Genomic DNA, 114235 nt, shown 5'->3' with positions numbered 1-114235 from the left:
CTCCTTGGCTCCGGTCTTGTAGACGGAGTGCTGGTCGCAGGTGGTGAGCGCCTCGTCGTAGCGGAAGGCGATCTCGTGCTGGCCGAGGTTGCACTCCCCCTTGGCCGACTCGACGATCAGGCCCGCGGTCTGCATCTCGTTGCGGATCCGGCGCAGCAGGGGTTCGATGCGGCCGGTCCCGAGGACGGAGTAGTCGATGTTGTACTGGTTGGCCGGGGTCAGGTCGCGGTAGCCCGAGTTCCAGGCCTGCTCGTAGGTGTCCTGGAAGACCATGAACTCCAGCTCGGTGCCGACCATCGCGGTGTAGCCGGCCTCGGCGAGGCGCTCCAGCTGGCGGCGCAGGATCTGCCGGGGCGCGGCGACGACGGGCGAGCCGTCGTTCCAGGCGAGGTCGGCGAGGAGGAAGGCGCTGCCGGGGTTCCAGGGGATGCGGCGCAGGGTGGCGAGGTCGGGGTGCATGGCGAAGTCGCCGTAGCCCCGGTCCCAGGAGGACATCTCGTAACCGTCGACGGTGTTCATGTCGGTATCGACGGCGAGGAGGTAGTTGCAGCCCTCGGTACCGTGCTCGAGGACCTCGTCGAGGAAGAACTGTGCGGCGAACCGCTTGCCCTGGAGCCGCCCCTGCATGTCGGGGAAGGCCAGGACCACTGTGTCGATCTCACCACTGGCGACGAGGGAGCGGAGCTCCTCGGGCGCGAGCGGCGGCTTGCGGTCTACCACTGGAATCTCTCCTTCGGTGAGCCGAGGAGGCCTAAGGTATTGAATAGAACCATTGCTTGGGAAGGGGAGGAGCCGAGATGACCGATACGACGAGCGAAGGCGACGCCGTCGCGCGACTGAATCCCGTGCTGCGACAGGTGCGGGCGGGCAACGGTTTCGAGGAGGCGCTGCAGCAGATCCTCCAGGTGGTCCGGCTGGGTCTGGTGCCGGGCGGCGAACGGCTGCCGCCCGAGCGCGAGCTGGCCGAGCGCATGGGAATCAGCCGGGTGACCCTGCGCGAGGTGCTGAAGGTGCTCCAGGACCAGGGGCTCGTGGAGGCCCGGCGCGGGCGGTACGGCGGAACGTTCGTGCTGTCCCGGCCCGACACCCCGGCCAGCGGCGCCGAGGAGGAGCTGCGCCGGCGCGTCGCGGGGGTGGACATCGAGGACGTCCTGCGGTTCCGCGAGGTCCTGGAGGTGGGGGCGGCCGGACTGTGCGCCTCCCAGGGCCTGACCGAGGAGGGCACCGAACGGTTGCTCGGCGCCCTGGCCGCCACCCACGACGCTCCGCTCGCCGACTACCGCCGCCAGGACACGCTCTTCCACCTCACCCTGTGCGAACTGGCCGGGTCGGCCACCCTGACGGCCCAGTACGCCGCCGTCCGGGCCACCGTCAACGACCTGCTGGACTGCATCCCGCTGCTCGTACGGAACCTGGAGCACTCGCAGCAGCAGCACAGCACGCTGGTGGAGGCGGTGCTGGAGGGCGACGCGGCCGGGGCCCGGGAGACCATGCGCGAGCACTGCTGCGGCACCGCGGCGCTCCTGCGGGGCTTCCTGACCTGAGCGACGCCGGGGGCGCCCGAGAGGGTTTCGTAACTTCTGTTTAACGCAGAGGTCTTGCGCACTCCACTCCTCTAAGGCAAAGGTACGCCCCACAACCATTGCCCTGAGGCAGGAGCGCACGATGGCCGACGACATCGAGGCACGGCTCGCCGCCGTACCCGCACCCACCACGTCCCCCGATGGCGGGGACGGCCCCGACGAATACCTCGCGCGCCGGACGCTGCGCCGCGGCAGCGCCGGCTGGCTGCTCCTCACCGGTCTCGGCGTCGCCTACGTCGTCTCCGGGGACTTCTCCGGCTGGAACGTCGGCCTCGACAAGGGCGGCTTCGGCGGCCTCGCCATCGCCACCGTCCTGATGGGCGCGATGTACGCCTGTCTGGTCTTCTCGCTGGCCGAGCTGTCCACCATCCTGCCGACCGCGGGCGGCGGCTACGGCTTCGCCCGCCGCGCACTCGGTCCGTGGGGCGGTTTCCTCACCGGCACGGCCATCCTCATCGAGTACATCCTGGCCCCGGCCGCGATCGTCATCTTCATCGGCGACTACGTCGAATCCCTCGGCCTCTTCGGACTCACTTCGAGCTGGCCCGTCTACCTCGGCTGCTTCGTCATCTTCATCGGCGTCCACCTGTGGGGCGTGGGCGAGGCACTGCGCTTCAGTCTCGTCGTGACCGCGATCGCCGTCGCCGCGCTGCTGATCTTCGCCGTGGGGGCCTTCACCGAGTTCGACGCCTCCGGCCTGAACAACATCCCCGTCGACGCGGACGCCTTCGGCTCGAACTCCTGGCTGCCGCTGGGCGTACTGGGCATCTGGGCCGCGTTCCCCTTCGGCATGTGGTTCTTCCTCGGCGTGGAAGGCGTACCGCTGGCGGCCGAGGAGGCCAAGGACCCGGTCCGCTCGATGCCGAAGGCCCTGTCCATCTCCATGGGCATCCTCGCCCTGCTCGCCCTGATCACCTTCTTCGCCGCGACCGGCGCCCAGGGTGCCGACGCCGTCAAGGCCGCCGGAAACCCGCTGGTCGTGGCCCTGGAAGGGGACGGCGGCCCGACCGCGCTCAGCCGCTTCGTGAACTACGCGGGCCTGGCCGGCCTGGTGGCCTCCTTCTTCTCCCTCATCTACGCGGGCTCGCGCCAGCTCTTCGCCCTCTCCCGGGCCGGCTACCTGCCCCGCTTCCTCTCGCTCACCTCGAAGCGCAAGGCCCCGTACCTGGGTCTGATCATCCCCGGCGCGATCGGCTTCGCCCTCGCCGCGGCCACCGGCGACGGAGCCCGCATGCTCAACATCGCGGTGTTCGGCGCCACCATCTCCTACGCCCTGATGGCGCTCTCGCACATCGTGCTGCGCCGCCGGGAGCCGGACCTGGAGCGCCCGTACCGCACCCCGGGCGGGATCCTGACCTCCTCGGTGGCCTTCGCGCTCGCCCTGTCGGCCCTGGTCGCGACCTTCCTGGTAGACAAGGACGCCGCGTTCATCGCCCTGGCCGTGTACGCCGTCGCCCTCGCCTACTTCGCGTTCTACAGCCGGCACCACCTGGTGGCCTCCGCCCCGGAGGAGGAGTTCGCGGCTCTCGCGGAAGCCGAGGCGGAACTGACCCGCGACTGAAACCCTGTTCCTGCCCTGCTCCGCCCCCGTTGGAGGTAACGAACGTGCCCAGGCCGCTCATCGGCATCACCACCTACGTCGAGGATTCCACCCGCTACGGGGTGTGGGACCTCCCGACATCGCTCGTACCGACCGGGTACTACGAGCTCGTCCAGGCGGCGGGCGGCGCGGCCGTGCTGCTCCCGCCGGACGAACCCGGTTCGGCGGCGGAGGTGCTGAGCCGGGTGGACGGCCTGGTCGTCGCGGGCGGTCCGGACCTGGACCCCGTGCACTACGGAGCTGCGCGCGACTCCCGTACGGGCGCCCCCGCCACGGTCCGCGACCACTGGGAACTGGCGCTGATCGCCGCCGCACTGGATGCGGACCTGCCCCTGCTCGGCATCTGCCGGGGCATGCAGGCCCTCAACGTGGCCCTGGGCGGCACGCTGATCCAGCACGTCGACGGCCACTTCGAAACTCCGGGCGCCATGTCCTCGCACCCGGTCCGCCCGGTCCCGGGCACCCGGTACGCGGAGCTGGTCCCGGAGGAGGCGCAGGTCCCGACCTACCACCACCAGGCCGTCGACCGGCTGGGCCACGGCCTGGTCGTCTCGGCCCACGCGGTCGACGGCACGGTGGAGGCGATCGAAGTGCCCGACCCGGAGCGCTGGGTGCTGGGCGTGCAGTGGCACCCGGAGCGGGACGAGGACACGCGGGTGATGTCCGCCCTGGTCCAGGCGGCCTCCGTCCGCACCGCGGTACCGGTGGGCTGACGCCCGCGCCCCTCCCCCTCCCTCTCCCTCCCTCTCCCCTTCCCCTTCCCGCTTCCCCCTCCGCCCGTCCCCCGCGCGCCCGACGGTGCGCGGGGGACGGGCGGCGTGCGTGACCGCCCGGCCCGATTGGCCGGTCCCCCGCCCGGCGGGCAGGCTGGAAGGATGCGGACCGAAGCGGAGGGCACGGCATCCGGCCCGGTCTCCAGGCTCCTGGAGAACCCGGTCATCGGAATGGCCCCGTGGATCGTCTTCTCCCTACTGGTCGGCCCCGGGCGGTTCGAGCTCGCGGTCGGACTGGCGCTGGCCACGGCCGTCGCGCTCATCACGACCAGCCACCTGGTCAACCGCGGCAGCAGTTGGAAGATCCTGGAACTCGCCGACGTGGTGTTCTTCGCCTCGATGGCCGTCGTCGGAGCCCTGGCGAGCGACGGGACCCTGCGCTGGCTGGAGACGTACGCGGGCGAGGTCGCGAACATCACCCTCGCCCTGATCGCCTTCGGCTCGATGGCCGCGAGGATGCCCTTCACCCTCCAGTACGCCCGCGAACAGGTCGATCCGTCGCACTGGCACGCGCCCGGCTTCATCCGCGCCAACTACGTGATCACCGGCGTGTGGGGTTCGGCCTTCGTGGTGGCGGCCCTCGCGGGCGCCTACGGGGACCTCGTCCTGCACAACCCGAACAACATCTGGACCGGCTGGATCATCCAGATCCTGGCCATCGTCGCCGCGCTGAAGTTCACCGCCTGGTACCCGGACGTCGTCCGCGCCCGGGCGGTCCGCGAGGCCACCGGCGAGGGCCCCGAACCGCCCGGCCCGGCCGGCCTGTTGCTGCCGCTTGCGGGCCTGCTGGTGCCGATCGGGATCGCCGTCCTCATCTTCGACACCATGTGGTGGCTGGGCGTCGCGCTGATCGTCGTGGGATCGCTCCTGACGAAGCGGCTCAGCTCGCAGAGCTGAGCCTCCCCGCGCGGCTCCGGGACCGGCCGCCGCCCCTCACTCGGGGCGGACGAAGACCACCGACCGCAGCTCCAGCCGCTCCGTGCCAAAGCCCGTGCGGGGCCGCAGCCTGAACTCCCTGCCCGTGCAGTCCGGCTCGGTGAACACGATCGCCACCTCGTCGGTCCGGTTGCGCGGCGAGTGCGCCGGGGAACTGGCCGAGGGGTCGGCCACCTCGGGCAGCGTGATGCACTCCCCGCTCGGCGGGTTCTCCAGTACGACCCTCAGCGGGCTGCCGTCGAGGCCGGAGACCGTGTACTGGAACTGTCCCTCCGCGGCCGCGGCCGACGTCGGGATCGTGAGCAGCAGGGTGACGGCGCCGAAGGCGGCGACGGCGGCATGGCGAAGACGCATCTGGGTCCTCCTCGGGAGAGCGACAAACGTGCACGAGCCACCTTTCCGGTGTCGCGCACCCCGGTCACCGTCCACACCGCGCCGAATCGATCCCTCCTCCCCCGATCGGACCAGGGGCGCCGCGCCCCACCCCCAAGACGGCCTAGATCCGCCGGTGCGTCAAGGACAGGAGGTCCCGGGCCGGGCCCGCCGGGCGGGAACCGGTCGGCCAGACCGCCCGCAGGGCCCGGTCGAGCGGCGCGCCCGACACCGGGACCTCGACCAGGCGCCGCGCGCCCAGTTCGTCGCCGACCGCCAGCTCCGACAGGACGCACGGCCCCGCACCGCTCAGCGCCGCCGCCTTCACGGCCGTGGTCGACGCCAGTTCCAGCAGCGGCGCGGCCAGCCCGCCGGCCGGGGCCAGCGCGGCGTCCAGGACCTGTCGCGTGCCCGAACCCCGCTCGCGCAGGATCAGCGGGGTCGAGGCCAGCTCGGCCGCCGCCACCCCCTTGGCGCGGCGGGCCCACGGGTGCCCCGGGGCCACGGCCACCACCAGGCGGTCCTGCGCGATCACCGCCGAATCCAGTCCTTCGGGCACGGTCAGGCCCTCGACGAAGCCGAGGTCGGCCTCGTGGGCGAGGACCCGTTCGGCGACCACCGCCGAGTTCCCCGCGTGCAGGGACACCGCCGTGTCCGGGCGCTGCCCGCGCAGGGCGATCAGCCAGCCCGGCAGCAGGTACTCCGCGATGGTCATGCTGGCGGCCACCCGCAGCCGCGAGTCCCGGCGCCCGCGCAGCGCCTGCGCACCCGCGTCGAAGGCCTCCGCCGCCTCCACCACCCGCCGGGCCCAGTCCGTGACGAGCGCGCCCTCGGCCGTCAGCGTCGACCCCCGCGGCGAGCGGTCCACCAGGGCCACGCCGAGCCGGGTCTCCATCGCCCGGATCCGGCTGCTCGCCGCGGGCTGGGTGATGCCGAGGCGCCGGGCCGCGCCGCTCAGGCTGCCGACCCGCGCGACCGCGAGCAGCAGTTCCATCGCGCCCAGGTCCGGTACCCGGTGTGCCAGCGGAACCCACTCCTCATTACCCATAACATCAGTTTATGGCCTCATAGGGAGATGACCTCTGCCGCCCCGTCCGCCCCGGCACGAGGCTGGATCCATGGCCACCACCCTCGTGCGACCCCGCACCCACACCCTTCCCGCGGTCCGGGCCCACAAGGCCCCCGCACTGCGGCACCTCGGCCCCAACTGGTACGCCTGCGTCATGGGCACGGCGATCCTCGCCAACGCCGGCGCGACCCTCCCGTACCAGCTCCCCGGCCAGCGCGTGGCCTGCCAGCTGCTCTGGGCGCTGTCCGCCGTCCTCCTCGCCGTCCTGCTCACGGCCCGCGCCGGGCACTGGCTCCACCACCGCGACCAGGCCCGCGCCCACCTCCTGGACCCGGCCGTCGCCCCGTTCTACGGATGCCTCGCGATGGCGCTGCTGGCCGTCGGCGGCGGCACCCTCATCGTCGGCAAGGACCTCATCGGCACCGGCGCCGCCGTCGCCGTGGACGCCGTGCTCTTCACCGCCGGTACCGCAATCGGCCTGGTCATGGCCGTGGCCGTGCCCTACCTGATGGTCGTACGGCACAAGGTCGAGCCCGGGCAGGCCACTCCCGTCTGGCTGCTCCCCCTCGTCGCCCCGATGGTCTCCGCCGCCCTGGGCCCGCTGCTGATACCCCACCTGCCCGCCGGCCAGCCCCGCGAGACCCTGCTGCTCGCCTGCTACGCCATGTTCGGCATCAGCCTGCTGGCCACCCTGCTGATGCTCCCCCTGATCTTCGGCCGGCTGATCGTCGGCGGCCCCCTCCCGCTGGCCCTGACCCCGACCCTGTTCCTGGTCCTGGGCCCCCTCGGCCAGTCCACCACGGCCGTGAACCAGCTCGCCGACGTCGCCCCCCAGTCGATCGACGGCACCTACGCCGGCGCGCTGGGCGCCTTCGCCGTCGTCTACGGGGTCCCCGTGATGGGCTTCGCCCTGCTGTGGCTGGCCCTGGCCGCGGCCATGCTGGTGCGGGCGGCCCGCGGCGGCATGGGCTTCGCGATGACCTGGTGGGCCCTGACCTTCCCCGTCGGCACCTGCGTCACCGGCGCCACCGGCCTCGCGCACCACACCGGCCTGACCGCCTTCGCCTGGCTCGCCACCGCCCTCTTCCTCGGCCTGCTGACCGCCTGGCTCCTGGCCGCCGCCCACACCCTCCGCGGCCTGCTCTCCGGCCGCCTGCTGACCGGCTGACCATTCCCTCGGCGGGGCGGGCAGGTACGGGCCTCGCGGCGCGGGCCGGGTGCGCAGGGCCGGGCAGGGGTGTCTCCTCGGCTCGGCGCGCGCGAGCCATCTCGGCGTACCTGGCAACGCGCTCGTCCTGCGGACCGGAACCCGGGCCCGGTGCGGGCCGGTCCGCGGGGCCTCTCCTCGGCGGGGCAGGCGGGTATCCGGGCGCGGTGCGGGCCGGTCCGCGGGGCCGGACAGGGGTGTCTCCTCGGCTCGGCGCGTGCGGGCATGTCTCGGCAGTACCCGGCGGTCGCGCGCTCGTCCTGCGGGGACACTCCTCCACACCCCCGCTCCCCACGCGTCGGGGCGGCTTCGGGGCACTGTCGGAGCCTTGCCGTGGGGTGGGGACACGGTGGAGTGTCCCCGCAGGACGAGCGCGCACCACCGAGCACGACCGCGACATGCCGCACCGCGCGAGCCGAGGAGACATTCCGGCGGGGCACCGCCCCACACCACCCAGCCCCGCCGGCGCTTGAGGCGCGGGGTCCGGGGCAGAGCCCCGGCACCACCGACCGGCCCGAGCCCAGGGGCCAAGGGGCCGACGGGCTACAGCGCCGCGCGCAGGACCGTCGCCAGCACCTCCGGCGCCCCGGCCAGCGAGGGCCCGTACCAGGTCAGGTGCCGGCCGTCGACGAGGGCGGCCGGCAGCCCCGGGAAGGCCTCCGGGCCGTCCTCGGCGGTGAAGCGGTACGGCTCGTCCGGGAGCACCACCAGGTCGCATCCGGCCGCGGCGAGTTCCTCCACCGGCACCCGAGGATACCGCTCGGGGTGTCCGGCGTAGACGTTGCGGACCCCGAGCCGCGCCAGCAGGTCCCCGGCGAAGGTGTCCCGGCCCAGCACCATCCACGGCCGCCGCCAGATCGGCACGAAGGCGGTGCGCTCCGCGAACGGCTCCACCCGGGCCCACGCCCGCTCCGCATCCGCCAGCCACCCCGGCCTCGCCAGCCCCAGCGCCCCCACCAACACCCGGTCCAGCTCGCGCAGCGCCTGCGGCAGCGTCCGGACCTCGGTGACCAGCACCTCCACCCCGGCCGCGCGCAGCGCCGCCAGGTCGGGGGCCCGGTTCTCCTCCTCGTTGGCGATCACCAGGTCCGGCCGGAGCTCCGCGATCCGCCGCACGTCGGGGTTCTTCGTCCCCCCGATCCGCACCGCGTCGCCGAGGTCCCCGGGGTGCGTGCACCAGTCGGTGACCCCGACCAACAGCCCCGGCGCGCTCACGGCCACCGCCTCGGTCAGCGAGGGCACCAGCGAGACGACCCGCCGCACGCCGCTCAGTGTCCCGGAGACGGGGGCTCGGAGGTCGCGTGGATGTGCTCGCCCACCGCGACGACCAGGATCCGGGTCTCCTCGGTGACCGCCCGCCAGCGGTGGCGCACGCCGCCGGACAGGAACAGCGCGTCCCCGCTCTCCAGCCGGTACGCCCGCCCCTCCGCTTCGACCTGGCAGGCGCCCTCGACCACGTACATCAGTTCGTCGTTGCGGTGCTGGTACTCGCCTCCGGCGTCCTGGTCGCCGGTGAACTCCATCGCGTGCAGCTGGTGGTGGCCGCGCACCAGGGGCCGTACGCCCGGGACGGGGGTGAGCCCGGGGGCGTCACCGGCCCGTACGAGGTCCACCGTGCGTGCGGTGTCGGAGGCGGCCAGCAGCTCGACGGCCGTGGTCTCCAGCGCGTCCGCGACCCGCTCCAGGGAGCGCATGCTGGGCCGGGCCCGCTCGTTCTCTATCTGACTCAGGAAGGGCACCGACAGGCCGCTGCGCGCCGAGACCGCGGCCAGCGTGAGGTGGAGCGCGCGGCGCCGCTTGCGCACGGCCACGCCCACTCGGAGCGGCTCCTTGCCGTCCTTGTCCTTGCTCTTGTCGTCCCGCTCGCTCAGCTTGCCGTCCATGCCATCAATGCCGTCGGTGCCGTCCCTGTCGTTCATGTCGGGGCTGCCCTCCCCATGTCTGTCGCACATCGGTGTGCTGTAAGCACCTTACGCAGCAACCGCCTCCGGTTTCGCGTGCACGGCTCTTCCCGTACACATGCGCTCACTGTCCGTCGCGGCGCGGGGCGCCCCGACGGCCGGGACGTCCGCCGGGGGACGTTGCGGCATCATCGACTCCGTGACGACACGACGCCTGATGCTCCTGGACACCGCCTCCCTCTACTACCGCGCCTACTTCGGTGTGCCGGACTCGGTGAAGGCCCCCGACGGCACCCCGGTCAACGCCGTGCGCGGGCTGCTCGACTTCATCGGCCGGCTCGTGCAGGACCACCGGCCGGACGATCTGGTGGCGTGCATGGACGCCGACTGGCGGCCGCACTGGCGGGTGGAGCTGATCCCCTCCTACAAGGCGCACCGGGTGGCCGAGGAGACCGAGACCGGCCCCGACGTGGAGGAGACCCCGGACACGCTCGCCCCGCAGGTGCCGATCATCGAGGCGGCGCTGGACGCCTTCGGCATCGCCCGGGTCGGGGTCGCCGGGTACGAGGCGGACGACGTGATCGGCACGCTCACGGCCCGCGCGAGCGGCCCGGTGGACATCGTCACCGGCGACCGGGACCTCTACCAGCTGGTGGACGACGCCCGGCAGCGACGGGTGCTGTACCCGCTCAAGGGCGTGGGCACCCTGCAAGTGACCGACGAGGCGTGGCTCCGCGAGAAGTACGGGGTGGACGGCCCCGGTTACGCGGACCTGGCGCTGCTGCGCGGTGACCCGAGCGACGGCCTGCCGGGCGTCCCCGGCATCGGCGAGAAGACGGCCACCAAACTCCTGGACGCCTACGGCACCCTGGCCGGGATCATCGCGGCGGTCGACGACCCGAAGTCGAAGCTGACCCCGACCCAGCGCAAGCGGCTGGACGAGTCCCGGCCCTATCTGGCAGTGGCCCCGAAGGTGGTCCAGGTGGCCTCGGACGTGCCGCTCCCGGCGTTCGACCCGGCCCTTCCGACGGCCCCGGCGCAGCCCGAACTGCTGGATGCGCTAGCCCATCGGTGGGGTCTGGGGGGTGCAGTCGCTCGCCTGAACAGTGTGCTGCGCCCATGAGGTGATAACTTAGGTAAGGCTAAGTTTCATGGAGTCAGGGGAGTCACCGTGGCAGAAGGACGCGCCCGCACCGTCGGCACCGCCGTCGTCGTACGCACCGAGCGGCTGTCGCCGCACATGGTGCGCCTCGTGCTGGGCGGTGAGGGCCTCCGGGAGTTCGGCGCGGGCGAGTACACCGACCATTACGTCAAGCTGCTGTTCGCCCCGGTGGGCGTCAGCTACCCCGCGCCGTGGGACCTGGACCGGATCCGCGCCGACTTCCCGCGCGCGCAGTGGCCGCGCCAGCGCGCGTACACGGTACGGAGCTGGGACCCCGCACACCTGGAGCTGACCCTCGACTTCGTGGTCCACGGCGACGAGGGCCTGGCCGGCCCTTGGGCGGCGCGGGTACAGCCGGGCGAGGTCGTGCGCTTCCTCGGTCCTGGCGGCGCCTACGCCCCGGACCCGGTGGCCGGCTGGCACCTCCTGGTGGGCGACGAGAGCGCCCTGCCGGCGATCGCCGCCGCGATGGAGCGGATGCCGGCGGGCGCGCAGGTCCACGCCGTCATCGAGATCGACGGCCCGGCCGACGAGCTGAAGATCGCCACCCCGGACGGCATCGTCCCGATCTGGCTGCACCGCGGCGACCGCCCGGTGGGCGAGGCCCTGGTGGAGGCCGTCATGGCCATGGAGTTCCCGAGCACCGACGTCCACGCCTTCGTCCACGGCGAGGCCGGCTTCGTCAAGGACCTGCGCCGCCACCTGCGCATGGAGCGCGGCGTCCCGCGCGAGCGCCTGTCGATCTCGGGCTACTGGCGCCTGGGCGAGACGGACGAAGGCTGGCGCGCGATCAAGCGGGACTGGAACGCCTCGGTCGAGGCCGAACAGGAACACCGCGCCGCTGCCTAAAGGTTTCCCCCACGCCGCCGTCTCCTCCAAGCCCCACCGACGTCTCCTCCAAGCCCCGCCGGCGTTTGAGGCGCGGGGGTCCGGGGCGGAGGCCCGTCCTCCACAGCCCCGCCGGCGTTTGAGGCGCGGGGCTGGGGGCAGAGCCCCGGTCTTTCAGCCCCGCCGGCGTTTGAGGCGCGGGGCTGGGGGCGGCGCCCCCGGCAGCGGCGCCGCGCGCTCCGCGCTCCCCGGCAGGACAATGACCCCATGCGCACGCTCCCGACGCTCGGGGCAGCAGGGGCCGCGGCCCTCATGACCGCGGCGGCGGCCCTGCCGGCAACGGCCGCACCCACCCCGCCCCCCGCCCCGACGCCCCAGATCACGGACGCCGCCGTCGACAAGGCCGTCGCCCGCCTGGACCGTACCGTCGAGGACATGATGCGCCGCACCGGCGTCCCCGGCGTGTCCGTGGCCGTGGTCCACGACGACGAGGTCGTCCACATCAAGGGCTACGGGCTGCGCAGGACCGGCGAGGGCGCGAAGGTCGGCCCCGACACCGTCTTCCAGATCGCCTCGCTGTCCAAGCCCGTCTCCTCCACGGTCGTGGCCGGCACCCTCACCGACCCCCAGGAGTGGGACGACCGCACCGTCCTGCCCGGGTTCTCCCTGAAGGACCCCTGGGTCACCGACCACGTCACCACCGCCGACCTGTTCTCCCACCGCAGCGGCCTCCCCGACCACGCCGGCGACCTCCTCGAAGACCTCGGCTACGACCAGGCGTACATCCTGGGCCACCTGCGCCTGGAGCCCCTCGGCCCGTTCCGGGCGAGCTACGCGTACACCAACTTCGGGTTCACCGCGGCCGCCGAGGCCGTCGCCCGCGCCAAGGGCACCAGTTGGCAGAAGCTCAGCGCCGACACCCTCTTCAAGCCCGCCGGCATGACCCGTACGAGCACCGAGTTCTCCGCCTTCATCAACGCCCCCGACCACGCCGCCACCCACGTCAAGAACGCTGACGGCACCTGGAGCCCGCGCTTCGTCCGCGACCCGGACGCCCAGGCCCCTGCCGGCGGCGTCAGCTCCACCGCCACCGACATGGCCCGCTGGCTGCGGTTGCAGCTGGCCGGCGGCACCCTCGACGGGAAGCGGATCGTCCCCGCCGACACCCTCGCACGGACCCACGTCCCCGAGATCGTGTCGCAGCCGACCAACGCCGTCGGCACCACCAGCTTCTACGGCCTCGGCTGGAACGTCAGCTACGACAGCGCCGGCCGCACGCGCCTGAGCCACTCCGGCGCCTTCGAACTCGGCGCCAACACCAACGTCACCATGCTCCCCCTGGAGCGGCTCGGCATCGTCGTCCTGACCAACGGCGCCCCGGTCGGCCTGCCCGACGCCGTGGCCCTGGACTTCTTCGACTTCGCCGAGCACGGCAAGGTCTCCACCGACTGGCTCGCCCTCGCCGCCTCCGCCTACGCGACGGCTCTCGAACCCCCGAACGGATCGAAGACCGACTACGCCCACCCGCCCTCCGGAGCGCAGCCGGCCCGGGACAGCGCCGCGTACACCGGAACCTACGACAACCCCTACTACGGCAGGGCCACCGTGACCGCCGACGACAACGGCGCGCTCACCCTCGCCCTCGGCCCCGAACCCCTGCGCTTCCCGCTGACCCACTACGACGGGGACACGTTCAGCTTCATGACCGCGGGCGAGAACGCGGTCGGCCGTACCGGGGTGGTCTTCACCGACGGCACCCTACGGGTGGAATACCTCGACGCCGACCACCTGGGCACTTTCACCCAGCGGTAGCCGCATAGCCTGTTCCCCGATGAGACGCAGAGCCCAGCCACCCCCCTCGCCCCTCCCCCAGCGTGCCGGCATCGATCCGGTCCGGCTGCGGCTCCCGCCCGATCCGGACGGGACGTGGCCGGATCTCGGCGACTACCTCGCGGCACGCTACGCCGGCACCCGCGGCGCCGACTCGGTCGCCCGCCTGTTGGCCGCGGGCCGGGTGCTGGGCGCCGGCGGGCGGGTCCTGCGCGCGGAGGACCCGTACGAGCCGGGCGCCTACCTGTGGTTCCACCGGGACATGGAGCCGGAGCCGCGGGTGCCCTTCCCGATCTCCGTCGTCCACCGGGACGCGCACCTGCTGGTCGTGGACAAGCCGCACTTCCTGGCCACCACCCCGCGCGGCTCCCACATCACCGAGACCGCCCTGGCCCGGCTCCGCGAGGAGCTGGACCTGCCCGGCCTCAGCCCCGCGCACCGGCTGGACCGGCTGACGGCGGGATTGGTGATGTTCAGCGTCCGGCCCGAGGACCGCGGCGCCTACCAGCTCCTCTTCCAGCGGCGCGAGGTGCACAAGGAGTACGAGGCCCTCGCACCGCACGACCCGGACCTCGCCGGCACCCTCCCGCGCACGGTCCGCAGCCGGATCGAGAAGGCCCGCGGGGTCATCGCGGCGGTCGAGGTGCCCGGCGGCGAGCCCAATGCCGAAAGCCTCGTCGAATGCGTCGGGGCCCGCGACGGGCTGGCCCGCTACCGGCTGACCCCCCGCACCGGCCGCACCCACCAGCTGCGGGTCCACATGAACAGCCTGGGCGTGCCCATCCTCGGCGACCCCGTGTACCCACAGGTCACCGATCCGGCCCCGGACGACTACCGCAGGCCGCTGCAACTCCTGGCCCGGGTCCTGGCGTTCACCGACCCGGTGACCGCACGCGCGCACCGCTTCGAGAGCGGCCGCACCCTCCAGGCCTGGGACGACCGCGCGGGCTGGGAAGCCGGAGCCGGTCGCTAGTCCCCCTCGCCGGCAGGGCCGACGCCCGCGATCCGCAGCGCCGCGTCCGCGGTGGCCTCCGCGAAGGCCGTCACCGGTCGCTGCGGATCCGTGCGGTGGATCAGCATGACGCCCTCGATGAGCCCGAAGACCAGGTCGCCCCGGAGCCTCAGCCCCGCCTCGTCCCCGGCCAGTTCGGTGCCGATGCGGGTCCCGGCGAGCAACAGCCGGTAGGCGTACTTGAGTTCTCCGCGCATCCGACGGAACCGTGCGAAGCGCGAACCGCGCAGCTCGGGCAGCAGATAGAGCGCCCCCAGGTCGTACGGCCCGCCGCACAACAGCAGCACGTCGGAGCGGCACAGCTCCCACAACCTCCGTGCGGCGCACCGCCCGTCGTCCGCGAGCAGCTGCCGGGCCAGCACCAGCGAGGGTGCCACCGTGGACTCCAGCAGTTCGGCGAGGAGCTCCTCCTTGCCGCCGAAGTAGTGGTACATCGTGGCCTGGCGCATCCCGGCCCGTTCGGCGACGGCCCGGGTGGTGGTCGCCGCGTATCCCTGCGCGGTGAACAACTCGGCCGCCGCGCAGAGGAGTTCCTCGCGCGGCGGCCGGCCGCTCTCCGGTCTCAGCCGGTCGGCACGTGGCCGACCGACCCGTCTCGGACCATCGTCCGCTCCCCCGCTCATGGAATCGATCGTCGCACAGAGCACGCCGATTCGATCATGGCAAGAGATCAGATCGGGCCGTCCCCGCTCTCGGAGGAAGCCCCAAAACCGCCTAGCCGACCGAGCTGTAGGCCACTACACCCCGAAGCAAGGCGTCGACGGCCTTGCGGGCATTTCGCGCCACCGTGCTCCCGCTGTCGCCGGAGGCCGCCGGAGCCGCCGCAGCGACCTGCCCGAGCACGTCGATGACCTGCTTGCACCAGCGCACGAAGTCACCGGCCGGCATCTCCGCCTCGCGCAACACCTCGTCCAGACTCTTGTCGGAGGCCCACTGGTACGCCGCCCACGCGAAACCGAGGTCCGGCTCGCGCTGGCCCACGCCCTCCGCCTGGTTGATGCGGTGCTCCTCCTCCAGAGCGTCGAGGCGGCCCCAGATCCGGACCATCTCGCCGAGCGCCACCTTCGCCGCGCCACCGGGCACCTTCGGCGCGACCGCGTCGTCGGACTGCCGCGCCTCGAAGACCAACGCCGAGACGCAGGCGGCCAGTTCAGCGGGGCTCAAGCCCTCCCACACCCTGGCGCGCAGGCATTCGGAGGCCAGCAGGTCCAGCTCCCCGTACAGCCGGGCGAGCCGCTTGCCGTGCACGGTGACCTCGTCCTCGCGCAGGTAGTCCAGCTCGGTCAGCAGCGCGTGGATCCGGTCGAAGGTGCGGGCGATGGTGTTCGTCCGCCCCTCGATCCGCCGCTCCAGCTGCTGGGTGTCCCGCTTGAGCCGGTGGTAGCGCTCCGCCCAGCGGGCGTGGTCCTCGCGCTCGTCGCAGCCGTGGCAGGGGTGCGCCCGCAGCTCGCTGCGCAGCCGGGCGATCTCACGGTCGTCGGCGGCCGCGGCCCGGCCGCGGGAGCGCCGTTCCGGCGTGATGTGCCCGGCCTTGGTCCGCAGTTGGGACGCCAGGTCCCGACGGGACTGCGGCGAGCGCGCGTTGAAGGTCTTGGGGATCCGCATCCGGTCGAGCGCCTCGACCGGGACCGGGAAGTCGATCGCGGCGAGCCGCTTGACCTGCCGCTCGGCGGTGAGCACCAGCGGACGCGGGCCCTCGGCGTACTCGTGCCCGCGGTGCCCGTTGACCCGCCCGGCCGGCACGCCCGGGTCCAGGACCAGCGCGAGCCCGGCGAACTTGCCCGTCGGCACGTGGATGATGTCGCCCGGCTTGAGCTTCTCCAGCGAACTGGCCGCCTGCACCCGGCGCTGCGCCGCGCCCTGCTTGGCCAGGTCCGTCTCGCGGTCCTTGAGGTCACGGCGCAGCTGCGCGTACTCCTCGAAGTTCCCCAGGTGGCAGGTCATGCCCTCCTGGTAGCCCTCCAGGCCCTCCTCGTTGCGCTGGACCTGCCGGGAGATCCCGACGACCGAGCGGTCGGCCTGGAACTGCGCGAAGGAGGTCTCCAGGAGCTCGCGCGAGCGGTGCCGCCCGAACTGGCTGACCAGGTTCACGGCCATGTTGTAGGACGGCTTGAAGCTGGAACGCAGCGGATACGTACGGGTACCCGCGAGCCCGGCGAGCCCCGCCGGGTCCATGCCCCGCTGCCAGAGCACGACCGCGTGGCCCTCGATGTCGATGCCGCGCCGCCCGGCCCGGCCGGTCAGCTGCGTGTACTCGCCGGGGGTGATGTCGGCGTGCTGCTCGCCGTTCCACTTGACCAGCTTCTCCAAGATCACCGTGCGCGCGGGCATGTTGATGCCGAGCGCCAGGGTCTCCGTGGCGAAGACGGCCTTCACCAGGCCGCGGACGAAGAGCTCCTCCACGACCTCCTTGAAGGTGGGCAGCATGCCCGCGTGGTGCGCGGCGATGCCCCGCTCCAGCCCTTCGAGCCACTCGTAGTACCCCAGGACGTGCAGGTCCTCGGTGGGGATGGAGGCGGTCCGCGCCTCGACGAGCTCGCGGACCTTGAGCCGCGCGGGCTCGTCGTTCAGCCGCAGGCCCGCGTACAGGCACTGCTGGACGGCGGCCTCGCAGCCGGCCCGGCTGAAGATGAAGTTGATGGCGGGCAGCAGCCCGTCGTTGTCGAGGCGGGCGATGACCTCGGGGCGGGACGGGGTCCAGATCCGGCCGCGGGAGCGTCGTTCGCGCTCGCGGTCGGCCTCGCGGACCATCTTGCCGCGCCGCCGGTCCTTCGGACTGTAGGTGCGGCTGTTCTCCTCGCGGGCCATGCGCAGCAGGTCGGGATTGACCTCCCGGCGCGCGGAGCCGCGGCCGCCGTGGTCGGACTCCTCCTCGAAGAGGTCGTAGATCCGACGGCCGGCCATGACGTGCTGCCACAGCGGTACGGGCCGCTCCTCGGAGACGATCACCTCGGTGTCCCCGCGCACGGTGTCCAGCCAGTCGCCGAACTCCTCGGCGTTGGACACGGTGGCCGACAGGGAGACCAGGGTGACCGACTCGGGGAGGTGGATGATCACTTCCTCCCAGACGGCCCCGCGGAACCGGTCGGAGAGGTAGTGGACCTCGTCCATCACGACGTAGCCGAGGCCGAGCAGCGACTGCGAGCCCGCGTACAGCATGTTGCGGAGCACCTCGGTGGTCATCACGACCACCGGCGCCTCGGAGTTGACGCTGTTGTCACCCGTCAGCAGGCCCACCTTGTCGGCGCCGTAGCGCTTGACGAGGTCGGCGTACTTCTGGTTCGACAGCGCCTTGATCGGCGTCGTGTAGAAGCACTTGCGGCCCTGCTGGAGGGCCAGGTGCACGGCGAACTCGCCGACGATGGTCTTGCCCGAGCCGGTCGGGGCGGCGACGAGGACGCCTTTGCCGGCCTCGAGCGCCTTGCAGGCCTCGACCTGATACGGGTCCAGGTCGAAGTCGTACATCTCGCGGAAGGGGGCCAGGGCAGAGGCCTCTTCGGCGGCGCGGATCCGGGCAGCGGCGTACCGCTCGGCGGGTGAGAGTTCTTCGGTCATCTTGCTGTCGAGCCTACCCGCCACCTCTGACAACAGTCGCGATCATTTAAGTGAGCAGCCGGACGGCCCGGGGAACGCATTCCGCGGTCACCGGCAGCGCCCCCAGCGGCTCGCCGTCGGCGTACGCGCCGAGGCCCGCCGCCTCCAGGCTGATCTTCCTGGCCCGGTGGACGGTCACCTTCGGATGGCCGAGGTGGCGGCCCTTGTAGACCTGCGGGAACACCTTGAGCAGGGTGGCCCGGCTACAGTCGCCGACCACCGTGACGTCGAAGAGCCCGTCGTCGGGGACGGCGTCCGCGCAGATGCGCATGCCCCCGCCGTAGGAGGATCCGTTGCCGACGGCCACCAGCGTGGCCTCGGTCTCGATCACCGGCCCGTCGTCCAGGGTGATCCGGTACGGGAACGGCCGGAAGGCGGCCAGCTCCGCGATCATCGCCAGGTCGTACTTGAACCGCCCGACCGGCAGCCGCATCCGGTTGCCCCGGTCGTTGACCCGCGAGTCGAAGCCGGAGCACAGCACGGTCCCGAACCACTTCTCGTAGTCGGCGCCGCCCACCCGGCCCAGGTCGATCTCCCGGATCCGGCTCTCCTTGACGGCTTCGGCGGCGATCCGCCCGGCCCGCGCCGGCTCCCGTACGGGCAGCCCCATCGCCCGCGCGAAGTCGTTACCGGTGCCCACCGCGACCACCCCGAGCGGCACCGGCGTCCCCGCCAGGGCCTGGAGCGCGAGGGAGACCATCCCGTCGCCGCCCACCGCGATCACCGCACCGGTGCCCTCACGGACGGCGGCCGTCAGTCGGGCCAGCGCGTCGGGCGCGTCGGCGCCCACGACGGTCCGGACGGAGAATCCGGCCTCCCGGACGGCCGAAGCGGCCGGCTGCGCGGCGTGCGCGCCCCGGCCGCGTCCGGCTGTGGGATTGACGAAGAGGGTGACCTCGTGGCTCATCCACGGGAATGTACCGGAGCCCTTTCTCGGGCTCCGGTCGCCCCCGGGGGCACCTCCCGGCGGTGGCCGGGGGCGCACCCGTCAGGTGGCGTCGTCGTATCCGTTGATCCGCTGGCGTCCGCCGTCGGCCTGCTCGGGCAGCGCCGCGGGGGCCGGGACGGATTCCAGCTCGCCGATCGGCGACGGCGTGAGGTCCAGCTGGGAGGCCTCGTCGTCGCTCAGTTCCGCGTCGGGGTCGTTGCGCCTGCGCCTGCGGTCGTTGAGGAGACAGATGCCGAGGGCGGCGAAGTAGAGGGCCACGATGGGCACGGCCAGCGCGAGCATCGTCGGCGGGTCACCGGTGGGCGTCGCGAAGGCGGCGAAGATCGTGATGCCGAGGACCATGCCCCGCCACCAGCCCGCCAGCCGCTTTCCGGTGAGCACACCGGTGAAGTTCAGCAGGATCAGCAGCAGCGGTAGCTCGAAGGCCAGGCCGAACACGATCACCATGCGGGTGACCAGGTCGAGGTAGTCGTCGACCGGCAGCAGGTTGCGCGCGTGGTCGGGGGTGAACTCGAGCATGATCGTCGCGGTCTGCGGGAGGATCTTGTACGCGATCACCGCGCCGGTCAGGAAGAGGGGCGCGCCGACCGCCACGAAGCTCCGCGCGTACTTCTTCTCGTGGCTGTGCAGTCCGGGCGCGGCGAACGCCCACAGCTGGTACAGCCACACCGGGGCGGACAGCACCACACCGGCCATCAGCGCGACCTTCAGGGCGATCGAGAACGCCGAGATCAGGCCGTTCACGGTCATGTCGGCGCAGGGGCGGCCGTTGCGCTGGGTCACCACACCGTCCGTACAGCCGACGGAGTCCAGCATCGGCTTCAACAGGAAGTTGATGATCTCCCGGTAGAAGAACGCGGCGATGATCGTGATCACCACGATCGCCAGGACCGACTTCAGCAGGCGGTTACGAAGCTCACGCAGGTGCTCGACGAGAGGCATGCGCCCTTCGGCGTCCTTCGCCTGCCGTTCCTTCTTCTCCTGCTTGCGGGCAGAGTTGAGCAACCCACGTCCCTTGTCTCGTTGCAGATGACTGGCGTGTACGGCGGGTGTCAGCCCTGGGCGGTGCGGTTCGGCTCGCTGACCGGACGCGAGCTGCTGACGTCACCCGGAGCGGCCTGGATGGTACGCGGGGCGACGGGCTGCTGCGCGGACTGGTCCGCGGGCGCGGCGGCGGCGACGTCGTCACCCTCGCCGTCCTTCTTCATGGCCTTGGCCTCGCTCTTGAGGATGCGGGCCGACTTGCCGAGGGAGCGGGCCATGTCAGGGAGCTTCTTGGCGCCGAACAGCAGGATGATGAGTCCGACAATGACGAGGATTTCCCAACCCCTGAAGTTGCCCATAGGTATCTTCCTTCTTCTCCGAGGTTCACAGCACGCCGGACGGGCGCCTAGGACTTGCTCTACCGAGGATCGTAACCCCCGGGGGTTAACGCCCGGCAATCCCCGGGGGTCCCCGCGGTTGTACCTGGGCAGGTACACCATGCCCCGTTACAACGCGTTCGTCCCCCTGTCAGGGACGTACGTCGTGTCCCGCCCGGGCCAGGTCGACGGCCGCCCGCTCGAGGTCCGCCGAGGCCTCGGTGACCCGGCGGCTGGCCTGCGCCACCTGGGAGGCCAGTCTGCGCACCTCCACGTACACCCGCACCGCGAGCACGGCGAGCACGGCCACTCCGAGGAAGCCCAGGACAATTGCGAACATCGGCCACAGCATGGGGCGAGCCTAGGCCACCCGCCCGGTCAGACGCTGCGCAGGGTGCTCACGCCACCACCGGTGAGCAGTTCCACGATCCGCTCGCCGGCGGGTTTGCGTACGGCGGCACCGCATTCGGGACAGGTGAAGGAATAGAAGGTGGTCCGCCTGCTCCCGCCGATGGCCAGCCGCAGGGCGCCCGCGTCCAGCTCGAAGCGGGCCCGGCAGTCGGGACAAGAAGCCTTGAAGGCGACGGGCCCGGACGTTGGCGACATCGAGCGCGTTCCCCTCAGACCTGTTCCCCGTACCCCGCCAGGGCCTCCCGGGCGGCGCTGCGCGCGCTGTCCGCCAGCTCGGCCGGAGCGACGATCCGGCCCTCGCGGCCCAGCCGCAGCGCCAGCCGGCGCAACGAGGCCGGGTCCGGGCTGCGCAGGGTGATCCGCAGACCGCCCCCGGTCAGCTCCTCCGCGCTGTCGTGCGGGTAGTACTCGGCGACCCAGCGCCCGCCCGGCCCCACCTCGACCACGACCTCCGGGTCCTCGGCCGCCGGCTGGACCAGGCCCTCGGACAGGTCGCGCGGCTCGATGGCGGGCGGCTCGGCCCGCTCGTCCAGCAGCCGGATCTCCGCGACCCGGTCGAGGCGGAAGGTGCGCCGGGCCTCCGAGAGGTGACACCAGCCCTCCATGTACGTGTGGCCCACCGCGAAGAGCCGGATCGGGTCGACCGTGCGCTCGGTGAGCTCGTCCCGCGCGGGCGAGTAGTAGCGCAGCCACAGCCGCCGGCGCTCCGCGATGGCCCGGTCGACGTCCGCGAAGACCCCGCCCTCGGACTCGAAGGTCACCGACAGCCGGGAGCTGGCCCCGGCCACCTCGCCCGCGGCCGCCTCCAGCTTGGCCGTGGCCCGCAGCAGGGCGTTCCGGTCGCTCTCGCGCAGCCCCGGCAAGGTGGCCACCGCGCGCGCGGCCACCAGCAGCGCGGTCGCCTCGTCGGCGGCCAGCCGCAGCGGCTCGGCGGTGGACTCCCCCGAGGCGTCGGGGTTGCGCCACCAGATGCGCTCCCCGTCGGTGTCGATGTCGAGCAGGTCCCCGCCCCGGAAGCTCGTCCCGCACATGGGCAGCACGTCGAGGTCCGAGATCAGCTCGTCCTCCGTGATCCCGAAGGCGCGCGCGACGTCCGCGACGTGCGCGCCGGGGCGCTCGCGCAGATAGGTCACCAGGGACAGCATCCGGCGGGTCTGGTCGATGGCGTTGGCAGCCATGCTGGTACGTCTCCCCCTCAGGGCACGTCTTGGATGTCGCTCTTGTGGAACGCTGCGGCCGCGGATCGGCCGCCGGGCCCGCGGGCCCCGGGATCGGGCCCGCTCAGGCCCCGGCCACGGCCCGCAGCCGGTCCACCACGTCCGCCCGCAGGTCGGGCGGACCGACCACGACGACGTCGGGCCCGAACTCCACGAGCCAGGCGTCCAGCCCGTGCCCGTACGGGATCTCCAGCTCGTCCCAGCCGTCCCCGCCCTCGCGGACCGCGGTGGCCTTGGCCCGCAGCGGGTAGCCCGCCCCGGCCCGCAGCCGGATCAGCGCGCTGCGGTCCGCGCTCTCCCCGGCCCAGCTCGCCACGGTCTCCCGCACGGTCACCACGTCCGGCACGTCGGCGGTGTACTTCGCGGCCCGGGAGCGGACCTTGCCGGTGATCCGGGAGAGCCGGAACACCCGCTCCGCCCCGCGGTCGCGGTCGTAACCGGCCAGGTACCAGTGGCCGCGCCAGCACTCCAGCGCCCAGGGCTCCACCTGCCGGGCCTCGGGCCGGGCGGCGGTGGACTTGCGGTAGTCGAAGACCACCGGCCGGCGGTCCCGGCAGGCCAGCATCAGCGGCTCGAAGGCCGCCTCGTGGACCGGGATGCGCGGCTCGATCGCACTGTGCTGCCCCTCGTACGGGTCCTCCGCCTCGGGCATCCCGCCCGCGCGCAGCTTCTGCAGGGCCCCGCTGGCGGCCCCCGCCAACCGCGCCTGCTGCCAGACCTTGGCCGCCAGCCCAAGGGCCGCGGCCTCCTCGGCGTCCAGCGAGACGGGAGGCAACCGGTTGCTGTCCCGGCGGGCCAGGTAACCGGTCTCGCCGTCCAGGTTCTCCACCGTCTCGATGACGAGGCCGAGTTCGCGCAGGTCGTCCTTGTCCCGCTCGAACATGCGGTTGAACGACTCGTCGTTGCCGGCTTCCATGTAGGCCTCGATGGAACCGCGCAACTCCCGCTTGCTGAGCGGCCGGCGGGTCCCCAGCAGACACAGCGCCAGATTCATCAGCCGCTCGGCCTTGGCAATCGCCATCGACGCCCTTCCGCCCTTCTCCGCCTGCACATCCGTCGGACCGTCACACGGGCCACGCCCGGTTGCGGACGGACCCGTTGACCGTTGACCGTACCGCCCCGGCGCGCCCGGGCAAAAGCGAGGGGCCCCCGCCGGACGGCGGGGGCCCCTGCACCGATCGCGGATGACCGGATCAGCCGACCTTGACCAGGTCGCAGACGAAGATCAGCGTCTCGCCCGGGGCGATCGCACCGCCCGCGCCACGGTCGCCGTACGCGAGGTGCGCCGGGATCGTCAGCTTGCGGCGGCCACCGACCTTCATGCCCTGGACGCCCTGGTCCCAGCCTGCGATGACCTGACCGATGCCGAGCTGGAACTGCAGCGCGGAACCGCGGTTCCAGGAGGCGTCGAACTCCTCACCGGTGGAGAAGGCCACACCCACGTAGTGGACGGAGACCCGGTCGCCCTTCTTGGCCTCGGCGCCGTCGCCCACCCAGATGTCGTCGATCACGAGGTCCTTGGGGGCCTCGCCCTCGGGGAAGTCGATCTCGGGCTTCTGGAGGTCACTCACGGAACTTCTCCTCATACGTACGAAACGGTCAACCGGAACAGTCTTACATCACCGCGAGGATGTCGAGGCTGAAGACCAGCGTCGACTTCGCCGGGATGGTGCCCTGCTCCTTGTCCCCGAAGGCCTGGTCCGGCGGGATGACCAGCAGGATGCGGCTGCCGGCCTTCTTGCCGACGATGCCGTCCTTCAGACCCTTGACCGAAAGCTCACCCAGCGGCCAGGTGATCGCCTGGCCACTGGTGTAGGTGCTCTCGAAGGACTTGTCGTCCTTCCACGTCTTGCCGTTGAACCTGACCACGACGCTGTCGGTGTCCTTCACGACCGCGCCGTCACCCTCCAGGACGTAGTCCGAGACCAGCTTGGTGGGCTCGGCGGTGTCCTTCGGGACGGTCACCGAAACTTCCTTGCCGTCCGTGTTCGTGCCGACCTTGGGCAGGTCCTTGTTGTCCTGGGCGACCTCCTTGCCCGTGGCCGAGGCCGGGACGGACGTGCCCTTGACGATGTCCACGACGAAGACCAGCGTGGCGTTCGGCTTGATCTTCGGGGGCGAGCCCTGGGCCCCGTAACCGAGCTCCGGCGGGATCACCAGCTCGACGCGGCTGCCGACCTTCTGGCCCTCCAGGCCCTGGTCCCAGCCCTTGATGACCGCGCCGGCGCCGATCGTCACGTCGAAGGGCGCGGGCCGCCCGAAGCTCTTGTCGAACGACTCGTTGCCGTCCCACACCTGGCCGAGGTAGTGGACCTGCGCGATGTCGTCCTTCTTGAGCACCGGCCCGGCGCCCTCGCTGATGGTCACCACCTTGAGCTCCTTGGGCGGCGCGCCCTTCCCCTTCGACAGGGTGGGCGTCTCCCCGAAGGCGGCACCCTTGGTGATCGCGGGAGCCCCGTTCTTCATCTGGGCGGAGTCGGAGCCGCTGTCGTCGCCACACGCTGCGGTCGTCAGCAGCAGCAGGGGTACGACAAGCAGGCCGGCAAGTCGGCGCACGTGTTCCTCAGATCTCAGACGGCAAAGCGGTCGCTCGCCACTCTAAGCCGTGCACAGGGCCCCGTACGAGAGACGTACGGGGCCCTGGCGAGGAGTGCGATGTCACACTGCGGTTACTCTGCGGGTCCTACATGCCCGCGATCAGCTTCTCCACCCGGTCGTCCACCGACCGGAACGGGTCCTTGCACAGCACCGTCCGCTGCGCCTGGTCATTGAGCTTCAGGTGCACCCAGTCGACCGTGAAGTCCCGCCGCTGCTCCTGCGCCCGCCGGATGAAGTCCCCGCGCAGCCGCGCCCGCGTCGTCTGCGGGGGCACCGACTTGCCCTCGAAGATCTTCAGGTCGTTGCAGATCCGCGCCGCCTGCCCCTTGCGCTCCAGCAGGTAGTACAGCCCGCGCCGACGGTGGATGTCGTGGTACGCGAGGTCTATCTGGGCCACCCGCGGATTCGACATGGTCATGTTGTGCTTGGCCCGGTACCGCTCGATCAGCTGGTACTTCATGACCCAGTCGATCTCGGTCCCGATCCGATCCAGGTCCTCCGCGTCGATCGCGTCGAGCGTGCGGCCCCACAGCTCCAGCACCTGGTCCACCACGCCGGTACGGATCCCCCGGCGCTCGGCGAAGTCCACCGCCTTGTCGTAGTACTCCCGCTGGATCTCCAGCGCCGAAGCCTCCCGGCCGCTCGCGAGGCGCACCTTGCGCTGACCCGTGATGTCGTGGCTGACCTCACGGATCGCCCGGATCGGGTTCTCCAGGGTCAGGTCCCGCATCACCGTGCCCGCCTCGATCATGCGCAGCACCAGGTCGGTGGCCCCGACCTTGAGCAGCATGGTCGTTTCGGACATGTTCGAGTCACCCACGATCACGTGCAGCCTGCGGTAGCGCTCGGCATCCGCGTGCGGCTCGTCCCGGGTGTTGATGATCGGCCGCGAGCGGGTCGTCGCGGAGCTGACGCCCTCCCAGATGTGCTCGGCCCGCTGACTCACGCAGTAGACCGCACCCCGCGGCGTCTGCAGCACCTTGCCGGCGCCACAGATCAGCTGGCGCGTGACGAGGAACGGAATGAGAATGTCCGCCAGGCGGGAGAATTCCCCGTGCCGGGCCACCAGGTAGTTCTCGTGGCAGCCGTACGAGTTGCCCGCCGAGTCGGTGTTGTTCTTGAAGAGATAGACGTCGCCCGCGATTCCTTCCTCGTGCAGGCGTCGTTCGGCGTCGACGAGCAGACCTTCGAGAATGCGCTCGCCTGCTTTGTCGTGAGTGACCAGCTCGGTCACGTTGTCGCATTCGGGAGTTGCATATTCCGGATGCGAACCCACGTCGAGGTACAGGCGGGCGCCGTTCCGCAGGAAGACATTGCTGCTGCGGCCCCATGACACAACACGGCGGAAGAGGTAGCGCGCCACTTCGTCAGGAGACAGTCGGCGCTGTCCCCTGAACGTGCACGTGACGCCGTACTCGTTCTCCAGCCCGAAAATGCGGCGGTCCATGACTGAACATTACGCCTTCTGCCCTCTTCTGAAACCGGGTTCGGGAGCGCCATTTCGATCAGCTCCCGCCAGCGGGCCGATCGGCGCCCCGATCACGGCCCGATCGGCCCAGCCGGCGCACCCACCGATCAGGACGCCGACGACACCTCCGACGGCACGTCAGGAGCCACCTCCGACGCACCGTCGGACGAACCCGCCACCGCGCGACTGCGCCCACCAGTTGCCAGCACCCGCTGAGTGACCATCAGGACCAACAGCGCCGAACCGCCGGCCACGCTCGCCACACCGAAGCCCGACGCGGTACCGCCCAGCTCCACCGCCGGCCCCGCCGCCGCCGTACCGATCGCCGCACCCACCCCGAAGAACGTCACCAACCACGAGAACGCCTCCGTCACCGTGCCCGCCGGAGCGTGCCGGTCCACCACGATGAACGCACACGCCAGCGCGGGCGCCAGGAACACGCCCGACAGCGCCGACAACCCCGTCATCGCCACCGCACCCGGAACCAACATCAGCGGCAGGTAGCAAACCGCCAGCAGAGCCACCAACAGCCGCAGCCGCCGCTCGGGCGCACCGGCCCACTGCCGCGCACCGTAGAACACCCCACCGATCAGCGCACCCAGCCCCAGCGCCGCCATCAGCCAGCCGTACACCGCCTGACCGCCGTGATCGTCCGCGTACGCCACACCCGCCACCGTGATCGAACCCAGCGCCATGCCCACGAAGAAGAACGCACCCAGCAGCGCCAACAGCCCCCGCGAACGCAGCGCCCCCAGCCAATGCGCCTCCCGCGGCTCCGAACGCCACGTCCGCGACGGCTCGCTGACCACCACCGACAGCGCACCCAGCACACCGATCGCGTTCAGCGCCAGCAGCGCCCCCGCCGGCGACCACATCGCCACGAACAGCGTCACCAGCAACGGACCCACGGTGAACATGACCTCCTGGGCCACCGCGTCCATCGCGTACGCCGCGTGCACCTTCTCCTCGCGGCCGCCCAGCACCCCCGGCCACAGCGCCCGCAGCCCGCCCTCCAGCGGCGGCGTGAACAGCCCCGCGACCACCACCGCGGCGTACGCCGCCACCGCGGACCCCGTACCCGCGAACGCCAGCCACACCATGCCCAGCGCGGAGACCAGGGCCGCCGGAAGCTGCACCCGCGGCTGCCCGAACAGGTCCACGGCCCGCCCCAGCAGCGGCTGACCCACCGCGTTCGCCAACCCGTACGCGGCCGCCAGCGCCCCCGCCAGGCTGTAGCTGCCGCCCTCGGCACGCGTGAACAGCACGATCGCGATCGGCCCCGTGGCATTGGGCAGCCGGCCCACGAGCGTGCCCACCAGCAGCCTCGCGGCGTGCCTGGTCCTCAGCAGCTCCGCGTATCCCGCGGCCATCTCCGCCCCACCTTCTGCCCGGATCCAGCCGGGAGCCATCCAAGTAATACGTATAACGTGACGGCTCATACGTACCATGGCCGCAGTCCGCCGGTCCACCCCGCGGACCCCACCACACCCCCCGACCTCGCACTTCAGGAGCCCCCTGTGACGAGACCCACCAGCCGCGACGTGGCCACCGCCGCCGGGGTCTCCCAGGCCACCGTCTCCCTCGTCCTCGGCGACAAATGGCCCGGCCGCGTCTCCGAACGCACCGCCACCCACGTCCGCGAAACCGCCACCCGCCTCGGCTACCGCCCCAACCTCGCCGCCCGCAACCTCCGCCTCGGCACCACCCGCACCGCCCTCCTCGTCGTCCCCGCCCTCACCAACGAATTCTTCGCCCGCGTCTACACCGGAGCCGCCCGCGTCGCCGCCGCACACGGCTTCGGCGTCGTCCTCTACCCCTCCCCCGACGGCACCGGCCCCGCCCGCGACCCCTTCGCCTCCGCCCGCGCCGCCCTCGACGGAGTCATCGCCTCCTCCATGGCCGCCCACACCCTCGACGCCATCGGCGGCAACACCCTCCCCCTCGTCATGCTCGACAGCGACCCCGCCGCCGACACCGCCGCCGCCCACGTCAACCTCGCCATGGCCGACGGCATGCGCCAGATCACCGAACACCTCCTGGCCCTCGGCCACCGCCGCTTCCTCCACCTCGCCTCCGCCGTCGACTCCTGGACCTTCGACACCCGCGCCGAAGCCCTCACCGCCCTCCTGGGCCCCGACGCCGAGCTGCGCACCGTACGGGCCCCCCTCACCGTCGACGCCGCCCGTACGGCCATGGAGACCGCCCTGGCCACCCCCCAGGACCGCCCCACCGCCATCGTCTGCGACGACGACATCCTCGCCGCCGGCGCCTGCAAGGCCGCCCGCCGCCTCGGCCTGCGCATCCCCGAAGACCTCTCCGTCACCGGCTTCGACGACCTCGCCCTCGCCACCGCCGTCGAACCCGAACTCACCACCGTCCACCTCCCCGCCGAACGCGTCGGCGAACAAGGCATGACCGCCCTCCTCGCCGTCCTGGAAGGCACCGCCTGGACCGCCCCCGACATCCCCGTCCGACTCGTCGTCCGCGACTCCACGGGCCCCGCCCCGACGCCGTAGCCGACCGGACACGACGAAGCCCCGGCCCGCCGAGAACGGCGAACCGGGGCCCCTCACACACTGCGCCTACTCACACACTGCGCCTACTCGGCGTCGTCCTCCGGCGCCTCGTCGTTCGACACGGCATCGGCCTGCACCGCCGCCGTCACGTCCGCCTCCAGCAACCGCGACAGCTGCCGGCCCCGGATCCGCTTGAACTTGCGCTGCTGCGACCGCGTCCGGTCCAGCACCGCGACCTCCAGCCGCTCCGCCGGAATCGTCTTGTCCGCGCCGTTCGCCTGGCTGGACAGCGCCTGCACCGCCAACTTCAACGCCTCGGACAGGGTCATCCCGTCCTGGTGACGCTGGTCCAGGAAGGTGCTGATCTGCTCGGCATTGCCACCGACCGCGACCGAACCGTGCTCGTCCACGATCGAACCGTCGTGCGGCAGCCGGTAGATCTGGTCGCCCGCGGCGGTCGCACCGACCTCCGCGACCACCAGCTCCACCTCGTACGGCTTCTCACCGGCCGAGGAAAAGATGGTGCCGAGCGTCTGCGCGTAGACGTTCGCCAGCCCACGGGCCGTCACGTCGTCACGGTCGTAGGTGTACCCGCGCAGATCCGCGTACCGCACACCACCGATCCGCAGGTTCTCGTACTCGTTGTACTTGCCGGCGGCCGCGAAGCCGATCCGGTCGTAGATCTCGCTGAACTTGTGCAGCGCACGGGACGGGTTCTCGCCGACGAACACGATGCCGTCGGCGTACTGCAGCACGACCAGGCTGCGACCGCGGGCGATGCCCTTGCGGGCGTATTCCGCCCGGTCGGCCATGGCCTGCTGGGGTGACACATAGAACGGAGTCGACACCGGCTGTCCGTCCCTTTCTTCTGGGCTCCTACGGGGCGACGGATGGTCAGAGCAGAGCGGCGCGCGGGCCGTCGGGCTGCTCCAGCCGACGGTTGGTGACCGTACGGGCGAGCTCCTGAGACTCGTCGTCGGTCAGCCTGCGGAACCCCTCGTCCGTGATCACGGTGACGATCGGGTAGATGTGGCGGTACAGGTCCGGCCCACCGGTCGCCGAGTCGTCGTCGGCGGCGTCGTACAGCGCCTGGACGACCAGGGTGGTGGCCTGCTCCTCCGTCAGATCGGGGCGGAAGAGCTTCTTCATGGAGCCCCGGGCGAAGATCGAACCGGAACCGGTGGCGGCGTAACCGTGCTCCTCGGAGCGGCCGCCGGTCACGTCGTAGGAGAAGATCCGGCCCTTCTCCTTGGCCTCGTCGTACCCCGCGAACAGCGGCACGACGGCCAGGCCCTGCATGGCCATCCCCAGATTGCTCCGGATCATGGTGGAGAGCCGGTTCGCCTTGCCCTCCAGGGAGAGGGTCGTCCCCTCCACCTTCTCGAAGTGCTCCAGCTCCAGCTGGAACAGCTTGACCATCTCCACGGCCAGGCCGGCCGTACCGGCGATGCCGACGGCGGAGTACTCGTCGGCGGGGAACACCTTCTCGATGTCCCGCTGCGCGATCATGTTCCCCATGGTCGCCCGCCGGTCACCGGCGAGGACCACCCCACCGGGGAAGGTGGCGGCGACGATGGTCGTCCCGTGCGGCGCCTCGATCACGCCTTCCGGCAGCTTGCGGTTGCCGGGCAGCATCTCGGGCGAGTGCGCGCCCAGGAAGTCCATGAAGGACGACGACCCCGGCGTCAGGAAGGCTGCCGGTAGACGCCCTGTGCTACGAGTGTTGGGTTCCACAGGTTTCCTTCCACGTAAGCGGCTGCACGCCTCATGACGTCCGGCCGATCCTTGAACTGCCCCAGGGCTGCGTTACAGCTGAAGCACAGTACGCCTCGGACCTTACCCGTCTGATGATCGTGATCAACGTGCTCGGCCGGAGCCTTTTGGCAGATCACGCAGACACCGCCTTGAGCACCGATCATTTCGTCCCTATCGGCCTCGCTCATGCCGTACGAGCGCTTGAGATGGCCTGCACGGGCTTCGACCGCTCGACACGCCTTGCAGCGCGTCGACAACCCGTCCGAAGCCGTCTTGTTTCGGTCCCATTCCGCGTGGGGCTTGATCTCCCCGCAACGGCGGCAGTATTTGTGCCCGTCAGGGGCTTCGACACGGGGACGCACATTCTTCCCCTTGGCTATCTGGCGCTGCTGGTGGTACTCGGCTGCGCACGGCCTGCAGTAGCACTGCAGGCCGTCACGCATGGCCTTGTTCGAGGCGAAAGCCTCAAACGGCTTGAGTAAGCCACATCGCGGACACTGCTTCTCCGCCCCCGACACTCACCCTCCCCGGCGAGCCATTCACCTTCGATTCGAAGGCGAAATCACTCGCCACCCTTCTGAACGAAGGAGCGTACGAAATCCTCGGCGTTCTCCTCGAGCACATCATCGATTTCATCGAGTACGGAGTCGACGTCGTCGGAGAGCTTCTCCTGGCGCTCCTTGAGGTCGGTCGATTCTTCGACCGCTGCCTCCTCGACCTCCTCGGTCGAGCGCGTCGCCTTCTGCTGTCCGCCGCCGGTGTCCTTGGTCGCCATGTCTACCTCACCCCGCTCGGTTCGCACGCTCATGTCGAGAGACCCCGGGATTCGGGATCTCTCAAGATCAGACCCTACGTCGGACCCTATAGGGAGGGTCCGACATTCGTCCCCGCACTTGTTCAAAAGCTCGCAGCACAACGTCCGGTTCTCTTCATGATTCCCAGACCGGAGGCCTTTCAGGCCCCCCGGGCACCGCTCACTGCCCCGAAAGCACCCGCACCAGGTCCTCCGCCGTGCGGCAGCGGTCCAGAAGTTCCTTGACGTGGTTGCGCGTCCCCCGCAGGGGTTCCAGCGTCGGGACCCGCTGGAGCGAGTCCCGGCCGGGGAGGTCGAAGATCACCGAGTCCCAGGACGCCGCGGCCACGTCGTCCGCGTACTGCTCCAGGCAGCGGCCGCGGAAGTACGCCCGGGTGTCCTCCGGAGGCTTGCTCTGCGCCCGCTCCACCGCCGGCTCTTCCACCAGGCGCTTCATCTTGCCGCGGGCCACCAGGCGGTTGTAGAGGCCCTTCTCGGGCCGCACGTCCGAGTACTGGAGGTCCACCAGGTGCAGCCGCGCCGCGTCCCACTCCAGCCCGTCCCGGCGCCGGTAGCCCTCCAGGATCTCCCGCTTGGCGATCCAGTCCAGCTCCCCGGACAGGCTCATCGGGTCGCTCTCCAGCCGGCCCAGCACGTCCTCCCAGCGGCCCAGCACGTCCTTGGTCTGCTCGTCCGCGTCCGACCCGAAACGTTCGTCCACGTACTTCCGTGCCAGCTCGAAGTACTCCATCTGGAGTTGCACCGCGGTCAGTGTCCGGCCGCTGCGCAGCGTGATCAGGTGCTGGAGGTCGGGGTCGTGGGAGACCTGGTGCAGGGTGCGCACGGGCTGGTCGACGGCCAGGTCGACGTTGATGAACCCGTCCTCGATCATGGACAGGACGAGTGCGGTCGTGCCGAGTTTGAGGTAGGTGGAGATCTCGGAGAGGTTGGCGTCTCCGATGATCACGTGGAGCCGGCGGTACTTCTCGGCGTCCGAGTGGGGTTCGTCGCGGGTGTTGATGATGGGGCGCTTGAGGGTGGTCTCCAGGCCGACCTCGACTTCGAAGTAGTCGGCGCGCTGGCTGATCTGGAAGCCGTGTTCGCGGCCGTCCTGGCCGATGCCCACGCGTCCCGCGCCGGTCACGACCTGTCGCGAGACGAAGAAGGGGGTCAGGTGGCGCACGATCTCCGAGAAGGGGGTTTCCCGCTTCATCAGGTAGTTCTCGTGCGTGCCGTAGGAGGCGCCCTTGTTGTCGGTGTTGTTCTTGTAGAGGTGGATCGGTTGGGCGCCGGGGAGCTGGGCGGCGCGGACGGCCGCTTCGGCCATGATCCGCTCGCCGGCCTTGTCCCAGAGGACGGCGTCGAGCGGGTTGGTGATCTCGGGCGAGCTGTATTCGGGGTGTGCGTGGTCGACGTAGAGCCGTGCGCCGTTCGTGAGGATGACGTTGGCGAGGCCGATGTCCTCGTCGGTGAGCTGGCTGTTGTCGGCGGCCTCGCGGGCGAGGTCGAAGCCGCGGGCGTCCCGCAGCGGATTCTCCTCCTCGAAGTCCCAGCGGGCGCGTCGCGCCCGGTGCATCGCCGCCGCGTAGGCGTTGACGATCTGGGACGAGGTGAGCATGGCATTGGCGTTCGGGTGCCCCGGGACGGAGATCCCGTACTCCGTCTCGATCCCCATTACTCGCCGTACGGTCATGCGGCCCTCCTTGCCCGGCGGCGCTCCCCTTTCGGGAGCGGCGCTCAAGTACCGCTGGTGCTCCGGTGCGTGTGCCTGTGCGGTGCCCGTCCCCGCACTGCGCGTCCGGCGGTACGGAAGAGCCTAGAACCACTGCGCGCTCGTGGGGAGATCATTTCCGTCATTGGATCCGCCTCGTCACCGGCTGAAAAGAGGCCGGTAAAGGGGTGGGGTAAAGCAGTCGGCTGCGGATGCCCGGGGAGGGCATCCGCAGCCGCCCCGCTTCGTCAGAGGTACTGACCGGTGTTTGCCACCGTGTCGATGGAGCGTCCGGTGTCCGCGCCTTGCTTTCCGGTGACGAGGGTGCGGATGAATACGATCCGCTCGCCCTTCTTTCCGGAGATGCGGGCCCAGTCGTCCGGGTTGGTGGTGTTGGGCAGGTCCTCGTTCTCCTTGAACTCGTCCACGCAGGCCTGGAGCAGGTGGGAGACCCGCAGGCCCTTCTGGTTGTGTTCGAGGAAGGCCTTGATCGCCATTTTCTTGGCCCGGTCGACGATGTTCTGGATCATCGCGCCGGAGTTGAAGTCCTTGAAGTAGAGGACTTCCTTGTCGCCGTTGGCGTACGTGACCTCGAGGAAGCGGTTCTCCTCGGTTTCGGCGTACATCTGCTCGACGACGGTCTGGATCATGCTGTGGACGGTTCCGGCCGTGGAGCCCTGGTGTTCGGACAGGTCGTCCGTGTGCAGGGGCAGCGAGGCCTTGAGGTACTTCGCGAAGATGTCCTTCGCGGCTTCGGCGTCCGGACGCTCGATCTTGATCTTCACGTCGAGGCGGCCGGGGCGCAGGATGGCCGGGTCGATCATGTCCTCGCGGTTGGAGGCGCCGATGACGATGACGTTCTCCAGGCCCTCCACGCCGTCGATCTCGGCGAGGAGCTGCGGGACGATGGTGTTCTCGACGTCGGAGCTGACACCGGATCCGCGGGTGCGGAAGAGGGATTCCATCTCGTCGAAGAAGACGATGACGGGGGTGCCCTCGCTGGCCTTCTCGCGGGCCCGCTGGAAGACCAGGCGGATGTGCCGCTCGGTCTCGCCGACGTACTTGTTGAGGAGCTCGGGGCCCTTGATGTTCAGGAAGTACGACTTCCCCTGGGCCTGTCCGGTCACCTCGGCGACCTTCTTGGCAAGGGAGTTGGCGACGGCCTTGGCGATGAGCGTCTTGCCGCAGCCGGGCGGGCCGTAGAGCAGGATGCCCTTCGGGGGCCGCAGTTCGTGTTCCTTGAAGAGGTCGGGGTAGAGGTACGGGAGCTCGACCGCGTCGCGGATCAGCTCGATCTGGTCGCCCAGGCCGCCGATCTTGTCGTAGTCGATGTCCGGGACCTCTTCGAGGACCAGGTCTTCGACCTCGCTCTTGGGGACGACCTCGTAGACGTAGCCGGAGCGGGGTTCGAGCAGGAGGGCGTCGCCGGGGCGGATGGTGATGTCCAGGAGCGGCTCGGCGAGCCTCACCACCCTTTCCTCGTCGGTGTGCCCGACGACCAGGGCGCGCTCGCCGTCCTCGAGGATCTCCTTGAGGGTGACGATGTCCCCGGCCCGCTCGAATTCCATGGCCTCGACCACGTTGAGGGCCTCGTTGAGCATGACCTCTTGGCCGCGCCGGAGGTCTTCCGGGTCGACGCTGGGGCTGACGTTCACGCGGAGCTTTCGGCCTCCGGTGAAGATGTCGACGGTGCCGTCCTCGTTCGCTTGCAGGAAGACACCGAAACCGGCCGGCGGCTGTGCGAGCCGGTCGACTTCTTCCTTGAGGGCCACGATCTGGTCCCGGGCCTCACGGAGGGTATTCGCGAGTCGTTCGTTCTGTGCGGATACGCCGGCCAGATTTGTCTGGAGCTCGACGATCCGCTCTTCGAGAATCCTCGTGTGTCGCGGAGAGTCGGCGAGCTTTCGTCGCAGGACGGCGATTTCCTGCTCGAGATAGGCAACCTGGCCGGCGGGGTCCTCGGACCCTCGCGCGGGCCGGATGCCGCGGTTGATGTCGTCGTCGTGGGCTGCCACGGTCCTCACCTCCTCCAAGGGGAGCTGGACGCTTCCTGACCCTACCTGGGCTGGTGGTGATTGAAACCCCTAGATCACAAAGACGGTAGAGGTGTGTCCGATCTTCACCCTTGCGTACTCCCTCACGCCAAGGAAATACCCACCCATCAAACTCGGGAAGCAGCCGGTTGTAAGGTCGAACTGTTCAACACCCGCCAGGGCTCGCGCGACTTGCTGCGGGTCGTGACCGGGATGGATCACTCAGCGCAGGGAACGGCAGGAGATATGACCGTGCAGCAGGAGGCTCCGACGGGCGGCGGCGGCGAGGCCGGCGAGCCGCTCGAGGTCTGGATCGATCAGGACCTGTGCACCGGGGACGGCATCTGCGTGCAGTACGCGCCTGAGGTGTTCGAGCTGGACATCGATGGTCTGGCGTACGTGAAGAGCCCGGAGGACGAGCTGCTGCAGGACGCGGGGGCGACCACTCCGGTTCCGCTGACGCTGCTCCAGGACGTGGTCGACTCGGCGAAGGAATGTCCGGGTGACTGCATTCACGTAAGGCGCGTTTCGGACAGGGTGGAAGTCTTCGGCCCCGACGCGGAGTGACGCTTCAAACACTCCTGGCGGCCGAGTCCGTCAGCTCCTGGCGGAATTTTCCGTCGTGCCAGCGCCACTTGGCGAGCTGTTTCGTGTCGGGGCTGTAGCGGGGTACGTCGGGTGAGGAGTAGCCGACGAGGGTTGCCGTGACGAGGCCGTCGCGCACGGTGAGCTCGGTGGCGGTCTGTCGTTTCGCGGTGTCGAGCAGGGTGGCGACGACGCGGGGGCGGGTGCCTTGGGCCGGGTCCTGGGTGAGTACGTAGATCGCGTGGGGCGGGGTGCCGGAGCCGGCTTCGCAGCGGACGGCGGCCACGGTCTCGGGGCGGCGGTCTCCGTCGAGGTCGCCCTGGGCGCTGGTGGTGACGGTCTGCGGGGCGCCCTTGCAGTCGAGGGGGTAGGTGACCCCTGCCGGGTCGGGTGCGGTGGCCTGCGGGCCGTTCGCGGGCGGTTCTGCGGCGGTCGTGGTGGTGTCGGTGGCCGGGGTGCCGGTGGCGGGCTGTACGAGTCCTGCGGCGGCTATGACGGCTGCCATGGCGGTGGCCGTGGCGAGCCAGTGGACGGGCCTGGTGCGGCTGTGCTCCAGGGTGTGCGGGAGCGGGGCCGTCTCGGCGTGGCTGTGCGTCACGCGGGGTGTCTCCTGTGCGAAGGGTGACGAGGAGCCAGCATCGTGCCACACCTCACAGGGTGGTGGAACGGCTGGGTCCGGGGCTGGTGCACGGGACAACGAAAAGGCGCTGTGGTGCAGTTCCCGGGTGGGTCGGGGGAACTGTGCCACAGCGCCTTTGTGTTGGGTCTGCGCCGGTCTGCGGGGCCGTTATGCGGAGCGGTCGCTGCCGGGGCCGTCGTAGTCCTCGCCGTAGGCGCCCTTGGCGGGGCGGCGGCGGCGCATGGGGGGCTCGACGCCGTCCGCGAGGCGGCGGGCGGTGACGAGGAAGCCGGTGTGGCCGATCATCCGGTGGTCGGGGCGGACGGCGAGGCCTTCCACGTGCCAGTTGCGGATCATCGATTCCCAGGGCTGCGGTTCGGCGAAGCAGCCGATCTCGCGGATGGACTCGACGGTCTTGGACAGCTGGGTGGTGGTGGCCACGTAGCAGCAGAGGATGCCGCCGGGGACCAGGGCCTTGGAGACCGCTTCGAGGCATTCCCAGGGGGCGAGCATGTCGAGGATGACGCGGTCGACGTCCGTGTCGGACAGGTTGTCCTGGAGGTCGCCGACGGTCAGCTGCCACGCGGGGTGGGGTCCGCCGAAGTAGCGTTCGACGTTGGCGGTGGCGATCTCGGCGAAGTCCGCGCGGCGCTCGTAGCTGTGGAGCATGCCCTGGTCGCCGATGGCGCGCAGCAGGAAGCTGCTCAGGGAGCCGGAGCCCACTCCCGCTTCCACGACGCGTGCGCCGGGGAAGATGTCGGCGAAGGCCAGGATCTGGCCCGCGTCCTTGGGGTAGACCACGGCGGCGCCGCGGGGCATGGACAGGACATAGTCGGGGAGCAGGGGGCGCAGCGCGAGGTATGCGACGTTGCCCGTGGTGCGGACAACGCTGCCTTCGGGAGCACCGATCAGCTCGTCGTGCGGGAAGGAACCCTTGTGGGTGTGGAAATTCTTCCCGGCTTCGAGCGTGAACGTGTAGTGGCGGCCCTTGGGGTCGGTGAGCTGTACCTGGTCCCCGACCTCGAAGGGCCCGCGTCGGCGGGCGGCACCGGTCGGTTCGGACATGTGACCAGTGTATTGGCTTCAGGACTGGGGCCGTGCCATGGCCTTCACGAAGGCCTTTTCGACGTCGAGGGTGGACAGGACGCCGTAGATGGTGCCGCCGGCTTCGAGGACGAGGTATTCGGTGGCGGGGGTGGCGCGGAGGTGGTCGAGGAGTTCTTCGCCGGTGAGGTCCGCTGAAACCTTCATGCCGTCGGTGAGGTCCTGGGCGAGGGTGCTGACGGCGACCCAGGGGCGGCGGTGTTCGGGGACGGAGGCGATGGCGGTTTCGCGGACGATGGCGGTGGGGTCGCCTTGTCCGTCGACGACGACGAGGGCGCGGGCGCCGGCTTCGTTGGCGCGGCGGAGGGCTTCGGAGAGGGGGGTGGCGTTCTCGACGGGGATGGCGCGTCGGGTGAGGGTGCGGGCGCGGAGTTCGGGGAGGTGTTCGCGCAGGCGGGCCATGCGCAGGCTGTTGCCGGCGCCGGTCCAGATGATGCCGGCGAGGATGGCGGCGAGCAGGGCGTCCATGACGGTGTTCATGCCGCCGATTTCCTCGGTGCGGTTGCCGAGGACTCCGGTGTGGGTGAGGAGGGGGAGGCCGAGGAGGACGGCGAGGGCGAGGCCGCGGCCGACCCAGGCGGCGGCGACGGTGCCGGCCATGGGTTTGCCGGTGATGCCCCAGATGACGGCGCGGAGCATGCGGCCGCCGTCGAGGGGGAGGCCGGGGAGCAGGTTGAAGGCGGCGACCAGCAGGTTGGAGATCATCAGGCCGGCGAGGAGGACGCCGGGGACGGTGGCCGGGTCGACGGCTTTCATGCCGAGGTAGAAGGCTCCGGTGAGGAGGAGGGAGAGCAGGGGGCCGACGAAGGCGAGGACGAATTCGCGGCCGGGCGTCTCGGATTCCTTTTCGATCTCGGAGACTCCGCCGAAGAACTGGAGCTGGATGCGGCGCACGGGGAGTTTGAAGCGCAGGGCTGCGACGGTGTGCGCGAGTTCGTGGACCAGGACGGAGGCGTAGAAGGCGACGGCGAAGAAGAGGGAGACGAGGTAGCGGACGGGTCCGAGGTCGGGCAGGACGCGGTCGAGCTGGTCGCCGAAGACCCAGGTGATGAGGGCGGCGACGAGGAACCAGCTGGGCGAGACGTAGACGGGTACGCCGAAGGGGCGGCCCATGAGGAGTCCGCCGCCCGGTCCGGAGCGGCTACCAGCGCGCTCGCCGGTTTCGTCGGTGTCTGCCACGGTTGTCCTTCGTTCGGTGCTGGTGTTTCCAGTGTGTTCTGTTCTGTGTTCTGTTCGCGTACGGGTGGTGCGGTAGCGGGTTGTGATGCTCCGATCATGCAGTGCGAGGGGGGTCGTCGTCGATGGTATGCGCGTCCTGTCGGTGGTGGGTCGTAGGGTTTTGTGCATGACGACGAGCCCTGGTGCTGTGCCTGGCGCAGCCGATGCCGATGCGCGGAGCGCTGTGGCGCCTTCTTCGCTCTCCCCTTCGCGGGCGAGCGATTTCATGCAGTGCCCGTTGCTGTACCGGTTCCGGGTGATCGACAGGCTGCCGGAGAAGCCCAGTGCCGCTGCTACCCGCGGGACGCTGGTGCATGCGGTGCTGGAGCGGCTCTTCGATCATCCGGCGCAGGAGCGGACGGCGCCGCGGGCGAAGGCGTTGGTTCCGGGGCAGTGGGACCGGTTGTTGGAGTCGAAGCCGGAGCTGACGGAGCTGTTTCCGGAGGGTGACGAGGGGGCGGGGCTGGCGCGGTGGCTGACGGAGGCCGAGGCGCTGGTGGAGCGGTGGTTCACGTTGGAGGACCCGACGCGGCTGGAGCCGGTGGAGCGGGAGTTCTTCGTGGAGACGGAGCTGGAGTCGGGGCTGCGTCTGCGGGGGATCATCGACCGGGTGGACGTGGCGCCGACGGGTGAGGTGCGGATCGTCGACTACAAGACGGGGAAGGCGCCGAGGCCGGAGTACGCCGAGGGTGCGCTGTTCCAGATGAAGTTCTACGCGCTGGTGGTGTGGCGGCTGAAGCAGGTGGTGCCGCGGCGGCTGCAGCTGGTGTATCTGGGGAGTGGGGACGTGCTGACGTACGACCCGGTGGTTGCTGATTTGGAGCGGGTGGAGCGCAAGCTGCTGGCGTTGTGGGAGGCGATCCGGGAGGCGACGGAGTCGGGTGAGTGGCGGCCGCGGCCGACGAAGCTGTGTGGCTGGTGTGATCATCGGGCGGTGTGTCCGGAGTTCGGGGGGACTCCCCCGCCCTATCCTCTGACGATCTCCCCCGGCTACCGCCGGGATGTGCCCCCGGCGCGGTCGGAGGCGGACCTCCCGGCGGAGTCCTGATCTTGGTGTCAGGGCAGAATGGACGGGCCCGCCGTAGCCGTCCGACGAATACGAGGTAGACCCCGTGGCGATCCGCGTCCTTCTGGTCGACGACCAGCCGCTGCTGCGCACCGGCTTCCGGATGATCCTGGAGGCGGAGGAGGACCTGGCGGTGGTCGGTGAGGCCGGGGACGGTCTGCAGGCGCTGGACCAGGTGCGGGCGCTGCAGCCCGATGTGGTGCTGATGGACATCCGGATGCCGCGGATGGACGGGGTGGAGGCGACCCGGCAGATCACGGGTCCGGAGCGCGACGGGCCGGCGAAGGTGTTGGTGCTGACCACGTTCGACCTGGACGAGTACGTGGTGGAGGCGCTGCGGGCGGGGGCGAGCGGGTTCCTGCTGAAGGATGCGCCGGCGAACGAGCTGGTGCAGGCGATCCGGGTGGTCGCGGCGGGTGAGGCGATGCTCGCGCCGAGTATCACGCGGCGGCTGCTGGACAAGTACGCGGGGCATCTTCCGTCGGGTGAGGCGAGCCTTCCGAACACGTTGGGGACGCTGACCGAGCGTGAGGTCGAGGTGTTGAAGTTGGTGTCCCGGGGGCTGTCGAACGCGGAGATCGCGGCGGATCTGTTCGTGAGCGAGACGACGGTCAAGACGCATGTGGGGCACGTGCTGACGAAGCTGGGGCTGCGGGACCGGGTCCAGGCGGCGGTGTACGCGTACGAGAGCGGTCTGGTGCGCCCCGGGGCCCAGTAGGTCCGGCCGGGCGCGGACGAACGCGGAGGGGGCCGTACGTGCGTGCACGTACGGCCCCCTGTGCGTGGCCGGGCCCGCTCTGGGCGGGCCCGGCTCCGGTGGCGTCAGCCCTTGCTGATCTCCCAGAAGCGGAAGACGGTCGAGGCGTCGAGGGACCACTGCAGGCCGCTCACGTTCTGGCGGGTGACGGCGTACTGCTTGCCCTGCCAGAGCGGGATGAGCGGGAGCTCTTCGGCGACGATGTCCTGGAGGCGGTTGTAGTCGGTGTTGGCCGCCGTGCGGTCGGACTTCGCGGAGGTCGACGGGATGATCGTCCCGGTGATCTCCTTGTTGTCGTAGTTGTTGTTCAGCACGTTGTCCGGGCCGAAGAACGGCTGCGTGAAGTTGTCGGCGTCCGGGTAGTCGGGCACCCAGCCCTTCACGTACACGCCGTACTTGCCGGCCTGGATGTCCTTCTCGTACTGCTCGAACTCGACGGACTTGACGTCGGCGTCGAAGAGGCCGCTGTCGTTGAGCTGCTTGGCGATGACCTCGAACTGCTGGTCCGTGGAGGGGCCGTAGCGGGACGGGGTGGAGTACAGGGTCAGCTTGACCTTGCCGTTGATGTTGGCGGCCTTGAGGACGGCCTTGGCCTTGTCGATCTGCGGGGTGCCGCCGTAGCGGTCGAAGAACGGGGTCGTGTGGCCGGCGATGCCGGTGGGCACGATGGAGTAGAGCGCGGTGGCGGTGCCCGCGTACACGTCCCGGACGAGCGCTTCGCGGTCGATGAGGTAGGCGATGGCCTTGCGCACGGGGAGCTTGCCGACGACGGGGTCGTTGACGTTGAACACCATGTGCTCGACCTCGGCGCCGGTGCCCTGGACGACGTCGACCTTGTTGTCGCCGGTCTTGCTGGAGGCGAGGGCGGCGATGTCCTTGGCGGCGAGGCCGCGGAAGGCGAAGTCGACGTCGCCGCTCTCCAGGACGGTCTTGAGGCCGGCCTGGTCGCCGTTGAAGAACTTCAGCGTGACACCGGTGTTCTTGGCCTTGGCCTTGCCGCTGTAGGACTCGTTGACGGAGAAGGTGGCGCTCTTCTCGCCGAACGAGTCGAGCTTGTAGACGCCGGAGCCGACGGCCTTGTTGTCGCCGCGCAGCTTGTCGGCCGGGTATTCGGCGTGGTCGACGATGGAGCCGGCGCCCGACGCGATCTTGCTGGGGAAGGTGGCGTCGGAGTTCTTGAGCTTGAAGATGACGGTCTTGTCGTCGGGGGCTTCGATGCTCGCGATCGAGGCGAGCATCACGGCCGGGCCGTTGGCGTCGTTGATCTTCAGGGTGCGCTCGAAGGAAAACTTGACGTCCTTCGAGGTGAGGCTGTGGCCGTTGCTGAACTTCAGGCCGTCCCGCAGGGTGCACTTGTAGAGCTTGCTGTCACCGCCCTCGAAGCCGCAGGCCTGGGCGGCGTCGGGCTCGGGGGTGGTGCCGCCCTTGGGGAAGCTCAGCAGCGACTGGAAGACGTTGTTGAACAGCAGCCAGGAGCCCGGGTCGTAGCCCGATGCCGGGTCGACGGACTTCACCTTGTCGGATATGCCCATGACCACGCCCTTGCCGCTGCCGGCATTGGAGCCATCGGTCGAACCGCAACCGCTGAGCAGCGCGGCGGCGGTGGCTGCGCCGAGCGGGGCCGCCAGCCACTGGTTACGTCGATTCACGCGAACGTCCTTCACAGTCGAACTGTTTCGTTGTTCCGGCCCGCGACACCCGCTGCCGGTCTTTGCCTTGCTCAGCCGCTTACGCCACGGCCGAGCTCCCACAACTGGAGGTCGGAGATGGCGTTGACCGACCACTCCACTCCGGTGATCCCGTCGCGTGCGGCGACGTACTGCTTGCCCTGCCACAGGGGCAGGACGGGCACGTCCTCGGCGACGATGTCCTGCATCTCCGTGATCGCGGGGACGGCGACCGTGCGGTCGACCGCCCGCCGGGATTCGGGGATGAGCCTGCTGCGCACCGCGCTGTTGGCGTACGGCGTGCCCAAGAAGTTGTCCTGCTCCAGGAACGGGGCGAGGAAGTTGTCTGCGTCCGGGTAGTCGGGGAACCAGCCGAGCCCGTAGGCGGCGTGGTCGCCCTTCTTCTGGGCGGGGCGGAAGTCCGTCCACTCGCTGCCCTGGACGGTGATGTCGAACAGGCCGGTGGAGTTGAGCTGGGCCTTGAGGGCCTCGAACTCGGCGGCCGTGCCGTCGCCGTAGTGGTCGCTGGTGTAGTGCAGGGTCAGCTTGACCGGGGTCTTGATCCCGGCCTCCTTCAGCAGGGCGGCGGCCTTGGGCGTGTTGGCCTCGCCGTACTTGTTGTAGAAGGAGTTGACGTGGCCCGTCACGGTGGTGGGGACCAGCGAGTAGAGCGGCTGGGCGGACTTGCCGTAGACCTTGGAGATGAGCTGGCCGCGGTCGACGGCGGCGGCGAGCGCCTGGCGCACGGCCTTGTCCTTGACGACCGGTGCCTCGGTGTTGAAGCCGAGGTAGCGGATCTCCAGGCCGGGCATCGGGACCAGCTTGACGCCCTTGGGCGGCTGGGCGCTGAACTCGGTGATCTGGGCGGGCGACAGGGTGCGGGAGACCATGTGGATCTTCCCGTCGGTGAGTGCCTTGCCCATGGTCGGGGAGTCGGTGAAGGTGCGCAGTTCGACCTTGTCGTTCTGCAGCTTGAGGTCGCCCTTGTAGTGCGGGTTCTTGGTGAAGACGGCGCGGACCAGCAGGTTGCCCTTGACCTCGGCCTTCATCGTGTACGGGCCGGAGCCGTCCACGGCGAAGCCCTCGCGGAGCTTCTTGGCGTCGTAGTTCTTTTCGCTGACGATGCCGGCGGCGGGGGTGGAGAGCTTGAACGGGAAGGTCGCGTCGGGGGTCTTCAGGTGGAAGACGACGGTGTCGGTGCCCTTGACCTCGACGTTGTCGAGGGTGGAGAGCAGCGAGGAGGGGCCGTTCTCGTCCTTGATGGCGCGGACGCGGTCGATGGAGAACTTGACGTCCTTGGCGGTGAGGGGCTCACCGTCGGCGAACTTCAGATCGGGGCGCAGGGTGCAGCGGTAGCTCTCGTTGCCGGCGTCGGTGAAGCGGCAGGCGGAGGCCGCTTCGGGGACGGGCTGGCCGCCGCCGCGCGGCGTGTGCATCAGCGTCTGGACGGTCTGGCGCAGGACGTTCCAGGTGCTGGCGTCGTAGGCGTAGGCCGGGTCGAAGGGGGCGGGAGCGAAGTCTGCGGCCTCGAACCGATCGGTGGTTCCGACGACGATCGCTCCGGATCCTGCTCCTCCGCCGCTCGCGCTGCCGCAGGCGGCCAGCGCGGGGGTGAGCAGTCCGGCCGCGGCCGTCAGCACCATGGTCTTGCGGTTCATGCTGGAAGTACTCCCTGTAACCGGCACTTGTTCAAAGCGGCGTAGAGGGCACTTCGCGGCGGTCGCCCGTTCGGGGCGGAACGATCGGGCCGGTGTAGTGACGATCGGTCCATGCGGTCCCGGCACAGGGGTGTGTGTCGGGGCCGGATGAGGTGCGGCGTAGTGCCCGCATCGACAGTAGTGGTCCGGGACTGGATGGCTGGAACTGGCGGAACTTGGGGCGTAATCGCACCGTGATCGGAGCGAACTGCCTGTTGGCAGGCAGGCTGCGCAGATTCGGTCAGGGCCTGATCAATGTGGACACATTGGAAGCCGGGGAGGCCCCGGGACGGACCCGCCGAGGGTGCGCAGGGTGACCAAGGTCACTCTGCGCAACAGCCCCGGAGGGGATGGAATTTCAGCCTCCGGGGCCTACTGCGGAAGATCCTTCCGCCAGGACGCGGTCGGGCAGCGTTCCGTTCGGCACGGAGCGTGCTCGGGGGGCTCCAGTGCGTGGCAATGCATACCGATGTAGGCCAGTGCATGCCGATGTGTCCGCTTGGGTGGTGCGCGCCCGACGGGAGGGCGCGGTCGTCACTCTCAGTTAAACGGGGCGATGAGCGAGCGCAGGAACGCCAGGTCCACGTCCTCCAGCGAGCGGACGACCGTACGCCCGGGGGCGGGTTCGATCACGCCGACCGAGGGGATGGCCACGACCCGGCAGCCGGCGGCCTCGGCTGCCGCCACGCCGGTGCGGGTGTCCTCGATGACCGCGCACCGCGAGGGGTGCGCGCCCAGCGAGCGTGCGGCGAACAGGTACGGGTCGGGGTGCGGCTTGGTACGGGCCACCTCGTCGCCGGCGACCGTCATCGTGAAGCGGTCGCGGCCGAGGGTGAGCAGGACCTGGTCGATGACCCGGCGGTGGGAGGCGGAGACGAGGGCGGTGGGCACGTTGTGCCGGGCGAGCTCGGACAGCAGCCGCTCGGCTCCGGGCATCAGCGGCACCCGGTCGGCGATGCGGGCCTCGAAGCGCTCGTTGAGCAGGACGCTCAGCTCGGCGAGGCCGATGGCGGCGCCGGTCGACTCGATCAGGAAGGTCGCGCTGCGGCTCATGGGGCCGCCGACGACCACGTCGCGCCAGGATTCGTCGAGGCGGTGGCCGAGCTCCTGGAAGATCTCGGCCTCGATCTCCCACCAGAAGCCCTCGGTGTCGACGAGGGTGCCGTCCATGTCGAGCAGCACCGCCTGCAGGGCAGAACCGTCGGCCGTACGGGCGACGGGGGCGGGAACGGTGCTCGTCATGCGCATGCCTCTCAGAAGGGACGAGAAGGCCGGTCACCTCTTCCGCGGGGCATACGACCCCGGGGAACAGGCGACCGGCCTGTATGGGACCGACAAGTGTACGTCGGTGGCGCTCAGCGTGCGTTGAAATACTTCGCTTCGGGGTGGTGAATCACGATCGCGTCGGTGGACTGCTCCGGGTGGAGCTGGAACTCCTCCGACAGGTGGACGCCGATCCGCTCCGGCTCCAGGAGGTCGGCGATCTTCGCGCGGTCCTCCAGGTCGGGGCAGGCGCCGTAGCCGAGCGAGAAGCGGGCACCGCGGTACTTGAGGTCGAACATGTCCTCGACCTTCGCCGGGTCCTCGCCGCCGAATCCGAGCTCGGCGCGGACGCGTGCGTGCCAGTACTCGGCCATGGCTTCGGCGAGCTGGACCGAGAGGCCGTGCAGCTCCAGGTACTCGCGGTAGGAGTCCGACTCGAACAGCTTGGCGGTGGCCTCGCCGATCTTCGAGCCGACGGTGACCACCTGCAGGCCGACCACGTCGGTCTCGCCGGACTCCTCGGGACGGAAGAAGTCCGCGAGGCACAGGCGCCGGCCGCGGCGCTGGCGCGGGAAGGTGAAGCGGGTCCGCTCGTTGCCCTCCTCGTCCAGGATGATCAGGTCGTCGCCCTTGGAGACGCAGGGGAAGTACCCGTAGACGACCGCGGCTTCGAGCAGGTTCTCGGTGTGCAGCTTGTCCAGGAGGCCGCGCAGGCGCGGACGGCCCTCGCTCTCGACGAGCTCCTCGTACGTGGCCCCGCCCGCGCGGGCCTGCTTGAGGCCCCACTGGCCCTTGAAGAGGGCGCCCTCGTCGAGCCAGGAGGCGTAGTCCTTGAGCGGGATGCCCTTGACCACGCGGGTGCCCCAGAACGGCGGGGTGGGGATCGGGTTGTCGACCGAGACGTCGGAGCGGCCGCCGGGCTCCTCGGCCTCCTCGACCTGGAGCACTGGCGTGTCGCGCTTGGCCACGCGGCGCTGCTTGAGCTCGGGCAGGGTCGCGCCGGGGACGCCGCGCTTGACGGCGATGAGGGCGTCCATGAGGCGCAGGCCCTCGAAGGCGTCGCGGGCGTAGCGGACCTCGCCCTCGTAGATCTCGTGGAGGTCCTGCTCGACGTAGGCGCGGGTGAGGGCGGCGCCGCCGAGGATCACCGGGTAGTCGGCGGCCAGCTTGCGCTGGTTCAGCTCCTCCAGGTTCTCCTTCATGATCACGGTCGACTTCACGAGCAGGCCGGACATGCCGATGACGTCGGCCTTGTGTTCCTGTGCGGCTTCGAGGATCGCGGAGACGGGCTGCTTGATGCCGATGTTGACGACGTTGTAGCCGTTGTTGGTGAGGATGATGTCGACGAGGTTCTTGCCGATGTCGTGGACGTCTCCGCGGACGGTGGCGAGCACGATCGTGCCCTTGCCCTCGTCGTCGGTCTTCTCCATGTGCGGTTCGAGGTAGGCGACGGCCGTCTTCATGACCTCGGCGGACTGGAGGACGAAGGGGAGCTGCATCTGGCCCGAGCCGAAGAGCTCGCCGACGACCTTCATGCCCTCCAGGAGGGTGTCGTTGACGATGTCGAGGGCGGGGCGGGTCGCCAGGGCCTCGTCGAGGTCGGCCTCCAGGCCGTTCTTCTCGCCGTCGATGATGCGGCGCTGCAGTCGCTCGTCCAGCGGCAGGGCGAGGAGTTCCTCGGCGCGGCCGGCCTTGAGCGACTTGGTGTTGACGCCCTCGAAGAGGGCCATCAGCTTCTGCAGCGGGTCGTAGTCGCCCTCGCGCCGGTCGTAGATCAGGTCGAGGGCGGTGGTGACCTGCTCCTCGTCGAAGCGGGCGATCGGCAGGATCTTGGAGGCGTGCACGATGGCGGAGTCGAGTCCGGCCTTGACGCACTCGTCGAGGAAGACCGAGTTCAGCAGGACGCGGGCGGCCGGGTTGAGGCCGAAGGAGATGTTGGACAGGCCGAGGGTGGTCTGGACGTCCGGGTGGAGCCGCTTGAGCTCGCGGATCGCCTCGATCGTGGCGATGCCGTCCTTACGGGACTCCTCCTGGCCGGTGCAGATCGTGAAGGTCAGGGTGTCGATGAGGATGTCCGACTCGCGGATCCCCCAGTTGCCCGTGAGGTCGTCGATGAGCCGTTCGGCAATGGCGACCTTGTGCGGGACGGTGCGGGCCTGGCCCTCCTCGTCGATGGTGAGCGCGATGAGCGCGGCACCGTGCTCCTGGGCCAGTCGGGTGACCTTGGCGAAGCGGGACTCGGGGCCGTCGCCGTCCTCGTAGTTCACGGAGTTGATGACCGCGCGGCCGCCGAGCTTCTCCAGGCCCGCCCGGATGACGGGGACCTCGGTGGAGTCCAGGACGATGGGCAGGGTGGAGGCGGTGGCGAAGCGGCCGGCGAGCTCCTCCATGTCGGCGACGCCGTCGCGGCCCACGTAGTCCACGCAGAGGTCGAGCATGTGCGCGCCCTCGCGGATCTGGTCGCGCGCCATCTCCACGCAGTCGTCCCAGCGGGCCTCCAGCATGGCCTCGCGGAACTTCTTGGAGCCGTTGGCGTTGGTGCGCTCGCCGATCGCCATGTACGAGGTGTCCTGGCGGAAGGGCACGGTCTGGTAGAGCGAGGCGGCGCCGGGCTCGGGCTGGGGGGTGCGCTCGGTGACGGCCGTGCCGCGGACCCGCTCGACGACCTGGCGCAGGTGCTCGGGGGTCGTGCCGCAGCAGCCGCCGACCAGGGAGAGCCCGTACTCGCGGACGAAGGTCTCCTGGGCGTCGGCCAGCTCGGGGGCGGTCAGCGGGTAGTGCGCGCCCTCCTTGGTCAGGACGGGCAGGCCGGCGTTGGGCATGCAGGAGAGCGGGATGCGGGCGTTGCGCGCGAGGTAGCGCAGGTGCTCGCTCATCTCGGCGGGGCCGGTGGCGCAGTTCAGGCCGATCATGTCGATGCCCAGCGGCTCCAGGGCGGTCAGGGCCGCGCCGATCTCCGAGCCGAGGAGCATGGTGCCGGTGGTCTCGACGGTGACGGAGCAGATCAGCGGGACGGTGACGCCGAGGGCTTCCATGGCCCGGCGGGCGCCGATGATCGAGGACTTCGTCTGCAGGAGGTCCTGGGTGGTCTCGACGAGCAGCGCGTCGGCGCCGCCGGAGAGCAGGCCCTCGGCGTTGATCTGGTAGGCGTCGCGGATCTGGCCGTAGGTGATGTGGCCGAGCGTGGGGAGCTTGGTGCCGGGGCCCATGGAGCCGAGGACCCAGCGCTGCTGACCGGTGGAGGCGGTGTACTCGTCGGCGACCTCGCGGGCGATGCGCGCGCCGGCCTCCGACAGCTCGAAATTGCGTTCGGCGATGTCGTACTCGGCGAGCGCCGCGTAGTTCGTGCCGAAGGTGTTGGTCTCGACGCAGTCCACGCCCACCGAGAAGTACGCCTCATGGACGGAGCGCACGATGTCGGGGCGGGTGATGTTGAGGACCTCGTTGCAGCCTTCGAGCTGCTGGAAGTCCTCCATGGTGGGGTCCTGCGCTTGGAGCATCGTTCCCATGGCTCCGTCGGCGACGACCACGCGGGTCGCGAGTGCCTCCCGGAGGGCATCGGCCCGGGTCTGGGTGTCAGCGGGCAAGGTGGGCAACGAAGCCATGGTTGTGCTCCCTGGGATGCGACGGCTGTCGGCTTTGCACCCCCGCTGTGTCAAGGGTGCACGCGGCCAGGGTAACCGCGAGGCGGGCGCCCCGGTGTGGGTGTCCCACGTGGCGGACTGCATTCTGTGGCGGGGACTTTCCGGGGTGGTGTCCCCTCGACGGTACGGCGAACAGCTGTCCGACGGTGCGCAAGGTCGACATCGACCGATACTGTTCAGCATTGTCGAACCGCGTCAAGATGGTCAGTACTACCGAAGGTCTGCAGGAGGCTGCGCGATGGCACGGAACATCCAGTCGCTCGAACGAGCCGCTGCGATGCTGCGACTCCTGGCGGGCGGCGAGCGCCGGCTGGGACTCTCGGACGTGGCGTCCTCGCTGGGCCTGGCCAAGGGCACGGCCCACGGCATCCTGCGCACCCTGCAGGCCGAGGGCTTCGTGGAGCAGGACCCGGCCTCCGGCCGGTACCAGTTGGGCGCGGAGCTGCTGCGCCTGGGCAACAGCTACCTCGACGTGCACGAGCTGCGCGCCCGCGCGCTGGTGTGGACGGACGACCTGGCCCGGGCGAGCGGCGAGAGCGTGTACGTGGGCGTGCTGCACCAGAGCGGGGTGCTGATCATGCACCACGTGTTCCGACCCGACGACAGCCGTCAGGTGCTGGAGGTCGGGGCCATGCAGCCGCTGCACTCGACCGCGCTGGGCAAGGTGCTGTCGGCCTACGACCCCGTGGCGCACACCCAGGCGCACGAGGTCGAGCGCGAGGCCTTCACCCCCCGCACGGTCACGGACGGCACCGGCTTCGAGGAGATCCTGGGCCTGACCCGGGCGCGCGGCTGGGCCTCCGACGTCGAGGAGACCTGGGAGGGCATCGCCTCGGTGGCGGCGCCGATCCACGACCGGCGCCGGATGCCGGTCGGCGCGGTGGCGGTCGCGGGCGCCGTGGAACGGGTGTGCGGCGAGTCCGGGGAGCCCCGTGCGGCCCTCGTGGCGTCGGTGCGGGACTGTGCGCGTGCGGTTTCACGCGATCTCGGCGCGGGCCGGTTCTGAGCTTCCTTTAACAGGTCCTGGCCACACCCTGGCCTCTTTATGCCTGTTTTTCGCCACATCCTGGCCTTGAGATGGCTGGTTTTGGCTGATCGCACCTACGGGTAACGATCCGACACTTTGGCCTGGCCGACTCTTGACGCGTTCTTCACTTGGGCGGAAAACTGCCGTTCACCGGTCGGCATTGTCGAACACCTAACGGCAATACGCGTTAGGATGCGACAAGGCCACGGACCGGTGCAGCACTCACCGAGTGCGCGGAACCACCGGAGGGACCCGGTTTCCGCCCACCCCTGGACGTACGTAAGGAGTCGCGGGTGTCCAGCTCCGACATCTTCATCGGCGAGACCATCGGTACCGCCCTGCTCACACTGCTCGGCGGTGGCGTCTGCGCCGCAGTGACGCTCAAGAGCTCCAAGGCCCGCAACGCGGGCTGGCTCGCCATCACGTTCGGCTGGGGTTTCGCCGTACTGATCGCCGCCTACGTCTCCGCGCCGCTCTCCGGTGCGCACCTGAACCCGGCGGTCACCGTCGGTCTCGCCGTCAAGACCGGCGAGTGGGGCGACACCCCGGTCTACTTCGCCGGCCAGCTGCTGGGCGCAATGCTCGGCGCCGTGCTGATGTGGGTGACCTACTACGGGCAGTTCCGCGTCCACCTGGCCGACCCGGAGCACATCCGCGACGCCAAGCTCGGTCCCGAGGACCCGCACCCGCACGATGTGGCCGGTCCGGTGCTCGGCATCTTCTCCACGGGCCCCGAAATCCGTAACGTCGTGCAGAACCTGACGACCGAGATCATCGGTACCGCCGTCCTGGTCCTGGCAATCTTGACCCAGGGCCTCCAGGACGGTGGCAAGGGCCTCGGTGTCATCGGCGTCCTGATCACCTCGTTCGTGGTCGTCGGCATCGGTCTCTCGCTCGGTGGCCCGACCGGCTACGCCATCAACCCGGTGCGCGACCTCGGTCCGCGTATCGTGCACGCCCTGCTGCCGCTGCCCAACAAGGGCGGCTCCGACTGGGGTTACTCCTGGATCCCGGTGGTCGGCCCGCTCGTCGGTGCCGCGCTCGCCGGTGGTCTCTACAACATCGCGTTCGCCTGATCAGCAGTACCGGAAAGATCGTAAGATCCGCACCGCCCTCCTGATTCCGCCTACTCACCCGACCTGCCAGGAGCAGCCAACATGACCACCAGCACCGGCCCCTTCATCGCCGCGATCGACCAGGGCACCACCTCCTCCCGCTGCATCGTCTTCGACCGCGACGGCCGCATCGTCGCCGTCGACCAGAAGGAGCACGAGCAGATCTTCCCGAAGCCGGGCTGGGTCGAGCACGACGCCACCGAGATCTGGACCAACGTCCAGGAGGTCGTCGCCGGGGCCATCGCCAAGGCCGAGATCACCGCCGCGGACGTCAAGGCCGTCGGCATCACCAACCAGCGCGAGACCACCGTCCTGTGGGACCGCCACACCGGCGAGCCGGTCCACAACGCGCTGGTCTGGCAGGACACCCGCACCGACGCCCTGTGCAAGGAGCTCGGCCGCAACGTCGGCCAGGACCGCTTCCGCCGCGAGACCGGCCTGCCGCTGGCGAGCTACTTCGCCGGCCCGAAGGCCCGCTGGCTGCTGGACAACGTCGAGGGCCTGCGCGAGCGCGCCGCCGCCGGCGACATCCTCTTCGGCACCATGGACTCCTGGGTCATCTGGAACCTCACCGGTGGCGCCCAGGGCGGTGTGCACGTCACCGACGTCACCAACGCCTCGCGCACCATGCTGATGAACCTCCACACGCTGGAGTGGGACGACAGCATCGCGAAGTCCATGGAGGTGCCGCTCACCATCCTCCCCGAGATCAAGTCCTCCGCCGAGGTCTACGGCCACGTCAAGGACGGCGTCCTCGCCGGTGTTCCGGTCGCCTCGGCGCTCGGTGACCAGCAGGCCGCCCTCTTCGGCCAGACCTGTTTCGCCGAGGGCGAGGCCAAGTCCACGTACGGCACCGGAACGTTCATGCTGATGAACACCGGCGACAAGGTCATCAACTCCTACAGCGGCCTGCTGACCACGGTCGGCTACAAGATCGGCGACCAGAAGCCGGTCTACGCGCTGGAGGGCTCCATCGCCGTCACCGGCTCGCTCGTCCAGTGGATGCGCGACCAGATGGGCCTGATCAAGTCCGCGGCCGAGATCGAGACGCTGGCCTCCTCGGTCGAGGACAACGGCGGCGCCTACTTCGTGCCGGCCTTCTCCGGCCTCTTCGCCCCGTACTGGCGTTCCGACGCCCGCGGTGTGATCGCCGGCCTCACCCGGTACGTCACCAAGGCGCACATCGCCCGTGCCGTCCTGGAGGCCACCGCCTGGCAGACCCGCGAGATCACCGACGCCATGACCAAGGACTCGGGCGTCGAGCTCGCCGCCCTCAAGGTCGACGGCGGCATGACCTCCAACAACCTGCTGATGCAGACGCTCTCGGACTTCCTGGACGCCCCCGTGGTGCGCCCGATGGTCGCCGAGACCACCTGCCTCGGCGCCGCCTACGCCGCCGGCCTGGCCGTCGGCTTCTGGCCCGACACCGACGCCCTGCGCGCCAACTGGCGCCGCGCGGCGGAGTGGACCCCGCGGATGCCCGCCGAGCAGCGGGACCGCGAGTACAAGAGCTGGCTCAAGGCCGTGGAGCGTTCCATGGGCTGGGTCGACGACGAAGACGCCAGCTGACCGCACTCAGCTGAGTCAATCGACGAGGAGCTAAGAGAGATATGAGCAGCCTGCAGAGCGTTCCCGCACTGGGCACGCACCCGACCGCCGGTGCCAACGTCAGCCGCGCGCAGACCCGTGAGCAGCTGTCGAAGGCCACGTACGACCTGCTGGTCATCGGCGGTGGAATCCTGGGCACCTCCGTGGCGTGGCACGCCGCGCAGTCGGGCCTGCGGGTTGCCATGGTGGACGCCGGCGACTTCGCCGGCGCCACCTCCTCGGCCTCCTCCAAGCTCGTCCACGGCGGTCTGCGCTACCTGCAGACCGGCGCGGTCAAGCTGGTCGCGGAGAACCACCACGAGCGCCGGGTGCTGGCCAAGGACGTGGCCCCGCACCTGGTCAACCCGCTCACCTTCTACCTGCCGGTCTACAAGGGCGGTCCGGTGGGTGCGGCCAAGCTGGGCGCGGGCGTCTTCGCCTACTCCGCCCTCTCGGCCTTCGGTGACGGCATGGGCAAGGTCATATCCCCGGCCCGTGCCGTCGCCGACAACCCCGGTCTGAAGACGGACAACCTCAAGGCCGTGGCGGTCTACTACGACCACCAGATGAACGACTCCCGCGTCGCCGTCATGACGGTCCGCGCGGCCGTCGAGTCGGGCGCGGTCGTCCTCAACCACGCCGAGGTCACCGGACTGCGCAAGACGCGCGGCCGGGTCACCGGCGCCGAGCTCAAGGACCGTCTCGACGGCACCGAGTTCGGGGTCGACGCGCGCGTCGTGCTCAACGCCACCGGCCCGTGGGTGGACCACCTGCGGCGCATGGAAGACAAGCACTCCATGCCGTCGATCCGCCTCTCCAAGGGCGCGCACATCGTCATGAAGCGCAAGTCGCCGTGGAAGGCCGCCATGGCCACCCCGATCGACAAGTACCGCATCACCTTCGCCCTCCCGTGGGAGGACCAGCTGCTGCTCGGCACCACCGACGAGGTGTACGAGGGCGACCCGGCGGACGTGCGCGCCACCGAGTCCGACATCACGCAGATCCTGGACGAGGCGGCCTTCTCGGTGAAGGACGCGGACCTGGACCGCTCGCTGATGACGTACGCCTTCGCGGGCCTGCGGGTGCTGCCCGGCGGCCCCGGCGGCGTCGAGAAGGCCAAGCGCGAGACGGTCGTCTCCGAGGGCGCCGGCGGCATGCTGTCGGTGGCCGGCGGCAAGTGGACGACGTACCGCCACATCGGCCGTGTGGTCATGGACAAGCTGGCGAAGCTCCCGGGCAGCCCGCTGACCGAGGACATGGAGCCGGTGAAGTCGCTGGTGCGCCGGATCGCGCTGCCCGGTGTCGCCAACCCGAACGCGGTCGCGCACCGACTGCTGGTGGACCGGGAGCCGGGGACGCGGATGGACCCGCTGACGGCCCGCCACCTCGCTTCCCACTACGGCTCGCTGGCCTTCGACATCGCGCGCCTCGCGAACGAGGACCCGGCGCTGGCCGAGCGGATCCACCCGGACGGTCCGGAGATCTGGGCACAGGTCGCCTACGCCCGTGACAACGAGTGGGCCGAGACGGTCGACGACGTGCTGCGCCGCCGTACGACGGTGACGATCCGCGGCCTGGACGACGAGTCCGTCCGGGCCCGGGTCGAGGAGATGCTGGGCCGCAAGGCATAGCTCTTACGCAGGTGGGGAAGAGGGGCGGTTCCGAGGGGAACCGCCCCTCTGTCGTGGGCTGTGACCGGTGCCTCATCAAGGCTTAGGCTGACCCACGTACACAAGGGAACTTCGGAAGGAGACCTGGGTGATCGAGCTTGAGGGCGTGCCCGAGCTGATCGACCCGGTCATGGTGGCCGCGTTCGAGGGCTGGAACGACGCGGGTGACGCGGCCTCCGGTGCGGTCGCACACCTGGACCGGGAGTGGAAGGGCGAGGTCTTCGCGGCGCTCGACGCGGAGGACTACTACGACTTCCAGGTCAACCGGCCGACGGTGTGGCTGGACAACGGGGTACGGAAGATCACGTGGCCGACGACACGGCTGTCGGTGGTCCGGATCGGCGGGGCCAAGCCGCGGGACCTGGTGCTGGTCCGGGGCATCGAACCGTCCATGCGGTGGCGGTCGTTCTGCAACGAGATCCTCGGTTTCGCGCACGAGCTGGGCGTGGAGATGGTGGTCATCCTGGGCGCGCTGCTCGGGGACACGCCGCACACGCGGCCGGTGCCGGTGAGCGGGGTCACCTCGGACGCGGACCTGGCGCGGACGATGGACCTGGAGGAGACCAAGTACGAGGGCCCGACGGGCATCGTGGGCATCCTCCAGGAGGCCTGTACGCACGCCGGGGTGCCGGCGGTGTCGCTGTGGGCGGCCGTGCCGCACTACGTGTCGCAGCCGCCGAACCCGAAGGCGACGCTGGCCCTCCTGAACCGGCTGGAGGACCTGATCGACATCCGGATCCCGCTGGGCGAGCTGCCGGAGGACGCCCGGGCGTGGCAGTTGGGCGTGGACCAACTGGCCGCCGAGGACAGCGAGGTGGCGGAGTACGTCCAAACGCTGGAGGAGGCGCGGGACACGGCCGATCTGCCGGAGGCCTCGGGGGACGCGATCGCGCGGGAGTTCGAGCGGTACCTGCGGCGGCGGGATCCGGCGGGGAGTCCGGAGACGGCCACCGACACGGGTTCCTACTTCCGGGACCTGTCCGGCGGTTCCCGACCCCAGGCGAAGCCGAAGCCGGAGGGCACGGCGGAGCCGCAGGACGGGCAGGAGCAGACGGGCACCGGCGGGCCGGAAGGTCCCGCAGCTGCGGACGACAAGGCCGGGGACGAGCCGGACGACACGTCGAAGGGCAAGCCGGACGACACGTCACAAGGCACGTCGAACGGCACGTCGAACGGCACGTCGAACGGCACGTCGGACGGCGTCGGGGACACCCCCGAGGACTAGTCCCACCAGGCTGTCCGTGTGTCAGTACCCCCTGCTTGGATACGGGTTGCCGTTCCGAGAGAGGGAAGCATGACCCGTACCACCCCGCCCCGCCCGCTCGACGTGGCTTCGGTCTTCCCGGAGCTCGCTGGAACGTCCAGGACCGCCACCCGGCTGCACCCGCGGCCCGGTGCGCCCACCGTGCACGAGAGCTCGGTGGGCGGGCCGCTGCTGTGGCCGGCCGGCGAGTCCTGGGCGTCGTGTTCGCAGGAGCACGACGCCCCCTTCGAGCTGAACACGCCCGAGGAGGTCCGCACGCTCCGGCGGATCCTCGCCCGCGACGTCTGGACGGACGAGGACCACGCCGAGGTCTCGCGGATCCACGCCGGCCATGATCCGTCGCTACTGCCCGAGGGCCCGCACCCGCTGATACCGGTGGCGCAGCTGTACGCCCGGGACGTCCCCGGCCTGCCGTTCCCCGAGGGCACGGACCTGCTCCAGGTGCTGTGGTGCCCGTTCATCGACATCGAGGACCAGAGCGGCTCGGCGGCCGTCCAGCTGCGGTGGCGGCGGGCCGCCGACGTGGTGGAGGTCCTGGCGTCCCCGCCGGAGCCGGCGTACGTGGGCACGTCCGAGCTGGTGCCCCTCCCGTGCGTGCTCCGTCCGGAGCAGGTCCTCGAGTACCCGGCCGCGCACGATCTGGACCCCGAGCTGGCCGGGCGGATCCACCGCTGGGAGGAGGACGGGGCCACGGACTACCGGGGAGCCCTGTCCGTCGCACCCGGGTGGAAGGCCGGTGGCTGGGCCGCGCCCTTCACGTTCCGGGATTCCGGCGGCCCGGAGGAGCTGCGCTGCGCGCGGTGTTCGGCCGTCGGCGAACCGTTGCTCACCATCGGCTACGCCGAGTGGAACGCCGAAACCGTGAGCTGGCGGCCGGTCGAGGAGGCGCACGGCGCGTCCGCGACCCCCACGGCGGTCACCGTGGGCCGCGGCTACACCTTGCAGTTCTACGCGTGCCCCGCCGATCCCCGGCACCCGCCGGTCACCGTCATGCAGTGAGGCCGTGAAACGGCAGAACGCGCCCCCGGCACGGAGCCGGGGGCGCGCCTCTTCGGTTGCCTAGAGCGCGACGCCCAGCAGCGCGTCGACCGTGCGGGAGACCAGGCCCGGGGCGGACTCGTCGTCGCCGTCGGTGGCGTTCTGGAGCTCCACCCAGCGGTCCACGGCCGCCAGCGCCGCAGGGGCGTCCAGGTCGTTCGCCAGGGCCTCGCGGACCTCTTCGAGCACGGCGTCCGCCGGGATGCCGTCCGGCCGGGACACGGCCGCGCGCCAGCGCTCCAGCCGGGCCACGGCCTCGTCGAGGACGGCGTCCGTCCACTCCCAGTCGGCCCGGTAGTGGTGGGACAGCAGCGCGAGGCGGATGGCCGCCGGGTCCACCCCGGAGCGGCGCAGCGCCGACACGAAGACGAGGTTGCCCTTCGACTTCGACATCTTCTCGCCGTGCAGCGCCACCATGCCCGCGTGCACGTACGCCTTGGCCATCGGGAACTCGCCCGTCAGCGCCTGGGCGTGCGAAGCGCCCATCTCGTGGTGCGGGAAGGCCAGGTCGGAGCCGCCGCCCTGGATGTCGAAGCCCATGCCCAGGTGGTCGAGGGCGATCGCCACGCACTCGATGTGCCAGCCCGGCCGGCCGCGGCCCAGCGAGCCGCCGTCCCAGCTCGGCTCGCCCGGACGTGCGGCCATCCACAGCATCGGGTCCAGCGGGTTCTTCTTCCCGGGCCGGTCGGGGTCGCCGCCCCGCTCCGCCGAGAGCAGCCGCATCGCCTCGGCGTCGAGGTGGGAGACCCCGCCGAAGTGCGGGTCGGCCTCGACCGAGAAGTAGGTGTCGCCGTCGAGCTCGTACGCCGCGCCCGCGTCCCGCAGCCGCTCGACCAGCGGCACGATGCCGGGTATGGCCTCGACGGCTCCGATGTAGTGCTGCGGGGGCAACATCCGCAGGGCCGTCATGTCCTCGCGGAAGAGTGCGGTCTCGCGCTCCGCCAGCTCGGTCCAGTCCTGGTCGTCGCGCAGCGCCCGCTCCAGGAGCGGGTCGTCCACGTCCGTGACGTTCTGGACGTAGTGGACCTGCCGCTTGGTGTCGAGCCACACGCGTTGTACGAGGTCGAACGCGTTGTAGGTCGCCGCGTGACCGATGTGGGTCGCGTCGTACGGAGTGATGCCGCAGACGTAGATACGGGCGACGGGACCGGGGGCGAGGGTGATCGTCCCCTGGGTCGCGGTGTCGTGGATCTGGAGGTCGCGGCCCTTGCCAGGAAGGGCGGGGACCTCAGAAGCGGGCCAGGCATGCATGTCTCGAGCCTAACCGGACGGATGTTCCGGAAACGAACTGGACCTGCACTGTTGTCTTGATCGGCACTCTTGCGGTCTGGCTGATTTTGTGCGTCGACCGGTGGCTGATTCAGACCGGTGGCCAGGGGATCGACGGCCACTGCCCGGACGGCTGGGGATGGATACCGGTGCGCAGCAGGTGCTCCACCCGGTCCCGTACGGCGGCCAGCTCGACCGGCGTGATCAGTTCGGCCAGCCGGGTGGCGAGCGGGGCCCCGTCGGCCAGCGCGCCGGCCAGCGCGGCGAGCACCGCGCGGGCCTCGTCGGTCAGCGGCTCGCCCGCCCAGCCCCACAGGAGGGTGCGCAGCTTGTCCTCGGCGTGGAAGGTCACGCCGTGGTCGATGCCGTAGAGCCGTCCGTCGGGCGCGGGCAGCAGGTGGCCGCCCTTGCGGTCGCCGTTGTTGATCACTGCGTCGAGTACGGCGAGCCGGCGCAGCCGCTCGTCGTCGGCGTGCACGAGCAGCGCGGTGCGGCCTTCGCCGACCTCGGCGAGGGCGACGGCCTTCCAGCCCTCCCCCGCCTCCTCGCCGTCGACGAGTCCGAGGAGCGCGCCCAGCGGGGCGTCCTCGTCCGGCTGCTCGGCGTCGATCCACCGTTGGACCATGCCCTCGCCGTACGGTCCGTCGCGCAGCACGGTGGCGGGGACCAGGCCCCATCCGGTGGCCTCGGAGATCAGGTAGGCGGCGACCTCCCGGCGGGCGAGGTTCCCGTCGGGGAAGTCCCACAGCGGCCGCTCGCCCTTGACCGGCTTGTACACGCAGTCGGCGCTCACGCCCCCGTAGGTGACGCTGCACAGCAGGACGGCGTTGGACGCGTCGCGGATCCGGCCTATGACGGTGAGCTCGCCCTGGGCGAGCAGTTCCTCCATCTTCTCCCCCGTGTCGCTCACGCCTGGCGCCGGTAGCCGTTCTGGCGCGGGCACACGTGCCCCTCCGGGTCCAGCGGGAGGCTGCACAGCGGGCAGGGCGGGCGGCCGGCGTTGACGACGTCCAGGGCCCGCTTGGCGAAGGCCCGGGCCTGGGCTCCGGTGAGGCGGACCCGCAGCATCGGCGGGCCGTTCTCCTCGTCCTGGAGCAACCGCTCCTCGGCCTCGGCGAGGTCCTCGTCGGAGTCGGCGTCGAGTTCGACGAGCGCCTGGGCCTCGACGATCATGCGCTGTTCCTCGCCGTCCCAGGCCAGGGCCATGGTGCCGACGCGGAACTCCTCGTCGACCGGGACGTCCAGCGGCGCGGTGTCGGCGGCCTCGGTGGGAGCGACGGCCGGGACCGGAGCGTTGCCGCCGGTCCGCCGTACGACCTCGTCCAGCAGCTCGTCCATCCGCTCGGCCAGCGCTGCGACCTGGGTCTTCTCCAGGGAGACGCTGGTGACGCGGGGGCCTGAGGAGGCCTGCAGGAAGAACGTACGGCGTCCCGGCAGACCGACCGTGCCGGCCACGAAGCGGTCCGGGGGGTCGTAGAGGAACACCTGACGGGGCACGTCCAGTCTCCAAGTCTCGGCGGCAGGGGGCAGGTCTGCGCCCTTGTGTTGGCCCGTCCACCCTACTGCGCCGGGCGATCAAGCCGCGCCCGCGCCGCCTCCCACGACGGCGTTCCCCGCGTCTTCGGTGTCCTTGTCGGATGCGACGCTCTCCGGTGCTGCGGGGCGCCGGACGAGCGAGCCGAAGTCCCCGGTGTCACCGAGCCGGAACACGAAGGGCCGGGTGGCGGTGTACCGGACGGCCGTCACCGAGCAGGGGTCGACGTGGATGCGCTGGAAGAGGTCCAGGTGCATGCCCAGGGCGTCCGCGACAAGGGACTTGATGATGTCGCCGTGCGAGCACATCAGGAAGACGGCGTCGCTGCCGTGCTCCTGCTCGATCCGCGCGTCCCAGTCGCGTACGGCTTCCACGGCGCGCGCCTGCATGGCGCGCATGGACTCGCCGCCGGGGAAGGCGGCCGCCGACGGGTGCTGCTGGACGATCTTCATCAGCGGTTCGTCGGAGAGCTCGGACAGCTTGCGGCCCGACCAGTCGCCGTAGTGGCACTCGCCGATCCGCTCGTCGGTGTGCAGTTCCAGCTCCGGCCGGGCGGCCATCAGGGGGGCGAGGGTCTCCCGGCAGCGCTGTAGCGGGCTGGTGACGGCGGCGGCGAGCGGCACCCCCGCCAGTCGGCCGGGCAGGGCGGCGGCCTGCTCCGCGCCGCGCTCGTCGAGGGCCACTCCGGGGGTCCATCCGGCGAGCAGCCCAGCGGTGTTGGCGGTGGACCGCCCGTGTCGTACGAGGATCAGCGTGGCCATGGGGCCAGCGTATGCGCTGCCGCCGGTGTGCGGGCGGGCCGTGGGCAGGGAAGAATGCCCCGCGTGATTGTGGACTGCGCGATTTACCGGGACGGCCGCCGTACCGAGGGACCGGACGATTTCTCGGACGCCCTCGACGAGGCCCGGGCGACCGGTGACGCCTTCCTGTGGATCGGCATGCACGAGCCGACCGCGAAGGAATTCGACCACGTCAGCCAGGAGTTCGGCCTGCACCCGCTGGCGGTGGAGGACGCGCTGACCGCGCACCAGCGTCCGAAGCTGGAGGTGTACGACGATTCGCTGTTCGTCGTCCTCAAGCCGGTGCTGTACGACGAGGACGCGGACAGGGTGACCGCGGGCGAGCTGATGGTCTTCATAGGGGATTCGTTCGTCGTCACGGTCCGGCACGGCGAGGGGGCTCCGCTGGCCGCCGTGCGCCACCGGCTGGAGCAGGAGCCGGACGTGCTGCGGCACGGCCCGACGGCGGTGCTGTACGCGGTGTCCGACGCGGTGGTCGACCACTACATCGAGGTGGCGGCCGAGCTCCAGGCGGACCTGGAGGAGCTGGAGGCCGAGGTCTTCGCTCCGAACGCCTCGGACACCAAGAACACCGCCGCCCGGATCTACGGGTTCAAGCGGCAGGTGCTGGAGTTCCGGCGGGCGACGAGCCCGCTGCTCCAGCCGATGGACCGGCTGGCCTTCGGGGAGGTCCCCTTCGTCCACGAGCACGCGCAGCCGTTCTTCCGCGATGTCGCGGACCACCTCACCAAGGCGAACGAGTACATCGAGGGCCTGGACCGGCTGTTGTCGGACGCGCTCGCCGCGCACCTGGCGCAGATGGGCCTGCGGCAGAACGACGACATGCGCAAGATCTCGGCCTGGGCGGCGATGGCGGCCGTCCCCACGATGGTGGCGGGGATCTACGGGATGAACTTCGACCACATGCCGGAGCTCAGGCACGCCTGGGGCTATCCGGCGGTGCTGGTGGTCATGGCGGGCGCGTGCCTGGGCCTGCACCGGATGTTCAAGCGTCGGGGCTGGCTCTGAGCCCCCACTCGCGCGGGGCGTAGGCGAGCCCGCCCGCGGGGGTCGGTGCGCCGCCGAGGGCGTCCAGGCGCTCGGGCAGCCGCAGGTTCACCATCCGATGCCAGCCGCTGAACCGCTCGTAGGCGTACATCCCGCGGATGCCGGCGGCCAGGGCGGCCGCCTTCGGGGCGGGCCAGTGCAGCAGCCGTCCCATGTGGCTCATGACGGCGAGGCTCACGTCCCGGTAGACGGAGATCTCGGCGAGCGCGCTCTCGCGGAGCACCCGCTGGATGGTCCGGCCGTAGCCGGAGCGGGCCAGGCGCAGCAGTTCCTCGTGGCAGTAGGAGAGGTGGTTGTCCTCGTCGTGGCTGATCAGGTGGATCGCCTTGCCCACCTCGGGGTGGTCGCCGAAGTACTTGACCAGCATGTCCATCTGGTCGGCTGCACGCTGTTCGGTGACCCGGCTGTGCGCGAGGTAGACGACGATGTCCTCCTCGGTCAGCGCCACCTCGCGGCGCAGCTTCTCGTGCGCGAGGCCGATGCCGCGGCGCTCCAGCAGCATCGTGTAGTCGGTCTCGGGGGGTACCGGGACGGCGGGCAGGCCGCGCTTGCGGAGCAGGGCGTGGAAGATCCGGCCGTGCTTGTCCTCGTCGGCGCCGTGTCGGGTGATCTTGGGCGCGAGGTGGCGCATGCCGTCCGGCACCAGGGCCGCGATACGGGCGTTCTCCCAGCCGCCCTGGGTCTCCCCGCTGGCGGCGATGGAGCAGAACAGCTGGAAGGAGTCGTCGTTGTCGACGATCTCCTGGAACAGGCTGCGGGCAGAGAGCATGGAACGAGTCAAACGCCGGTGGGCGGGGCGGGCAACCGATGGGTCGCACTACTCGTCCGAATGAACGAAATCGGGGGGTGGGCCGCCGTGCGTAACCCGACGGGCGTCCCCGGCGTTGTTCGCTGTGTCGGCCGTGGCGGGGAAGACCCCCCGAGCCCCCACCACGGCCGCAGAAGCGTTCACCGGTGCCGTTCCCCGGTGCCGGCGTCGGTCCGCCGGCACCGGGATCTGCCGGTCAGGCGATCAGGCGAGACCCGCCAGCTCCATGGCCTCGGTGCCGGCGCGCAGGGCGGCGATCCGCTCGTCCAGGGTGAACCCGGCGGGGGCGAGCGTGAGGGTGGTGACCCCGGCCTCCGCGTAGGCCCGCATCCCGTCGGCGATCCGGGCGACCGGGCCGAGCAGGGTGGTCGAGTCGATCAGCGAGTGCGGGACGGCCTCGGCGGCGCCGTTCTTGTCGCCCGCCAGGTACTTGTCCTGGATCTCGGCGGCTTCCTTCTCGTAGCCCATGCGCTGGGCCAGCTGGTTGTAGAAGTTCTGCTTCCGGCTGCCCATGCCGCCCACGTACAGGGCGGTGTACGGACGGAACATGTCCGCGAGCGCGTTCACGTCCTCGCCGAGGGCCAGCGGCACGGTCGGGCAGACGTCGAAGCCCTCCATGGTCAGCCCGGCCTTTGCGCGGCCCGCCCGGATGTGGGTGAGGGCGGTGGCCTCCAGGTGCTCGGCGGCCGGGAAGATCAGCAGGGCGCCGTCGGCGATCTCGCCGGTCTGCTCCAGGTTCTTGGGGCCGATGGCGGCGATGTAGAGCGGGATGTGCTCGCGCTCGGGGTGCACGGTCAGCTTGAGCGGCTTGCCCGGGCCGTCCGGCAGCGGCAGGGTCCAGTGCTCGCCCTCGTAGGAGAGCCGCTCGCGGGTCATGGCCTTGCGGACGATCTCCACGTACTCGCGGGTGCGGGCCAGCGGCTTGTCGAACTTGACGCCGTACCAGCCCTCGGAGACCTGCGGGCCGGAGACGCCGAGGCCGAGCCGGAAGCGGCCCTTGGTCAGCGAGTCGAGGGTGGCCGCGGTCATGGCGGTCATGGCGGGCTGGCGGGCCGGGATCTGGAGGATCGCCGAACCCACGTCGATGCGCTCGGTCTGGGCGGCGACCCAGGCGAGCACGGTCGGGGCGTCGGAGCCGTAGGCCTCGGCGGCCCAGCAGACGTCGTAGCCCAGGCGGTCGGCCTCCTGGGCGACGGCGAGGTTGTCGGCGTCCATGCCCGCGCCCCAGTAACCAAGATTGATGCCGAGCCGCATGTATCGTCCCCTTACCGGTTTACCGATCAGTAACGTTGGTGTGCGGGGACTGTAGCGCGCCAAGGTCCTCCGCGTCAGCGCCCCAGTAGTCTCAGCGCTCATGGAGCAGAGGCATCTCGGCCGCACCGGACTGCGCGTCTCCCGGATCGGCCTCGGCACCCTCACCTGGGGCCGCGACACCGGTGAGGAAGCCGCCGCCGAGCAGGCGAAGACGTTCTGGGAGGCGGGCGGCACGCTCGTCGACACCGCCGACGCCTACGGCGGCGGCGAGGCGGAGTACCTCCTCGGGCGGCTGGTGGGCGGGCTCGTCCCGCGCCGGGACCTGGTGATCGCGACCAAGGCGGGCAGCGTGCCCGACCCCGACCGCAGGTTCGACGGCTCGCGCGGGCACCTGCTCGCGGCCCTGGACGCCTCGCTGGACCGGCTGGGCACCGACTACGTCGACCTGTGGCAGGTGCACGCCTTCGACCCGGCGACCCCGCTGGAGGAGACCCTGCAGGCGCTGGACCTGGCGGTGAGCAGCGGCCGGGCCCGGTACGCGGGGCTGGCGGGCTTCTGCGGCTGGCAGCTGGCGAAGGCGGCGACCTGGCAGCTCGCGGCCCCCGGGGTGCGCACCCGGATCGCCTCGACGCAGATGGAGTACTCCCTGCTCCAGCGGGGGGTGGAGCGCGAGGTGCTGCCGGCCGCGCAGGACCTCGGGATCGGTCTGCTGCCTTCCTCGCCGCTGGGCCGCGGGGTGCTGACGGGCAAGTACCGGGACGGCACCCCGGCGGACTCCCGGGGCGCCTCGGAGTCGCTGGCCGCCCTGGTGGACCCGTACCTCGACGAGGCGGCGGGGCGGATCGTGGACGCGGTGGTGACGGCGGCCCAGGGCCTGGCCGTGACCCCGCTCCAGGTGGCCCTGGCGTGGATCCGGGACCGGCCGGGGGTGGTGGCGCCGATCGTCGGCGCGCGGACGTCCGCGCAGCTCGGGGCGGCACTGTCGGTGGAGGCCCTTAGTCTTCCGGAGGAGATCTGCCGGGCGCTGGACGATGTTTCGGCTCCGGTGCACCGCTACCCCGATCAGGACTGGAGCACGCTGTGAGTACGGACCCTCAGGCCGACACCGCTGCCGCGGAGGACCCGGCCACCCCGGAGGCCGAGCCGTCCGCAGCCGCGGAAGGCTCCCCCGATCCCGGATCCGACGGAACGGGCGCGACCCCGGCCGCCGAGGCCTCGCCGGCCGACGCGGACCAGAACCGACCCGACGAGGCACGGGCCGCGGAGCCGGAGGGTGGGCCGGACGGGTCCGGGACCGCCGAACCGGCCGGGGCCGGTGACGGGGGTCCGGGGGCGGAGCCGCCGGTTTCGGGAAGGGGCGGGGCGGGGGAAAGCCCCGCAGGGCCCGGGGCCGGGGACGGCCCGGAGACCGGCCCCGAGGCAGCCGACGACGCGTCCGGGTCCGAGGCGGGGTCCGGGGCTGAAGCCGAGGCCGACGCGGACACCGGAGCCGACGACGCCGCCGGATCCGAGACCGGGGTCGAAGCGGACGCCGGGGCCGACGCCGGGGCCGATCCCGAGGGCACCGCCGAGCCGGACGCCGGGACCCAGGCGACGCCCGCGCTCTCCGAGGCGCAGGCCGAGCTCGCCGCCCAGAAGATCGAGCGGGAGCGGATCGCCCGGCGCAAGGCCGAGCGGGAGGCGCCCGTCGAGGCCGGGGCGAAGCTCAGCGGGAAGGCCGCCGACCTGCTGGCCGCCGTCCGGGCCGTGGAGAGCGGCGCGAAGCCCTCCGACGTGTACTTCGACGAGGCCCCGGCCGCGCCCCGCACGGCACCCGCCGCGCCCCCGCCGCCGCGCCCCGTCGCCCCCGCCGCGGTGGCCGCACCCGCGCCCTCCGCCGACACCGTCGAGGCCGTACGGGCCGTACTGGCCCGTGGTGGCGCCCCCGAGGCCCTGGCCGCCCCCGCCGCGGCGGCCCTGGGCGAGGACGCCGCAGGGCAGCTCACCGAGAACCCCTGGCGCCTGCTGTCGCTCCCCGCCGTACGTCCGGCCCAGGCCGACGGCTTCGCCCGGGCCCTGCTGGGCCCCGAAGCGGGTCCCGGGGACGAGCGCCGCACCACCGTCCTGGTGGGCTGGCTGCTGACCCAGGCCGGGTTGAAGGGGCACACCGCCCTGGAGGCCCCGGTGTTGGAGAAGGCCCTGGCCCAGTACGGCGTACCGGATCCGGCCGAGGCGCTGGAACGGGCCGTCGCCGAAGGCTCGGTACTGGTCTTCCACGAGCCCCTGGGGCCGCCGGTCGGCGGGGGCGCCGAAGACGCCGAGGACGCCGAGCAGCCCGTCAGGCTGCTCGTGGGCCTGGAAGGCGCCGCCATGGCCGAGGAGAGCCTGGCCGACGGCCTGGCCCGGCTGGCCGCCGGCACCTTCGACGCCCCCGGGGACTGGGAGCGGGCCGCAGGATCCGCGCCGAGCCCTTCCGCCGCCGAGCTGATCCGCGCGGTCGCGGGCCACGGCCTGGTCACCCACACCGGCGGCGAGGCCGCCCGCGCCGAACCGGTCGCCCTGGCCGCCGCGGCCCGGGAGTTGGGCCTGCGGGTCTGCGTGGCCGCACACGCCCCCGGTGGCGGCCCGGACCCGGTGACCGTGGCGGGGCTGCTGTCCGGCGCCGAGGGGCCCGGGCGGGACGCGGACGGGCAGTTCGCGCTGGACCTGCTGGTGGTGCTGGACGCGCCGCAGCTGGACGTGGAGACCGCGGCCGCACTGGTGGAGTCCGTCCCGGACGGGGCCCGGCTGGTGCTCTCCGGGGACCCCGGCGTGCTCGGGTCGGCCGGGGCCGGGCGGGTGTTCGCCGATGTGCTGGCGGCCCGTACCTGCCCGCAGTCGGTCTCCCGCACCCCCGACCCGGGCCCCCTCGGCGAGCTCGTCTCGGGGATCGGCATCGGGGAGCTCAACCAGGTGGACGCCCCCGGCAAGGAGGTCGTCATCGTCCCGGTGAAGGACGCCGGGGAAGCCGTGCACCGGGCCGTGCAGCTGGTGGCGGAATCGGTGCCGCGGGCCTTCGGGATCCCGGCGGACCAGGTGCAGGTGATCACCCCGGGCCACGGCGGCTCGGCGGGCACCCGGGCGCTGAACGCCGCCCTGAAGGAGCGCCTGAACCCCGGCCCGGGCCGCTTCGGCGGCTTCGACCCCGGTGACCGGGTCGTCCACGTGCCGTCCGCCGGGCGGGCCCTGGCGGCCCGGGTGGTGTCGGCCGACGCCGAGGGCCTGCACCTGGACCGGGCGGGCGCACGGGTCGTCGTACCGAAGGAGCTCGTCGAGTCCCAGGTGCGGCACGGCTGGGCGGTGACGGCCCACCAGGCCGTGGGCACGCGCTGGCCGGCGGTGGTCGTCGTACTGCCGGGTGACGCGGCGCAGGCGCTGTCGCGGGACTGGGTCTACACGGCGTTCGGGCGGGGCGAGCGGCACCTGTCCGTGGTGCACGGGGTCGACCAGGCGCTGCCGCACGCGGTGGCCGAGGTGCCGGCGAAGCCCCGTACGACGCGCCTGACGGGCCTGCTGACGGCCCTGGCGACGGCGGGCGCGCAGCAGCCGGAGTGAGAGCCGGCCGTGGCCCCCGCCCGGGAGGGCGGGGGCCACGGGGTCCGGCAGGCGGGGGCCGCGGGGGGCGGTGACCGGGCAGGGTCAGGCCGGGGTCAGCCCCGGCTCCGCGGCCTCGTCCTCGTCGAACTCGTCGGTCTCCTCGTCGAAGACGGAGCTGACGTCGAACCGGTGCAGCACCTCCTGCGGATCGATGTGCCCGAAGGGCGAGCCCAGCCACTCCCCCGGTTCCGCCACCTCCTCCGAGGCCGCGATCCACAGCGTGGAGTCGCCCTCCTCCAGCCCGAAGTCCTTGTAGCGGGAGGCGATCTCGTCGGGCTCGTACTCCCCGAAGAGGACGCCCAGCGCGTCGGCGCTCCCGCCGTCGCCCACGAAATCGGCGTCCCGGTCGTGCGCGGCGACCCGCTCGGCCTGGGCGATCAGCCGGGCCGGTTCGACGACGGCGTAGTCGCGGCGGATGAGCAGGCTGAAGGCGGCGGGCTCGGCGGGGCCGGTGTAGGGCACGCCGTCCTCGGGCGTGGGGATCTCGAAGGGGGTGACCTCGTCGTAGCGGTCGTAGAGGAGTTCGTCGTACACCTCGGCCGCGGCGGCGAGTTCGTTGAACGCGGCGTAGACGTCGGGGTCCTCGTCCCCGATCCTGCGCTCGACCGCGGCGAGGTGACGGTCGAGCGCGGCCTTGACCGCCTCGGCGGCGGCGCGTACCTCGGCAACAGTGGGAAGAGCGGCATCAGACATAGGGCAGACGCTATCCGTAGCAGGCCCCTGCCCGCACAATAGATGCGATGCCGGAATACGAATTTGTCGACGTGTACGTGCCCCGCGGTGTCCCTCGCAGCGAGGCGACCCGCCTGTTGACCGACCATGCCGAGTACGGGAACTGGGAACTCGACCGCCTGAGCCTGTACCGGGACGGCAGCCGCCGCGTGCGGCTGCGCCGCCGGATCATCCGTCAGGTCCGCGCGACCTGGTGACGCGGGCCCCGGGGGCGGGGCCCGCGCCGTGAACGTCCGTCAGGCGGCGTTGCGGGCCCGCCGGTAGAGCACGGTGCCGGCGAGCAGCAGCCCGCCCGCGAGCGGCAGCCCGGCGGTGAGGACGTCACCGGACCCGGTGGCGGCGAGACCGGGGTTGCTGCTCCCGGTTCCGGGCCCGGGGTGCGTGACGGGGGTACCGGTACCGGGGGTGCCGGGGTTACCGGGGTTCCCAGGGTTGCCCGGGTTGCCGGGGTTCCCAGGGTTACCGGGGTTGCCGGGGTTCCCAGGGTTGCCCGGGTTACCGGGGTTCCCAGGGTTGCCCGGGTTCCCAGGGTTGCCCGGGTTACCGGGGTTCCCAGGGTTTCCGGGGTTCCCAGGGTTGCCCGGGTTACCGGGGTTCCCGGGGTTGCCCGGGTTGCCCGGGTTCCCGGGGTTCCCGGGGTTCCCGGGGTTCCCGGGGTTCCCGGGGTTCCCGGGGTTCCCGGGGTTCCCGGGGTTACCGGGGTTCCCGGGGTTCCCGGGGTTACCGGGGTTCCCGGGGTTACCGGGGTTACCGGGGTTCCCGGGGTTCCCGGGGTTGCCCGGGTGGTCGTCGCACGGTTCGTCGTCGCCCGGGTGGTGCGGCTTCGGCGGCTTCGGCGGCTTCGGCTTGGTGTGGCCGGATCCGTTGGCGCAGTGGTTCCCGAAGGCCGGGTTGAGGGCCCCCACCACCGTGATCGTGTTCCCGCAGGCGTTCACCGGCGCGTCCACGGGCGCCTGTACGTTGTTCCCGGACAGCAGGCCCGGAGAGTTGGCGGCGTGCCCCGAGGCGCCGGAGTCCGCGTGTGCGTAGCCCCCGCCCATCGCGAGGACACCCCCCGCGGCCGCCATCGTGATCAGGGTCTTCCTGGTGACCTGTGCCGGTCGTCGCATCTGTACTCGTCCCCTGGTGTGTACGTTTCGGCCGTCGTCCGACGGCGCGGCCCACCTGGCTCCCCCGCCTGGTACGCCGGAAGTGAAGGAGATCCGGGCCGGAAAGCCCGGTGGCCCCGGAGCGCGGGATGCGCTCCGGGGCCGAAGACTTCAGACGCGTCAGGCGTTGACGCAGGTGTTGCCGAAGGCCGGGTTCAGCAGGCCGATGACGGAGATCGTGTTGCCGCAGACGTTCACGGGGATGTGAACGGGAACCTGCACCACGTTGCCGGACAGGACACCGGGCGAACCGATGGCCGCACCCTGCGCACCCGCATCGGCGTGGGCCAGACCCGCACCCGCGAGAACCAGGCCACCGGTGGCAGCCACTGCGGCGACAACCTTCTTGATCATTGTTCCTCCTAGTAGGCAATGCGGTCCCAGCCGCGGACCGCATCACCTGTAACGAGGAGGGATCACCGGGGCTACGAGCGTATGAGTGCATTCACTCTTCTCAGTGGAATGCGCACACCTTCTCGAATCTCAGGCGTTGTCGATGAACCGGTCGAGCACCCGCACACCGAACTTCAGTCCGTCGACCGGCACCCGCTCGTCCACGCCGTGGAACATCCCGGCGAAGTCCAGCTCCGGCGGCAGCTGCAGCGGCGCGAAGCCGAAGCAGCGGATGCCGAGGTCGTCGAAGGACTTGGCGTCCGTACCGCCCGAGAGCATGTACGGGACCGCGCGCGCGATCGGGTCCTCGGCCTTCAGGGCGCCCTGCATGGCGTCCACCAGCCTGCCGTCGAAGTCCGTCTCCAGCGCCTTGTCTCCGTGCACGTCCTCCCGCTTCACGCGCGGGCCGAGGATCCGGTCCAGGTCGGCGAAGAACTCGTCCTCGTAGCCCGGCAGGAAGCGGCCGTCGACGTGCGCCGTCGCCTGGCCGGGGATGACGTTGACCTTGTAGCCGGCACCGAGCATCGTCGGGGCGGCCGAGTTGCGCAGCGTCGCGCCGACCATCTTGGCGATGCCGCCGAGCTTGGCGAGCGTCGCGTCCATGTTGTCCGGGTCCAGGGGGGTCCCGAGCGCGTCCGAGAGCTCGTCCAGGAAGCTGCGCACCGTCTTGGTCACGCGGACCGGCCACTGGTGGCGGCCGAGTCGACCCACGGCCTCGCACAGCTCCGTGATGGCGTTGTCACTGTTGGTCATGGAGCCGTGGCCCGCGGTGCCCTCCACCGTGAGCCGCATCCAGTGCATGCCCTTCTGGGCGGTCTCCACGAGGTAGAGCCGGAGGTTCTCGTTGACCGTGAACGAGAAGCCGCCGACCTCGCCGATCGCCTCGGTGACCCCCTCGAACAGGCCCGGGTGCTTGTCGACGAGGTGCCGGGCCCCGTAGATGCCGCCCGCCTCCTCGTCGGCGAGGAAGGCCAGCACGATGTCCCGCGGGGGCTTGCGCCCGCTGCGCATCCGGTCGCGCACGACGGCCAGCGTCATCGCGTCCATGTCCTTCATGTCGACGGCGCCGCGGCCCCACAGGCAGCCGTCGGCGATCTCGCCCGCGAAGGGGTCGTACGTCCAGTCGGCGGCGTTGGCCGGAACCACGTCGGTGTGCCCGTGGATCAGCAGCGCGGGCCGCGAGGGGTCCTCCCCCTCGATCCGCGCCACGGTCGAGGCGCGCCCCTTGTGCGATTCGAAGATCTGCGGCTCCAGCCCGACCTCGGCGAGCTTCTCGGCGACCCATTCCGCCGCCTTGCGCTCCCCGGGGCCCGAGTGGTCCCCGTAGTTGCTGGTGTCGATCCGGATGAGGTCCCGGCAGAGGTCGACCACCTCGTCCTCGCCGGAGACGGTCCTGCCCGTGCTCGACTCGCTCACGCTGCTTCCTCCCACTGATCAGTACCGAACCCCCATCCTCCCGCTCCGGGCCGCTCTCCCCAAGGGCGATCCTCGGTCGCCGGGGGGTGTGATCGAGGACCCCGGAATGTTTGGTAATGTTTTCCACGTCGGAACGGCCCGCGAGGGACGCGAGACAGACACCTTGTCCGGGTGGCGGAATGGCAGACGCGCTAGCTTGAGGTGCTAGTGCCCTTTATCGGGCGTGGGGGTTCAAGTCCCCCCTCGGACACCATGGTCGAAAGACCTGGAAGAGCCGGTCAGAGCGATGTGAAGTCGCACTGACCGGCTTTTTCGTCGTCCCACGACGTGGGGCGCCCCGGTGGAGCCGGCGGTTCACGTGGTGCCGGTCACCGGGGGCGCCCCGGGTCAGCCCCGGCCGTCCTCCAGCCAGGGGCCGAGCTTCTCCGGATTGCGGACCGCCCAGATGCGGGTGACGCGATCGCCGCTGAGCTCGAACGCCGCCACGGTCACGGTGACCCCGGTGTGCCGGGCGACCAGGCCGGGCCGGCCGTTGACCGAGCGTTCCAGGAGCTCCAGTCCGGGAGCCCTGTCGGCGATCTGGATCAGGTACTCGGCGATGCGCGCGCTGCCCTCGATCGGACGCAGGGCGGCGCCGACGAGTCCGCCGCCGTCGGCGATCATCGCGGCGTCGGGTGCCAGCAGACCGACGAGGGCCTTGATGTCCCTGGCCTCCCACGCCTCCTTGAAGTTCCGCACCAGAGGGGCCTGTCCGGCCGTCGGGGCCGTCGGGACCTGCGCGGCGCTCACGCGTCGGCGGGCCGACGTCGCCAGCTGCCGGCAGGCCGCCGGCGTCCGGCCGACGATCGCGGCTATCTCGGCGAAGGGGTAGCGGAAGACGTCGTGGAGGACGAAGGCGACGCGTTCGGCCGGGGTCATCGACTCCAGTACGACGAGGAAGGCCATGTTGACCGACTCGTCCAGGGTGACCCGGTCCGCCGGATCGATCGGCCCGGCCCCGCCGCCCGCCGCCCCGCTGATCCACTCCGCACGGTCGGGCAGCGGCTCGGGGACCCATTCGCCGACGTAGCGCTCGCGCCGCGCCCGCGCCGAGCCGAGCAGGTCCAGGCAAATGCGGCCGGCGACCGTGGTCAGCCAGGCGCCGGGCGACTCGACGGCCTCCTGCTTCTGCTTCGGCATCGCGTACCAGCGCGCGTACGTCTCCTGGACGGCGTCCTCGGCCTCGGCCAGCGAACCGAGCAGCCGGTAGGCGAGGTTGGTGAGGTGCCCCCGCTCCCCGACGATCGCGTCGAGGGTCGGATCGGACCCGCCACCCCCGCGCGTGGACGACGTACTCGTGCTCACGACCGCTCCCCCCGGCCCGCCGCTCGGTGCCTCGCCTCACATTTCGCGGGCCCACGTCGTCGGACTACCGAGACCATATCGATCTACGCCGTGAGGCAGAAGAGAGGACCGCCACCATGGCCACTCTGACGACGGAGAAGCCGCGCACCTTCACTTTCCTCCAGGTCACCGTCGGCCTGCAGACCTTGGCCATCTTCTTCCAGGCGGCCACCGCCGGGGTGCTGCTGTCCTCGGCCCACGGCGAGCTGCTGCACGGCATCGGCGCGCGCGTGATGTACGGGGCGACGATGCTGTACGTGATCGCCGCGGTGCTGGCGTGGCGGCCGGGCGGCGGGTCGCCCCGGCCCGTCCTGTACTCGTCGGGCTTCCTCGTCCTCGCCTCGGTGCAGGTGGTCCTGGGCATCGCGCGGGTGCCGTCGGTCCATGTCCCCCTGGGTGTCCTGATGTTTGCCCTGAGCCTGCTGGCGCTGAGCCGCAGGCCGTCGGCCCGCCGGTCCTGATCGGTGCAACAGGGCAGGTCAGAGCGACGCAATACCGCCCTGACCTGCCCTTTTGCTATGTTGGGACCACATCGGAGGGGCAGACCGGCTGATGGAGGTCCCGTGACGTGGGCTGAGGGTGCCGGCCCTCGTCCGCTGTTCGGCCAGGACGCGGACGAGGTGGTCGCCGCCGCCCTGGCGGGTGATCCGTCCGATGTGGACCGGCTGGTGCGCGAGTACCGGCTGCTGCGGCAGGTCCTCGACGGGGCCCGGGCGGGGATCGCCCTGCTCGACACCGACCTGCGCTACCTGTACGTCAGCCCGCACATGGCCGTGATGAACGGCCTGCCCGCCGAGGCTCTGCTGGGGCGGACGCTGAACGAGGTCCTGCCGGACGTCGAGCGCCCCGACGAGGTGCTGCACGAGGTGCTGCGGGACGGGCGACCCCGGGAGCTCGTCCTGGAGGGCCGCACCCTCGCCGATTCCCCGTACGAGTCGCGGGTGTGGCGGGGGACCTACCACCGGCTGGAGGAGGACGGGCGGGTGCTGGGGCTGGCGGGGATCGGCCTGGAGGTCAGCGCCCCCAGGGAACGGCAGCGGGAGCTGTCGCGCACCAACCGGCGCCTGCTCATGCTGGACACCGCCGCGGTGCGGGTCGGCACCACCCTCGACGTGGACACCACCTGTCGTGAGCTGAGCGAGTTCCTGGTTCCCGGGCTGGCCGACGCCGCGAGCGTGGAGCTCATCCCGCGGGAGGGACCGGGCGGGGAGCTGCCCGCCGGCGGGGCCCTGCGGCTGCGGCGGGTCGCGGTGGCCTCGGTACGGGAACTTTCGGCGCGGGTGCGGGTGCTCGGTGCGGCCGGGGAGCACGTGGACTACCAGCCCGGCTCCGCGGTCAGGCAGTGCCTGGAGAGCGGTGAGCCCTGGCTGGGCAACTTCTCGTCCGACGAGGCCTTCAGCCGGGCGGCACCGAGCGCGGACCGGGTCGCCGCGTACCGGGAGGCGGGCATCCACTCGGGTGTCGTGGTCCCGCTGATCGCCCAGGACCGCCCGATCGGCACCCTCACGCTGGTGCGCGCCGGGGATTCGCCGGCCTTCGGGCTCGAGGACGTCGTCGTGGCTCGCACCCTGGCGGAGCGGGCGGCCGCCAGTCTCGCCAAGGCAGAGCGGTTCGCCCGGGAGCAGGGGATGGCCCTCGAACTGCAGCAGGCGCTGCTGTCCGAGCCCACCTTCCCGCACGACGACCTCGAAGTGGCCTCCCGCTACCTGCCCTCCGGCACGGGGGTCCTGGTGGGCGGGGACTGGTTCGACTGCCTGGCGCTGCCCGGCGGCCGGACCCTGCTGGTGATGGGCGACGTGATGGGACACGGGGTCGAGGCGGCGGTCGCCATGAGCCACTACCGTTCCCTCATCCGTGCGCTGGCCGCGTCCGGGAACGCGCCGGCGGACATCCTGCGCGAGGCGGACCAGGTCGTTTTCGCGGGCGGTCTGGACCGGGTCGCCACTTGCTTGCTCGTCCTGGTCGATCGGGCCGCCGGGGCGTGCGTCCACGCGAGCGCCGGGCACCTGCCCGCCATGGTCATCGGCCGCGGGCGGGGCCCGTTCCTGGCACCGGTCCCGGTGGGCCCGCCGCTGGGCACCGGCTACGGCCGGTACGAGGAGGCGTCCTTCGCGCTCAAGCCGGGTTGTGTCCTGATGCTCTTCACGGACGGCCTGGTCGAGCGCCGGGGCGAGGACATCGACGCCTCGCTGCAACGCCTCACCGGCATTCCGCTACCGGTGGACGGGGCCCTGAACGAGGTCATCGACACGGTGCTCGCGGCGCTGCGGGTCACCGACGCGGAGGACGACGTCACGGTCCTGGCCGCCCGCACCGCCGGACGGCGCGGGCACTAGGCCGTCCCTGGGGTCGATGTGGCGAAGCCCCCGCGCCGGACGGGTCCGGTGCGGGGGCTTCGACGGTCGCGGGATCAGCGGCGGGTGGTGGCGAGTTCGGCCACGCGGCCGCGGACCAGGTACCAGCCGCCGACCAGGGCGGCGCCGATGACCGGGACGAAGAGGACCGTGGTGCGGCCGACGCCGCCGTCGCACCACATCAGCACCAGCACGGCGAGCAGGAACACCAGGGTGACGATCTGGGTGTACGGGGCCCAGGGCAGGCGGTACGAGGGGCGCTCCACGAGGCCCTGCTGGGCGCGGCGCCAGAAGAACAGCGAGCAGATCATGACCATCGCCCAGGTGCCGAGGATGCCCAGCGAGGCGAAGTTCAGGACGAGCTCGAAGGCGTCCTTCGGCATGAAGGCGTTCAGCCCGACGCCCGCGAGGCCGAAGGCGGCGGTGAACAGCACGCCGCCGTAGGGGACCTTGCCCTTGTTCATGACGCCGGTGAACTTGGGGGCGGAGCCGGACAGGGACATCGAGCGCAGGATGCGGCCGGTGGAGTAGAGGCCGGAGTTCAGGCTGGAGAGGGCGGCCGTCAGGACGACGAGGTTCATGACGCCGGCGGCGCCGGGGACGCCGAGCTTGTCGAAGACGGTGACGAAGGGGCTCTGGTCGGAGCTGTACGCGGTGTAGGGCAGCAGGAGGGCGAGGAGGACGACCGAGCCGACGTAGAACAGGCCCACGCGCCACATGATCGAGTTGATCGCCTTCGGCATGATCTTCTCGGGGTTCTCGGTCTCGCCGGCGGCGACTCCGCAGAGCTCGACGGAGGCGTAGGCGAAGACGACGCCCTGGATCACCAGGAGCATCGGGAGGACGCCGGAGGGGAAGATGCCGCCGTTGTCCGTGATGTTGGCGAGGCCGGGGGTGGTGCCGCCGATGTCGTGGCTGGTGGCGACGAGCCAGATGCCGACGATCAGGAAGACGACGAGGGCGGCGACCTTGACGAGCGAGAACCAGAACTCCATCTCGCCGAAGTACTTCACCGAGATCAAGTTGGCGGTGAGCACGATGGCGAGGGCGATGAAGGCGAGGACCCACTGGGGGACGTCGGTGAACAGCGACCAGAAGTGGGCGTAGGTCGCGGCGGCCGTGATGTCGGCGACGGTGGTCGTGGACCAGTTCAGGAAGTACAGCCAGCCGGCCGTGTAGGCGCCCTTCTCCCCCATGAACTCACGGGCGTAGGAGACGAAGGCACCGGAGGAGGGCCGGTAGAGGACGAGCTCGCCGAGTGCCCGGACGACGAAGAAGGCGAAGACGCCGCACACCGCGTAGGCGATCGCGAGGGAGGGGCCGGCGCCGGCGAGGCGGCCGCCCGCGCCGAGGAAGAGGCCGGTGCCTATGGCCCCGCCGATCGCGATCATGTTGATGTGGCGGGACTTGAGGTCCTTGCTGTAGCCCTCGTCTCCGGCGTCGACATGGCGGGTCGGCGCCGGGGCGGGTGCCTCGGTCAAGGTGCGGTCACTCAGGTCACTCATGTGGGACTTCGCCTTCGTGGGTGGGACAAGGCAGGCCCGGGCCGCCGCGCAGGGGGCTGGGTGGTGTCCCCTGTGCTGCGATCCGGGTGGTTTGGTCGCAACAGGAGACCATGAGGCTCCTCTCCCCTCCAAAAGCACCCCCTGCACGCCGAAGCCCCCGACGACCATGGAAACGGTTGCCGGGGGCTTCGTAGGGGCTGGAAAGCGAGGTCAGTCGCCCGGGGTGCCCTCCGCCGCCTGGTCGAGGCGGAAGGCCTCGTTGCCCAGGCCGATGCGGGCGTGCACCTCGGGACGGCTGCGGCGCAGCAGGGCTCCGTAGGCCAGGCCGACCACGACGGCGGCGCCGATGATGCCGGGCAGCACCCAGCCGAGCGCGGAGCCCTTCTCGGCGCCGACCAGGACGCCGAAGTCCTTGACGGTGTAGACGGCGATGGCCAGCAGGGCGAGGCCGGCGGCGCCGGCCGCGACGAGGCGCCAGACCTGGGCGCCGGCGGTGCCGCGGCGGACGAAGAAGGCGATGACGGCGAAGGAGGCGGCGGCCATGAGAAGGGTCACGCCGAGGGCGCCGACGCTGCCCATCCAGGTGAACAGGTGCAGTACGGGGGTGGTGGGGTCGGGCGGCTGCACCGCGACGGCCGGGTCGGCGGGGGCCTTGTCCTCGGTGAGCGCGAAGGCGATCACGACGAGGGCGGCGATGCCGGTCTGGAGCAGGGAGCCGGTGGCGGGGGCGCCGGTGCCGGCGTTGGTGCGGCCGAAGGCGGCCGGGAGCAGGCCCTCGCGGCCCATGGCGAAGGCGTAGCGGGCGACCACGTTGTGGAAGCTGAGCATGGCGGCGAACATGCCGGTCACGAAGAGGACGTGCAGGACGTCGGTGAAGGTGGTGCCGAGGCGGCTCTCGGTGAGCTGGAAGAGCAGGGTGGGGCCGGCCTCGGCGGAGGTCTTGACGACCTCGGAGGGGCCGGTGGCGACGGTGAGGGCCCAGGCGCTGACGGCGAAGAAGAGGGCGACGAAGCCGACGGCGAGGAACATCACGCGCGAGACGACGATGTGCGGCTTGCTGGTCTCCTCGGCGTAGACCGGGGACTGCTCGAAGCCGACGAAGGCGGCGATGCAGAAGCACAGGGCGGTGCCGAAGCCGGCTCCGCCCAGGGTCTCGGGGTTGAAGGCGTGGAGCGAGAGGCCTTCGGCGGCCGGCTTGCCGAGGGCGGCGACGTCGAAGACGACGACCAGGACGCACTCGACGAGGAGGAGGACCCCGAGGACCTTCGCGTTGAGGTCGATCTTGAGCCAGCCGAGCGCGCCGGTGACGGCGACGGCGAGGAGCGCCGGTATCCACCAGGAGAGTTCGGTGTCCAGGTAGGTGGCGAAGAGGCCGGATATTTCGAAGCCGAGGATGCCGAAGACGCCGACCTGCATGGCGCTGTACGCGACGAGGGCGACGAGGGAGGCGCCCGCGCCGGCGGTGGGGCCGAGGCCGCGGGCGATGTACGCGTAGAAGGCGCCGGCGTTGTGGACGTGCCGGCTCATCTCGGCGTAGCCGACGCTGAAGAGGGCGAGGACGGCGCCGAGGATGACGAAGAGCAGGGGCTGGCCGACGACGCCCATGACGCCGAAGGTCGTGGGCATGACACCGGCGACGACCATCAGGGGCGCGCTGGCGGCGAGCACGGACAGGAGCAGCCCCGCGGTGCCGAGGCGGTCGGCGCGCAGGGCCCGGTCCTGGCCCTTGTACGTACGGATCTCGGCCGGGTCTTGGAGCGTGGAGGGTCTGCCCGTCGGCATGGCGGCGTCCTTTCGGGGGCGTGGTGCTCGGGGATGGGCGTCTTTCTTGGGGGGCGCTCGCAGGTGTCGTCCGGCCGGTGGCGTCCGGCGGGCGGCGCGGCGGTCAGGCCGTGCCGAGGGCGACGCCGCGGGCGGCGAGGAAGGCCTTGTGCGGGTCCCGGTCCGGATAGGACCAGGGGGCGCGGGTGGCATGGCTGCCGATGCGGTGGAAGAGGGCGGCGGCCTCGGCGGGGCGGCCCTCGCAGAGTTTGGCGTGGGCGAGGAAGTTGAGGTCGACGCGGTTGCGGGGGTGGTCCTCGCGTTCCCACTCCAGCCACCAGTCGAAGGCGGAGCGCAGGACCTGGCGGGCGCGACGGCCCGCCCAATGGGCCGCGGCCGACTCGGGCGAGTGGCCGTGCGTGGCGGCCAGCACGCGGTACCGCTCGGCGTGCGCGACGACCGGGAGCACGGCGAGCGGGGAGTCGGCCGGGGACTCCTCGGCGGCCCAGGACGCGAAGTCGTAGACCTCGTGGAGCGGGTCCCGGCCGGAGCCGAGGGCGCGTTCGGCCAGTCTGGCGACCATCAGGTGATGGGCGTGGTGGTGCTCGCGGTGACGGGCCCGGACCTGGTCGAAGTGGCGGCTGAACTCCTCCTCGCTGCCGAAGGCGCGGGAGAGGAGGAGCAGTCCGAGCCAGGGGGTCGGGTCCGCCGGGTGCAGGGCTGCGGCCCGGCGGCAGGCCTCCTCGGCCGCGGCCGGGGTGCCCTTCTGGCGCAGGGCGGTGAAGACGGCGGCGCAGGCGAGCAGGGTGGCGGCGTCGGCGCTCTCCGGTTCGGCGAGCAGCCACTCGCGGGCCCAGGCGGTGGCCGCCGGGGTCTGCGCGAGGACGATGACGCGGTGGCCGCGGCGGTCCCAGTCGTCGCCGGTGCCGACCAGGAGGGCGCGGGCCCGGGCCCACCGCCCCTGGGTGAACTGGGAGCGCACGTCCACGAGTTCGGCGTCGCACAGGGCCGGGTCGAAGAGCTGGGCGTCCCGCTTGCGGGCGCGGCCGAGGGGCGGCGGAGGCGGGGACATCCGCGGGTTTCCCTCCAGGACGCGGGTGGACGGGGGGTGTGGCGGCCGGATGCCCGCGCGAGGCGCACGCGAGGGGTTCGGCCGGGCGGGTCGGGGATCGCGACGGTGAGCGCGTCGGTGATCACGCACAGCAAAGCGGTACGCCCAGCTCCGCGTCAAGGTCCAGTCCACTGCGTGGCGGGTTTCAACTGCTCTGAGGGTGGTGCGAGTTGAGGAGGACTGGCCGGATCTGTGGGTGTCCGCGCCATCTCGTAGGGTGGCCGCATGACCACCCACGACGATCTTCCCCCGTATCTGCTGGGGTTCCCCGGTCCCCTGCGCGACCAGCTGGTCGCGGCCGTGCTGAGCGGGGCGAAGACCAGCACCACCGGCCTGCTCGCGGAGTACGAGGCCGAGGACGAGCCACTGCCGCGGCCCGGCGCCCGGTCCCTCCTGGTGGATTCCGCGGAGCGCGGGGTGGCGGTGGTGGAGGTGACCGCCGTGGAGGTGCTGCGGCTCGGGGACATCGGGCTCCAGCACGCGCTCGACGAGGGCGAGGGGTACGCGTCGGTGGCCGAATGGCGCACGGCTCACGAGGAGTTCTGGCACAGCGAGCCGGTGCGCGGAGCGATCGGCGATCCGGGCTTCACGGTCGACGACGACACCTTCGTCATCGCGGAGCGGTTCCGGGTCACCGAACGGCTGGTCTGACCGGTCTGACCGTCCTGACGGTCAGACGGGTCAGACGGGTCAGACGCCCGGACGGCGGCCGTCGCACCTCGCGGGCGGGCGGCGTCAGCCGACGGCCCGGGCCGCGGCGCGGCCCGCCGCCCGGCCCGAGAAGATGCACCCGCCGAGGAAGGTGCCCTCCAGGGCCCGGTACCCGTGCACCCCGCCACCGCCGAATCCGGCCGCCTCGCCCGCCGCGTAGACGCCCGGCAGCGGTTCGCCGGACGCGGTCAGGACGCGCGAGGAGAGGTCGGTCTCCAGGCCGCCCAGGGACTTGCGGGTCAGGATCGACAGCCGTACCGCGATCAGCGGCCCGGCCTTGGGGTCCAGGATCCGGTGCGGGGCGGCCGTGCGGATCAGCTTGTCGCCGAGGTACCTGCGGGCGCCGTGGATGGCGGTGACCTGGAGGTCCTTGGTGAAGGGGTTGGCGATCTCCCGGTCGCGGGCCACGATCTCGCCCCGGACGGTGGCCTCGTCGAGGAGGTCCTCCTTGGTGACCGCGTTCATCCCGCGGACCAGGGCGGACAGGTCCCGCTCGACGACGAAGTCGGCGCCGTTGTCCATGAAGGCCCGGACCGGGGCGGGTACGGCCTGGCGCGCGCGGGTGAAGACGTCGCGCACCGACTTGCCGGTCAGGTCCGGGTTCTGCTCGGAGCCGGAGAGGGCGAACTCCTTGCCGATGATGCGCTCGTTGAGCACGAACCAGGTGTGGTCGTGGCCGGTCTTCATGATGTGGTCGAGGGTGCCGAGGGTGTCGAAGCCGGGGAAGAGCGGTACGGGCAGCCGCTTGCCGGTCGCGTCCAGCCACAGCGGGGAGGGGCCGGGCAGGATGCGGATGCCGTGCCGGGCCCAGATCGGGTCCCAGTTCTGGATGCCCTCGGTGTAGTGCCACATCCGGTCCTTGTTGATGTGGCTGGCGCCGGCCCGCTCCGCGATGCCGAGCATCAGACCGTCGACGTGCGCCGGGACCCCGGAGAGCATCCGCTGCGGCGGGGTGCCGAGCCGAGCCGGCCACTGTGCGCGGACGAGGTCGTGGTTGCCGCCGATGCCGCCGCTGGTGACGATCACGGCCTGGGCCCGCAGGGTGAAGGTGCCGGTGGCCTCGCGGCTGCTGGCGGTGCCGCGCACGGCGTCGGAGGGTTCCAGGACCTCGCCCGTCACGGTGTCCACCGCGCCGGCCGTGGCGGAGAGCCCGGTGACCCGGTGGCGGAACGCGAACCGGACCAGGCCGCGGGCCACCCCCGCCCGCACCCGCCGCTCGAAGGGCTCCACCAGGCCGGGGCCGGTGCCCCAGGTGATGTGGAAGCGGGGTACGGAGTTCCCGTGGCCGTTCGCGTCGTAGCCGCCGCGCTCCGCCCAACCGACCACCGGGAAGAAGCGGACGCCCCGGGCGTGCAGCCAGGAGCGCTTCTCGCCGGCCGCGAAGTCGACGTAGGCCTCGGCCCAGCGGCGCGGCCAGGCGTCCTCCTCGCGGTCGAACCCGGCGGTGCCCAGCCAGTCCTGGAGGGCCAGCTCGTGACTGTCCTTGATCCGCATCCGGCGCTGTTCGGGCGAGTCCACGAAGAACAGCCCGCCGAAGGACCAGTGCGCCTGGCCGCCGATGGACCGCTCCGGCTCCTGGTCGAGCAGGATGACCTTGCGGCCCGCGTCGACGAGCTCGGCGGTGGCCACGAGCCCCGCGAGTCCGGCTCCGATCACGATCACGTCTGCGTCGTACGTCATGCGGTTACCCGTCCTCCGTCGGTGGTGGGGCAGATCCTTGGCTACGGAGCGGTAACCAGTCAACAGCGGTGATTGGATGACCCGTATGAGTGCCGCAGACGAAGTGCTGGACGTGGTGGACCGGGACGACCGGGTCGTCGGACAGGCCCCGCGGGGCGAGGTGTACGCCCGGGGGCTCCTCCACCGTTGTGTGTTCGTGCAGGCCAGGGATGCGCAGGGGCGGATCTTCGTACACCGGCGGACCGCCTCGAAACTGGTCTTCCCCGCGCACTACGACATGTTCGTGGGCGGGGTGCTGGGCGCCGGCGAGGGCTACGCGCAGGCCGCGCTGCGCGAGGCCGAGGAGGAGCTGGGGGTGCGGGGGCTGGCGCAGCCGACGCCGTTGTTCAAGTTCCTGTACGAGGGCCCGGGCGGGGCCTGGTGGTCGTACGTGCACGAGGTGCGGTGCGAGCTGCCCGTGGACCCGCAGGTCTCGGAGGTCGACTGGCACGCGTACCTCACCCAGGAGGAACTGGACCGGCGGGTGGACGGCGGGGAGTGGGCCTGGGTGCCGGACGGGCTGGAGGCGTACCGGCGGCTGCGCGCGCATCCGGAATCCCGCTTGTAGATTTATCGGGTGATCGACTTCGTCAAGGACGTGCGCCTCTGGTTCGCACCCTCACGGTTGAGGGACGAGGGCGAGACCCCGGACTACCGCTTCTCGCTGGCCAACGAACGGACCTTCCTCGCCTGGATCCGGACCTCGCTGGCCCTGGTGGGCGGCGGTTTCGCCGTCGACCAGTTCCTGCCGGACCTGCGCTGGGGGGTGCGGGTCGGGATGGCCTTCACGCTGCTCGCGGTGGGCGCGGCCTGTGCGCTGCGGGCGGTGAACCACTGGGTGCGGTGCGAGCGGGCGATGCGGCGGGGCGAAGACCTGCCGCTGTCGCGCTTCCCGGTGGCGCTGAGCCTGGGCGTGGGGCTGGTGGCGGTGACGATGGTGGCGGTCGTACTGCTGGGCTGGACGACGGGCCGGTGAGCACCCCGGGCTCGGATCGCGATGCCGGGTTGCAGCCCGAGCGGACCCGGCTCGCGTGGCGGCGTACGACGCTGGCCTCCTCGGTGGTGGCGGTGCTGGCGCTGCGGCAGGCGCTGCGCGGGACGGGCGCGCCGGTGGAGCTGGCCGGGGTGGCGGCCATCGCGCTGATCTGGCTGGCGTTCTTGTGGGTGGCCCACCGGCGGATCCGGGCGCTGGCGGCCGCCCGGCCGCGGGACCTCGCGCCGCGGGCGGCCCTGGCGGTGGTGGCGTGCACGGTGGCGTTGGCCGCTTTCGCGATCACGGTGGTCTTCTGAGCCACCGGCCGGTGTGATGATCGCGCTTCGCCGCGCCATTGCGACACAACGGGCGATGTCCGGCAATTCGCACTAACCTCGGCGCCATGACGACCCTGCACCACGAACACCCCACGCACCAGCACACGCACGGCGCGGACTGCGGGCACCAGGCGGTCTCGCACGGCGACCACGTCGACTACGCGCACGACGGCCACCTGCACCGGGAGCACTCGGGACACTGGGACGAGTGCGAGCCCAGCGGGCACACCACGCACGAGGGCCACGCGCACGCGCACGGCGCGGACTGCGGGCACGAGGCGGTCCGGCACGGCGATCACGTGGACTACGTGCACGACGGGCACCGGCACGCGGAGCACGACGGACACTACGACGACCACTGACCGTACCCCTGACGGGCACCACTGACAGGTGCGGACGACCGGACTCCCGGTCGGTCGGGAGCGACATCCCCCCTCCCCCGGCGCTGCAACGGCTGGCAGGATGCCGACCGTTCGTCACAGCGACCCGGGGAGAGCGCAGATGTCCGCCGAAGAGCCGTACCTCGTCCAGCCCGCACCGGGGGTGTACGCCTACGTCCAGCCGGACGGCGGCTGGTGCCTCAACAACGCCGGATTCGTGACCGACGGGGACCGGACCCTGCTCGTGGACACCGCCGCCACCCAGCGGCGCGCCCTGGCCCTGCGCGCCGCGGTCGTGGCGGCCGGGGCGCCGCTCCCCCGCACCGTGGTCAACACCCACCACCACGGCGACCACACGTACGGGAACGGCGTTTTCGCCCCCGAGGCGCTGGTCCTGGGGCACGACAACGCACGGTCCGAGCAACTCGCGGCCGGGCACCAGCTGGAGCTGATCTGGCCCGCCACGGACTTCGGCGCGATCGACATCGTGCCGCCCGATCTCACCTACAGCGACCGGGCGACCTTGCACGTCGGCGCGACGGAGGTGCGGGTCGTCCACCCGGGCGTCGCGCACACCACCGGCGACTCGGTCGTGTGGCTGCCCGGCCAGCGGGTGGTCTTCACCGGCGACCTGGTCTTCGCCGGGGGGACGCCGTTCCTCGCGATGGGCTCGCTCGCCGGCTCGTTGCGGGCGCTGGAGCTGCTGCGTTCGCTGGACGCGGAGACCGTCGTACCGGGCCACGGACCCCTGACCGACCCCTCGGCCTACGACTCCACCGAGCGCTACCTGCGGTACGTGGACGAACTCGCCCGGGAGGGGCGGGCGAAGGGGCTGTCCCCGCTGGAGGTGGCCCAGCAGGCCGATCTCGGCGAGTTCGGCTCCTGGCGGGAGAGCGAGCGGCTGGTGGCGAACGTGCACCGGGCGTACGCGGAACTGGCCGGCCGGCCGGAGGGCGCGCCGCTGGACATCCTGGCCGTCCTGAGGGACATGACCGTGATGAACGGCGGAACACCGATCCTCTGCCACGCCTGACGGCACCCGGCACCGCCGGATGTCGCCGGATGTCGCCGGGGGTCGCCGGATTTCGCCGGTCGGAGAGTTTTCTTTCCGCCCGGCCTCTGGACGACATACCGACTGGTCGGCATGATGGCTCGCGGCGGTGCTCCGACGCACCGTCGCCCTTCCCCTCGTCGACACGCACGGAGGTGCGCCCCATGACCTCAGCCCCGGCCGACCCGCGCGGCCTGGACCTGGAGCGGCTACGCGGTCATCTCGACCGGGTACGACCCGAAATGGTGGCCGGGGCGCTGCGCGGCCGGCTCATCGAGGGCGGCCGGTCGAACCTCACGTACGAGATCACCGACGGAACCGCCCGCTGGGTGGTCCGCCGGCCGCCGCTGGGCCACGTACTGGCCACCGCGCACGACATGCGGCGCGAGCACCGGGTGATCGAGGCGCTGCACGGCACGGCGGTGCCGGTGCCCGAGCCGTTGCTCCTGTGCGAGGACGAGGCCGTGCTCGGGGCTCCGTTCTACGTCATGGAGTTCGTGGACGGGGTGCCGTACCGGACGGCCGAGCAGCTCGCCGCGATCGGCCCGGAGCGGACCCGGCGGGCGGTACTGGGCCTGGTGGACACCCTGGTCGACCTCCACGCGGTGGATCCGGAGGCGGTGGGCCTGGGTGACTTCGGCCGGCCCGAGGGCTTCCTGGACCGGCAGCTGCGCCGCTGGGGCAAGCAGCTCGCGGCCTCCCGGGGCCGGGAGCTCGCCGGGATCGACGAGCTGCACGGCGCGCTCGGCCGGACGCTGCCCGACTCCCCCGCCCCGACCGTGGTGCACGGGGACTTCCGGCTGGACAACGTCCTGATCGGCGGATCCCCGTCCGGCGCCGACACCGTCCGGGCGGTGCTGGACTGGGAGATGTCCACGCTCGGGGATCCGCTGACCGACCTCGGGCTGCTGGTGATGTACAGCTCGGACCTGGGCATGACCGGATCGCCGGTCAGCACGACGAGCGGGGCGCCGGGCCATCCGACGCCGGCCGAGCTCGTCGAGCGGTACGCCGCCCGCTCGGGCCGGGACACCGGGGCGATCGCCTGGTACACGGCCTTCGCCTGGTTCAAGCTCGCCGTGATCCTCGAGGGCATCCACTACCGCTACACGCTGGGACAGACCGTCGGGGCGGGCTTCGACCGGATCGGCGAGCTGGTCCCGGTCTTCATCGAGCACGGACTGACCACGCTCCAGGACCGCCAGGACGGCCCGGACCTCCAGAACCGCCAGGAAGGCTGAGGCACCCACCCATGGATTTCGCATTCGACGCCCGGACCGAGGAACTCCGCGAGCGGCTGCTCGCGTTCATGGAGGAGTACGTCTACCCGGCGGAGCCCGTCGCCGCCGAGCAGCGCGCACGGCTGGCCTCGCCCTGGGACACCCCGGCCGTCTTCGGTGAACTGAAGGCCGAGGCGCGCCGCCAGGGCCTGTGGAACCTCTTCCTCCCCAGCGCCGAGCACGGCGCGGGTCTGACCAACCTCCAGTACGCACCGCTCGCCGAGATCACCGGTCGCAGCCCGCACCTGGCGCCGATGGCGACCAACTGCGCTGCCCCGGACACCGGGAACATGGAGCTGCTCGCCCAGTTCGGGAACGAGGAGCAGAAGAAGCGGTGGCTGGAGCCCCTGCTGGCCGGAGAGATCCGCTCCGCCTTCGCGATGACCGAACCCGAGGTGGCCTCCTCGGACGCGACGAACATCGAGACCCGCATCGAGCGCTCGGCGGACGGTGACGAGTACGTGGTCACCGGCCGCAAGTGGTTCATCTCCGGGGCGATGAACCCGCACTGCGAGATCTTCATCGTGATGGGCAAGACCGACCCCGAGGGCGCCGATCCGCGCCGTCAGCAGTCGATGGTCCTGGTGCCGCGCGACACCCCGGGGGTCGAGGTGCGCCGGGCCATGACGGTGTACGGGTACGAGGACCACGACCACGGCGGCCACGCCGAGGTGGTCTTCGACGGGGCCCGGGTCCCGGCGGCGAACCTGATCGGCGAGGAGGGGTCAGGCTTCGCCATCGCCCAGGCCCGGCTCGGCCCGGGCCGCATCCACCACTGCATGCGGCTGATCGGGATGGCGGAGCGGGCCGTCGAGCTGATGTGCCGGCGCGCGGTGGAACGTACCGCCTTCGGCAAGCCGCTGGCCGCGCAGGGCGTCGTGCAGAACTGGATCGCCGACGCCCGGGTGACGGTGGAACAGCTGCGGCTGCTGGTGCTGAAGACGGCCTGGCTGATGGACACGGTCGGCAACCGGGGCGCGCACACCGAGATCCAGGCCATCAAGATCGCGACCCCGCGGGCGGTGGTGCGGATCCTGGACGACGCGGTGCAGCTGCACGGCGCGGGCGGGGTGAGCCAGGACTTCCCGTTGGCCGAACTGTGGGCGGCGGCGCGGACCCTGCGGCTGGCCGACGGGCCGGACGAGGTGCACCAGCGGTCTTTGGCGCGGCGGGAGTTGAAGCGGTACGCGGCTGAGCGCCCGTGAACGTGTGGGAATCGTGCGGGAGTTCACGTGAACCTGTGTACGAGGTGAAGGCGGTGCGGGGGACCCTTTAAGGAACCTTGTTGAACAACCCCATAACCCCTAGGCGTTCTTGATTTGCGCCTGTCAATCGGAAGAGGGTTCTCCAGAAGGTCTGACGCCCCCAACGTCAACACGAGGAGAACCCTCCAGATGGCAACTCACAAGCGCTCGCGCGGTTTCCGGTACGCGGCAGTCGGTACCGGAGCGGCCACAGCGGCCGCCGTGGCCCTGCTCGCCACCCCCCTCGCGGGAGCGGCGACCCCGGCCGAAGGCACGGTGTACGGCCTCGGCGCGCCCGGCGCGATCAGCGGAAGCTACGTCGTCATACTCGACGCATCCGCGAACAAGGAACAGCTCGCCCGCAAGTACGGGGGCGAGCTGAAGCGCTCCTACAGCTCCGGGGTCAACGGATTCTCGACCACGGGCATGAGCGAGACAGAGGCGAAGCGGCTCGCCGCGGACCCGGCCGTCGGCAAGGTCGTGCAGAACAAGAAGTTCACCATCAACGCCACCCAGACCAACCCGCCCTCCTGGGGGTTGGACCGGATCGACCAGACCGCTCAGGCGGGCGACAAGAAGTACACGTACCCCGACGGCGGCGGCGAGGGCGTGACGGCGTACGTCATCGACACCGGCGTGCGCACCACCCACAAGGACTTCGGCGGCCGCGCGTCGTCCGGGTTCGACGCGGTGGACAACGACGACAGCGCCGACGACGGCAACGGCCACGGCACGCACGTGGCCGGGACCATCGCGGGCACCTCGCACGGCGTCGCCAAGAAGGCGAAGATCGTCGCGGTGCGGGTGCTGGACGACAACGGCTCCGGCAGCACCGAGCAGGTGGTCGCGGGCATCGACTGGGTCACGCAGAACCACAAGGGCGCTTCGGTGGCCAACATGAGCCTGGGCGGCGGCGCCGACGAGGCCCTCGACGAGGCGGTGCGCCGGGCCGTCGCCGCGGGCGTCACCTTCACCGTGGCGGCGGGCAACGAGTCGGCCGACGCCGGTCAGGGCTCGCCGTCCCGGGTCAAGGAGGCGATCACGGTGGCGTCAAGCACGATCGACGACGAGCAGTCCTCGTTCTCGAACTTCGGCTCCGTGGTGGACCTGTACGCGCCGGGCTCGGACATCACGTCCACCTGGAACGACAGCGACACGGGGACGAAGACCATCTCCGGCACGTCGATGGCGGCCCCGCACGCGGCCGGCGCCGCGGCAGTCTACCTGGCGGGGCACCCGTCCGCGACCCCGGCGCAGGCGGCCGCGGCACTGACGGGGGCGGCCACGTCCGGGGCGGTCACCAACCCGTCGGCGGGCACGGCGAACAAGCTCCTGAAGGTGGCCCCGTAGTCAGCGGCCCCTAGCCGACGGCCCGTAGTCCCCGGCCCGTGCCCGTCGGGCGCCGGAGGGGCTACGGGCCCTCGGCTTCGGACTCGGGGCCCTCGGCTTCGGGCTACGGGCTACGGACGCAGCGCGCGCAGCAGCAGGTCGGCGAGGTGATCGGCGACCTGCTGCAGCGTGAGCGGGCCGTCCGCCCGGTACCAGGTGGACAGGTGGTGGACGGACCCGAAGTGGTAGTCCACCACCAGGTCGGCGGGGGTGGCGCTGGAGAACACGCCCGTACGCTGCCCCTCCTCGACCAGGGCCCGGAAGCGCTCGTGGTAGCGCCGGCGCTCCGCCCGCACCTGCTTGGACTTCTCCGGGCTGAGCTGGTGCATCGACCGGAAGAAGATCATCGCGTCGTCGAGGTTCTCGATGGTCGTGACGACCACGTCGGCGGCCGCCGTGCGCAGCCGCTCCTCGACGGGCGCGTCGGAATCGGCCACCGCGTCGAGGCGCTGCTGCTGGAGCCGCAGCATCCGCGCGTACACCTCGTGCAGCAGGTCGTCCTTGGACCCGAAGTAGTGGTAGAGCGCACCCTTGGTCACTCCGGCCGCCTCGACGATCTCCTGGACCGAAGTGCGGTCGTAGCCGCGCTCGGCGAACAGCCGGGTGGCGACGGCCAGCAGCCGCTGCGGTACCGGGGCCTCGTGCGTGCCTGCGGGTTCCGTGGTCCGTGCCGCCATGGCGCTGGCCTTCCCTTCCTCGTTCCTGCCTGGTCACCGCGACCAGCTGTACGACCGTCCGACTGTTTTCAGCCGCGATCGCGCAGTTCCCGTCGCAGGATCTTGCCACTGGTCGTCTTCGGAAGGACAGGCAGGATCTCGACCTGGCGCGGGTATTTGTACGCGGCGATGCGCTCGGCGCAGTAGGCGGCGAGCTCCGCCGGCTCCACCGAGGTGCCGGGACGCAGGCTCACGTACGCCTTCACGCTCTCCCCGCGGTACGCGTCGGGGACGCCGACCACGGCGGCCTCGCGGACGGCGGGGTGGGTGTAGAGCACGTCCTCGACCTCCCGCGGCCAGACCTTGAAGCCGGAGGCGTTGATCATGTCCTTCTTGCGGTCGACGACGTAGAGCCAGCCGTCGGGGTCCATGAATCCGACGTCGCCGGTGCGCAGTTCGCCGTCCGGGAAGGCCTCGGCGGACTCCGCGGGCAGGCCCCAGTAGCCGGGCACCACCTGTGGGCCGCGGACGGCGATCTCACCGGTCACGCCGAAGGGGACCTCGGCGCCCTGCTCGTCGAGGATGCGGACCACGGTGTCGGCGCCGGGCAGGCCGACGGAGAGGGTGCCGGAGGCGGGGTCGACGGGGGCTTCGCGGTGCACGGGCACGCTGGCGCACGGGGCCGTGCACTCGGTGAGGCCGTAGCCGTTGCGGAGGTAGAAGCCGAAGGCGGTGCGCAGGCGCTCGACGAGCGCGGGCGGGAGCGGGGCGCCGCCGGAGGAGATCACCTGGAACGAGGCGAAGTGGTCCGGGGTGACTTCGGGGTGGGCGGCGAGGGCCATGAAGGCGGTGGCCGGGCCGACGGTGTAGGCCGGGCGGTGCTCGAGGAAGGCGTCGAGGACGGCGCCGGCGTCGAAGCGGTGGGCGAGGACCAGGGTGCCGGCGTTGGCGAGGCAGGCGGCGAGCTCGCAGACCATGCCGGTGATGTGGAAGAGGGGCGCGAGGGCGAAGTAGGTGGCGCCCTCGGGGAGGGGGTGGGAGGTCACCTGCCGGACGGCGTTGTAGGTCAGCGCGCCGTGCGGGTTCATCGCGCCCTTGGGGGTGCCGCTGGTGCCGGAGGTGTAGCTGATGAGGGCGGTGTCGGCGGCGGTGAGGTGCGGGTCGTCCGGCGCGGGCCGCCTGCCGCGGGCCACGGTGAAGAGGTCCGCGGTGCTGGGGCCGACGGCGGGGGCGGCGGGGGCGGCCGCGGCGAGGTCGGCGGTGTCCGGGTCGGCCGGGTGCTCCCGGTCGTACCCCGCGTCGAGCCCCGCGCCGAGCCCCGCGTCGAGCGCGTCCGCCTGGGCGGGCACGAACGGCCGGGCGGGGGCGGCGGCCCGGTCCGGCGCGGGGCCGAAGACGCGCGGGTCGTCGCGCGTCTGGAAGTCCAGGTCCGACGCGGTCAGCACGGTCCGCACGGCGCTGTCCCGCACCACCCCGCGCAGGTACGCCGTCCACGCGCCGCCGTCGCAGACCAGGGCGGCGGCCCCGGAGTCGCGGAGGACGTGCCCGACCTCGCCGGACTTGTACATGGGGTTGAGCGGGACGACGACGGCCCCCGCCTTCCATGCCGCGAGGACGGCGAGCACGAAGTGCGGGGTGTTCTGCAGCATGACGGCGACCCGGTCCCCGCGGCGGATGCCGCGCGCCGCGAGGTGGCCGGCGACGGAGTCGGAGAGCTCGTCCGCCTCGGCGTACCCGATCCGGCCGTCGAAGTAGGCCAGGGCGGTGCGTTCGGGAGCCCGGGCGACGGCCTCGCGGAAGGCGTGCAGCACGGTGGGCGGCGGCGCGACGGGCGCCCGCTGGACCGCGGCGAGCAGCCCGAGCCACGGCTTGGCGGCGTACCGGGAGGCGTCGGTGGGGGTGGAGGAGTCGGAGGAGCCAGAGGCGGACCGGGCAGCGCCGGAGGTGGACCGGGAACAGGTCACCGGGTCTCCCATTTCTGCTGGAGGTGGTTCATGCCGCTCAGCCAGCGGTCCGGCTCGGTGGCGCGGGCGGCGTAGAAATCGGCGACCTCGGGGTGCGGGAGGATCAAGAACCGGCCCTTCTCCATGCCGTCGAACAGTGCGTCCGCGACCGCTTCCGGCTCGATCGCGGTCGGCGCGAGCACGAGTTCGCCCGCCGAGCCCGCGGCGGTCAGCATGTCGGTGCGCACCCCTTGCGGGCAGATGGCGTGGACCTGGACCCCGCGGTGGCGGTAGGTCAGCGAGAGCCATTCGGCGAAGGCGAGCGCACCGTGCTTGGTGACACTGTACGGTGCCGCTCCGATCATGGTCAGGAGCCCGGCGGCCGAAACGGTGGACACGAAGCGGCCGTTCTCCCGCTCCAGCCAGTCCGGCAGCAGCGCTCTGGCGGCGCGGACGTGGGCCATGACGTTGGTGTCCCAGGCCGCTTCCCAGACGGCCTCGTCGGCGAAGGCGTCGCCGCCCGAGGCGAGCCCGGCATTGGCGCAGTAGACGTCGACCGTGCCGCCGAGGGCCTCGCGGGCCTCGGCCACGATCGCCGAGGCGTCGCCCGGCACCGGGATCGCCCGGGCGCCGATCGCGGCCGCGACCGCGGCGGCCTTGGCCGGGTCGAGGTCGTTGACCACCACCGTGGCGCCCTCGGCCGCGAAGCGGTGCGCGAGGGCGGCGCCGATGCCGCCGCCCGCGCCGGTGACGACGACTCGCTGGTCCTGGTACGCGCTCACGGGGTCCACCTCTCGTGCGGCCGGATGCCGGATCGCGGGCAGACTAACCGGTCGGTATGTCGAGAGGAAAGGGGCGCGACCCCTAGCGTTGCCGGATGACGGTGTCGCGACGCGGGGTGCTGGGACTGGCGGGGGCCATCGGATCGGCGGGCGCCCTGGGGGCGGCCGGACCACCCGGGTCCGCCGGGGCCGGCCGGGCCGGCGAAACCTCCCGGGCCTCCGCGGGTGGGGCGGGCGGGGCGACCGGGGCCGCGGCGGCGGCCGGACGGGTGCGTACCGGCTTCGAGCGGCTCGCCGCGGACGGGTACGCCGCACTGGCCGGACAGAAGGTCGGGGTGGTCACCAACCCCACCGGGATCACCGCCGACGCCCGGCACCTGGTCGACGTACTGCACGCGGACGAGCGGGTCGACCTGGTGGCGGTGTTCGGCCCCGAGCACGGCTTCCGCGGAACGGCCCAGGCGGGCGGCTCGGAGGGGGCCTCCCGGGATCCGGCGACCGGGCTCGCGGTGTACGACACGTACGGCAAGAGCGGGCAGAAGCTCGCGGACGTGTTCACGGCGGCCGGGATCGACACGGTCGTCTTCGACATCCAGGACGTCGGGGCGCGCTTCTACACCTACGTCTGGACCCTCTACGACTGCATGCGCGCGGCCGCCCTCGCCGGCAAGACGGTGGTGGTGCTGGACCGGCCCAATCCGGTGGGCGGCAGGCGGGCCGCGGGCCCCGTGCTGGAGCGGCCGTACGCGAGCTTCGTCGGCCGCGAGCCGATCGCCCTCGCACACGGGATGACGGTGGCCGAACTGGCCCGGCTCTTCAACGGCGAGTTCCTGACGGACCGCCCGGTCGGGCTGCGGACGGTGGCGATGTCCGGATGGCGGCGGGAGTCGTTCTTCGGGGAGACCGGGCTGCCCTGGGTCCCGCCGAGCCCGAACGTGCCGACGCCGGACACGGCCCTCGCGTACGCCGGCACCTGCCTGTTCGAGGGGACGAACCTCTCCGAGGGGCGCGGGACGACCACGCCCTTCGAGGTGGTCGGTGCGGAGGGGATCGACCGGCGGTGGGCGGAGGCGGCGAACGCGCTGGGGCTGCCGGGGGTGTGGTTCCGGGAGGCGTACTTCACGCCGACCTTCTCCAAGCACGTGGGGAAGGTGTGCGGCGGGGTCCGGCTGATCGTGCACGACCGGGCGGCCTTCGACCCGGTGCGGGCCGGGATCGGCCTGCTGGTCACGGCGCGGCGGGTGTGGAGCGGCTTCGGCTGGCGCGCGGACCACTGGATCGACCGGCTCACGGGCTCGGACCGGGTGCGGACGCTGGTGGACGCCGGGGCGGACCTGGACGAGGTGGCGGGTGACTGGGCGGCGGGGCTGGCGCGCTTCGCGGCGGTGCGCGAGGAGTACCTGCTGTATCCGTGATCCGAGCGCGTCGGGGGGCTGGCCGGGCGGGCGCCGCAGCAGGATGCTGGCTGCACCGGAGGCACGGCGTGAAGGGGGACGTCATGACGGACGTCGGTGGCGGGTTCGGGATCGGGGTCGGGGTCGGGGTCGGGGTCCGGCCGTACGCGGAGCTGACCTTCGACTCCGAAGGGGACGTGGATCGGGTCACGCAGGGTGCGGTGTCCCGGATGGAGGCGACCGACCTGCTGGTCTTCGCGCACGGCTGGAACAGCGACCGGTCCACGGCGACGCGCCTCTACGACCGGTTCTTCGCTCCCTTCCAGGAACTGGTGGGGTCGGGGGTGCGCCTGGGGTACGTGGGTGTCGTATGGCCCGCGATGCGGTTCTCCGACGAGCCGATACCGGACTTCGACCCGCCGGGCGTCCTCGCGGAACCGGGCTCCGCCAGCGCGCTGGACCCGCTCACCCGCCGGGCGCTCGGGGAGTTCTGGCCGGAGCGACGGGCGGAGCTGGACAGGGTGGCGGAACTGCTGGAGGAGCAGCCGGATTCGGCGTCCGCCTTCATCGAGTTCGGGGCCCTGGTGCGCGAGTTGGCGGGGGTGGACGCGGTGCCCGCGGCGGTCGCGCCGGCGGTACCTGCGATCTTCACGGACGATGTGCTGGAGGTGTGCCGGGCCCTTTCCGTCGCCCTGGTCAGGGCGGGCGCGCCGGGCGCGGCCGATCCGGCGGGCCCCGACGGTCCGGGGCTCACGGTCGGCGGCGGGCTGCGCGGCCTGTGGGGCGGCGCCAAGGAACTGCTGCGACAGGCGACGTACTACAAGATGAAGAAGCGGGCGGGCGTGGTCGGCGAACGTGGCCTCGGCCCCGTGCTGGCCCAGCTGGCGGCCGCCCGTCCCGCCCTGCGGTTCCATCTGATCGGACACAGCTTCGGCGCACGCGTGGTGTCCTTCTCCCTGCGCGCGGTGCCGGACCGGGCCCGGTACGTGAAATCCGTGACCCTGCTCCAGGGGGCCTTCTCCCACTACGCGTTCGCCGACCGGCTGCCGCACGACAAGGGCGACGGCGGCGCCCTGCGCGGGCTCCAGCGCCGGGTCGACGGACCGGTGGTCGCCTGCCATTCCGCGCACGACTCGGCCCTCAGGGTCTTCTACCCGCTGGCCTCCCGGATGGCAGGCGATTCGGCCGGACTTCTAGGTTTCGACGAGCGGTGGGGCGCCATCGGGCACGACGGGGTCCAGGCGGTCCCGGGTGCGCCCCGGCTGAGCTTGGACACCGTGCTGCGCGAGGGGCTGCCCGCGTCCGGTTGCGTCAGTGTGGACACGGGCTCCGTGGTGCGGCGCGGCGGCGCCCCGTCGGGGGCGCACAGCGACATCTGCCACGAGGAACTGGCCCGGGTGGTGGTGACAGCGGGGCGCATGGGGCGCTGAGTTCTGGCCATGTGCCACCCGCACGCCTCGTCCGCCCCCGCATGCGCCCGCCTCCGGCCGGGCATGTTGGGCACATCGGTGGAGGTGATGGTGTGATGGCGGGATTCCGGAGTCTGGCCTACCAAGTGCGCGACGCGCGCAACGACCGGGCCCTGCGGCGCCACTCGCTGCGCCGCTGCCTGGAGCGGTTCGCGCCGTACGGGCACCGGGCCACGTGGTGGCACTTGTGCGACCGGCACGGGATCGCCCCGGAGGACCGGGGGGCCGATCCGTTGCGGCTGGTCGCCGCCCTGGAGGAGCTGGAGGACGCACGGGCGGTCTGGCTGGAGTACGAGCGCCAGTTCGCGGAACGCCGCCGGCGCGAGAAGCACCATGGACTGCGCCGCCCGGAGTGGGCGTGGGGCGGGAGCGGGGACGCGGTGGTGCGGTGCGCGGACCCGGGGGTCCGGCCGGAGGGGGCGCTGGGCGAGGTGCTGCGCAGGCTGGTGCGGGCACTGGAGTCGGCACCGGGCACGGCGTGTCCGGTGTGCGGGGACACCGAACTGCACTGGCCGGAGGTGGCTCCGGTCGGCCCCTGGGCGGGGGCGCTGGCCTGGGACGGGCCGGTGTGCGCGGGCTGCGGGATCGTGGTGCCCAGACCGGCCCTGGTGGACACCCCGGCGCTGCTGGGCATCCCCTCGGCGGGAGCGGCGTGAGAACGCCGGCGCCGATACCGCTGCCGTCGTCGGCGTCGCTGCCGATGTCACTGCCGGTGTCGGTGTCGGTGTCGGTGTCGGTGTCGGTGAACGGCTCGCGGAGCGCCGCGGACGGCCCGGCCGTGCCGATGTCGCCGGATGCGCTGGCGGAATCGGCACTCGCGGCCGTCGGCGCCGGGGCCGGGGAGGTGCTGGTGCATCCGCGGACGCCGTGCGGGCGGGAGAGCCTCTCGCCGCGAGTGGTCGGACCGGTGTTGGAGGTGCTGCGGCGCACGGGGGTCGGCGTAGCGCTGTCGGTGCCGGTGTCGATCGCGGCCGAGCCCGATCCCGCGGGGCGGCTGGAGCGGGTGGCTTCGTGGACGGTGCTGCCGGACCGGGCGGTGGTGCACTTCGGGCAGCCGGGCGCCGCGGAACTCGCTCGGGCCCTGCTGGCACGCGGGGTCGCGGTGGACGCGGTGGTGCCACTGGGCGGCGGGGCCGGGCCGGAGCCGCTGGCCCAGTTCCTGGCCTGGCCGGTGCGTGAGCCCCGGCGGGTCCGGCTCTCGGCCGAACTGGCGGCGGCCGATCCGGCCCTGGTCGCGGGCCTGCGCGCGCTGCCGCCCGTACCGGTGGTGCCGTACGGGCGGGACGCGGCCGCCTGGCCGGTGCTGCGGCTGGCCGCGCGGTGCGGCACCGGCGTGCGGACCGGCGTGGGCGATGTGACGCACCTGCCCGACGGGCGGCCGGCCCGCTCGAACGCCGAACTGGTCTCGGCAGCGAGGGACCTGGTGGCGCGGGCAGCGGCTACAGCCGCGAGCCGGTGAGCCGCTCGCCGAAGACGTCGTCCGGGTTGGACAGCGCGCAGGTCTCCATGGACAGGCAGCCGCAGCCGATGCAGTCCGTCAGGTGGTCGCGCAGACGGCCGAGTCGGGTGATGCGTTCGTCGAGTTCGGCGCGCCAGGCCTCGGAAAGACGGGCCCAGTCCTGGCGGTTGGGGGTGCGCTCCTCGGGGAGCTGGGCCAGCGCATCACGGATGCTGGCCAGCGGAATGCCCACGCGCTGGGCGGCGCGCACGAAGGCCACCCGGCGCAGCGCGTCACGCGTGTAGCGGCGCTGGTTTCCGGAGGTGCGGCGGCTGCTGATCAGGCCCTTGGCCTCGTAGAAGTGGAGCGCCGAGACGGCCGCGCCGCTACGGGCGGACAGCTGACCGACGGTGAGCTCGTGGATTTTCTCGGGAATCTGCGGCACCCGGCCGAGCGTAGTCGGAGGTCCGTTGACATACGCATACGCCCCCAGCATGCTGAGCAAGCGCTTATTCGTCCGTCAGTCGTCCGCGAGAGACAGGAACAGGGCATGGCCGAGCCGAGGGTCTTCACGTCCGCCGAGGAGCTGCACGCCGGGATCGGCGAACCGCTCGGGCCCAGCGAGTGGCTGGAGGTGGACCAGAAGCGGATCGACCTCTTCGCGGACGCCACCGGCGATCACCAGTGGATCCACGTGGACCCGGAGCGAGCAGCGGGCGGACCCTTCGGTTCCACCATCGCGCACGGCTATCTGACGCTGTCGCTGCTGCCCAGCCTGGTACCGCAGATCATGCGGGTCGAAGGCATGCGGATGGGCCTCAACTACGGGACGAACAAGGTCCGCTTCCCGGCGCCTGTGCCGGTCGGTTCGCGGCTGCGCGCCGTCGCCGTGATCACGGAGGTCGCGGAGGCGGGCGGCGGCGTACAGGTCACGGCCACCGTCACGGTCGAGCGCGAGGGCGGCGACAAGCCGGTGTGCGTGGCGGAGTCGGTGTCGCGCTACTACTTCTGATCCTGAAGCCCGGCCGGACCGCCGCGCAGGGGCCTCCGCTACGCAGGGACCTCAGGCACTCAGGGGCCTCCGGTACTACTGCGCGGGGCCCGGCCGCGCGGCAACCATGCGGAGCACGAGGTCGGCGTAGAGCCCGCCGACCTCGTCGGGCGTGCGCTGTCCGACCGCGTTGAACCAGCGGGCCACGTCGATGCACAGCGACAGCACGGCGAGCGTGGTGCCCGGCACGTCGGGGACGTCGAACTCCCCCGCGGCCACCCCTTCGGCGATGATGCGGCGCACGGCCGCGTCGCTCTGCCGGCGCAGCTCCACGATCTCGGAGCGGTGTTCGGGAGCGAGGGCGTCGAGCTCGTACTGGACCACGCGCGCGGTGGTGTGGTGCGCCGCGTGCCAACGCACGAAGGACCGTACGGCGGCGTCGAGCCGGTCGGCGGCGCTGCCGGGGCCGTCGGCGGCGATGGTCAGGATCTCCAGCGCCTTGTCGTGGCCGATCCGGCTGATCCGGTGGAGCAGCTCTTCCTTGGTCTTGTAGTGGATGTAGAGCGCGGCCGGACTCATCCCGGCACGGCCCGCGATGTCACGGGTGGTGGTGGCGTGGTACCCGCGCTCGGCGAAGGCGTCGACGGCCGCGACGAGCAGCCGCCGTGCGGCGTCGGGGGTGACCTCGGACCACGGCCGGTAGCCGTCGACCGTATCCTCCGCGCTGCCCATCGCTCACTCACCCTTCACCGTGTGGAAGTGAACACCCTACCGGAGGGTGAGCAAGCGCTTAGCGATGTCGGGCCGGCCTGGCCCGTCGAGCCGGCTCCTGCGGCTCCTGCGAGCCGGCTACTTCGGCGCGAAGGGATCGTACTCGGCCATGATCTTCTCCATCCTGGCCTGATCCACCCGGCTGACGATCTGCGTGACCTCCTGGCGGTCGCGGATCACCTTGGCGAGGGTGAAGGCCGAGGTGGTGAGGTAGAGGACCGCGATGCCGAGGAAGGCCCGGACCCAGCCGTTCGCCTCCAGGTTGTAGATCCCCACGGCCACAGCGCCGATGGCGATGCCGAAGGAGGCGACGGCCTGGCCGTAGTACGCCCCCGTGCTCTGCTGCTTGACCGGTGTCTCGTTCATGGGTCGAGCATCGACCGGACGGCGGGAGAGCACATCCGCACGCGTACTCATACGGGTACTCAGAAGGCGGAAACCCCGGTGCGGGCACGACCGATGAGCAGCTTCTGGATCTGGCTGGTTCCCTCGTACAGGGTCATCACGCGGGCGTCGCGCAGCAGCTTGCCCGCCGGGTACTCGTCGATGTAGCCGTAGCCGCCGTGCACCTGAAGGGCGTTGCTCGCGGCGCGCACGGCGGCCTCGGAGGCGAAGAGCTTGGCGGTGGAGGACTCGGTGGCGAAGGGCTGCCCGCGGTCGATGAGGTCGGCCACCCGCCAGGTCAACAGGCGGGCGGCGTCCACGTCGACCGAGATGTCGGCGATGAGCTCCTGCACCAGCTGGTGGTGGGCGATCGGCCGGCCGAACTGCTCGCGCTGGGCGGCGTACGAGACGGCCGCGTCCAGGGCCGCCTGCGCGATGCCGACACAGCCGGCGGCGACCGACATCCGGCCCTTGGCGAGGGCGGACATGGCGACCGAGAAGCCCTTGCCCTCGGGGCCGAGCATTGCGGAGGCGGGCACGCGGACGCCGTCGAGGACGAGTTCGGCGGTGGCCTGGCCGCGCAGGCCGAGTTTGCCGTGGATCTCGCGGCGGGTCAGTCCCGGGGTGTCGGTGGGGACGAGGAAGGCGGAGACCCCGCGGTGGCCGGGCTCGTCGCCGGTCCGGGCGAAGAGCAGCACCACGTCGGCCCAGGTGCCGTTGGTGATGAACATCTTGCTGCCGTCGAGGACGTACGCGTCACCCGCGCGCACGGCGCGGGTGGTGAGGCTACCGGCGTCGGATCCGGTGCCGGGCTCGGTCAAGCCGAAGCAGCCGAGCGCGTCGCCGGAGCACAGGCGGGGCAGCCAGGCGCGCTTGTGCTCCTCGCTGCCCCAGGCGGCGATGGTCTTGGCGACGAGGCCGAGGGAGACGGAGACGATCCCGCGCACGGCGGAGTCGCCGCGTCCGAGCTCCTCGGTGACCAGCGCGTAGGCGAGGTGGTCACCGCCGGAGCCGCCGTACTCCTCGGGGACGGTCAGGCCGAGGAAGCCGAGCGCGCCCAGCTTCTTCACGATGGCCCGGTCCACGCTCTCGGCGCGGTCCCACTCGGCGGCGTACGGGACGACCTCGCGCTCGGTGAACTCGCGGGCGAGCCGGCGTACGGCGCTCTGCTCCTCGCTCAGCTCCAGATTCACCGGGCACCTCCGGGGCGGGACCGGGCCTTTAACTAGCACCGGTAGTTTAGGGCGGGCAGGCCCTACTATGTGGCGCATGGCCAGACCGCGCAAGCCCCTCCTCAGCCGGGACCGCATCATCGGGGCGGCCGGCGCCCTGGTGGACGCGGAGGGGCTGGAGGCGGTGTCGACGCGCCGGCTGGCGGCTGCGCTCGGGGTCAGCGGGCCCTCGCTCTACAACCACTTCCGCACCAAGGACGAGATCCTGGACGCGGTGGCCGACGCGGTGAGCGCGCGGGTGGACCTGTCGATGTTCGACGGCGGCCAGGACTGGCGTGCGGCTCTGCACGCGTGGGCGCACTCCTACCGGGACGCGCTGGCGGACCACCCGAACATCGTGCCGGTGCTGGCGCGCGGGCCGGGCCGCCGGCCCGCCGGGCTGCGGCTGGCGGACGCGGTGTTCGGGGCGATGACGGCGGCGGGCTGGCCGGCGGCGCAGGCGACCCGGATCGGCGCACTGATGCGGTACTTCATCCTGGGCTCGGCGGTGGCCTCCTTCGCCGGGGGTTTCGTGGACGACCGCACGGCATACGACCCGGCGGACTACCCGCACCTGGGCCAGGCCCACCTGCTCGCGGAGCGCGGGCGCGAGGTGGACGAGGGCGCCTTCGAGACCGGCCTGGCGGCGCTGCTGGACGGACTTGCCCTCCAGTACGAGGCGTTGAATGAGCCGGCATGACGCAGCGGGACACCGACTTGATCACCCCGGTGCGGGCTGACGCCGCGGTTCGGGACGACGCCGCGGTGCGGGTCCGCGCACGGCTGCGGGCGGCCGGTCCGGCCGCTGAGGCCGCTCCGGGCGCACCCGGAGCAGCCGCGCTCGGGGCGTACCCGCTCGGGGCGGACGCACTCGGGGTGCGCCCGGGGTGCGCCCCGAGGGCGGGGCGCCCGGCGGACGGGGTTAGAACACGACGAGGGAACGGCCGCCCTTGCCCGACAGCATGGCGTCGAAGGCGGCCGGGATGCCGTCGAGGGTGATGCGGTCGGTGACCAGGGTGCCGAGGTCGAGACGGCCCGCGCGGACGTGCTCGGCGATCACCGGGAGGTCGCGGGCGGGGTCGCTGTTGCCGTACACGCAGCCGGTGAGGGTGCGGGCGAAGTGGAAGATCTCCATGGAGTGGAAGGTGACCTGCTGCTCCTTCCCGCCGATGCCGACGACCGTGGTGCGGCCGCCGCGCCGGGTCGACTCCCAGGCGCCCCGGATGGTCTCGGCCCGGCCGACGCACTCGACGGCGACGTCGGCGCCCTGCCCGCCGGTCAGCGCGCGGATCTGCTTGGCGGTGGTGTCGGAGGCCAGTACGAACTCGGTGGCCCCGGCCGCACGGGCCAGTTCCTCCTTGGCGGGGGACACGTCGACGGCGATGACCGGGCCCGCCTGCGCGATCCGGGCGGCCTGGAGGGCTGCCAGGCCGACCCCGCCGACTCCGAAGACGACCACCGACTCGCCCGGACGGACCTGGGCACTGTGGCGGACGGCCCCGTAGCCGGTGAGGACGGCACAGCCGAGCAGGGCGGCCTCGGCGAGCGGGATCCCGGCGGGGGCGGGCAGCACGCAGTTGGCCGCGACGACGGTCTCCTCGGCGAAGGCGGCCACGTTCAGACCGGGGTGCAGTGCGGTGCCCTGCGCGTCGTGCGCGTAGACGGCCCCGACTCCGGTGAGCGCCGTGGCGCAGAGCCAGACCTCACCGATCGTGCAGTGGTGGCACTCTCCGCAGGACGGGGCCCAGTTGAGCACCACGCCGTCGCCGGGGGCGACGTGGGTGACGCCCTCCCCCACCGCGAGGACCGTGCCCGCGCCCTCGTGGCCGAGGACGGCGGGCACGGGAACCCGCATGGTGCCGTTGGTGAGGGAGAGGTCGGAGTGGCACACCCCGGCTGCGGCGAGCCGCACCCGGACCTGCCCGGGACCGGGATCCGGCAGCACGATGTCCCGTATCTCCAGCGGGGCTCCGACGGCGGGCAGGACTGCGGCGCGGACCATGGTCGTCATCTCGTCTTTCCGGTGCGGGACGGGTGCTGCGGGTCGGGCAGGGCGGTCAGGCCGAGCGGGGCAGGCAGGGCGGCCAGGCCGGGCAGGGCAGGTACGGGAATCGGGAGGATCAGAACTGCAGGGACTTGGTCTGGAGGTACTCCGCCAGGCCGTGCGCGCCCAGCTCACGGCCGACGCCCGACTGCTTGTAGCCACCGAAGGGCGCGAGCACGTTGAAGCGGCCGCCGTTGATGTCCACCTGCCCGGTGTCCATCCGGCGCGCGAACGCCACGGCCGTCGCGTCGTCGGCGGCCCAGACGGCGCCGCCCAGACCGTAGACGGTGCCGTTGGCGATGCTCAGGGCCTCCTCCTCGTCCTCGTAGCGGAGGATCGACAGCACCGGGCCGAAGATCTCCTCCTGGGCGATGGTCATGTCGGGCGTGACGTCGGCGAACACCGTCGGCGCCACGAAGTACCCCTGCTCCAGCGGCGCGTCGGGCCCGCCGGCGACGAGGCGCGCGCCCTCCTCCACGCCCTTGGTGATGAAGCCGCGGACGCGCTCGTGCTGCTTGGCGTTGACGACGGGGCCGACGCGGACGCCGGCCTCGCGGGGGTCGCCCGTGGGATAGTCGGCGACGGCGGCGGCCGCGAGCGAGACGGCCTCCTCGTAGTGGTCCCGGTGGACGAGCATCCGGGTCAGCGCGTTGCAGCTCTGGCCGCTGTTGTTCATGACGTGCCCGACGCCTGCCGCGACGGCCTTGACCAGGTCGGCCCCGGGCAGGATGACATTGGCCGATTTGCCGCCCAGTTCGAGCGCGACCCGCTTGACGGCGGCGCCGGCCGTGGCGCCGATCTGCTTGCCGACCGCGGTCGAGCCGGTGAAGGAGACGAGGTCGACTCCTTCGTGCGCGGCCAGGGCCTGGCCGGCGACCGGACCGGTACCGGTCACCAGGTTGAAGACTCCGGCCGGGATGCCCGCCTCGTGCACGGCCTCGGCGAAGAGCTGTGCGGTCAGCGGGGTGTCCTCGGCCGGCTTGAGGACGAGGGTGCAGCCGGCGGCGAGAGCGGGCGCCACCTTTGCAACGACCTGGTGCAGTGGATAGTTCCAGGGCGTGATGGCCGCGACCACCCCGATCGGCTCGAGCAGCACGGTGGAGTTGCCGACCCGCTCCTCGAAGGCGTAGGAGGAGGCGAGTTCGGCGTAGGAGGTGGCCACGGCGATCGGCGCTCCGACGTGGACCGCCTTCGAGAAGCCGAGCGGGGACCCGAGCTCGGCGGTGATGGTCTCGGTCAGCTCGCTCGTGCGGGACGAGAGTGCGTCGCGGAGCGCGCCGATCAGGGCGGCCCGCTCGGCCGGAGCCGTGGCCGCCCAGCCGGGGAGGGCCGCACGGGCCGCGCGTACGGCCGCGTCCACGTCCTCCTCGGTACCGGCCGGGACCTGGGCGATGACCTGGCCGTCGGCCGGGTTCACGACCTCGATCAGATCGCTGCCGGCGGCGGGCCGCCACGCGCCGTCGATGTACATCCCGTCGTGGGCCTTCATGGCATTCCTCCCGAGCACGCACGAGCGCGTAGATCCGACCTCGCGAACACCCTACAAACTAGCGTCGGTAGTTTTTAGCGGCCAGAGGGCGCCGGATTTCAGATGATGCCGAAAAGCATCCCTGCCGCGAGGACCACGAGCGAGGTCAGGGCCGCCCATTTCACGGTGAACCGGGTGTGGTCGCCGAACTCGACCTTGGCCATGCCGACGAGGACGTAGACGGCCGGAACCAGCGGGCTCGACATGTGCAGGGCCTGGCCGACGAGGGAGGCACGGGCGATCTCCAGCGGGGAGACCCCGTGGGCGGCGCCGGCTTCGGCCAGGACGGGCAGGACGCCGAAGTAGAAGCCGTCGTTGGACATGAAGTAGGTGAGCGGCAGGCTGAGCAGGCCGGTGACCAGCGCCATGTGCGGGCCCATGCCCTCGGGGATGGCGCCGACGAGCCAGTCGGCCATGTGCTTGACCATGCCGGTGCCGGTGAGGACCCCGGTGAAGACGGCGGCGGCGAAGACCATGCCGGCGACGTTCAGGACGTTGTCGGCGTGGGCGGCGATCCGGGCCTTCTGGTCGGGCATGTGCGGGAAGTTGACGGTGAGGGCGAGGGCGGCGCCGAGCAGGAACAGCACCGGGATGGGCAGCAGCTCCATGATCATCGCGGTGAGGAGGGCCACGGTGAGGCCGGCGTTGAACCAGTAGAGACGGGGCCGCAGGGTGGGGCGGTCGGGGGCCAGGCCCTGGAAACCGTCCTCGGGCGCGGGGGCGGAACCGTTCCCGTGCGGGGCGGATGCGGCCGGACCTGCGGGGGAAGCGGTAGGTCCGGCGGAAGCCGTGGAACCGGCGGAGCCATTGGCGGACGTGGACGTCACGGCGACGTCCGTGGCGGCCGCGGCGGCCGTGCCGGGCCCGGCCGGGACCAGCTCCGCCTCGGCGGCCTCCGGACCCGCCTGACCGGGCAGCACCAGCGTGCCGACCCGGCGGCGCTCCTTCACGCCGAGGACGTACGCCAGGACGAACACGAACAGCAGGCCCACCGCGAGCGCCGGAATCATCGGGACGAAGATGTCGGCGGCGTCGAGCTTGAGGGCGGTGGCGGCGCGCGCGGTCGGACCGCCCCAGGGCAGGGTGTTCATGACGCCGTTGGCCGTGGCCGCGACGCCCGTCATCACCACCAGGCTCAGGCCGAGCCGTTTGTAGAGGGGGTACATGGCCGACACGGTGATCATGAAGGTGGTCGATCCGTCGCCGTCGAGCGAGACGATCGCGGCGAGGACGGCGGTGCCGACCACCACCCGCATCGGGTCCGCCTTGCAGAAGCGCAAGATGCCACGGACGATCGGGTCGAAGAGGCCGACGTCGATCATCACGCCGAAGTAGACGATGGCGAACATCAGCATGGCGGCGGTCGGGGCGAGCTTGCCGACGCCTTCGATGACGTAGTCGCCGAGGTGCACGCCCTTCCCTGCGAACACGCAGAAGAGTGCGGGGATGAGGACGAGCGCCGCGATGGGCGACATTTTCTTCATCATGATCAGGACCAGGAACGTCGCGATCATGGCGAAGCCGAGGAAGGTCAGCATGTGGGGAAGGTAGGTGCCACCTCCTTGCGCCAACAAGACGTCCACGCGTGAGCAATACGAGCAAAACCCCAGCTCAGGGCAGTGGTGCGAGCTCGACGGGGAAGCCGTTGAGCACTGCCGTACCGGACAGCCGGTCCATGCGGGTGCCGTCGAGCAGCTGATTGACGTTCGCGCCGGGCGCCGCGGCGGCCACCGACAGCCGCGAGCCGGCCCGGTCGTGCCCCCAGCCGTGCGGAAGGCTCACCACACCGGTGCGCACGGCGTCGGTGACCTCGACGGGCACCTCCAGGCTCCCGCCGGCGGCGGTGATCCTGGCGTGTCCCCCGTCGACGAGGCCGAGCCGGTCCGCGTCCTGCGGATGGACCTGAAGGGTGCAGCGGTTGGAACCTCCGGTGAGGGCCGGGACGTTGTGCAACCAGCTGTTGTTGGACCGCAGATGGCGGCGGCCCACGAGCACCAGGGAGGCGGGGCGGTCGGCGAGCGCCGCGCACAGCCTGGGGAGCTCGGCCGCGATCGGGTCCGGGAGCAACTCGATCCTGCCGCTGCGGGTCTTCAGCACGCCCGGAAGCCGGGGCCGCAGCGGGCCGAGGTCGATGCCGTGCGGCGCCTTCCGCAGATCGTCGAGGATCAGGTCGTACGGGCCGGTGCGCAGCATCAGGTCGAGGCGCCGCTCGGGGCCGGTACTGCCGGTCAGTAGACGGGCCAGCTCCTGCGGGTCGCCGCCGTGGAGCGGTGAGTGGGGATCGGTGACGGCCCGGGCCAGACTGTCGGCGATGACGCGCTCGTCGACGGCCCCCGGCGGCGCTCCGTGCAGGCCGGAGACCGCGAGGATCAGGCGCGCGTGGATCTCGCACTCGTCCATGCGTCCGTCCTCCAGCGGGAGGGCGGCGGGCGAATAGCGGGCCTGGTTGCGCACGGCGAACCCGTTGAAGGCGAAGTCGAAGTGTGCACTCTGTGAGGGCGGCGGCGGTGGCAGGACGACATGGGCGTGGCGTGAGGTCTCGTTCAGGTAGGGGTCGACCGAGACCATGAAGTCCAGCCCGGCCAGCGCCCGGTCCAGCCGATCGCCGTCGGGTGCGGACAGGACCGGGTTGGCGGCGATGGCCAGCAGGGCCCGGATCCGCCCGTCCCCCGGAGTCTCGATCTCCTCCGCGAGGGCGGCCATCGGCAGCTCGCCCTTGACTTCGGGGTGTCCGGAGACCCGGCTCGACCAACGACCGAGGGCGAACCCCTTGCCCGGGCCCGCGGGACGGCCCGCGGGAGCCGTCACGGAGAGCGGGAAGAGAGCTCCGCCCGGCCGGTCGAGGTTGCCGGTGAGGATGTTCAGTACGTCGACCAGCCAGCTCGCTAGCGTGCCGAACTCGACGGTGCAGCTGCCGATCCGGGCATAAACGGCGGCGGTGGGTGCGGCTGCGAGCTCGCGGGCGAGGGTGCGGATCTCGGCAGCGGTGAGGTCGCATGCGGGTGCGACGGCCTCAGGAGAGAAACTCCCGAGCGCGGCGCCGAGTTCCCCGATGCCGTCGCAGTGTTCCTCCAGCGCTCCGGGGTCGGCGAGTTCCTCCTCGATCAGGGTGTGTGCGAGGGCGGCGAGCAGGAGCGCGTCGCTGCCGGGGCGCGGCGCGAGGTGGCGGTCGGCGAGCGCGGCGGTGCGCGTACGGCGCGGGTCGACGACGACCAGGGTGCCGCCTCGGGCGCGGAGGGCCTTGAGCCGGCCCGGGAAGTCGGGGGCGGTGCACAGGGAGCCGTTGGACTCGACCGGGTTCGCGCCCAGGAGCAGCAGGAAGTCGGTCCGGTCGAGGTCGGGGACCGGGATGGCGAAGGGGTCGCCGAAGAGCAGCCCGCTGGATACGTGCTTGGGCATCTGGTCGAGGGTGCTGGCGGTGAAGAGGTTGCGGGTGCCGAGGCTCTTGAGGAGCAGGGGCGGGTAGAGGGCGCCGGCCATGGTGTGGACGTTCGGGTTGCCGAGGACGACCCCGACCGACTGGGCCCCGTACTCCCCCACCAGGGCGGGAACGGCAGCCGCTACGGCCTCGAAGGCCTCCTCCCAAGTGGCCTCCCGCAAGCGGCCGTCGCGGCGGACGAGGGGGCCCCGCAACCGGTCGGGGTCCGAGTCGAGTGCTCCGAACGCAGCCCCCTTGGGGCAGATGAAGCCGCGGCTGAAAACGTCCTCGCGGTCACCGCGGGCCCCGGTGACCGCGCCGTCCGCAAGGGTGAGGGTGAGGCCGCAGGTGGCTTCGCACAGGGGGCAGATGCGCAGGGCGGTGCGTGACATGGGCCCTCCAGGGGCGGCGGTCTGCGGCACGGGAACGGACGCGCGGAGTGCGTCGAGCATACCGACCGGTACGCATGAAGGGGAGGGGCGTGCGGGACCGGATGGGTACGGGTGACGACCAGCCTTCCGGGCCGGGAGCGGCAACGGCAGCGGAGCCGGCACGGGCGCCGGAGCCGGCACGGGCGCCGGAGCCAGCACCGGGGGCGGAGCCCGAAGGGGTCAGTCCAGCACGCGGGCCAGATAGGCGTGCATCATCGCGCGGGTCTCGGCGACGATGCCGGGGTCCCCGGCCGGGTCGGCCCGGAAGGCGAGCTGTATCAGCGCGTCGGTGGCCTCGACCGCGACGAGGACGGCCCGCTCCAGGGCGGCGTCGGGGGTCAGGGCGAGATGCGCGGAGAGCAGTTCCGTCAGCCGGGCGGCGACCTGGTGGTTGGGATCCGCCTCCGGCCCCTCGGCCGGAGGCGCGGGCACGCCGAAGTCGACGAGCGCGAAGCCGGGAACGCTGCGCTTCATGGCCAGGTACTCGTCCAGCACCGCGTCCACGACGGGCCGCCAGTGGGTGGCCGGGAGGTCCGTGAGCCGGTCCGCGATGCCGTCGACGTAGCGGTCCAGGTTGCGGTGGGCGAGGGCGATGGCCATGGCCCGCTTGTTGCCGAAGAAGCGGTAGACGGAACCGATCGGCACGCCGGCGCGCTGGGCCACGGCACGGGTGCTGAGGTTCTCGTACCCGGTCTCGTCCAGCAGCTCGGCGCAGGCGTCGAGGATCCGGGCGAGCCGGTCGGCGCTGCGCTGCTGGATCGGCGCTCGGCGCAGGGAGTGGGCGGGAGGCACGGGGTCCATCATGCCGCTCCTCGCTTCTCGGTTCTTCGGAGGTTTCAGTTCAGCAGGAGACTGAGCCCCCCGACGGTGTAAGTGATCATCAACGCCAACAGCGGCAGTTGTCCAGCCACCGCCTTCGCCGGCGGGAAGAGCCGCACGGACCGGTCGTGGGCCGCGACGACACCGAGGACGTGACCGGTGACGACGGCGATGACCTGGAGGGCGGCGAGGCCGCCTGGCCCTAGGAGTGGCACGGGTTCGGGGGCGTTGTCAGTGCCGAGTGCCATGCTTACTGTGCGTGGTCCTTCGACTACCAGGAGGGAGAAGTAGTGGGCGATGAGATAGCCGAGCGCGATCGGTACGAGTGAGTGCGCGAAGGCGGTCAGCGGGCCGGGGTGCGGGCCGCTGACGAGGCGGGTGGCGGCGGCGCAGAGGCAGTAGAGGGCGGCGACGAGGGCGATGGAGCCGAGCAGTCCGAGTGTGGCCGTGGGGATGCGGCCGAGGGGGGAGGTCTGTATTGCGTTGATCCACGAGGGGTTGTCGGAGAAGCCGTCGTAGGCGGTGGAGCCGAGTAGGACGCAGACGGTGGCGACGAGTCCGGGCCGCTCGGGTGTCGCGTCGAGTCCGTGGAAGGGGTTACGGAGAACGAGGCGGCCGTCGCTACGACGGCCAAAGGGGGCGAGCCGGGCCAGGAGGGCGGAGTACGCCTCGAAGGCATCGCCGTTGTCGAACCAGCGCTCGCCGAAGCGGGCGGCGAGCAGGAGGTGGACGGTGGCGTAGGCCGTAACGGCGATGAGGAGGGTGGTGGTGGATGCGGGTTCAGGAGCGACGAGTTCGAGCCAGGTGAAGCCGAACAGACCGGCGGCGGCCGGCCACTGGCCGAGCCGGGAGGGGAGGGGGCGGTCGGGGCCGCGGCGGGGCAGGCAGCGGGAGAGCAGGCGGTGCAGGGTGCGGAGCGGGTTGAGCAGGCGCCAGACGGGGCCGAGGAGGAGGGAGGCGGGCACGAGTCCGACCCAGAGGAGGACGTAGACGGCGCCGGGAGCGGGGTTGCGCGCGGGGTCGTCGGGTCCGAGGAGGAGGTGGAGCAGGACGGCCGCTGCGACGGCGAGTCCCAGTCCGCGCAGGGCTGTTCGGACGGCGGGCGCGTCGGCCACCCGCTGGAGGGCGGCGGGCAGGGCGAGGCCCGAGCGCGCTCCGCGGAAGCGGGAGGTGGACCAGAGCAGGCCGAGGGCGAGGAAGGAGACGAACAGCGCGGCGAAGGCGCCGGCGAAGGCATAGAAGGGAGAGATCGGCAGATCGTGCTGGGACCCGATCCCGTGCGCGAGCGAGGTGAGCGGACCGTCCGGGTGAAGGACCACGCCCTGGCCGTGACCCACCTCGCCCGCGCCCGGGGCGAGATCCGGCCCGAGCGAGCTCACCATCTCCCCGCCCGGAGCGGGGTCCCGTCGGCGACACGGCCCGGCCGTCCGGACTCCGGCCCGGGTCCGAACGGCCGGGACGGGACACCACTCGGAAACGCGAGCGGGCCGCCGAGCCGTGCGGCCCCAGGCACCATCCCGGGCACCGCCTCAGGCGCGGGCCCTGGCCCGGGTGTGAGCACCGCCCCGGGAGCGGGTCGAGGAGCGGGTTCAGGCACGGGTCCGGGCCCAGCCGCAGGGCCGGGTACGGCCGCAGGGCCGGGGTTGCGTGCAACCACTGGGCCCGGTCCGGCCCCGGGGTCGTGTGCGGGCATGGGGCCCGATGCCCGCACTGGGCCGGGTGCGGGCACGGGGTCCTGTGTCGGCTGGGCCGTGGGCTCGGGCGTCGGCTCGGGCGCGGGGCTGGGTTCGGGGCGGGGTGGGGTCATCGGACGAGGAGTTGGGTCAGGACGAGGTTGGACTCGTGGGTCTCGACCTCGAAGAGGCCCGTGCGGTCGGCCGTCAGGATCAGGGTGGCCTCCTGGCCTGCCGGCAGGGCGAGTTCCTTGTCGTAGCCGTGGACGTGCAGGGTGTCCGCGCGGTCGCTCGTGACGCGCAGGGCCACGCGCTCTCCGCGCCGCAGCTCGGTGCGGGCGGGGGCCGGGCTGACCTTGCCGTCCCGGACGGTGATGGTGACCGTGCGGTCGGCCTGCTCCGGCGCTGGGGTCTGGCCCGGCGGCGGGGTCTGGCCCGGCGGGGTGTCCCCGTGGCTGTGTCCGCCCGGCTGGCTCGGGGCGGCGGCGGCGGTGAGCTGGGCCGTGCCCTCGACCGGCTTGCCCGAGACCGCCCAGGCGGTGTGGTCGTCCGCGTAGAGGCGGACGGTCAGGGTGTGGGTGCCCTCGGGGACCTGCGCCGCGGGCAGGTGGAACCAGGGGCCGTACAGCCGGGCCAGCTTGCGGCCGTCGAGCTCCAGGTGGGCGTGGCCCGCGCCCGGGAGGGCGGCGCCGCCGGTGCTGTCCGGGGTGAAGCGGTAGTTCGTCACCGCCAGTTGGAGGTTCCAGCCGTCCTCCGAGTCCGGGCGGACGGTCAGCTGGACCTCCGGCGCGCCCTGGGCCGGGACCTCACGGAGCCGGTGACCGGTGGCGTCGGTGGCCGTGAGCAGCGTGCCCACGCCGCCGGACGCCTGCTCGTGGCTGGTGCCGGGCTTGTGGTGGGTGGTGGCCCGCCCTCCGCAGCCAGTCGCCGCGCCGCCCGCGAGGAGTAGAGCGAGGGCGAGCAGGGCCGCGGCGCGGGCGGTTCGGCGGAGCCTGCGGGCCGCGCGGGGCGGCGTACCGCAGGCGTCGCACCGGTTGTCGTCGTCGGGCCGGTCGGTCACGGCTGGCCTCCTGTGGTCGGGGCGGCCTGGGCGGGGGTCACGGCGCGGGGTCCGGGTTCGCCGGGGTCGCCGGGGGCTCGGGGGCGGCCGCGCTCAGCGCCGGGGCGGGGCCGGCGGGGACCGGGGCGCGGTCGCCCGCGGGGTCTGCGCCCGGGCCGGACGGGCGGGCCGGGGTGCCCGGGCGGGCCGAGGCCACCACCGCCCACAGGACCCAGATCACGGCGACCAGGGCCCGTGCCCAGGCGGGGCTCAGGGGGGTCCAGGGGATCATCAGGACGGCCTTGTCGAAGGCGTCCAGCAGCGTGAGCCCGGCCAACAGCAGGGTCAGGCGGGCCAGCCAGGGGCGGGTGGGGCGCAGGACCAGGCCGGTGCCCGTCCACCACAGGCCGAGCAGGAGGAGGGCGAGCGCCGGTACGAAGGTGGCGGTCAGGGGCATGGTGGAGCCCGCCACGTCCAGGACCAGGCCCGCCAGCCCGGCCAGCGTGGCGGCCGTGCCCAGCCGGGACCCGCGCAGGCGGCGCCACCACAGGACGCCGCCGACGAGCAGCAGCACCGCGGCCACGGCCAGCGCGAGCTGGGTCTCCACCCGCTCGAGTCCGCGCGCGCCGTACCAGTCGCAGCCGGAGGGGAGTTTGCGCGCCTGGACGTTGTAGTCCGCGCAGACGAGGAGTTGGGCCAGCTTGACCGGCTCGCCGACCAGGCGGGCGGACGCCCCCGAGACCTCGCCGCGGCGGTCACCGCACTGCGGGACCGCGCCGGGGGTGGAGCCGTCGGGTCCGTCCTGCCAGCAGTTGGCGCGCCCCTGGCCGTCCCACCACACGTCCATGCCGTTGGGGCGGGCGGCGCCGGACTTGTCCTTGCCCATGACGTTCCCGGCGTACCGGTTGTGGTGGGAGGTGTCGGTCTGCTTCGACCACGCCTCTTCGCCGCGGATGAAGGCGGGGACCGCGCTGAGGAAGAAGCCCGCGCGCCGGTGCCCGTACACCCAGTTGTTCTCGTAGAGGTTCCAGTTGCCGCCCGCGGTGATGATGCCGGTGCCCGGCGGCATGGAGATCTGCGGGCAGACCACGCCCCGCTCGTAGCCGCGCTCGATCGGCGGTTTGGCACAGGTGCCGTCGGCGACGTACCCGTAGTAGTCCTGGTTGTTGTCGTGGATCAGGTTCCGCTCGAACTTGGCGTGGTTCTGCGGGAGTCCGGGGTGTCCGGGGAAGGCGCTGTCCATCGAGGCGCCGCCCATGTTCTGGTCGAACTCGTTGTCGTGCACCCACACCGAGTCGCCCGCGGTGCCGGAGTAGCCGACCATGTTGTGGTGGCTGCGGCAGCCGGTGATCTCGATGGAGTACCGGGGGACCTCGTAGCCGCGGCCGTCGTTGATGTTCGAGGCACTGCCCGGGTAGATGCCGGAGTCGCCGTTCCCGTACGACTCGCAGTTCTTGTAGAGCCCGTGGTCGCTGGCGAAGGTCAGGAAACCGTACTCGTCGTTCCAGCGGGTCAGCACGTCGTCGATGACGAAGCCGTCGCCCGCGAGCACGTACAGCGAGTTGAAGGTGGTGCGCTGGGCGGTGAAGTTGCGGAAGTAGATGCCGTTGGACTTGTCCGCGCGGATGGCGTTCAGCTTCTGGTACTTGGCGTCGACGACCACGTCGAGCCGTGACGCGCCCGTGCCCTCGATCTGCAGGTTCGTCTTGCCGAGGATGGCGACGAGGTTCTGGTTGTGCCGGCACTGCACCTGCTGCTCGTAGGACAGGATCTGGTACCCGAGCGCGGACTGGGGGGCCTTGAGCGCGGCGCACTCCCCCGTCGGCGCGGGGAGCGAGGGCTCTTCCTCGTACAGGCCAGGGAGGACCGCGACGTTCATCCCGGGCCGGTCGACGGCGTCGACGGCCTCTTGCAGGTGCCGGTAGCCGCTCTTCTCGCACCGCTCGTACAGGGCGAGGTTGCGCTGCTTGAGCTCTTCAGGGAAGGCGGATATCCGGCGCTCGAAGGCGGGCCGGTCGGTTTTGCAGACGATCAGGTCGGGCTCGGCAGCGCGGTACTCGGGTACCGATCCGGAGCCGTCCGGGAGGGTGATCGGGCGCTCCTCGTGCGCGCTGGCGGCGGGCGCCGCGACGAGGAGGGACAGGAGGGCGAGAAGGGCGGCGAGGAGCGCCGCCGGCACGGCAGGGAACCTGCGGGTCCACGACATGCGCGTGAGAGTAGAGCATTGTTCATCTTTTGGGATCCCCCTCGACGGGATCCGTGTTCCCGTCAGCCGAATCCGAACCACCAGCGCCGCTCGCCGCGCCCGATCTCCGCTCCCGCCCCGGCTCCCCGCCCCGGCTCCCCATCCCGGCCCCTCACCCCTACTCCCCGCCCCGACTCACCCCGACTCCCGTCCCGGCTCCCGGCCCGACCCCCGCCCTGGATCCCGTCCGCACCCCGTGGACCCCTCCCCCATTTCCGGCCTTTCCCGCCGATCTCCGGTCCGGACACGGGTCCGCCGTTGACGTGCGGGCCGCGGAATCCTACTGTCGACCATAGGATTCCTTCGACGGAGCGGGAGCAGCACATGAGCGAGCAGGCCAGGAAGACGGCAGAGGCACTGGAGTACCTCACCGGCTTCGGCAACGAGCACAGCTCGGAGGCCGTCCCCGGCGCCCTGCCGATCGGCCGGAACTCGCCCCAGCGCGCACCCCTCGGCCTCTACGCCGAGCAGCTCAGCGGCAGCGCCTTCACCGAGCCCCGCACCCACAACCGCCGCTCCTGGCTCTACCGGATCCGCCCCTCGGCCGCGCACCCGCCCTTCACCCGGATCGACAACGGGGCCCTGCGTTCCGCGCCCTTCACCGAGTCCGTGGCGGACCCGAACCGGCTCCGCTGGAACCCGCTGCCCGACCCGGCCCCCGGCACCGACTTCCTCTCCGGCCTGTGGACCCTCGGCGGCAACGGCGACGCCGCCCAGCGCGCCGGCATGGCCATCCACCTCTACGCCGCCAACGCCGACATGACCGACCGGGTCTTCAGCGACTCCGACGGCGAGCTGCTCATCGTCCCCGAGCGCGGCGGACTGCTCCTGCGCACCGAGCTGGGCCTGCTCGCCGCCCGCCCGGGCGACATGGCCCTCATCCCCCGCGGCGTCCGCTTCCGCGTCGAGCTGCTCGACGCCGACGCCCGCGGCTACATCTGCGAGAACTACGGCCAGCCCTTCGAGCTGCCGAACCTGGGCCCGATCGGCGCCAACGGCCTCGCCGCCGCACGGGACTTCCAGGCCCCCGTCGCCGCGTACGAGGACAGCGAGCGCCCGACCGAGGTGATCAACAAGTTCTGCGGCAACCTCTGGTCCGCCACCTACGACCACTCCCCGCTCGACGTGGTCGCCTGGCACGGCAGCCACGTCCCGTACGTGTACGACATGCGCCGCTTCAACGTCCTGGGTTCGATCAGCTACGACCACCCCGACCCGTCGATCTTCACCGTCCTGACCTCGCCCTCCGACACCCCGGGGCTGGCGGGCGTGGACTTCGTGGTCTTCGCCCCGCGCTGGCTGGTCGGCGAGGACACCTTCCGTCCGCCCTACTTCCACCGCAACGTGATGAGCGAGTACATGGGCCTCATCGAGGGGGCCTACGACGCCAAGGCCGAAGGCTTCGTCCCCGGCGGCGGCTCGCTCCACAACATGATGTCCGCGCACGGACCCGACCACGAGACCTTCGAGCGGGCGAGTGCGGCCGAGCTGAAGCCGCAGAAGATCGACGACGGCCTGGCCTTCATGTTCGAGACCCGCTGGCCGATCACCGCCACCGCGCAGGCGGCCGGCGCCGATCACCTCCAGCGCGGCTACGACGACGTGTGGCAGGGGCTGCAGCGCCACTTCCGCGCCTGACCTGCACTGCATACGCTGCATGCGCTGCATGCGCCGTACCCTGCATGCGCCGCACCTCACCCCTGTCCAGCCTTCGGAGAACCACCCGTGACCGCCTTCGCCCCCGACTCGCTGGTACTGAACCGGAAGCTGCCGCTCTGGTACCAGGTGTCGCAGTCACTGCGCGCCTCGATACTGGGGCGCACCCCGGACGCCTCGCTGCGCCTGCCCACCGAGGAGCAGCTGGCCGGGCACTACGGGGTGAGCGTGCTGACCATGCGGCAGGCGCTCAAGGAGCTGGAGGGCGAGGGGCTGATCAGCCGGCACCGGCGGCGCGGCACCTTCATCGAGCCGGGCGCGCTGCGCAGCGCTCCGGTCCGGCTGCTGGGTTCGGTCGACGCGATCGTGGCCCAGCAGTCGGGCGACCGCACGACGATCCTCGGGCACGGCCGCACCGCCGTGTCCGGGGAGCTGCTGGAACACTTCCCGGGCACGGCCGAGGTGGTCACGTACCGCCGCCTGCGCCACGACCGGGAGAGCGGCGAGCCGACCAACTGGGCGGAGAACGCCGTCCTCCCGGAGTTCGCCGAAGCGGTGGACCTCGCCGATCTCGAACGTTGGCCGATGACGAAGGTCCTGCGGGACGTCGTGGGGGTGCGCATCAGCCGGATCACGGACACGGTGGAGGCGCGGCTGGCCGACCCGGAGACGGCCGAGCTGCTCCAGGTGCCGTTGCTGAGCCCGATCCTGCACTACACGGGCGTCACCTACGACGAGGACGGCCGGGTGGTGGACGTGGCCCGGATCCGCTACCGGGGCGACCGGTTCTCCTTCACCGTGACGGTCGACGCGCACTGACGACGCACCGACGGCGCGCGGGCGGCGCAATGACGACGCCCTGACGGCGCGCGGGCGGCGCACCGACGGCATGCTGGGGCGCACGTACGGCGTGCCGGCGGCCTGCGGGCGGCCTGCTGGCGGCACACAGCCAGCCGATGGCCCCCTGACGGCCCCTGACGGCCCCCGACCGCCCTCCGACCACCTTCCGCTCCCGCGGGTGCGACTACTTCTCGTCGTCCTCCCTGGTGCGTTCGCCCTCCGCCTGGGACGGCGTGGTCCGCATCGTCTGGGGGTGCCGCTGCTTGCGCTGGACCTCGTCCATGTCCT

General features: G+C 71.7%; 105 protein-coding genes and 1 tRNA gene (2 of these 106 running past the window's edge). 44 read left to right on the top strand and 62 right to left on the bottom strand.

Translation table 11 applies throughout. The features are described from left to right. A protein-coding gene (locus OG594_RS13395; protein WP_266598462.1) for a glutamine synthetase family protein crosses the window boundary here: on the bottom strand, positions 1–720 show its 5' portion. The gene continues 645 nt to the left of window position 1, outside the view; only the first 720 of its 1365 coding nucleotides appear in the window; its start codon is at positions 718–720; its stop codon lies off the left edge, out of view. Between the two features lie 77 nt (positions 721–797). Here OG594_RS13395 and OG594_RS13390 point away from each other — a divergent pair, with 77 nt between their 5' ends. The 4 genes from OG594_RS13390 to OG594_RS13375 all read left to right on the top strand — a co-directional run bounded on the left by OG594_RS13390 (position 798) and on the right by OG594_RS13375 (position 4853). Further along, complete coding sequence (locus tag OG594_RS13390; protein ID WP_266598460.1) at positions 798–1544, top strand: FadR/GntR family transcriptional regulator; 747 nt, start codon at positions 798–800, stop codon at positions 1542–1544. 121 nt (positions 1545–1665) lie between these two features. Then, positions 1666–3144 (top strand): ethanolamine permease, encoded by a 1479-nt coding sequence (gene eat / locus OG594_RS13385; protein WP_266598458.1) that lies wholly within the window; start codon positions 1666–1668, stop codon positions 3142–3144. Between the two features lie 44 nt (positions 3145–3188). Then, entirely contained in the window at positions 3189–3896 is a 708-nt protein-coding gene (locus OG594_RS13380; RefSeq protein WP_266598456.1) for a gamma-glutamyl-gamma-aminobutyrate hydrolase family protein, read from the top strand. Between the two features lie 162 nt (positions 3897–4058). Beyond that, positions 4059–4853 carry a hypothetical protein gene (locus OG594_RS13375; protein WP_266598454.1) on the top strand — a complete coding sequence of 265 codons (795 nt, stop codon included), beginning with the start codon at positions 4059–4061 and terminating at the stop codon, positions 4851–4853. A gap of 36 nt (positions 4854–4889) precedes the next feature. Here OG594_RS13375 and OG594_RS13370 read toward each other — a convergent pair whose 3' ends face one another. Together OG594_RS13370 and OG594_RS13365 are read right to left on the bottom strand one after the other, a co-directional pair. Next, positions 4890–5246 carry a hypothetical protein gene (locus tag OG594_RS13370; protein ID WP_266598452.1) on the bottom strand — a complete coding sequence of 119 codons (357 nt, stop codon included), beginning with the start codon at positions 5244–5246 and terminating at the stop codon, positions 4890–4892. A 142-nt stretch (positions 5247–5388) separates the two neighbouring features. Continuing rightward, on the bottom strand, positions 5389–6312 hold the full coding sequence (locus OG594_RS13365) for a LysR family transcriptional regulator (RefSeq protein ID WP_266598450.1): 924 nt from the start codon (positions 6310–6312) through the stop codon (positions 5389–5391). Between the two features lie 70 nt (positions 6313–6382). Here OG594_RS13365 and OG594_RS13360 point away from each other — a divergent pair, with 70 nt between their 5' ends. After that, positions 6383–7501, top strand: coding sequence for a TDT family transporter (locus OG594_RS13360; protein ID WP_266598448.1), 1119 nt, complete (start codon positions 6383–6385; stop codon positions 7499–7501). A 582-nt stretch (positions 7502–8083) separates the two neighbouring features. On the opposite strand, the gene OG594_RS13355 is transcribed toward OG594_RS13360, so the two are convergent. Together OG594_RS13355 and OG594_RS13350 are read right to left on the bottom strand one after the other, a co-directional pair. Then, on the bottom strand, positions 8084–8803 hold the full coding sequence (locus OG594_RS13355) for a helical backbone metal receptor (RefSeq protein ID WP_266598446.1): 720 nt from the start codon (positions 8801–8803) through the stop codon (positions 8084–8086). A gap of 5 nt (positions 8804–8808) precedes the next feature. Further along, positions 8809–9423 carry a helix-turn-helix domain-containing protein gene (locus tag OG594_RS13350; RefSeq protein ID WP_266602887.1) on the bottom strand — a complete coding sequence of 205 codons (615 nt, stop codon included), beginning with the start codon at positions 9421–9423 and terminating at the stop codon, positions 8809–8811. Positions 9424–9658: 235 nt separating this feature from the next. Here OG594_RS13350 and OG594_RS13345 point away from each other — a divergent pair, with 235 nt between their 5' ends. The 4 genes from OG594_RS13345 (at position 9659) to OG594_RS13330 (ending at position 14234) form a co-directional block, all read left to right on the top strand. Further along, positions 9659–10564, top strand: a complete 906-nt coding sequence (locus tag OG594_RS13345) for a 5'-3' exonuclease (RefSeq protein WP_266602885.1) — start codon at positions 9659–9661, stop codon at positions 10562–10564. 48 nt (positions 10565–10612) lie between these two features. Further along, positions 10613–11452 (top strand): siderophore-interacting protein, encoded by an 840-nt coding sequence (locus tag OG594_RS13340; RefSeq protein ID WP_266598444.1) that lies wholly within the window; start codon positions 10613–10615, stop codon positions 11450–11452. Positions 11453–11698: 246 nt separating this feature from the next. Continuing rightward, on the top strand, positions 11699–13243 hold the full coding sequence (locus OG594_RS13335; protein ID WP_266598442.1) for a serine hydrolase: 1545 nt from the start codon (positions 11699–11701) through the stop codon (positions 13241–13243). 19 nt (positions 13244–13262) lie between these two features. Then, positions 13263–14234 carry an RluA family pseudouridine synthase gene (locus OG594_RS13330; protein WP_266598440.1) on the top strand — a complete coding sequence of 324 codons (972 nt, stop codon included), beginning with the start codon at positions 13263–13265 and terminating at the stop codon, positions 14232–14234. Here OG594_RS13330 and OG594_RS13325 read toward each other — a convergent pair. The 13 genes from OG594_RS13325 to OG594_RS13265 all read right to left on the bottom strand — a co-directional run bounded on the left by OG594_RS13325 (position 14231) and on the right by OG594_RS13265 (position 27241). Then, positions 14231–14896 carry a TetR/AcrR family transcriptional regulator gene (locus OG594_RS13325; RefSeq protein WP_266598438.1) on the bottom strand — a complete coding sequence of 222 codons (666 nt, stop codon included), beginning with the start codon at positions 14894–14896 and terminating at the stop codon, positions 14231–14233. The two genes, OG594_RS13330 and OG594_RS13325, sit on opposite strands and share 4 nt — an antisense overlap. A 91-nt stretch (positions 14897–14987) precedes the next feature. Next, complete coding sequence (locus OG594_RS13320; protein WP_266598436.1) at positions 14988–17828, bottom strand: RNA helicase; 2841 nt, start codon at positions 17826–17828, stop codon at positions 14988–14990. A gap of 46 nt (positions 17829–17874) precedes the next feature. After that, on the bottom strand, positions 17875–18774 hold the full coding sequence (locus OG594_RS13315; RefSeq protein WP_266598434.1) for a diacylglycerol kinase: 900 nt from the start codon (positions 18772–18774) through the stop codon (positions 17875–17877). 81 nt (positions 18775–18855) lie between these two features. Then, positions 18856–19821 (bottom strand): twin-arginine translocase subunit TatC, encoded by a 966-nt coding sequence (gene tatC, locus OG594_RS13310; RefSeq protein WP_266598432.1) that lies wholly within the window; start codon positions 19819–19821, stop codon positions 18856–18858. A gap of 47 nt (positions 19822–19868) precedes the next feature. Further along, positions 19869–20159 carry a Sec-independent protein translocase subunit TatA gene (gene tatA / locus OG594_RS13305; protein WP_266598430.1) on the bottom strand — a complete coding sequence of 97 codons (291 nt, stop codon included), beginning with the start codon at positions 20157–20159 and terminating at the stop codon, positions 19869–19871. A 169-nt stretch (positions 20160–20328) separates the two neighbouring features. After that, positions 20329–20529 carry a hypothetical protein gene (locus tag OG594_RS13300; RefSeq protein WP_266598428.1) on the bottom strand — a complete coding sequence of 67 codons (201 nt, stop codon included), beginning with the start codon at positions 20527–20529 and terminating at the stop codon, positions 20329–20331. A gap of 26 nt (positions 20530–20555) precedes the next feature. Continuing rightward, positions 20556–20783 (bottom strand): hypothetical protein, encoded by a 228-nt coding sequence (locus OG594_RS13295; RefSeq protein ID WP_266598426.1) that lies wholly within the window; start codon positions 20781–20783, stop codon positions 20556–20558. A gap of 14 nt (positions 20784–20797) precedes the next feature. Next, a complete protein-coding gene (locus tag OG594_RS13290; protein ID WP_266598424.1) occupies positions 20798–21766 on the bottom strand; it encodes a YafY family protein in 969 nt (322 codons plus the stop codon). Positions 21767–21869: 103 nt separating this feature from the next. Continuing rightward, positions 21870–22826: a YafY family protein gene (locus OG594_RS13285; protein WP_266598422.1), complete on the bottom strand. Its 957-nt coding sequence runs from the start codon at positions 22824–22826 to the stop codon at positions 21870–21872. Between the two features lie 172 nt (positions 22827–22998). Further along, on the bottom strand, positions 22999–23391 hold the full coding sequence (locus OG594_RS13280) for an FKBP-type peptidyl-prolyl cis-trans isomerase (RefSeq protein WP_030016328.1): 393 nt from the start codon (positions 23389–23391) through the stop codon (positions 22999–23001). A 28-nt stretch (positions 23392–23419) separates the two neighbouring features. Next, positions 23420–24361 carry an FKBP-type peptidyl-prolyl cis-trans isomerase gene (locus tag OG594_RS13275; protein WP_266598420.1) on the bottom strand — a complete coding sequence of 314 codons (942 nt, stop codon included), beginning with the start codon at positions 24359–24361 and terminating at the stop codon, positions 23420–23422. A gap of 127 nt (positions 24362–24488) precedes the next feature. Continuing rightward, entirely contained in the window at positions 24489–25850 is a 1362-nt protein-coding gene (gene pafA, locus OG594_RS13270) for a Pup--protein ligase (protein ID WP_030016332.1), read from the bottom strand. Between the two features lie 128 nt (positions 25851–25978). Beyond that, positions 25979–27241 (bottom strand): MFS transporter, encoded by a 1263-nt coding sequence (locus OG594_RS13265; RefSeq protein WP_266598418.1) that lies wholly within the window; start codon positions 27239–27241, stop codon positions 25979–25981. 147 nt (positions 27242–27388) lie between these two features. Between OG594_RS13265 and OG594_RS13260 the strand changes: the two genes are divergently transcribed. Then, complete coding sequence (locus OG594_RS13260) at positions 27389–28387, top strand: LacI family DNA-binding transcriptional regulator (RefSeq protein WP_266598416.1); 999 nt, start codon at positions 27389–27391, stop codon at positions 28385–28387. A gap of 83 nt (positions 28388–28470) precedes the next feature. Here the strand turns inward: OG594_RS13260 and prcA are convergent, their stop codons facing one another. The 3 genes from prcA to OG594_RS47075 are packed head-to-tail and all read right to left on the bottom strand — an operon-like array spanning position 28471 to position 30306. Continuing rightward, complete coding sequence (gene prcA / locus OG594_RS13255) at positions 28471–29235, bottom strand: proteasome subunit alpha (RefSeq protein WP_078909722.1); 765 nt, start codon at positions 29233–29235, stop codon at positions 28471–28473. Positions 29236–29281: 46 nt separating this feature from the next. After that, complete coding sequence (gene prcB, locus OG594_RS13250) at positions 29282–30121, bottom strand: proteasome subunit beta (protein ID WP_030016344.1); 840 nt, start codon at positions 30119–30121, stop codon at positions 29282–29284. Beyond that, positions 30073–30306, bottom strand: a complete 234-nt coding sequence (locus OG594_RS47075) for an endonuclease VII domain-containing protein (RefSeq protein WP_323185304.1) — start codon at positions 30304–30306, stop codon at positions 30073–30075. Before OG594_RS47075 ends, prcB begins: the two co-directional genes overlap by 49 nt. Between OG594_RS47075 and OG594_RS47070 the strand changes: the two genes are divergently transcribed. Then, positions 30235–30624, top strand: coding sequence for a hypothetical protein (locus OG594_RS47070; protein WP_323185315.1), 390 nt, complete (start codon positions 30235–30237; stop codon positions 30622–30624). The genes OG594_RS47075 and OG594_RS47070 overlap by 72 nt on opposite strands. Before the next feature lie 80 nt (positions 30625–30704). Here OG594_RS47070 and OG594_RS13240 read toward each other — a convergent pair whose 3' ends face one another. From OG594_RS13240 to arc, 3 genes are all read right to left on the bottom strand, one after another. Then, the gene (locus OG594_RS13240) at positions 30705–30917 is read right to left on the bottom strand and encodes a ubiquitin-like protein Pup (protein ID WP_030233608.1); all 213 of its coding nucleotides are present in this window, start codon (positions 30915–30917) and stop codon (positions 30705–30707) included. A gap of 199 nt (positions 30918–31116) precedes the next feature. Beyond that, entirely contained in the window at positions 31117–32628 is a 1512-nt protein-coding gene (gene dop / locus OG594_RS13235; protein ID WP_266598411.1) for a depupylase/deamidase Dop, read from the bottom strand. 266 nt (positions 32629–32894) lie between these two features. Beyond that, positions 32895–34661 (bottom strand): proteasome ATPase, encoded by a 1767-nt coding sequence (arc, locus tag OG594_RS13230; protein ID WP_030655926.1) that lies wholly within the window; start codon positions 34659–34661, stop codon positions 32895–32897. 264 nt (positions 34662–34925) lie between these two features. Here arc and OG594_RS13225 point away from each other — a divergent pair, with 264 nt between their 5' ends. Continuing rightward, positions 34926–35246 (top strand): ferredoxin, encoded by a 321-nt coding sequence (locus OG594_RS13225; protein ID WP_030016354.1) that lies wholly within the window; start codon positions 34926–34928, stop codon positions 35244–35246. A gap of 4 nt (positions 35247–35250) precedes the next feature. Here the strand turns inward: OG594_RS13225 and OG594_RS13220 are convergent, their stop codons facing one another. From OG594_RS13220 to OG594_RS13210, 3 genes are all read right to left on the bottom strand, one after another. Continuing rightward, the gene (locus OG594_RS13220) at positions 35251–35862 is read right to left on the bottom strand and encodes a hypothetical protein (RefSeq protein ID WP_266598408.1); all 612 of its coding nucleotides are present in this window, start codon (positions 35860–35862) and stop codon (positions 35251–35253) included. A gap of 189 nt (positions 35863–36051) precedes the next feature. Continuing rightward, a complete protein-coding gene (locus OG594_RS13215) occupies positions 36052–36948 on the bottom strand; it encodes a tRNA (adenine-N1)-methyltransferase (protein ID WP_030016358.1) in 897 nt (298 codons plus the stop codon). A gap of 18 nt (positions 36949–36966) precedes the next feature. Beyond that, the gene (locus tag OG594_RS13210; protein ID WP_266598406.1) at positions 36967–38433 is read right to left on the bottom strand and encodes a site-2 protease family protein; all 1467 of its coding nucleotides are present in this window, start codon (positions 38431–38433) and stop codon (positions 36967–36969) included. Between OG594_RS13210 and OG594_RS13205 the strand changes: the two genes are divergently transcribed. Then, entirely contained in the window at positions 38333–39253 is a 921-nt protein-coding gene (locus OG594_RS13205) for a PD-(D/E)XK nuclease family protein (RefSeq protein ID WP_266598404.1), read from the top strand. The two genes, OG594_RS13210 and OG594_RS13205, sit on opposite strands and share 101 nt — an antisense overlap. 64 nt (positions 39254–39317) lie before the next feature. After that, a complete protein-coding gene (locus tag OG594_RS13200) occupies positions 39318–39989 on the top strand; it encodes a response regulator transcription factor (RefSeq protein ID WP_266598402.1) in 672 nt (223 codons plus the stop codon). Between the two features lie 104 nt (positions 39990–40093). On the opposite strand, the gene OG594_RS13195 is transcribed toward OG594_RS13200, so the two are convergent. The 4 genes from OG594_RS13195 to metH all read right to left on the bottom strand — a co-directional run bounded on the left by OG594_RS13195 (position 40094) and on the right by metH (position 48260). Continuing rightward, positions 40094–41677: an ABC transporter substrate-binding protein gene (locus OG594_RS13195; protein ID WP_266598400.1), complete on the bottom strand. Its 1584-nt coding sequence runs from the start codon at positions 41675–41677 to the stop codon at positions 40094–40096. 71 nt (positions 41678–41748) lie between these two features. Next, a complete protein-coding gene (locus OG594_RS13190; protein ID WP_266598398.1) occupies positions 41749–43353 on the bottom strand; it encodes an ABC transporter substrate-binding protein in 1605 nt (534 codons plus the stop codon). Between the two features lie 579 nt (positions 43354–43932). Further along, positions 43933–44634: an HAD family phosphatase gene (locus OG594_RS13185; protein ID WP_266598396.1), complete on the bottom strand. Its 702-nt coding sequence runs from the start codon at positions 44632–44634 to the stop codon at positions 43933–43935. Positions 44635–44747: 113 nt separating this feature from the next. Then, a complete protein-coding gene (metH, locus tag OG594_RS13180) occupies positions 44748–48260 on the bottom strand; it encodes a methionine synthase (protein WP_266598394.1) in 3513 nt (1170 codons plus the stop codon). A 277-nt stretch (positions 48261–48537) separates the two neighbouring features. Here metH and OG594_RS13175 point away from each other — a divergent pair, with 277 nt between their 5' ends. The 6 genes from OG594_RS13175 to OG594_RS13150 all read left to right on the top strand — a co-directional run bounded on the left by OG594_RS13175 (position 48538) and on the right by OG594_RS13150 (position 55961). After that, a complete protein-coding gene (locus OG594_RS13175; protein ID WP_266598392.1) occupies positions 48538–49305 on the top strand; it encodes an IclR family transcriptional regulator in 768 nt (255 codons plus the stop codon). Positions 49306–49619: 314 nt separating this feature from the next. Next, complete coding sequence (locus OG594_RS13170; protein WP_266598390.1) at positions 49620–50402, top strand: MIP/aquaporin family protein; 783 nt, start codon at positions 49620–49622, stop codon at positions 50400–50402. Positions 50403–50483: 81 nt separating this feature from the next. Continuing rightward, positions 50484–52010 carry a glycerol kinase GlpK gene (glpK, locus tag OG594_RS13165; protein WP_030016812.1) on the top strand — a complete coding sequence of 509 codons (1527 nt, stop codon included), beginning with the start codon at positions 50484–50486 and terminating at the stop codon, positions 52008–52010. 41 nt (positions 52011–52051) lie between these two features. Then, positions 52052–53659 carry a glycerol-3-phosphate dehydrogenase/oxidase gene (locus OG594_RS13160; RefSeq protein WP_266598387.1) on the top strand — a complete coding sequence of 536 codons (1608 nt, stop codon included), beginning with the start codon at positions 52052–52054 and terminating at the stop codon, positions 53657–53659. 127 nt (positions 53660–53786) lie between these two features. Further along, positions 53787–54923: a PAC2 family protein gene (locus OG594_RS13155; protein ID WP_266598385.1), complete on the top strand. Its 1137-nt coding sequence runs from the start codon at positions 53787–53789 to the stop codon at positions 54921–54923. A 69-nt stretch (positions 54924–54992) separates the two neighbouring features. Next, a complete protein-coding gene (locus tag OG594_RS13150; protein ID WP_266598383.1) occupies positions 54993–55961 on the top strand; it encodes a hypothetical protein in 969 nt (322 codons plus the stop codon). 60 nt (positions 55962–56021) lie between these two features. On the opposite strand, the gene mshC is transcribed toward OG594_RS13150, so the two are convergent. The 4 genes from mshC to OG594_RS13130 form a co-directional block, all read right to left on the bottom strand. Further along, positions 56022–57251, bottom strand: a complete 1230-nt coding sequence (gene mshC / locus OG594_RS13145; protein WP_266598381.1) for a cysteine--1-D-myo-inosityl 2-amino-2-deoxy-alpha-D-glucopyranoside ligase — start codon at positions 57249–57251, stop codon at positions 56022–56024. Positions 57252–57360: 109 nt separating this feature from the next. Further along, positions 57361–58212: an SCO1664 family protein gene (locus OG594_RS13140; protein ID WP_266598379.1), complete on the bottom strand. Its 852-nt coding sequence runs from the start codon at positions 58210–58212 to the stop codon at positions 57361–57363. Further along, complete coding sequence (locus tag OG594_RS13135) at positions 58176–58766, bottom strand: DUF3090 domain-containing protein (protein ID WP_030388697.1); 591 nt, start codon at positions 58764–58766, stop codon at positions 58176–58178. Before OG594_RS13135 ends, OG594_RS13140 begins: the two co-directional genes overlap by 37 nt. Before the next feature lie 78 nt (positions 58767–58844). Beyond that, complete coding sequence (locus OG594_RS13130; RefSeq protein WP_266598376.1) at positions 58845–59564, bottom strand: histidine phosphatase family protein; 720 nt, start codon at positions 59562–59564, stop codon at positions 58845–58847. A gap of 54 nt (positions 59565–59618) precedes the next feature. Here OG594_RS13130 and corA point away from each other — a divergent pair, with 54 nt between their 5' ends. Continuing rightward, positions 59619–60611 (top strand): magnesium/cobalt transporter CorA, encoded by a 993-nt coding sequence (corA, locus tag OG594_RS13125; RefSeq protein WP_266598374.1) that lies wholly within the window; start codon positions 59619–59621, stop codon positions 60609–60611. Here corA and OG594_RS13120 read toward each other — a convergent pair. Both OG594_RS13120 and OG594_RS13115 read right to left on the bottom strand, forming a co-directional pair. Then, the gene (locus OG594_RS13120; protein ID WP_266598372.1) at positions 60589–61419 is read right to left on the bottom strand and encodes a ferritin-like domain-containing protein; all 831 of its coding nucleotides are present in this window, start codon (positions 61417–61419) and stop codon (positions 60589–60591) included. The two genes, corA and OG594_RS13120, sit on opposite strands and share 23 nt — an antisense overlap. A 243-nt stretch (positions 61420–61662) precedes the next feature. Then, positions 61663–62712: an LLM class F420-dependent oxidoreductase gene (locus tag OG594_RS13115; protein WP_266598370.1), complete on the bottom strand. Its 1050-nt coding sequence runs from the start codon at positions 62710–62712 to the stop codon at positions 61663–61665. Between the two features lie 100 nt (positions 62713–62812). Between OG594_RS13115 and OG594_RS13110 the strand changes: the two genes are divergently transcribed. Together OG594_RS13110 and OG594_RS13105 are read left to right on the top strand one after the other, a co-directional pair. Further along, positions 62813–63796 carry an aldo/keto reductase gene (locus tag OG594_RS13110; RefSeq protein WP_266598368.1) on the top strand — a complete coding sequence of 328 codons (984 nt, stop codon included), beginning with the start codon at positions 62813–62815 and terminating at the stop codon, positions 63794–63796. After that, the gene (locus tag OG594_RS13105; protein ID WP_266598366.1) at positions 63793–66285 is read left to right on the top strand and encodes an ATP-binding domain-containing protein; all 2493 of its coding nucleotides are present in this window, start codon (positions 63793–63795) and stop codon (positions 66283–66285) included. The genes OG594_RS13110 and OG594_RS13105 overlap by 4 nt, the downstream gene beginning before the upstream one ends. An 84-nt stretch (positions 66286–66369) precedes the next feature. Here OG594_RS13105 and OG594_RS13100 read toward each other — a convergent pair whose 3' ends face one another. Beyond that, on the bottom strand, positions 66370–67020 hold the full coding sequence (locus OG594_RS13100) for a hypothetical protein (RefSeq protein ID WP_266598365.1): 651 nt from the start codon (positions 67018–67020) through the stop codon (positions 66370–66372). A gap of 47 nt (positions 67021–67067) precedes the next feature. Between OG594_RS13100 and OG594_RS13095 the strand changes: the two genes are divergently transcribed. After that, positions 67068–67256: a DUF5703 family protein gene (locus OG594_RS13095; RefSeq protein ID WP_030388705.1), complete on the top strand. Its 189-nt coding sequence runs from the start codon at positions 67068–67070 to the stop codon at positions 67254–67256. A 39-nt stretch (positions 67257–67295) separates the two neighbouring features. On the opposite strand, the gene OG594_RS47065 is transcribed toward OG594_RS13095, so the two are convergent. From OG594_RS47065 to OG594_RS13080, 3 genes are all read right to left on the bottom strand, one after another. Beyond that, the gene (locus tag OG594_RS47065; RefSeq protein WP_323185210.1) at positions 67296–68168 is read right to left on the bottom strand and encodes a chaplin; all 873 of its coding nucleotides are present in this window, start codon (positions 68166–68168) and stop codon (positions 67296–67298) included. A gap of 159 nt (positions 68169–68327) precedes the next feature. Continuing rightward, positions 68328–68561, bottom strand: a complete 234-nt coding sequence (gene chpH, locus OG594_RS13085; protein WP_266598362.1) for a chaplin ChpH — start codon at positions 68559–68561, stop codon at positions 68328–68330. Between the two features lie 129 nt (positions 68562–68690). Next, positions 68691–70016: a M20/M25/M40 family metallo-hydrolase gene (locus OG594_RS13080; RefSeq protein ID WP_266598360.1), complete on the bottom strand. Its 1326-nt coding sequence runs from the start codon at positions 70014–70016 to the stop codon at positions 68691–68693. A gap of 165 nt (positions 70017–70181) precedes the next feature. Here OG594_RS13080 and OG594_RS13075 point away from each other — a divergent pair. After that, a tRNA-Leu gene (locus OG594_RS13075) sits at positions 70182–70269 on the top strand. A gap of 134 nt (positions 70270–70403) precedes the next feature. Here the strand turns inward: OG594_RS13075 and sigJ are convergent. Then, a complete protein-coding gene (gene sigJ, locus OG594_RS13070) occupies positions 70404–71360 on the bottom strand; it encodes an RNA polymerase sigma factor SigJ (protein ID WP_266598358.1) in 957 nt (318 codons plus the stop codon). A gap of 116 nt (positions 71361–71476) precedes the next feature. On the opposite strand from sigJ, the gene OG594_RS13065 reads away from it, so the two are divergent. Both OG594_RS13065 and OG594_RS13060 read left to right on the top strand, forming a co-directional pair. Further along, positions 71477–71860: a hypothetical protein gene (locus tag OG594_RS13065; RefSeq protein WP_266598356.1), complete on the top strand. Its 384-nt coding sequence runs from the start codon at positions 71477–71479 to the stop codon at positions 71858–71860. A gap of 102 nt (positions 71861–71962) precedes the next feature. Further along, the gene (locus OG594_RS13060; RefSeq protein ID WP_266598351.1) at positions 71963–73735 is read left to right on the top strand and encodes a SpoIIE family protein phosphatase; all 1773 of its coding nucleotides are present in this window, start codon (positions 71963–71965) and stop codon (positions 73733–73735) included. Between the two features lie 74 nt (positions 73736–73809). Here OG594_RS13060 and OG594_RS13055 read toward each other — a convergent pair whose 3' ends face one another. From OG594_RS13055 to OG594_RS13045, 3 genes are all read right to left on the bottom strand, one after another. Then, positions 73810–75258, bottom strand: coding sequence for an amino acid permease (locus OG594_RS13055; protein ID WP_266598349.1), 1449 nt, complete (start codon positions 75256–75258; stop codon positions 73810–73812). Positions 75259–75468: 210 nt separating this feature from the next. Next, on the bottom strand, positions 75469–77040 hold the full coding sequence (locus OG594_RS13050) for an APC family permease (protein ID WP_266598347.1): 1572 nt from the start codon (positions 77038–77040) through the stop codon (positions 75469–75471). Positions 77041–77143: 103 nt separating this feature from the next. Next, positions 77144–78091, bottom strand: coding sequence for a hypothetical protein (locus tag OG594_RS13045; RefSeq protein ID WP_266598345.1), 948 nt, complete (start codon positions 78089–78091; stop codon positions 77144–77146). A 264-nt stretch (positions 78092–78355) separates the two neighbouring features. Here OG594_RS13045 and OG594_RS13040 point away from each other — a divergent pair, with 264 nt between their 5' ends. After that, positions 78356–78781, top strand: a complete 426-nt coding sequence (locus OG594_RS13040) for an ASCH domain-containing protein (RefSeq protein WP_266598343.1) — start codon at positions 78356–78358, stop codon at positions 78779–78781. Between the two features lie 84 nt (positions 78782–78865). Here OG594_RS13040 and OG594_RS13035 read toward each other — a convergent pair whose 3' ends face one another. Next, a complete protein-coding gene (locus OG594_RS13035; protein ID WP_266598341.1) occupies positions 78866–80521 on the bottom strand; it encodes an FAD-binding dehydrogenase in 1656 nt (551 codons plus the stop codon). Between the two features lie 85 nt (positions 80522–80606). Here OG594_RS13035 and OG594_RS13030 point away from each other — a divergent pair, with 85 nt between their 5' ends. The 8 genes from OG594_RS13030 to OG594_RS12995 all read left to right on the top strand — a co-directional run bounded on the left by OG594_RS13030 (position 80607) and on the right by OG594_RS12995 (position 87176). Continuing rightward, positions 80607–81128, top strand: coding sequence for an NUDIX hydrolase (locus tag OG594_RS13030; RefSeq protein ID WP_266598339.1), 522 nt, complete (start codon positions 80607–80609; stop codon positions 81126–81128). Positions 81129–81137: 9 nt separating this feature from the next. After that, the gene (locus tag OG594_RS13025; RefSeq protein WP_266598337.1) at positions 81138–81536 is read left to right on the top strand and encodes a YidH family protein; all 399 of its coding nucleotides are present in this window, start codon (positions 81138–81140) and stop codon (positions 81534–81536) included. Further along, positions 81533–81850, top strand: a complete 318-nt coding sequence (locus tag OG594_RS13020; protein ID WP_266598335.1) for a DUF202 domain-containing protein — start codon at positions 81533–81535, stop codon at positions 81848–81850. The genes OG594_RS13025 and OG594_RS13020 overlap by 4 nt, the downstream gene beginning before the upstream one ends. 86 nt (positions 81851–81936) lie before the next feature. Beyond that, positions 81937–82233: a hypothetical protein gene (locus OG594_RS13015; protein ID WP_266598333.1), complete on the top strand. Its 297-nt coding sequence runs from the start codon at positions 81937–81939 to the stop codon at positions 82231–82233. 139 nt (positions 82234–82372) lie between these two features. Further along, positions 82373–83284, top strand: a complete 912-nt coding sequence (locus OG594_RS13010; RefSeq protein WP_266598331.1) for an MBL fold metallo-hydrolase — start codon at positions 82373–82375, stop codon at positions 83282–83284. A 182-nt stretch (positions 83285–83466) separates the two neighbouring features. After that, positions 83467–84543: a phosphotransferase family protein gene (locus OG594_RS13005; RefSeq protein WP_266598329.1), complete on the top strand. Its 1077-nt coding sequence runs from the start codon at positions 83467–83469 to the stop codon at positions 84541–84543. Between the two features lie 11 nt (positions 84544–84554). Continuing rightward, positions 84555–85787 carry an acyl-CoA dehydrogenase family protein gene (locus tag OG594_RS13000; RefSeq protein ID WP_266598327.1) on the top strand — a complete coding sequence of 411 codons (1233 nt, stop codon included), beginning with the start codon at positions 84555–84557 and terminating at the stop codon, positions 85785–85787. Positions 85788–85976: 189 nt separating this feature from the next. Beyond that, on the top strand, positions 85977–87176 hold the full coding sequence (locus OG594_RS12995) for a S8 family peptidase (RefSeq protein ID WP_266598325.1): 1200 nt from the start codon (positions 85977–85979) through the stop codon (positions 87174–87176). A 110-nt stretch (positions 87177–87286) separates the two neighbouring features. On the opposite strand, the gene OG594_RS12990 is transcribed toward OG594_RS12995, so the two are convergent. The 3 genes from OG594_RS12990 to OG594_RS12980 all read right to left on the bottom strand — a co-directional run bounded on the left by OG594_RS12990 (position 87287) and on the right by OG594_RS12980 (position 90605). Further along, entirely contained in the window at positions 87287–87892 is a 606-nt protein-coding gene (locus tag OG594_RS12990; protein WP_266598323.1) for a TetR/AcrR family transcriptional regulator, read from the bottom strand. Positions 87893–87960: 68 nt separating this feature from the next. Further along, positions 87961–89835, bottom strand: a complete 1875-nt coding sequence (locus OG594_RS12985; RefSeq protein ID WP_266598322.1) for a class I adenylate-forming enzyme family protein — start codon at positions 89833–89835, stop codon at positions 87961–87963. Next, positions 89832–90605, bottom strand: coding sequence for an SDR family oxidoreductase (locus OG594_RS12980; protein ID WP_266598320.1), 774 nt, complete (start codon positions 90603–90605; stop codon positions 89832–89834). The genes OG594_RS12985 and OG594_RS12980 overlap by 4 nt, the downstream gene beginning before the upstream one ends. Before the next feature lie 86 nt (positions 90606–90691). Between OG594_RS12980 and OG594_RS12975 the strand changes: the two genes are divergently transcribed. From OG594_RS12975 to OG594_RS12960, 4 genes are all read left to right on the top strand, one after another. Then, positions 90692–92011, top strand: a complete 1320-nt coding sequence (locus OG594_RS12975; RefSeq protein WP_266598315.1) for a DUF1343 domain-containing protein — start codon at positions 90692–90694, stop codon at positions 92009–92011. An 83-nt stretch (positions 92012–92094) separates the two neighbouring features. Then, positions 92095–93420: a serine-threonine protein kinase gene (locus OG594_RS12970; RefSeq protein WP_266598313.1), complete on the top strand. Its 1326-nt coding sequence runs from the start codon at positions 92095–92097 to the stop codon at positions 93418–93420. 95 nt (positions 93421–93515) lie between these two features. Continuing rightward, on the top strand, positions 93516–94115 hold the full coding sequence (locus OG594_RS12965; RefSeq protein WP_266598311.1) for a hypothetical protein: 600 nt from the start codon (positions 93516–93518) through the stop codon (positions 94113–94115). A gap of 44 nt (positions 94116–94159) precedes the next feature. Continuing rightward, positions 94160–94918 carry a 3-keto-5-aminohexanoate cleavage protein gene (locus tag OG594_RS12960; RefSeq protein ID WP_266598309.1) on the top strand — a complete coding sequence of 253 codons (759 nt, stop codon included), beginning with the start codon at positions 94160–94162 and terminating at the stop codon, positions 94916–94918. Here the strand turns inward: OG594_RS12960 and soxR are convergent. Further along, positions 94899–95342, bottom strand: coding sequence for a redox-sensitive transcriptional activator SoxR (soxR, locus tag OG594_RS12955; RefSeq protein ID WP_266598307.1), 444 nt, complete (start codon positions 95340–95342; stop codon positions 94899–94901). The genes OG594_RS12960 and soxR overlap by 20 nt on opposite strands. Before the next feature lie 105 nt (positions 95343–95447). Here soxR and OG594_RS12950 point away from each other — a divergent pair, with 105 nt between their 5' ends. Next, positions 95448–95909 (top strand): MaoC family dehydratase, encoded by a 462-nt coding sequence (locus OG594_RS12950; RefSeq protein ID WP_266598305.1) that lies wholly within the window; start codon positions 95448–95450, stop codon positions 95907–95909. 75 nt (positions 95910–95984) lie between these two features. Here OG594_RS12950 and OG594_RS12945 read toward each other — a convergent pair whose 3' ends face one another. From OG594_RS12945 to OG594_RS12935, 3 genes are all read right to left on the bottom strand, one after another. Beyond that, positions 95985–96620 carry a TetR/AcrR family transcriptional regulator gene (locus tag OG594_RS12945; RefSeq protein WP_266598303.1) on the bottom strand — a complete coding sequence of 212 codons (636 nt, stop codon included), beginning with the start codon at positions 96618–96620 and terminating at the stop codon, positions 95985–95987. A gap of 117 nt (positions 96621–96737) precedes the next feature. Continuing rightward, entirely contained in the window at positions 96738–97025 is a 288-nt protein-coding gene (locus OG594_RS12940) for a YiaA/YiaB family inner membrane protein (protein ID WP_030011866.1), read from the bottom strand. Positions 97026–97084: 59 nt separating this feature from the next. Next, complete coding sequence (locus OG594_RS12935) at positions 97085–98236, bottom strand: acyl-CoA dehydrogenase family protein (RefSeq protein ID WP_266598300.1); 1152 nt, start codon at positions 98234–98236, stop codon at positions 97085–97087. A 76-nt stretch (positions 98237–98312) separates the two neighbouring features. Here OG594_RS12935 and OG594_RS12930 point away from each other — a divergent pair, with 76 nt between their 5' ends. Next, positions 98313–98954, top strand: a complete 642-nt coding sequence (locus tag OG594_RS12930) for a TetR/AcrR family transcriptional regulator (RefSeq protein WP_266598298.1) — start codon at positions 98313–98315, stop codon at positions 98952–98954. Between the two features lie 222 nt (positions 98955–99176). Here OG594_RS12930 and OG594_RS12925 read toward each other — a convergent pair whose 3' ends face one another. From OG594_RS12925 to OG594_RS12890, 8 genes are all read right to left on the bottom strand, one after another. After that, a complete protein-coding gene (locus OG594_RS12925; RefSeq protein WP_266602883.1) occupies positions 99177–100256 on the bottom strand; it encodes a Zn-dependent alcohol dehydrogenase in 1080 nt (359 codons plus the stop codon). A 118-nt stretch (positions 100257–100374) separates the two neighbouring features. After that, entirely contained in the window at positions 100375–101787 is a 1413-nt protein-coding gene (locus OG594_RS12920) for an aldehyde dehydrogenase family protein (protein ID WP_266598296.1), read from the bottom strand. Between the two features lie 98 nt (positions 101788–101885). Then, the gene (locus tag OG594_RS12915) at positions 101886–103364 is read right to left on the bottom strand and encodes a CitMHS family transporter (protein ID WP_266598294.1); all 1479 of its coding nucleotides are present in this window, start codon (positions 103362–103364) and stop codon (positions 101886–101888) included. Between the two features lie 73 nt (positions 103365–103437). Further along, positions 103438–105636: a molybdopterin oxidoreductase family protein gene (locus tag OG594_RS12910; protein ID WP_266598292.1), complete on the bottom strand. Its 2199-nt coding sequence runs from the start codon at positions 105634–105636 to the stop codon at positions 103438–103440. Between the two features lie 219 nt (positions 105637–105855). After that, complete coding sequence (locus OG594_RS12905) at positions 105856–106476, bottom strand: TetR/AcrR family transcriptional regulator (RefSeq protein ID WP_266602881.1); 621 nt, start codon at positions 106474–106476, stop codon at positions 105856–105858. A 35-nt stretch (positions 106477–106511) separates the two neighbouring features. Next, on the bottom strand, positions 106512–107813 hold the full coding sequence (locus tag OG594_RS12900; protein ID WP_266602879.1) for a hypothetical protein: 1302 nt from the start codon (positions 107811–107813) through the stop codon (positions 106512–106514). Positions 107814–108297: 484 nt separating this feature from the next. Further along, on the bottom strand, positions 108298–109131 hold the full coding sequence (locus OG594_RS12895) for a hypothetical protein (RefSeq protein ID WP_266602877.1): 834 nt from the start codon (positions 109129–109131) through the stop codon (positions 108298–108300). A gap of 133 nt (positions 109132–109264) precedes the next feature. Beyond that, the gene (locus OG594_RS12890) at positions 109265–111412 is read right to left on the bottom strand and encodes a right-handed parallel beta-helix repeat-containing protein (protein ID WP_266598290.1); all 2148 of its coding nucleotides are present in this window, start codon (positions 111410–111412) and stop codon (positions 109265–109267) included. 363 nt (positions 111413–111775) lie between these two features. Here OG594_RS12890 and hmgA point away from each other — a divergent pair, with 363 nt between their 5' ends. Together hmgA and OG594_RS12880 are read left to right on the top strand one after the other, a co-directional pair. Then, positions 111776–113089, top strand: coding sequence for a homogentisate 1,2-dioxygenase (gene hmgA, locus OG594_RS12885; RefSeq protein ID WP_266598288.1), 1314 nt, complete (start codon positions 111776–111778; stop codon positions 113087–113089). 87 nt (positions 113090–113176) lie between these two features. Continuing rightward, positions 113177–113926, top strand: a complete 750-nt coding sequence (locus OG594_RS12880; protein ID WP_266598286.1) for a GntR family transcriptional regulator — start codon at positions 113177–113179, stop codon at positions 113924–113926. Between the two features lie 205 nt (positions 113927–114131). Here OG594_RS12880 and OG594_RS12875 read toward each other — a convergent pair whose 3' ends face one another. After that, on the bottom strand, positions 114132–114235 hold the 3' portion of the coding sequence (locus OG594_RS12875) for a hypothetical protein (protein WP_266598284.1). Its footprint extends 58 nt past the window's final position; only the last 104 of its 162 coding nucleotides appear in the window; the start codon falls outside the window, past its right edge; it ends in the stop codon at positions 114132–114134.

Origin of the sequence: Streptomyces sp. NBC_01214, from assembly GCF_026340975.1 — a bacterium.
Classification (GTDB): Bacteria; Actinomycetota; Actinomycetes; order Streptomycetales; family Streptomycetaceae; genus Streptomyces.
Note: the sequence above shows the minus strand (reverse complement) of the source record. Positions and strands in the feature narration are given on the sequence as shown.

Coding starts and splice junctions, on each gene's coding strand:
- OG594_RS13390 (WP_266598460.1), top strand. CDS start 798: ATGACCGATACGACGAGCGAAGGCGACGCCGTCGCGCGACTGAATCCC.
- eat (WP_266598458.1), top strand. CDS start 1,666: ATGGCCGACGACATCGAGGCACGGCTCGCCGCCGTACCCGCACCCACC.
- OG594_RS13375 (WP_266598454.1), top strand. CDS start 4,059: ATGCGGACCGAAGCGGAGGGCACGGCATCCGGCCCGGTCTCCAGGCTC.
- OG594_RS13370 (WP_266598452.1), bottom strand. CDS start 5,246: ATGCGTCTTCGCCATGCCGCCGTCGCCGCCTTCGGCGCCGTCACCCTG.
- OG594_RS13365 (WP_266598450.1), bottom strand. CDS start 6,312: ATGGGTAATGAGGAGTGGGTTCCGCTGGCACACCGGGTACCGGACCTG.
- OG594_RS13360 (WP_266598448.1), top strand. CDS start 6,383: ATGGCCACCACCCTCGTGCGACCCCGCACCCACACCCTTCCCGCGGTC.
- OG594_RS13350 (WP_266602887.1), bottom strand. CDS start 9,423: ATGGACGGCAAGCTGAGCGAGCGGGACGACAAGAGCAAGGACAAGGAC.
- OG594_RS13345 (WP_266602885.1), top strand. CDS start 9,659: ATGCTCCTGGACACCGCCTCCCTCTACTACCGCGCCTACTTCGGTGTG.
- OG594_RS13335 (WP_266598442.1), top strand. CDS start 11,699: ATGCGCACGCTCCCGACGCTCGGGGCAGCAGGGGCCGCGGCCCTCATG.
- OG594_RS13330 (WP_266598440.1), top strand. CDS start 13,263: ATGAGACGCAGAGCCCAGCCACCCCCCTCGCCCCTCCCCCAGCGTGCC.
- OG594_RS13325 (WP_266598438.1), bottom strand. CDS start 14,896: ATGAGCGGGGGAGCGGACGATGGTCCGAGACGGGTCGGTCGGCCACGT.
- OG594_RS13320 (WP_266598436.1), bottom strand. CDS start 17,828: ATGACCGAAGAACTCTCACCCGCCGAGCGGTACGCCGCTGCCCGGATC.
- OG594_RS13315 (WP_266598434.1), bottom strand. CDS start 18,774: ATGAGCCACGAGGTCACCCTCTTCGTCAATCCCACAGCCGGACGCGGC.
- tatA (WP_266598430.1), bottom strand. CDS start 20,159: ATGGGCAACTTCAGGGGTTGGGAAATCCTCGTCATTGTCGGACTCATC.
- OG594_RS13300 (WP_266598428.1), bottom strand. CDS start 20,529: ATGCTGTGGCCGATGTTCGCAATTGTCCTGGGCTTCCTCGGAGTGGCC.
- OG594_RS13295 (WP_266598426.1), bottom strand. CDS start 20,783: ATGTCGCCAACGTCCGGGCCCGTCGCCTTCAAGGCTTCTTGTCCCGAC.
- OG594_RS13290 (WP_266598424.1), bottom strand. CDS start 21,766: ATGGCTGCCAACGCCATCGACCAGACCCGCCGGATGCTGTCCCTGGTG.
- OG594_RS13285 (WP_266598422.1), bottom strand. CDS start 22,826: ATGGCGATTGCCAAGGCCGAGCGGCTGATGAATCTGGCGCTGTGTCTG.
- OG594_RS13280 (WP_030016328.1), bottom strand. CDS start 23,391: ATGAGGAGAAGTTCCGTGAGTGACCTCCAGAAGCCCGAGATCGACTTC.
- pafA (WP_030016332.1), bottom strand. CDS start 25,850: ATGGACCGCCGCATTTTCGGGCTGGAGAACGAGTACGGCGTCACGTGC.
- OG594_RS13265 (WP_266598418.1), bottom strand. CDS start 27,241: ATGGCCGCGGGATACGCGGAGCTGCTGAGGACCAGGCACGCCGCGAGG.
- OG594_RS47070 (WP_323185315.1), top strand. CDS start 30,235: ATGATCGTGATCAACGTGCTCGGCCGGAGCCTTTTGGCAGATCACGCA.
- OG594_RS47075 (WP_323185304.1), bottom strand. CDS start 30,306: ATGATCGGTGCTCAAGGCGGTGTCTGCGTGATCTGCCAAAAGGCTCCG.
- OG594_RS13240 (WP_030233608.1), bottom strand. CDS start 30,917: ATGGCGACCAAGGACACCGGCGGCGGACAGCAGAAGGCGACGCGCTCG.
- dop (WP_266598411.1), bottom strand. CDS start 32,628: ATGACCGTACGGCGAGTAATGGGGATCGAGACGGAGTACGGGATCTCC.
- OG594_RS13225 (WP_030016354.1), top strand. CDS start 34,926: ATGACCGTGCAGCAGGAGGCTCCGACGGGCGGCGGCGGCGAGGCCGGC.
- OG594_RS13215 (WP_030016358.1), bottom strand. CDS start 36,948: ATGTCCGAACCGACCGGTGCCGCCCGCCGACGCGGGCCCTTCGAGGTC.
- OG594_RS13205 (WP_266598404.1), top strand. CDS start 38,333: ATGACGACGAGCCCTGGTGCTGTGCCTGGCGCAGCCGATGCCGATGCG.
- OG594_RS13210 (WP_266598406.1), bottom strand. CDS start 38,433: ATGAAATCGCTCGCCCGCGAAGGGGAGAGCGAAGAAGGCGCCACAGCG.
- OG594_RS13190 (WP_266598398.1), bottom strand. CDS start 43,353: ATGAACCGCAAGACCATGGTGCTGACGGCCGCGGCCGGACTGCTCACC.
- OG594_RS13185 (WP_266598396.1), bottom strand. CDS start 44,634: ATGACGAGCACCGTTCCCGCCCCCGTCGCCCGTACGGCCGACGGTTCT.
- metH (WP_266598394.1), bottom strand. CDS start 48,260: ATGGCTTCGTTGCCCACCTTGCCCGCTGACACCCAGACCCGGGCCGAT.
- OG594_RS13175 (WP_266598392.1), top strand. CDS start 48,538: ATGGCACGGAACATCCAGTCGCTCGAACGAGCCGCTGCGATGCTGCGA.
- glpK (WP_030016812.1), top strand. CDS start 50,484: ATGACCACCAGCACCGGCCCCTTCATCGCCGCGATCGACCAGGGCACC.
- OG594_RS13160 (WP_266598387.1), top strand. CDS start 52,052: ATGAGCAGCCTGCAGAGCGTTCCCGCACTGGGCACGCACCCGACCGCC.
- OG594_RS13150 (WP_266598383.1), top strand. CDS start 54,993: ATGACCCGTACCACCCCGCCCCGCCCGCTCGACGTGGCTTCGGTCTTC.
- mshC (WP_266598381.1), bottom strand. CDS start 57,251: ATGCATGCCTGGCCCGCTTCTGAGGTCCCCGCCCTTCCTGGCAAGGGC.
- OG594_RS13130 (WP_266598376.1), bottom strand. CDS start 59,564: ATGGCCACGCTGATCCTCGTACGACACGGGCGGTCCACCGCCAACACC.
- corA (WP_266598374.1), top strand. CDS start 59,619: ATGCCCCGCGTGATTGTGGACTGCGCGATTTACCGGGACGGCCGCCGT.
- OG594_RS13120 (WP_266598372.1), bottom strand. CDS start 61,419: ATGCTCTCTGCCCGCAGCCTGTTCCAGGAGATCGTCGACAACGACGAC.
- OG594_RS13115 (WP_266598370.1), bottom strand. CDS start 62,712: ATGCGGCTCGGCATCAATCTTGGTTACTGGGGCGCGGGCATGGACGCC.
- OG594_RS13110 (WP_266598368.1), top strand. CDS start 62,813: ATGGAGCAGAGGCATCTCGGCCGCACCGGACTGCGCGTCTCCCGGATC.
- OG594_RS13100 (WP_266598365.1), bottom strand. CDS start 67,020: ATGTCTGATGCCGCTCTTCCCACTGTTGCCGAGGTACGCGCCGCCGCC.
- OG594_RS13095 (WP_030388705.1), top strand. CDS start 67,068: ATGCCGGAATACGAATTTGTCGACGTGTACGTGCCCCGCGGTGTCCCT.
- OG594_RS47065 (WP_323185210.1), bottom strand. CDS start 68,168: ATGCGACGACCGGCACAGGTCACCAGGAAGACCCTGATCACGATGGCG.
- chpH (WP_266598362.1), bottom strand. CDS start 68,561: ATGATCAAGAAGGTTGTCGCCGCAGTGGCTGCCACCGGTGGCCTGGTT.
- OG594_RS13065 (WP_266598356.1), top strand. CDS start 71,477: ATGGCCACTCTGACGACGGAGAAGCCGCGCACCTTCACTTTCCTCCAG.
- OG594_RS13055 (WP_266598349.1), bottom strand. CDS start 75,258: ATGAGTGACCTGAGTGACCGCACCTTGACCGAGGCACCCGCCCCGGCG.
- OG594_RS13050 (WP_266598347.1), bottom strand. CDS start 77,040: ATGCCGACGGGCAGACCCTCCACGCTCCAAGACCCGGCCGAGATCCGT.
- OG594_RS13045 (WP_266598345.1), bottom strand. CDS start 78,091: ATGTCCCCGCCTCCGCCGCCCCTCGGCCGCGCCCGCAAGCGGGACGCC.
- OG594_RS13040 (WP_266598343.1), top strand. CDS start 78,356: ATGACCACCCACGACGATCTTCCCCCGTATCTGCTGGGGTTCCCCGGT.
- OG594_RS13035 (WP_266598341.1), bottom strand. CDS start 80,521: ATGACGTACGACGCAGACGTGATCGTGATCGGAGCCGGACTCGCGGGG.
- OG594_RS13030 (WP_266598339.1), top strand. CDS start 80,607: ATGAGTGCCGCAGACGAAGTGCTGGACGTGGTGGACCGGGACGACCGG.
- OG594_RS13015 (WP_266598333.1), top strand. CDS start 81,937: ATGACGACCCTGCACCACGAACACCCCACGCACCAGCACACGCACGGC.
- OG594_RS13010 (WP_266598331.1), top strand. CDS start 82,373: ATGTCCGCCGAAGAGCCGTACCTCGTCCAGCCCGCACCGGGGGTGTAC.
- OG594_RS13005 (WP_266598329.1), top strand. CDS start 83,467: ATGACCTCAGCCCCGGCCGACCCGCGCGGCCTGGACCTGGAGCGGCTA.
- OG594_RS13000 (WP_266598327.1), top strand. CDS start 84,555: ATGGATTTCGCATTCGACGCCCGGACCGAGGAACTCCGCGAGCGGCTG.
- OG594_RS12995 (WP_266598325.1), top strand. CDS start 85,977: ATGGCAACTCACAAGCGCTCGCGCGGTTTCCGGTACGCGGCAGTCGGT.
- OG594_RS12990 (WP_266598323.1), bottom strand. CDS start 87,892: ATGGCGGCACGGACCACGGAACCCGCAGGCACGCACGAGGCCCCGGTA.
- OG594_RS12975 (WP_266598315.1), top strand. CDS start 90,692: ATGACGGTGTCGCGACGCGGGGTGCTGGGACTGGCGGGGGCCATCGGA.
- OG594_RS12970 (WP_266598313.1), top strand. CDS start 92,095: ATGACGGACGTCGGTGGCGGGTTCGGGATCGGGGTCGGGGTCGGGGTC.
- OG594_RS12965 (WP_266598311.1), top strand. CDS start 93,516: ATGGCGGGATTCCGGAGTCTGGCCTACCAAGTGCGCGACGCGCGCAAC.
- OG594_RS12960 (WP_266598309.1), top strand. CDS start 94,160: ATGTCACTGCCGGTGTCGGTGTCGGTGTCGGTGTCGGTGTCGGTGAAC.
- OG594_RS12950 (WP_266598305.1), top strand. CDS start 95,448: ATGGCCGAGCCGAGGGTCTTCACGTCCGCCGAGGAGCTGCACGCCGGG.
- OG594_RS12945 (WP_266598303.1), bottom strand. CDS start 96,620: ATGGGCAGCGCGGAGGATACGGTCGACGGCTACCGGCCGTGGTCCGAG.
- OG594_RS12940 (WP_030011866.1), bottom strand. CDS start 97,025: ATGAACGAGACACCGGTCAAGCAGCAGAGCACGGGGGCGTACTACGGC.
- OG594_RS12930 (WP_266598298.1), top strand. CDS start 98,313: ATGGCCAGACCGCGCAAGCCCCTCCTCAGCCGGGACCGCATCATCGGG.
- OG594_RS12925 (WP_266602883.1), bottom strand. CDS start 100,256: ATGGTCCGCGCCGCAGTCCTGCCCGCCGTCGGAGCCCCGCTGGAGATA.
- OG594_RS12920 (WP_266598296.1), bottom strand. CDS start 101,787: ATGAAGGCCCACGACGGGATGTACATCGACGGCGCGTGGCGGCCCGCC.
- OG594_RS12915 (WP_266598294.1), bottom strand. CDS start 103,364: ATGCTGACCTTCCTCGGCTTCGCCATGATCGCGACGTTCCTGGTCCTG.
- OG594_RS12910 (WP_266598292.1), bottom strand. CDS start 105,636: ATGTCACGCACCGCCCTGCGCATCTGCCCCCTGTGCGAAGCCACCTGC.
- OG594_RS12905 (WP_266602881.1), bottom strand. CDS start 106,476: ATGGACCCCGTGCCTCCCGCCCACTCCCTGCGCCGAGCGCCGATCCAG.
- OG594_RS12890 (WP_266598290.1), bottom strand. CDS start 111,412: ATGTCGTGGACCCGCAGGTTCCCTGCCGTGCCGGCGGCGCTCCTCGCC.
- hmgA (WP_266598288.1), top strand. CDS start 111,776: ATGAGCGAGCAGGCCAGGAAGACGGCAGAGGCACTGGAGTACCTCACC.